The organism is Pseudomonas sp. SWRI179, from assembly GCF_014268705.1.
GTDB classification, from domain to species: domain Bacteria; phylum Pseudomonadota; class Gammaproteobacteria; order Pseudomonadales; family Pseudomonadaceae; genus Aquipseudomonas; species Aquipseudomonas zanjanensis.
In genome coordinates, this window is record NZ_JABWRA010000001.1 from 171,290 (window position 1) to 285,054 (window position 113,765).

Genomic DNA, 113,765 nt, shown 5'->3' on the forward strand with positions numbered 1-113,765 from the left:
ATGTGCCGCCGCCTTCGCGAGCAAGCCCGCTCCCACATTTGCTTGGCGGCGCTACCCGTCTCTGTGGGAGCCGAGCTTGCTCGCGATGGGGGCAACTCGGTCAATGCCCCATGAGCCAATGCTGATGCGGCCCCGGCAGTGTCCATACCCCGAAAATAATCACCAACAAGCCACCGGCCATGCGCACGCTGCGTTTGCGCAACAGGGCGGTGATGCGCTCGGCGGCCAGGCCGGTGGCGAGCAGCACCGGCCAGGTGCCCAGGCCGAAGGCAAGCATCAGCAGGGCACTGTCCAAGGCATTGCCTTGGCTGGCGGACCAGAGCAGGGTGCTGTAGACCAACCCGCACGGCAGCCAGCCCCACAGGGCGCCGAGCAGCAAGGCTCGGGGCAGGCTCGACACCGGCAGCAAGCGGTTGGCGACGGGTTGGATGTGCCGCCACAAGCCGCGCCCCACGCTTTCGATGCGGGTCAGGCCGCTCCACCAGCCCGCCAGGTACAGGCCCATGGCGATCAACAGCAAGCCGGCCAGCACCCGCATGATCATCGCGGCCGGGCTATTGGACACGGCCCATCCCGCCAGGCCGATCAGCAGCCCAGCGGTGGCGTAGCTCAGGATCCGCCCCAGGTTGTACGCCAGCAGTAACCGAAAGCGCCGACTGCGCTGTTCCTTGGGGATCGCCAGGGTGAGGGCGCCCATCAGGCCACCGCACATGCCCAGGCAATGGCCGCCACCGAGCAGGCCAAGAATGACCGCCGATACCAGCAATGGCGCCAGGTCAAGCATGGGGCGGGGCCTTGTCGTCCGGCTTGCGGGCCTCGCCACTGGCTTCGTCCACCGCCGCCTTGTGGTTCGGGTCCTGGTCGTCGAACAGAATGCTGTGGGCCGGACCGTCGAGATCGTCGTACTGGCCGCTGTCCACGGCCCAGAAAAAAATGTACACGGCGATGGCCACGATCAGCAGCGCGGCCGGAATCATCACGTAGAGAGCTGGCATGTCGGAACTCCATGCCCGCGCGGCTCAGGCCGGCAGCGGACGGGTATCGGGCGTGGCGGCGAACACCTGCGCCTTCGGTTGGCGGGTCAGCCTCAAGGCATTCAACACCACGGTCAACGAACTGATGGACATGCCGACCGCGGCCCACACCGGCGTAATCCAGCCGAGGGCGGCGAACGGCAACATGAGGCCATTGTACAGCCCTGCCCACACCAGGTTCTCGATGATCACCCGGCGCGTGCGTCGGGCCAGGCTGAAGGCGTGGACCAGGGCCTCTAGGCGGTTGGACAGCAGCACGGCGTCGGCACTGGTCTTGGCCAGGTCGGTGGCCGAGCCCATGGCGACACTGATGTCCGCCGCCGCCAGGACCGGCACGTCGTTCACGCCATCGCCGAGCATCAATACCTTGCGGCCTTGTTGGTGTAGCTGCTGCAACACCGCCAGCTTGTCATCCGGGCGCAGGCCGCCGCGGGCCTCATCGATGCCCAGCTCGGCCGCGACACTGGCGACCATCGGAGAGCTGTCGCCCGACAGCAGCAGCGTTCGCCAGCCTCGTGCCTTGCAGGCCGCCAGCAGGGCCGGGGCATCGACGCGCAAGCGGTCATCGAGGACGAACCAGGCCAACGGTCCGATCTCATCGCCCAGCAACAGCCATTGCCCGGCTTCGTCCGGCATCTGCGGTACGGGAGCGTCACTCAGCTCGCAGACAAAACCGGGCTGGCCGATGCGCAGGCGCTGTTCCGCCACCTGGCCTTCCAGACCCAGCCCCGGGGTGCTGTGCACCTGCTCGGCGGCCAACGGCGCGCGGCCAAACGCCCGGGCGATGGGGTGTTCCGAGCGGTTTTCCAAGGCCGCGGCCAAGCCCAGGCACTGATCGCTGTCGAGGCCCGCCAGTGGCCGAATGGCGCGCAAGGCCAAGCGGCCTTCGGTGAGGGTGCCGGTCTTGTCGAAAATCACCGTGTCGATCTGGTTCAGGCCCTCCAGCACATGGCCGCGCGTCAGCAGCAGGCCAAGTTTGTGCAAGGTGCCGGTGGCCGCAGTCAGGGCGGTCGGCGTGGCGAGGGACAACGCGCAGGGGCAGGTGGCAACCAGCATCGCCAGGACGATCCAGAAGGCCCGCGAGGCATCCAGTTGCCACCACAGCAAGCCGATGGCCGCAGCCGCGACCAGGGAGAACAACAGGAACCATTGGGCGGCGCGATCGGCGATTTCCGCCAGTCGCGGTTTTTCGGCCTGGGCCCGCTCCAGCAGGCGCACGATGGCCGACAGCCGGGTGTCTTGTCCGAGGGCCAGCACTTCGACGGTCAAGGCGCCTTCGACATTCAGCGTGCCCGCGGTGACCGCATCGCCCACTTGCCGAGGCTGTGGCAGGTATTCACCGGTCAGCAGCGATTCGTCGATGCTGGATTGACCCTCAAGGATCTTGCCATCGGCCGGCAGGACCGCCCCGGGATGTACCAGCAGCCGGTCGCCGGTGCGCAATTCGTTGAGCAGGATACGTTCGCTCTGACCGTCATCCGCCAGGCGCAGGCACGAGGCCGGCAACAGATTGACCAGCTGGGCGGTGGCGGCCGCCGTGCGCTCCCGGGCCCGGCGCTCCAGGTAACGGCCGGCCAGCAGGAACAGGGCGAACATGCCCACGGCATCGAAGTACAACTCGCCGACGCCGGTGATCGATGTCCAGATACCTGCTATGTAGGCGCTGCCGATGGCCAGGGACACCGAAACGTCCATGGTCAGGTGACGGGTGCGCAGGTCGCGCATGGCGCCTTTGAAGAACGGCGCACAGCTGTAGAAGACGATGGGCGTGGTGAGAAACAGGGCGACCCAGCGCAGGATGGTGTGCATCTCCGGGCTCAGGTCGATGTTGAATTCCGGCCAGGTCGCCATGGTCGCCATCATCGCCTGGAACCACAACAGGCCGGCCACGCCCAATTGGCGCAGGGCCAGGCGGTTTTGTGCGGCGAGTTGTTCACAGGCCTGGTCGGCCTGGTACGGGTGCGCTACGTAGCCGATCTGGCGCAATTCGGCGAGCAGCGTGCTCAGCGGCAATTGGGCATCGGCCCAGCGCACATGCAGGCGATGGTTGGACAGGTTCAACCGCGCCTCGGCCACGGCTGGCAGGCTGCGTAATTGTTTTTCAATCAACCAGCCGCAGGCGGCGCAACTGATGCCTTCCATCAACAGGGTGGTTTCGGCCAGTTCGCCCTCATGGCGTACGAACGACTGCTGTACGTCAGGGCGATCGTACATCGCCAGTTCATCGGTCAACTGGACGGGCAGGGATTCGGGGTTGGCCGATGCTTCACTGCGATGCTGGTAATAACTTTCCAGGCCGCCGGCGACAATCGCTTCGGCCACCGCCTGGCAGCCCGGGCAGCACAGCTCGCGGGTTTCACCGAGGACAACGGCGGTGAAGCGACTGCCGGGGGGAACGGGCAGGGCGCAGTGGTAGCAGGGCTGTGGAGTGGTCATGGGTATCGCATGAAGCCTTTTGTGGCGAGGGAGCTTGCTACCGCTCGGCTGCGAAGCAGTCGTAATCTAAGAGCGCAATATGCCTGAAGGATCGCTGGATCAAAAAACAGGGCCGCTTCGCGACCCAGCGGGAGCAAGCTCCCTCGCCACAAAAGCGGCTTATTTTTTCAGGTCTTCAGCGCCTTGCAGCGGCTCATCGCCGAGCAGGATGTCCTGGTCGTGGTTGATCTGTTCTTCTTCGAACAGGCGCCAGGTCTTGTCGTTCTCCACCCCCAGCAATTCGACAAAGCGCCGGCCTTCGATCTTGTCCGTCAGCTGACCGACGTAGCGTCCCGGTTCGCTGTCGTTGCGGGTCAGGACGATCTTGCGGTCCTTCTCCGGCTGGGTCGGCGAGATCAGGCTCAGTTCCAGGGTCTGGGGCCGGCTGTTGCCGTTCAGGCGCAGGTTCACTTCGCCGGTAACGTCATCCAGTTGCACGTTGGCATGCAGTTGCAGGGTCTGGGCGAGCAATTCGCGCTCCAGCGAGCGGTTGATGCCCTTGCCGGCTTCGTAATAGTTGTCGTTGACCAGGTTATCCGGGTTCTTCACCGCAATGGTCACCATCGTCAGGCTCAGTGTCACCGAGCAGGTCAGGATCGCGATGATGATCCAGGGCCAGAGGTGCTTGTACCAAGGGCTGGTGGCGGTTGCTGCAGGCATGTTCAGTTCTCTCAACGAGTTTGTGGGCCGATGAACCGGCTCTTGGCTTCGACATGTACGCTTTCGTCATCGGCGTCCTTGAGGATGAAGGTCACCTCGTTGGTGCTCGATGGCAGTTGCTCCGGTGCGCTGGACAGTTCAACCGGCTGGCTGTAGATCTCGCCGGCCGCGACCTTGATTTCCCGCCGACCTTGCAGCTTGAGGTCGGGCAGGCCGGCGGCTTCCAGGACGTACGTATGGTCGCGCTGGTCTTTGTTCATGATCTTCAGGCTGTAGACGTTCTCGATCCGGCCTTCGGCGTTTTCGCGGTAGAGCACGCGGTCCTTGCTGACGTCGAAACCCACCAGCGAGCGCATGAAGAACGCCGTCGCCAACAGGCTCATCATGGTCAGCAGCACCAAGGCATAACCGATCAGGCGCGGGCGCAGTTTATGGGTTTTCTGCCCCGAAAGGTTGTGTTCGGTGGTGTAGCTGATCAGGCCGCGTGGATAATCCATCTTGTCCATGATGTTGTCGCAGGCATCGATGCAGGCCGCGCAGCCGATGCACTCGATCTGCAGGCCGTCACGGATATCGATGCCCGTAGGGCAGACCTGGACGCACATGGTGCAGTCGATGCAATCCCCGAGGCCCAGGGCTTTGTAATCAACGCCCTTCTTGCGCGGGCCACGGCTTTCGCCACGACGCGGGTCGTAGGAAACGATCAGGGTGTCCTTGTCGAACATCACGCTCTGGAAGCGCGCGTAAGGGCACATATAGATGCACACCTGTTCACGCAGCCAGCCGGCATTGCCGTAGGTGGCGAGGGTGAAGAAGCCGATCCAGAAATACGACCAGCCATCGGCCTGGCCGGTAAAGAACTCGAACACCAGTTCGCGGATTGGCGTGAAGTAACCGACAAAGGTCACGCCGGTGACGAAGCCGATCAGCAGCCACAGGCTGTGCTTGGCGAACTTGCGCAGGAATTTGTTGGCGCCCATGGGGGCCTTGTCGAGCTTGATACGCTGATTGCGGTCGCCTTCGGTGACTTTTTCGCACCACATGAAGATCCACGTCCACACGCTCTGGGGGCAGGTGTAGCCACACCACACTCGTCCGGCATAGACCGTGATGAAAAACAGGCCAAAGGCGGCAATGATCAACATCCCGGACAGCAGGATGAAATCCTGGGGCCAGAAGGTCGCGCCGAAAATGAAGAACTTGCGTTCCGGCAGGTTCCACCAGACGGCCTGATGGCCGCCCCAGTTCAACCAGACCGTACCGAAATACAGCAGGAACAATAGCGCGCCGCCGACCATTCGCAGGTTGCGGAACAGGCCAGTGAAGGCGCGCGTGTAGATTTTTTCCCGAGAGGCATACAGGTCGACGCTTTTGTTCGCGTCCTTGGCAGGCGGAGTGACGTCATGTACCGGAATCTGGTTACTCATCAAATGCATCCCACGGCAGTGGAAAAGTGCCGGGGCCAGTACGTGCCGACCACGGTCAGAAAGGGTGTTGCGGTGGCGCAATGATACGCCTGTCGCTCTAGCCCAAGGGTGCGACCTTTGGTCGCGTTGGGGGTCTGGGTCTAATGGTGTAGCGGATGTAACAAGTCATGATCCAGATCAATTGACTATAGACAGTCGATGGCGTTGGCGAAACGAAGGCCACGTTCTGAGGGCTCCCCTGTTCGTGGCGAGGAGGCCTTCTGTGGCGAGGGAGCTTGCTCCCGCTCGGCGGCGCAGCCGTCGTAAATCAGGCGGGTGCGGTCTGACCTGGAAAAGCCTGGCGATTTTCTGGGGCGGCTTCGCCACCCAGCGGGAGCAAGCTCCCTCGCCACAAAAAGGCCACCTTGTAGTGACTGCCAAATAGACATCAGCCAACCCACGGATTGAGCACCGCCACGCCGCAGCCCTGGAAATCACTCACGTTGCGGGTCACCACGGTCAACCCATGGACCAGCGCGGTCGCGGCGATCAATGCATCACATTCATTGCTGCGGTCAGGCACATGCAGGCGAGCGCAGCGCAGCGCGACGGCACGGTCCACGGCCAGGATCCTGCCGGCAAAGGCCGGCAGCACATGATCATCCAGCCAGGCCCGCAGGCGACCACCCTGCGTCGGGTCCTTGCGTTCAAAGCGCAGCACGCCGGTTTCCAGTTCCAGTACGGTAATCGCCGAGACGTACAGGCTGGGCGCGGGAACGCTGCGCGCCCAGGCCTGGACGTTCTTGTCTGCCTGGGATTTGCGCAGTTCGGAAATGACGTTGGTATCGAGTAGAAACATTCAGGACAGGTCCACCGAGCGAGGCGTGATGACGGCGCGCTCGGTCTCGAAGTCGATGTCCGGCGCATCGGGCATGAGCAGCAACTCGACAATGCTGGTGCCGAGGCCGGTCAGTTTCTGGTACTCCTCAATGCTTAGCAGCACATGGGCCGGCTTGCCACGGTCGGTGATGATCACCGGCCCTTCGCGGGTGGCTTTTTTGGCACCACTTGTGTCGTGGTTGAATTCACGGCTGGAGAGGGTGGTGATGGACATGGGCGTGCCCTCATGTTCAGTTCGAATGTAGGCACGTTACTACTGGTGTGGAGAGGCCGCAAGCGCAACAGCTTTGCCCAGGTTTTCCCGCCGGTAATAAAAAGGCCCCGCCAATCGGATTGGCGGGGCCTTTCGTGTATCAGCGACTTGTCTTACTGGGCGTCAGCGGCCGGAGCCTTTTCGCCGTGAGACAGGCTGTAGACATAGGCCGCCAGCAGGTGGACCTTGTCGTTGCCTTGCAGGTCGGCCTGGGCCGGCATCTGGCCCTGGCGACCGTAGCGGATGGTCTGCTGCAGTTGAGCGAAGCTCGAACCGTAGATGAAGCCCGCTGGATGTGTCAGGTCAGGTGCGCCCATGGCGGGCGTGCCCTTGCCGGCAGGACCGTGGCAGGCCACGCAGTTGGCCGCGAACAGTTTCTGACCGTTGGCCGGATCGGCCTTGGCGCCTTCGGGCAGTTTGCGACCGTGCAGACCGGTCACCAGGTAGGCGGCCACGTCGGCCACGCCTTGTTCGCCCACCACGGCAGCCCAGCCCGGCATCACGGCGTGACGGCCGCCCATGATGGTGGTCTTGATGGTTTCCGGCTCACCGCCCCAGCGCCAGTCGGCGTCGGTCAGGTTCGGGAAACCGTAGGCACCCTTGGCGTCGGAACCATGGCAAACCGAGCAGTTGGAGGCGAACAGGCGGCCACCCATCTTCAGGGCTTGCGGGTCCTTGGCGACTTCTTCGATCGGCATGGAGGCGAACTTGGCGAAGATCGGACCGAACTTGGCGTCTGAGCGCGCCATTTCCTTTTCCCACTCATGAACGCCTGTCCAGCCGGTCTGGCCGTTGGCGAAGGCGGTCTGCTTTTCGGTGTCCAGGTAGTTATAGCCTGGCAGCAGGCCTTTCCAGTTGCCCAGGCCAGGGTAGAGCACCAGGTAACCGAGGGCGAAAATGATGGTGCCCACGAACAGCATGAACCACCATTTCGGCAGCGGGTTGTCGTACTCCTCGATCCCGTCGAAGGAGTGGCCAACCGTCTCTTCGGTGGCTTCGCTGCGCTGGCCCTTGCGGGTCGACAGCAGCAGCCAGGTCAGGGCGAAGATCGTTCCCAGGCTGAGGACTGTGACGTACAGACTCCAGAATGTAGTCATTCTTTGTTACTCCTAGAAGCTTGCTCGACGTGCTTGATGGCTTCGGGATCATCCGCGAACGGCAGCAAGGTCGCGTCGTCAAACTCCGACTTGCGCTTGGGGCTGAACACCCACAGGGCCAGACCAATGAAGGCCACCATCACGACGACGGTGCCCAGGCCACGAATCATCCCGATATCCATCTAAATCACCGTTTGCTTTTGATGATGGTGCCCAGGCCTTGCAGATAGGCCACCAGCGCGTCCATTTCAGTCTTGCCCTTGACGGCATCCCTGGCACCGGCGATGTCTTCGTCGGTGTAAGGCACGCCCAAGGCACGCAGGACTTCCATTTTCTTGGCGGTGTCTTTGCCGTCGAGCTTGTTTTCTACGAGGAACGGGTAGGCCGGCATTTTCGACTCAGGCACCACGTTGCGCGGGTTGTACAAGTGCGCACGCTGCCAGTCGTCGGAGTAGCGGCCGCCAACGCGGGCCAGGTCCGGGCCGGTACGCTTGGAACCCCACAGGAACGGGTGGTCCCAGACGCTTTCGCCGGCAACGGAGTAGTGGCCGTAGCGTTCGGTCTCGGCGCGGAACGGACGGATCATCTGCGAGTGGCAGCCGACACAGCCGTTGGCGATATAGATGTCACGGCCTTCCAGTTCAAGGGCGGTACGCGGCTTCATGCCTTCGACCGGCTTGTTGGTCACATCCTGGAAGAACAGCGGAACGATCTGGGTCAGGCCGCCGATGCTCACGGCGATGACCATGAAGAAGGCCAGCAGGCCGATATTCTTCTCTACTGCTTCGTGCTTCATCAGTGAGCTCCAACTACGGCGATCTTGGCGGCGGCTTCAGCTTCAGCCGGGTCAGAGGCACGAACGGTGCGGTACACGTTGTAGGCCATGAACAGCATGCCGCTGGCGAAGAACGCGCCGCCCAGGGCACGCACGATGAAGCCAGGGTGGCTGGCTTGCAGCGCTTCGACGAACGAATAGGTCAGGGTGCCGTCGTCGTTGATCGCACGCCACATCAGGCCTTGGGTGATGCCGTTGACCCACATCGAGGCGATGTAGAGCACGGTGCCGATGGTCGCGAGCCAGAAGTGCGCGTTGATCAGGCCGGTGCTGTGCATCTGCGCACGACCGAACAGTTTCGGGATCATGTGGTAGATGGCGCCGATGGAAATCATCGCAACCCAACCGAGTGCACCGGCGTGTACGTGGCCGATGGTCCAGTCGGTGTAGTGGCTCAGGGAGTTGACGGTCTTGATGGCCATCATCGGGCCTTCGAAGGTCGACATGCCGTAGAACGCCAGGGATACCACCAGGAAGCGCAGGATCGGGTCGGTGCGCAATTTATGCCAGGCACCCGACAGGGTCATCATGCCGTTGATCATGCCGCCCCAGCTTGGCGCCAGCAGGATGATCGACATCGCCATGCCCAGGGATTGTGCCCAGTCTGGCAGTGCGGTGTAGTGCAGGTGGTGCGGGCCGGCCCAGATGTACAGGGTGATCAGCGCCCAGAAGTGGACGATGGACAGGCGATAGGAATAGATCGGACGCTCGGCCTGTTTCGGCACGAAGTAGTACATCATCCCCAAGAAGCCGGTGGTCAGGAAGAACCCCACGGCGTTGTGGCCGTACCACCACTGGATCATCGCGTCGGTCGCGCCCGAATAGGCCGAGTACGACTTGAAGAAGCTGACCGGCAGGGAGGCGTGGTTGACGATGTGCAGCATGGCGGTCACGACGATGAAGGCACCGTAGAACCAGTTACCGACGTAGATGTGCTTGGTCTTGCGCTTGACGATGGTGCCGAAGAACACCAAACCGTAGGTCACCCAGACGATCGCCAGCAGGATAGCCAGGGGCCATTCCAGTTCCGCGTATTCCTTGGTGGTGGTGAAACCCATTGGCAAGGTCACGATCGCGCCGACGATCACCGCTTGCCAACCCCAGAAGGTGAAGGCGGCGAGGCTGTCGGAAATCAGTCGCGTTTGGCAGGTTCGCTGCACGACGTAGTAAGAAGTGGCAAACAACGCACAACCACCGAAGGCGAAGATCACCAGGTTGGTGTGCAGCGGGCGCAGGCGTCCAAATGTCGTCCATGGCAGATCGAAGTTCAACTCCGGCCAGACCAGTTGCGAGGCGATGAAGACACCGAGCCCCATGCCAAGGATCCCCCAGACCACCGTCATGATGGCGAACTGGCGGACTACCTTATAGTTATAAGCAGTCGGACTGATTGCTGTGCTCATTCTAAGGTTCCACGGTTTGGGTGTTTTATTAGGATAAAAATCGGTCGCAAGTATGGAGAAAGCGGGGGGTCATTGCAACGCGCCATGACCTGGGTCAATGCTTTCCAAAGCTGATTCTGCGGCCTTTCCCTGTTCGGTGTAGGGACAAAATTGGCCCTCGGCAAAATGTCGCAACGAAGGAAAGAGGCGAGGGGGGCAGGTCGGTTGTAACGGGGTGTGTTCGAACACGGCGTTCGGGTGATGCCAGGCAACTGTCGCAACGGCCGGTATTCACCTGCCTTTGCGGCCTTTTTGTCGAACGATTGTCGAACGCATCGGGTCGGATCGACCTGAAACCGGCAGTCGCCAGCGCACGCAAAGGCAAGCTTAGACCTGATTCAGGGGAACCGAAAGAAAGACTATGGGAGGGTGCGACAATGAGTCGCGCAGGGGCACGGAACAGCCGCATCCAGATGAATGCGGCTGTTCGTGTGGTCAGGATTTATTCGCTTTTGTGTTCCGCTTGCAGGCGCTCGGTGCCGACACCCTGGGACAGGCTGTAGACATAAGCCGCGAGCAGTTGCACCTTGTCATTGCCCAGCAACTCATTCTGTGCCGGCATGTGGCCTTGGCGTCCATGGCGAATGGTCTGCTGCAACTGGGTCAGGCTGGTGCCGTAGATGAAGCCGGCCGGTTGCGTCAGGTTCGGCGCCCCCATGGCTTCGGTGCCCTGGCCGTTGGCGCCGTGGCAGGCAACGCAGGTGGTGTTGAAGGCCTGCTGGCCGGCTTGCAGGTCGGCACCGCTGTCCGCCGGCAAAGGCAGGCCGGCCAGGTCGTGGCGAACATAGGCGGCCACGTTCTTGACCCCGGACTCCCCCAGCACTTCGCCCCAGGCCGGCATCGCCGCCATGCGCCCGCCCATGATGGTCGCCTTGATGGTCTCGGCGCCGCCGCCCCAGCGCCAGTTGCTGTCGGCCAGGTTCGGGAAGCCGAAGGCGCCCTTGGCGTCCGAGCCGTGGCAGACCGAGCAGTTGGAGGCGAACAGGCGGCCACCCATCTTCAAGGCCTGTGGGTCCTTGGCGACTTCTTCCACGGGCATGGCAGCGAACTTGGCGAAGATCGGCCCGAACTTGGCGTCGGCCTTGGCCATTTCCTTTTCCCATTCATGGGCGCCGGTCCAGCCGTTCTCGTACCCGGGCAGGATGCCTTTCCAGTTGCCCAGGCCCGGGTAGAGGACCAGGTAACCGACGGAAAACACCAGGGTGCCGGCGAACAACAGGAACCACCACTGCGGCAGTGGGTTGTCGTATTCCTCGATGCCGTCGAAGCTGTGGCCCATGGTCTGGTCGACGCTGCCCTTGGTCTCGCCCTTGCGGGTGCCGATCAGCAGCCAGGTCAGGCCGATGAGGCTGCCGAGGGTCAGTACGCAGATCCACGTACTCCAGAAGGTGGTCATGGCCGGGTACTCCTTGTTGCAGGGTCTTGGGGGGTGAGATCGGCGGGTGGCTCGTCGGCGAACGGCAGCAGGCGCGCCTGGGCGAACTCCGGTCCGCGCTTGCTGCTGAACACCCACAGGATCAGGCCGATGAAGGCGATGAACACCACGACGGTGCCCAGCCCACGGATCATTCCAGTGCTCATTTCAAAGAACATCAGGCTCACCTCTTGCTCTTGATGGCAGTGCCGAGCACTTGCAGGTAGGCCACCAGCGCGTCCATTTCGGTCTTGCCCTTGAGCGAGGCCACGCTGCCTGCGATGTCGTCGTCGGTGTACGGCACGCCGAGGGTGCGCATGGCGCGCAGCTTGCCTTCGGTGTGGCTGCTGTCCACGGCCTGGGCCACCAGCCAGGGGTAGGCCGGCATTTTCGACTCCGGCACGACGTTGCGCGGGTTGTACAAGTGGGCGCGGTGCCAATCATCGGAGTAGCGCGCGCCGACCCGTGCCAGGTCTGGCCCGGTACGCTTGGAACCCCACAGGAACGGGTGATCCCAGACACTTTCGCCAGCGACGGAGTAGTGGCCGTAGCGCTCGGTCTCGGCGCGGAACGGACGGATCATCTGCGAGTGGCAGCCGACGCAGCCTTCACGGATGTAAATGTCGCGGCCTTCCAGTTGCAGGGCGGTGTAGGGCTTCATGCCGTCCACCGGCTTGTTGGTCACGTCCTGGAAGAACAGCGGCACGATCTGGGTCAGGCCGCCAATGCTCACGGCCAGGACCATCAGCAGCATCAGCAGGCCGACGTTTTTTTCGATTGTTTCGTGTTTCATGGCGGACTCCTCAGGCCATCTGCGCGGCAGCGGCGGCTTCGGCAGGCTGGTAGGCCCGCACGGTGCGCCAGGTGTTGTAGGCCATCAGCAGCATGCCGATGAGGAAGATCGCCCCGCCCGCCAACCGCACGACGAAGCCTGGGTGGCTGGCCACCAGGGTTTCGACGAAGGAATAGGTGAGCGTGCCGTCCTCGTTCACCGCCCGCCACATCAGGCCCTGGGCGATGCCGTTGACCCACATCGAGGCGATGTAGAGCACGGTGCCGATGGTTGCGAGCCAGAAGTGCGCGTTGATCAGGCCGATGCTGTGCATCTGTGGCCGGCCGAAGACTTTCGGGATCATGTGGTACAGCGCGCCGATGGAAATCATCGCCACCCAGCCGAGCGCGCCGGCATGCACGTGGCCGATGGTCCAGTCGGTGTAGTGGGAGAGGGCGTTGACGGTCTTGATCGCCATCATCGGACCTTCGAAGGTCGACATGCCGTAGAACGCCAGGGACACCACCAGGAACCGCAGGATCGGGTCGCTGCGCAACTTATGCCAGGCGCCCGAGAGGGTCATCATGCCGTTGATCATGCCGCCCCAGCTCGGTGCCAGCAGGATCAGCGACATCACCATGCCCAGGGACTGTGCCCAGTCCGGCAGCGCGGTGTAGTGCAGGTGGTGCGGGCCGGCCCAGATGTACAGGGTGATCAGCGCCCAGAAGTGGACGATGGAGAGGCGATAGGAATACACCGGGCGTTCGGCCTGCTTCGGCACGAAGTAATACATCATCCCCAGGAAGCCTGCGGTGAGGAAAAAGCCTACGGCGTTGTGCCCGTACCACCATTGCACCATCGCGTCCGTGGCCCCGGCGTACACCGAGTAGGACTTGGTCCAGCTCACCGGCAGTTCCAGGTTGTTGACGATGTGCAGGATCGCCACGGTCAGGATGAACCCGCCGAAGAACCAGTTACCGACATAGATGTGCTTGGTGTTGCGCTTGGCCACGGTGCCGAAGAACACAATGGCGTAGGCGACCCAGACGATGGTGATCAGGATGTCGATCGGCCATTCCAGTTCGGCGTACTCCTTGGAACTGGTGTAGCCCAGCGGCAGGCTGATGGCCGCCAGCAGGATCACCAGTTGCCAGCCCCAGAAGCAGAACGCGGCGATTTTCGGCGCAAACAGCTGGGTTTGGCAGGTGCGTTGCACCGAGTAGAACGAACTGGCAAACAACGCGCAGCCGCCGAAGGCGAAGATCACCGCGTTGGTGTGCAGCGGGCGCAGGCGGCCGAAGCTGGTCCAGGGCAAATCGAAGTTGAGCTGCGGCCAGACCAATTGGGCTGCGAGAAAAACCCCGAGCCCCATGCCGACGATGCCCCACACCACCGTCATAATGGCGAATTGGCGGACCACCTTGTAGTTGTAGGCGGTACTGATAGAAGTGTTCATGGTTCCCCATCCACGGTTCAGCCGAAGTGAGCGCCTGCGCAAGGCAGTGCGGCGTCCTTCGCCTGGAGTTATAGGCAGACTAAAAGCGAGGCAAGCATGGACAAACAGCACAAGGCCAGTATTGACGGGGATCAATGGGCGCGTTGCGTGGAGCAACATGGCTGGTTGTGGACGGCCGCGCGGCCCGGGGTGTGCGCCGAACCACCGACCCTGATCCTGGCCCACGGTGCCGGTGCGCCGATGGACAGCGGCTTCATGGAGGAAATGGCCGCACGTCTTGCCGCACAAGGCGTCAACGTGTTGCGCTTCGAGTTTCCCTACATGGCCCAGCGGCGTCTGGATGGCGGCAAGCGTCCACCGAACCCGGCGCCCAAGCTGCTCGAATGCTGGCGAGAGGTGTACGCCAAGGTGCGGCCTTATGTCGCTGGGCGGCTGGCCATTGGCGGCAAGTCCATGGGGGGGCGCATGGCGAGCCTGCTGGCCGATGAGCTGGGCGCCGATGCGCTGGTATGCCTGGGCTATCCCTTCTACGCGGTGGGCAAGCCGGAGAAACCGCGGGTCGAGCATCTGGCGGCATTGAAGACCCGCACGTTGATTGTCCAGGGCGAGCGGGATGCGTTGGGTAATCGGGAGGCGGTGCAGGGCTACACCTTGTCACCCAGCATCGAGGTGTTGTGGTTGGTGGCGGGGGATCATGACCTCAAGCCGCTGAAGGTTTCGGGGTTCAGTCATGAGCAGCATTTGGAGGCGGCGGCGAGAACGGTGGCGGCGTTTCTTCAGGATTGATAGCGTCTGTCCTGGCCTCTTCGCGAGCAAGCCCGCTCCCACATTTTAGAATGCGTTCGCATGAACAACTGCAATCCCCTGTGGGAGCGGGCTTGCTCGCGAAGATGGTTCATAACGCGACACCACTTTTGAATTGGCAATAAAAAACCGGGGAGCAACACCTTCCCGGTTTTTTACTGGGCAGGCATCTATCAGCGGTTGAACCGCTCCACCAACGAATACTGCGTATTGGCTGTCCGGGTCAGCTCTTCGCTGAGCAGCGCCGAGCTGTGGGCCTGTCCCGAAGTCTGGTCGGCCAGTTCCGAGATGTTGCTGATGTTGCGGCTGATCTCCTCGGCCACTGAGCTTTGTTCCTCGGTGGCAGCGGCGATCTGGGTGGCCATGTCCGTGATATGCGCCACGGCTTCGCTGATGCCCACCAACGCCTGGTCCGCTTCCATGACTCGCGCCACGCCTTCTTCGGCCTGGCGGTTGCCGGCGTCCATGGTTTGCACGGCGTTGGTGGCGGTCTGCTGGAGCTTGGCGATCAGCGCGTGGATCTGCCCGGTGGACTCGCTCGTGCGTTGCGCCAGTTGCCTTACCTCGTCGGCCACCACGGCAAAGCCGCGGCCCATCTCGCCGGCACGGGCCGCTTCGATGGCGGCGTTGAGGGCCAGCAGGTTGGTCTGGTCGGCGATGCCTTTGATCACGTCGACCACGCCACCGATCTCGTCGCTGTCCTTGGCCAGTTGGGTGACGGTTTGACCGGTCTCACCGACCACCACCGATAGCCGCTCGATGGCTTCGCGGGTTTCCCCGGCGATGTCGCGGCCGCGGCTGGTCAGGCGATTGGCTTCCTGGGTGGCATCGGCGGTGCGCTGCACGTGGCTGGCGACCTCCTGGGTAGTTGCCGCCATCTGGTTGACGGCCGTGGCGACCTGTTCGGTTTCCACCCGCTGACGTTCCAGGCCGCTGGAGCTGTCGTGGGCCAGGGTATTGGACTGGCGAGCCTGGTCGTTGAGGTGTTCGGCGGTGTCCTGCAGGCGGGTCAGGCAGGTTTTCAGGCGCGCTTGCTGGCTGAGGATCGACATCTCCAGGCGTGCCTGGACGCCGCGGCTGTCGGTGTACATCCGCGCGATCAGCGGGTCGGAGGTGGTTTGTTCGGCCAGGCGCAGCAGGCGCTTGATCCCGCGTTGCTGCCATTGCAGGCCCATCAGCCCCAAGGGCACCGACAGCAGGGCAGCCAGGGCAAAGCCCCAGGAAGAATTCAGAAACGCGCCGACGACGAAGCCCAGCTGGCTGACCAGGATGAACGGCAGCCAGTCCTGCAGTATCGGCAACCACTTGTCGCTGCCCGGCACTGCGGACTTGCCCTGGTTGATGCGTTGATAGAGGGCTTCGGCGCGGCCGATCTGCTCGGCGGTGGGCTTGACCCGCACCGACTCGTAGCCGACCACCTGATTGCCCTCGAACACGGGCGTGACATAGGCGTTGACCCAGTAATGGTCACCGCTCTTGCAGCGATTCTTGACGATGCCCATCCATGGCAAGCCTTGTTTCAGTGTGCCCCACATGTGCGCGAACACGGCGGAGGGGACATCGGGATGGCGCACGAGATTGTGCGGCGCACGGATCAGTTCTTCCTTCGAATACCCGCTGACTTCAACGAAAGCATCGTTGCAGTAAGTGATCACACCCTTGGTGTCGGTGGTGGAAATCAATCGTTGCTGGGCCGGGAAGGTCCTTTCGCGTTGTGTGACGGGTTGGTTGTTACGCATGGTGTGTAGATCCGCAAGGCTTTGAAAGGTTGTCGGCGTCGTCAGGTTTTAGTTGAAGTTATTTTTGCCTGTCGCTATCACGCCAGCATCGGGTAGGTAAAGAGGGCGAAATGAAGCAGGTTGAGCAGAAAATGCGTAGCGACCGCCGCGCCCAGACCGCCAAAACGATACGCCAGGCCGTAACCGACGCCCGCCAGGCCCGACAACAGCACCCACTGCCAGCCCGCGCCGGCATGCACCAGGCCGAACAGCAGCGAGGCCAGGAGCAGCGCCAGGTTGTCGCCCTGGGCCAAATGTTTGAAGCGTCGACTCAACCCCCCCTGAATGTAGCCACGAAACAGCGCTTCCTCCACGATCGTGACCAATAAAAGATTATTAGCGGTCCACAACCAGGCGTGATCCGGCCACTTCGGCGCCCAGTGGACCATGCCCAGCAGCACAGCCCCGCCGAGGGCCAGCACCGCGCTCAGCCCCAAGCCCAGTGCCGTGGCCTGGACGGACAGGCGCAGTGAGCGCCGGCCGACGATCCAGGGGCAGGCCAGCAATAGCCAGAAACCGATCAGCGGCTTGTCCTGGTTCAGGTACATGGCAAACGGCACGGCATCATCGGTCAAACGCTGGGGGGCGATGGCCCGGCCGTTGAAGAAGCCAGGCATCCAGTGCAGGGCCAATGCCAGGGCCATGACAATGAACAGCGCATGCCCGAGAAACTGGCCAACCGGTGTCTGTTGCTGGCGAACCGCATACCCGGCGAACAGCAGCAGCGCAACCGAGATGGCCGCGGTCCAGGCCAACTGGCCGTAGAGCAGCGACAAGCCATAGCCGGTGGAAAGAAGGGCCAGGTGAAGCCAGGATAGAGCGGGCATACAACATCCTTTTAGCGGGAGAACTCTGGGCGAGGGCGGCCGTCGGGTCTTCGACGCCACTGTGTCGCGCAAAGAGCACATTTGTGTCCATGCAGATTCATGCGCAGGAGGGGCAAGCAGTTGGCTGGCGCGGTTGTGTGGGTGCCGGCGGGATTATAGGCGGGTCGATACAAAACATCGCCCGTTAAGAGGTGAATAACAGTCAGCGAGCCGCAGAACCTGTGGGAGCGGGCTTGCTCGCGAAAGCGGTGTGCCTGGCAGCATCAATGTTGACTGTTTCACTGCCTTCGCGAGCAAGCCCGCTCCCACAATTTCAAGCAGCAATCAATTGTCGCAAGACATAGTGAAGAATCCCGCCGGCCTTGAAATACTCCACTTCATTCAAGGTATCGATCCGACACAGCACTTCGATTCGCTCCTGGCTGCCATCCTCCCGGGTGATGACCAAGGGTAAGTTCATGCGCGGCGTCAGTTCGACGTCATTGAGCCCGAGGATGTCCAGGGTTTCCTTGCCCGTGAGGTTCAGGCTCTTGCGGTTCTGGTCGAGCTTGAACTGCAACGGCAGCACGCCCATGCCCACCAGGTTGGAGCGATGGATGCGCTCGAAGCTTTCTGCGATCACCGCCTTGACCCCCAACAGATTGGTGCCCTTGGCCGCCCAGTCCCGGCTCGACCCGGTGCCATATTCCTGGCCGGCGATCACCACCAGCGGCGTGCCCGCGGCCTGGTACAGCATGGCGGCGTCGTAGATCGGCATGCGTTCGCCATTGGGAATGTAGATCGTATTGCCGCCTTCTTCGCCGTCGAGCATTTCGTTGCGGATGCGGATGTTGGCGAAGGTGCCGCGCATCATCACCTGATGGTTGCCACGCCGTGAACCGTAGGAGTTGAAGTCCCGTGGCTCCACGCCCTGTTCGCGCAGGTAACGACCGGCCGGGCTGTCGGTCTTGATGTTACCGGCCGGGGAGATGTGGTCGGTGGTTACCGAGTCCCCCAGCAGGGCCAGCACTCGGGCGCCCTCGACGTTCCTGACCGCCGGTGGCGGCCCGCCGATGTCGTCGAAGAACGGTGGATGCTGGATATAGGTCGAATCGTCCTGCCAGACATAGGTGGCCGCTTGCGGCACCTCGATAGCCTGCCATTGCTCGTCACCGGCAAACACAGCGGCGTACTCCTTGTGGAACATGCTGGTATTGACCTGGGCCACGGCGGCGGCGACTTCCTGGCTGCTGGGCCAGATGTCCCGCAGGTACACCGGTTTGCCGTCCCGGTCGTTGCCCAGCGGCTCGCTACTGATGTCGATGCGCACCGTGCCGGCCAGGGCATAGGCGACCACCAATGGCGGCGAGGCCAGCCAGTTGGTCTTCACCAGTGGGTGCACTCGGCCTTCGAAGTTGCGGTTGCCCGACAAGACCGAGGCCACGGTGAGATCGGCTTTCTGGATGGCTTTCTCGATGGGGTCCGGCAACGGCCCGGAGTTGCCAATGCAGGTGGTGCAACCATAGCCCACCAGGTCGAAACCGAGTTTATCCAGGTATTCGGTCAGGCCGGCCGCGTTGTAGTAATCGGTGACCACCTTGGAGCCCGGTGCCAGGGAGCTCTTGACCCAAGGCTTGCGAACCAAGCCTTTTTCCACGGCTTTTTTCGCCAGCAGCCCGGCGGCCATCATGACGCTGGGGTTGGAGGTGTTGGTGCACGAGGTGATCGCGGCAATCACCACCGCGCCGTTTTTCAGGCGATGGGTGTGGCCTTCGTATTCGTACTCGGCTTCGCCTACCTGGTCGGCGTTGCCCACCGCGACGCCACCGCCGCCTTCACTTTCCAGGCGGCCTTCTTCCTTACTGGTGGGTTTGACCTGCAACCCCAGGAAGTCGCTGAAGGCCTGGCCGACATTGGGCAGCGAGACCCGGTCCTGAGGGCGTTTAGGGCCGGCGAGGCTGGCTTCGACGCTGCCCATGTCCAGTTCCAGCGTATCGGTGAACACCGGTTCCTGGCCGGGCAGACGCCACAGGCCCTGGGCCTTGCAGTAGGCCTCCACCAGCTTCACGGTGTCAGCCGGACGCCCGGACAGGCGCAGGTAGTCCAATGTCACGTCATCCACCGGGAAGAACCCGCAGGTGGCGCCGTATTCCGGGGCCATGTTGGCAATGGTGGCGCGGTCGGCCAAGGGCAGGTCCGCCAGACCATCGCCATAAAACTCGACGAATTTGCCCACCACGCCTTTCTTGCGCAGCATCTGCGTGACGGTCAGCACCAGGTCGGTGGCGGTGATGCCTTCGCGCAGTTTGCCGACGAGTTTGAAGCCAACGACTTCGGGAATCAGCATCGACACCGGTTGACCCAGCATCGCTGCTTCCGCCTCGATCCCGCCGACGCCCCAGCCCAGTACGCCGAGGCCGTTGATCATGGTGGTGTGGGAGTCGGTGCCCACAAGGGTGTCGGGGAAGGCGTAGGTGCGACCATCTTCCTCTTTGGTCCACACGGTGCGACCCAGGTATTCGAGGTTGACCTGGTGACAGATGCCGGTGCCCGGCGGCACCACGCTGAAGTTGTCGAAGGCGCTCTGGCCCCAGCGCAGGAAGGCGTAGCGTTCGCCGTTGCGCTGCATTTCGATGTCGACGTTCTGCTCGAACGCCTGGCGGCTGGCGAACTTGTCCACCATCACCGAGTGGTCGATCACCAGGTCCACGGGGGACAGCGGGTTGATCCGCTGGGGGTCGCCGCCGGCCTTTTCCACAGCGGCGCGCATGGCGGCCAGGTCGACTACGGCGGGCACGCCGGTGAAGTCTTGCATCAGCACCCGTGCGGGGCGGTATTGGATCTCGCGGTCGGAGCGGCGCTCCTTGAGCCAACCGGCCAGGGCCTTGAGGTCGGCGCCGGTGACGGTTTTTTCATCTTCCCAGCGCAGCAGGTTTTCCAGCAGCACTTTCAAGGACATGGGCAGTTTGTCGAGGTCGCCCAGGCTTCGGGCGGCATCCGGCAGGCTGAAATAGTGGTAGGTCCTGGCGTCGACTTGCAGTGTTTTAAGGGTTTTCAGGCTATCGAGGGACGGCATTGAAATCACTCCTTTGAGTCCGCACGGCTACGGACTGACGGAACGGACAGAGCCTTTAACCTAGCCCTGTTTTGAGCGTATGACTAATCACTGGACTCTATTGCAAGGTTCGCGGTTCCGAACTCCGCTATCATGCGGCGGTTTTCGTGACAGGCTTTGCTACGGAGTTTCAATGAACACGCTTTTTATGCACTGCCGGCCGGGCTTCGAAGGCGAGGTCTGTTCCGAGATCGCCGAACATGCGGCTCGGCTCAACGTGGCCGGCTATGCCAAGGCCAAGCCGGCCAGCGCCTGCGCCGAATTTGTCTGCACACAAGAGGACGGCGCCGAACGGCTGATGCGTGGGCAGCGTTTTGCCGAGCTGATTTTCCCGCGCCAGTGGGCGCGGGGCACGTTCATTGACTTGCCGGAAACCGACCGTATCAGCGTCATCCTGGCCCACATGAGCGGCTTCCCAGTCTGTGGCAGCTTATGGCTCGAGGTGGTCGATACCAATGACGGCAAGGAACTGTCGAACTTCTGCAAGAAATTCGAAGGCCCGCTGCGCAAGGCGTTGAGCGGGGCTGGCAAGTTGGTGGACGATCCGCGCAAGCCGCGCCTGCTGCTGACCTTCAAGAGTGGCCGCGAAGTCTTCCTGGGCCTGGCGGACGCGGATAATTCGGCGATGTGGCCGATGGGTATCCCGCGCCTCAAGTTCCCCCGGGAGGCGCCAAGCCGCTCCACCCTCAAGCTCGAAGAAGCCTGGCACCATTTCATCCCCCGGGACCAGTGGGACGAGCGCCTGCACAGTGACATGACCGGCGTGGACCTCGGCGCCGCGCCGGGCGGTTGGACCTGGCAACTGGTCAACCGCGGCATGCTGGTGACGGCCATCGACAACGGCCCGATGGCCGAAAGCCTGATGGATACCGGCCTGGTGCAGCATCTGATGGCGGACGGCTTCACCTTCAAGCCCAAGCAGCCGGTGGATTGGATGGTCTGCGACATCGTCGAAAAGCCCGCGCGCAACGCGGCGATGCTGGAGGAGTGGATTGGCGAAGGGCATTGCCGCGAGGCTGTGGTCAACCTCAAGCTGCCTATGAAACAGCGTTATGCCGAGGTGAAACGCCTGCTCGAACGCATCGCCGAGGGTTTCAAGGCCCGGGGTATCCAGGTTGAAATCGGTTGCAAGCAGCTGTACCACGACCGCGAGGAAGTGACGTGCCATCTGCGGCGGCTGGATACCAAAAAGCCGAAGTCCCGCTGAAGCTATGGAGCGAGCTTTTGTGGCGAGGGAGCTTGCTCCCGCTGGGTTGCGAAGCAACCCCAATGTCCTGTTGGACTCCTAAAGTGACGACTGCTTCGCAGCCGAGCGGGAGCAAGCTCCCTCGCCACAGGGCTGATGTACATCTGTTAAGAGCGCCGGCATTGCGCGACAATGCCGGCCAGTTTCAGGAGTAGAACATGAGTGAAATGAACGACACGCCGGTCGACGGCACACTGGATGCCACGGGCCTCAATTGCCCGGAACCGGTGATGATGCTGCACCAGCACATCCGTGACCTGGCCCCCGGTGGCCTGTTGAAAGTCATCGCCACCGACCCCTCGACTCGCCGCGACATCCCCAAGTTTTGCGTGTTCCTGGATCACGAACTGGTGGCCCAGCAGGAAGAGGCTGGTACCTACCTCTACTGGATCCGCAAGAAACTCGCTTAATCCGTCGAGTGGCTGACGCGGATCTGCTTGCGTGCGCTGCGTGTCAGGCGGATCGACAACATCAGCGCCGCGCAGCTCAGGCCTACGATCAGGCCTTGCCACAACCCGCTCGGGCCGCTGGCCGCGCCGAGCCAGTCGGTCAGGCCCAGCGCGTAGCCCACCGGCAGGCCGATGCCCCAATAGGCGAACAGGGTCAGGATCATCGTCACACGGGTGTCCTGGTAGCCGCGCAACGCGCCTGCCGCCGTGACCTGGATCGCATCGGAAAACTGGAACAGCGCCGCGTAGACGATCAGCATCGAGGCCACTTCGATCACCACCGGGTCGGCGGTATAGATCGCCGCGATAGGCCCGCGCAATGCGAACATCAGGCTCGCCGACAGGCAGGCGTACGCCAGGGCCGTGCCCATGCCCACCCCGGCGGCAAAGCGCGCTTCACGGGGCTGGCGACGGCCCAAGGCCTGGCCGACCCGCACCGTGACAGCCATGCCCAGGGAGTAGGGGATCATGAACACCAGGGAGCTGAAGTTCAGCGCGATCTGGTGCCCGGCCACCACCGTGGCCCCGAGGCTGCCGATCAGCAGCGCGATCACCGCGAAAATACTCGACTCGGCGAACACCGCGATGCCAATCGGCAGGCCGATGCCCAGCAGGCGCTTGATCACTGTCCATTGCGGCCAGTCGAAACGGCTGAACAACCGACTCGACTGATAGGCCGGTGCCCAACGGGCCCAACCGGCCATGCCCAGGGCCATGAACCACATCACGATGGCCGTGGCCCAGCCGCAACCGACGCCGCCCATGGCGGGCACGCCCAGGTGCCCGTAGATGAAGATGTAATTGAGCGGAATGTTCAATGCCAGCCCGCACAGCCCCAGCACCATTGCCGGTCGCGTGCGGCCCAGGCCATCGCTGAAGCAGCGCAGCACGTGATACAGCGCCACGGCCGGCAGGCCCGTGCCGATGCCACGCAGGTATTCCATGCAGGGGCCGATCAATTCGGGATCGACCTTCATGATGTGCAGGATCGGTTCGGCGCTGAACAGCGCCAGGGTCGCGAGCAAACCCACCACCAGCGCCAGCCACAGTGCCTGGCGCACCAGCGGCCCGATTTCGTCGAACGTGCCGGCACCGAAGCGCTGGGCCACTTTTGGCGTGGTCGCCAGCAACGTGCCGGTCATCAACAGGAACACCGGTACCCAGATCGAGTTGCCCAGGGCCACGGCCGCCAAGTCCCGTGGGCCGACCCGACCGGCCATCACCGCATCGACAAAGCCCATGGCGGTGGTCGCCAGTTGCGCCACCATGATCGGCACGGCCAAGGCCAGCAGGGTCTTGAATTCCAGACGCACCCGGGCCGGGCGGGAAAGGGTGGCAGGAGAGTCGATGACAGGATTCACAGGCGAAGCGTCCGAGAGAAATTAGCGCAAGGCGGCGAATTCTACGCCTTGACGCAGTGGTCAGGAAAAAAGCTGTGTTGTGGATTTGTAATCGTCAACGTCTGCCCGGGTAGTTTCTGTGGCGAGGGAGCTTGCTCCCGCTGGACTGCGAAGCAGGCCAAAAAGCGGGCGGCTGCTTCGCACCCGAGCGGGAGCAAGCTCCCTCGCCACAAACGCGTTCACTGAGGCAATGGACTGGCCCATCGAGGCGAGGAACGCCTACACTGCCCCTCCCGCCAAAGGAGCTCTGCCATGCTGATCGTCGCCGACGAAAACATCCCCCTGCTTGATGCGTTTTTCCAAGGGTTCGGCGAAATCCGCCGGGTACCGGGCCGGGGAATCGACCGGACGATGGTCGAGCAAGCCGATGTGCTGCTGGTGCGTTCGGTCAGCCAGGTCAATCGGGCGCTGCTGGAGGGTAGCAAGGTACGCTTCGTCGGCACATGCACCATCGGCACCGATCACCTGGACCTGGATTATCTGGCCGAGGCCGGTATTCACTGGGCCAGCGCACCCGGTTGCAACGCCCGTGGCGTGGTGGACTACGTGTTGGGCAGCCTGATGACCCTGGCGGAAATCGAAGGCGTGGCGCTCGCGCAGCGGACCTTCGGCGTGGTCGGCGCAGGGCAGGTGGGCGGGCGGTTGATCGAACTGCTCAAGGGCCTGGGCTGGACCGTCAAGGTCTGCGATCCGCCGCGTCAGGCCGCCGAGGGCGGTGACTATGTGAGCCTGGAACAGATCATCGAGCAATGCGATGTGATCAGCCTGCACACCCCGTTGACCCGCGACGGCGAGCAACCGACCTGGCACCTGTTCGACGAAGCGCGCCTGAACCAGCTCAAGCCCGGCACCTGGCTGATCAATGCGGCCCGTGGCCCGGTGATCGACAATGCCGCGCTGCGCGAGGTGTTGCTGGAGCGCGAAGACCTGCAAGCGGTGCTGGATGTCTGGGAGCAGGAGCCCACCGTGGACGTGGACCTGGCAGACTTATGCGTGATCGCCACCCCCCACATTGCCGGTTACAGCCTCGATGGTCGTCAGCGCGGCACCGCCCAGATCTACCAGGCCTTGTGCGCTTTCCTGGAACAGCCGGTTGAAGTCCGCCTCAGCGACCTGTTGCCTCGGCCTTGGCTCGGTGGCATCACCCTGGATGCCGCAACGGACCCGGCCTGGGCCTTGGCGGCGCTGTGCCGGAGCGTGTACGACCCCCGTGGCGACGACGCAAACTTTCGCCGCAGCCTGGTGGGCACGGCCAGCGAGCAACGCAGCGCGTTCGACGCCTTGCGCAAGCATTATCCGCCACGGCGGGAAATCGACAGCTTGAAGGTTCGTATCGAAGGGCAGTCGGCGACCTTGCAACAGATCGTGACGGCGCTGGGTGCCACTGCCATATAGCGTGGAGCGCTGTTGTGGCGAGGGAGCTTGCTCCCGCTCGGCTGCGAAGCAGTCGTCGCTTTTGGGAACCCCAACAAGGCATTGGGGTTGCTTCGCAACCCAGCGGGAGCAAGCTCCCTCGCCACAAGAGCCTGATCACAGAGCCTGGCCACAGAAGCCTGCAAAATCAACCGGCATAAAAAACCCGACATCAAGGTCGGGTTCAATCGAGACGGGCTGTATCACTTTTGTTCGGCAGGCTTGACCAGTCGTTTTTCCAACTCGCCGCAGGCTTTGCGAATCATGTCTTCGGTGATCGGTACTTCGCGCCCTTGTTCATCGATGAACGAGCAGCCCAGAGATTGGTCCGGTTGCGTGCGGATTACTTGAATCTTGTCGTCGCTGCTGTGTTGCAAGGACATGGCCTGTCTCCTCATCAGGTTGTGTGCCTACTTTAATGTCGCCAGGTGACCGAGCCATGACACTCCTTGCAGGTTCATGGCGACACCTCCACTCAATCAGAAACACAGTCGCGTTTCCAGCCAGACTTTAGACCGATAACATCTAGCGCCTAGTCGTCGTGGTCATATTTAACCTGACTCATTCTGATTCAACCTGGTTCCGTTGCGTTTCGACCGCGCGGGCCGGCCTTTTCCTGCTGAATTATCGGACGCCTTTGATGCTTTCTTCTCGACATCGCCGTGCCATACGCCTGGCCACCGGCTTCATCGCCCCTTATCGCAAACAAGTCGCCGGCGCGTTGCTGGCCTTGATTGTCACTGCCGGCATTACCTTGTCGATGGGCCAGGGCATCCGCTTGTTGGTGGACCAGGGCTTCATGACCCGTTCGCCACACTTGCTCAATCAATCCATCGGCCTGTTCATGGTGTTGGTGGTGGGGCTGGCGATCGGTACGTTTGCACGTTTTTACCTGGTGTCCTGGATCGGCGAGCGGGTAGTGGCCGATATCCGGCGGCAGGTCTTCAACCATCTGGTGTACTTGCACCCAGGCTTCTACGAAAACAACCGCAGTTCGGAAATCCAGTCGCGGCTGACCACTGACACGACCTTGCTGCAATCGGTGATCGGTTCGTCGCTGTCGTTGTTTTTGCGCAATGTCTTGATGGTGGTGGGGGGCATCGTGCTGCTGTTCGTCACCAATCCCAAGTTGACCAGCATCGTGGTGATTGCCCTGCCGCTGGTATTGGCGCCGATCCTGATCTTTGGGCGGCGAGTGCGCAGCTTGTCGCGTGAGAGCCAGGACCGTGTTGCCGACGTCGGCAGCTACGTCTCCGAAACTCTCGGCCAGATCAAGACCGTGCAGGCCTACAACCATCAGGTCCAGGACGAACAGCGTTTTTCCGTGACAGTGGAGCAGGCCTTCCACACCGCTCGCAGGCGCATCGCCCAGCGGGCCTGGCTGATCACCCTGGTGATCGTGCTGGTGCTGGGGGCGGTGGGGGTAATGCTCTGGGTCGGCGGTATGGATGTGATCGCCGGGCGGATTTCCGGCGGCGAGCTGGCGGCGTTCGTGTTCTACAGCCTGATCGTCGGCAGCGCCTTCGGGACCCTGAGCGAAGTGATCGGCGAGCTGCAGCGGGCGGCCGGTGCGGCAGAGCGCATTGCCGAGCTGCTGCGTTCGGAGAACATCATCCAGCCGCCGGCCTCAGGACTCGTGACCTTGCCGGTGCGGGTCCGCGGCGATTTACGTCTTGAAGGCGTGCGTTTTTCCTATCCGTCCCGGCCGGACAGTTACGCGGTCGACGGTCTCGACCTGAGCGTCAAGGCCGGCGAGACCCTGGCCCTCGTCGGGCCTTCCGGTGCGGGCAAGTCGACGGTCTACGACTTGCTGTTGCGTTTCTATGATCCGGTGCAAGGGCAGATCCTGATCGACGACGTGCCGTTGACCCAGCTCGATCCGTTGGACCTGCGCCGGCACTTCGCCCTGGTCTCACAAAACCCGGCGCTGTTTTTCGGCACGGTCGAAGAAAACATTCGTTACGGCAATCCGCAGGCGACGCCCGAACAGGTGCGCGAGGCCGCGCAGATCGCCCATGCCCATGACTTCATCGAAAAAATGCCCGACGGCTACCAGACTCACCTGGGCGACGGCGGCCTGGGCTTGTCCGGCGGCCAGCGCCAACGCCTGGCCATCGCCCGAGCCTTGTTGGTGGATGCGCCGATCCTGCTGCTGGACGAAGCCACCAGTGCCCTCGATGCGCAAAGCGAACACCTGATCCAGCAAGCCTTGCCTAGCCTGATGAAAAACCGCACCACCCTGGTCATTGCCCATCGCCTGGCCACGGTGAAAAACGCCGACCGGATCGCGGTGATGGACCAGGGCAAGGTGGTTGCCGTGGGCACTCACCAGGAGCTGGTAGCCAGCAATGCGCTGTATGCGCGGTTGGCGGCGTTGCAGTTCAATCAGCACGGCGAGGATGTTTAGTGAGTTTGATGTGTTGAGATCAATGTGGGAGCGAGCCTGCTCGCGATAGCGGCTGATCAGCAACAAAGATGCTGACTGTCACACCGCTATCGCGAGCAGGCTCGCTCCCACAAGGTCCAGCAATCGACCCAGTCACCGAGCAAAAAAATGCCCGCTTCCTTCGAGGCGGGCATTTTTTCTTCTCAGTAACAGCCTGCGCTAATACTCACTGATCATCGAAATACCGCTCATGCCAGTCCACCAGCGGTTGCGGCGAGTTGAGCTTCTGGCCGTAGATCACCGAATATGACAACACGTTCTGCACGTATTGGCGGGTCTCGTCGAATGGAATACTTTCGACCCAGACGTCGAAGCTCAAGTGATCGGCACCGCGCAACCATTGGCGCACGCGACCGGGGCCGGCATTGTAGGCCGCCGAGGCGAGGACGCGGTTGCCGTTGAACTGGCTGTGAACCTGGCTCAGGTAGGCCGCGCCCAACTGGATGTTCTTGTCCGGGTTCAACACTTGCTGAGGCGAAGCCAGGGGAATGCTGAACTTGCGCGCGGTTTCCTTGGCGGTGCCAGGCATCAGTTGCATCAGGCCGGCGGCGCCGACGCTGGAGCGGGCGTCGTCCATGAAGGCACTTTCCTGGCGAGTGATTGCGAAGACCCAGCTCGAATGCAGGCCACGCACCTTGGCTTCACGTACCAGGGTGTCGCGGTGGGCCATCGGGAAACGGATGTCCAGGTCGTCCCAGTACTTGGCCTGGCTGATGGTACGAATGGCCGGGAAATACCATTTCAGGTCATAGGCCAGTTTCGCCTGGGCGACCATTTCGTCCCGGTTGAAATGCCGGCTGACGTGATACCACTCGCGGCGTCCGTCCACGATGTCCCCACGGGCATGAAACTCCAGTGCACGACGCACGCCCGGTGTGTTGCGCACCTTATTGACCAGCGCCTGGCTCATCACCAGTGGCTTGTTGACGAGGGAATACGGCGACTGGGAGCGGTCGGCGGCCAGGAAGCCATAAAAGTCCCGCTCACGGGCCAGGTGCTTGTAGAGCGCCAGGGCCTCGGGGTTTTGCGGCTGCGCCAGCTCCAGCGTGCGGGCTTGCCAGTAGCGCCAGCGGTTGGTGCTCGCCAGCGACTCGGGCAGGCGGCGGGTCAGTTGGTAGGCATCGTCCCAGCGGGCCAGGCGCAGCAGCAGGCGCAGGCGCCACTCCGAAACGGTGTCGTCGCGCAGTTCCGGGTCGTATTTGGTCATCACTTCCAAGGCGCGGCTGTCGAAGCGCTTGGCCAGGGTCAGGCCGATTTCCCGGGCAATCGCGACTTTTTCATCCCGGGAAAAATGCATGGTGCTGGCGTAGCCATCCAGCAGCGCCATGGCTTTTTCCGGATCCTGGCGGGCCAGGCGACGCAGGCCGAGGCTGACGATATCGGACATCGGTTCATCGGCCGGGCTGAAGCGCGAGGGCTGGTTGAGCAACTCAGGCTTTTGCGCCACGTCCACCAGCAACTTGCCACGGGGGGCGAGGGTGGTCAGGCCGCTGACCAGGCTGTTGGCCAGCGGATAATTGCGCGCCTGGGCGGCCAGCTTGGTGCGCTCCCAGCGTTTCTGCTCGGTCAACTGGCCCTGGGATGCCCATAGGCCGAACAACGCATCGCAGGCCTGGGGCTGTGACTTGCCGGTGAGCCAGAGCTTTTCGGCATTGGCATAGCCTTCGGCCTTAAGGCCATGGCTGAGCTGGTACTGAGCGTTGAGGCAGTCCAATTCGGTGAAGTTGAGCTTGGGGTCGTAATACTTGACGAAGGTCGCCCAATCGCCGCGCTCGGCCAGCCAGCGCAACCAACGCAGTTTCATCCAGTTGGCCTGGGGCAGGTCACCGTGCTCGGCGAGGAATTTTTCGATTTCGGCGTTGCTGGCGCTCTTGAGGCGCGCGGTCAGTTCATCGTAGGCCAGGTAGGGCTCCAACGGGTAATCGCGCAAGGCCTGGCTGTAGCGAAAGTAAGGGCCGGAATCACCCTTGGCCAAGGCCCGCTTGGCCTCGTTGTAATACTGGCGCTGAGTGGAAATATCCACCGCCTGAGCGGATTGAACGGCAGTGGCACATACAAAAAGACACGATAAAACACTGAAAAGGCGACTGCGCATGAGACGTCCGGGCAGAAAAAACATGACAAGCCCAAGGGTTAACCCAGGGTGACTGTCTGTAGCTTAGCCTTTTGCCAGCAGCCGGCGAAAGCTTTGCAGGGCTGTCGGTGCAAGTTCGCAACATTTGTCGTGCAGAGTGCTTCAGTGGCGAAATTGGCGGACCCTTGAGGCCTCATCTCAGGTAGAATGCGCGCCCGGTTTTTGGAGAAGCTCATGACCCTGCTCAAATTCAGCGATGTGTCCCTTGCTTTCGGCGCTATGCCGTTGTTGGACAAGGTGTCCTGGCAGATCGCCCGTGGTGAGCGGGTGTGCATCATCGGCCGCAACGGCACTGGCAAGTCCAGCATGATGAAGCTGGTCAAGGGCGATCAAAAGCCCGATGACGGCTCGGTCTGGCGCGCGCCAGGCCTGAAAATCGGCGAATTGCCCCAGGAACTGCCGGTGGCCGACGAGCGGACCGTATTCGACGTGGTCGCCGAAGGCCTGGACGGGGTCGGCGCGCTGTTGGCCGAGTATCACCACCTGAGCCAGAACATCGTCACCGATGCCGACCTGGACAAGTTGATGCACGTGCAGCACGACCTTGAAGCCCGAGATGGCTGGCGTCTGCAGCAACTGGTCGACAGCACCCTGAGCCGCCTGCAATTGCCGGCCGACAAGACCCTCGCCGAGTTGTCCGGCGGCTGGCGTCGTCGCGTTCTGCTGGCCCAGGCCCTCGTGTCCGAGCCGGACCTGCTGCTGCTCGACGAACCGACCAACCACCTGGACATCGGCGCCATCGCCTGGCTTGAAGAAGCCTTGAAGGACTTCCAGGGGGCGGTGCTGTTCATCACCCACGACCGTTCCTTCCTGCAGAACCTGGCGACGCGCATCCTTGAACTGGACCGTGGCGGCCTGATCGATTGGAACGGCGACTACGCCAGCTTCCTGGTGCACAAGGAAGCGGCGCTGGCGGCGGAAGAAACCGCTAACGCGTTGTTCGATAAGAAACTGGCCCAGGAAGAAGTCTGGATTCGCCAGGGCATCAAGGCGCGTCGCACCCGCAACGAAGGCCGTGTGCGGGCCCTCAAGGCCTTGCGCGTTGAGCGCAGTGAACGCCGTGAACGTACCGGCAAGGCCAATATCCAGTTGGATACTGCCGACAAGTCCGGCAAGCAGGTGATGGTCCTTGAGAACGTGAGTTTCGCGCACCCGGGCGGCCCGTTCCTGATCAAGGACTTCTCCATGGTCCTGCAGCGTGGCGATCGCATCGGCTTGCTAGGGGCCAACGGCACCGGCAAGACGACTTTGCTCAAACTGATGCTTGGCGGTCTGGTGCCGACCAATGGCAAGGTGGAGGAGGGTACGAAGATCGACGTTGCCTACTTCGACCAGTTGCGCCATCAGTTGGACCTGGAAAAGACCGTGATCGACAACGTGGCCGAAGGCCGCGATTTCATCGACATCGATGGCCAGAGCCGTCACGTGTTGAGCTACCTCGGCGATTTCCTGTTCAGTCCACAGCGTGCCCGTACGCCGGTCAAGGCGCTGTCGGGCGGTGAGCGCGCCCGTCTGTTGCTGGCCAAGCTGTTCAGCAAGCCAGCGAACCTGCTGGTGCTCGACGAACCGACCAACGACCTGGACGTGGAAACCCTGGAGTTGCTGGAAGAAGTGCTGTTGACCTTCAACGGCACGGTGCTGATGGTCAGTCACGACCGGGCATTCCTCGACAACGTGGTCACCAGCACCCTGGTGTTCGAAGGCGAAGGCCTGGTGCGTGAATACGTCGGTGGTTATCAGGACTGGCTGCGCCAGGGCGGCTCGCCGCGTCTGCTTGGGGTCACCGAGAGCAAGTCCGGCAAGGCCGACCTGAATTCGGCGGTGGTCAAGGCCGAGCCCGCGCCGGTTGCCGCCGCAGCTCCGGCCCCGGCGAAGAAAAAGCTCAGCTACAAACTGCAGCGCGAGCTGGAGGCTCTGCCGGGCGATATCGATGCGAAGGAGCAGCAGATCGCCGCGGTGGAAGCCGAAATGGCCGACGCCGGGTTCTATCAGCGGCCTGCTGCCGAAACCGCCAAGGTTATCGCGCAGTTGGAACAACTGCAGGCCGAGCTGGATGCATTGGTCGAGCGCTGGGCCGAGCTGGACGCTTGATCCATTGAGATAAGAAACCAATCCCTGTGGGAGCGAGCCTGCTCGCGATAGCGGTCGATCAGCGCCATTGGTGTTGGCTGACACACCGCTTTCGCGAGCAGGCTGGCTCCCACAGGGGTATATGGCTCAGGTGCGCTTGACCAGGTGCACTGCCAGCACATCGCAGGGCGCGCCATGCAGCACATCGTTGGCAGTCGAGCCCAGCAGCAGCGCCAGGCCATGGCGGCCATGGCTGCCGACGACAATCAGGTCGCAACCCTGTTCCTTGGCCAGGTGATGGATCTCCTGGCGTGGCTGGCCGTAGGTCAAGTGGCTGAACTCCTTCTTCAGGGCCGGGTATTTCACGATCAGTCGGTCAAGGCGTTCCTTGGCCTGGTCGAATTGCTGCTGCTGCAACTGGGAAAGGTCCATCGGCACGTCGCCGCCGAAGGCCATGGCCATTGGTTCGACGATATGCACCAGCGACAGCTGGGTGTCTCGGCCTTCGCAAAGGGCGAGGGCGCGCTTGACGACCGGATCGCATTCTTCAGTGAGGTCAACGGCGACCAGAACGTGGTTGTAGTACATGGAAGGCACTCCAGAGAATTGCGATACGGTAAGTATGGCTGGTTTCAAGCGCATTGACGGCGACCTGGGTCAATGGCTCATCAGAATCGGGGAGTACGAATATGACGGTCTGGATAGTGCTGTCAATCCTGTTGGTGGTGTTAAGTCCATTGGCATGGTTGCGTCCGTCCCGTGTACAGAACGGTCGCATGGCCCTGCGCATGGAAGCGCGACGCCTGGGCCTGGCCATGCAACTGGCGCCACAGGAGTGGCCGCACTGGCTCGGCCAGCAGCCGCCAAACCCCTGTGCCCAGTACTATCGGCCTCGGCGAGGCAACCAGCCGGCCTGTTGGAGCTATTGGCAAACGGCACCGGGCGTCTGGGCCAATCAGTGGCGGGAAGTCTGCCAGGATGAGTCCTTGCTCAATCATTTCGAAAAATTGCCGGCCAACGTCTACAAAGTCGAAGCCGATCGGCAAATGATTGCGGTGTACTGGGGCGAAAAAGGCGAAGCCAGTGTCTTGCAAGACATTGCCAGCACGCTCAAGGCGCTGGCCTGAGCGACTTTGGCTGCGTAGGAGCTGTCGAGCGAAGCGAGGCTGCGATCTTTGCCCAGGCCATTGAGTCTCAAGTGAAAGATCAAAAGATCAAAAGATCGCAGCCTTCGGCAGCTCCTACGGGCATAAAAAAGCCCGACAGTCTCATCGGGCGGTTGGCCAGGCAGGCCGGTAATCCTTCTCGTGTCAGGGCGTGCGTTCGCAGCGCCCTTCGTTCCTGAAATTTCAATCGCATTCCCGACAGCGTAGTCGGCTGGACCCGATATGTCTGGAATTAGGGCGATTTTTCTAATGATTGATCCTATGAATAGCTGCACATGCGGCGCCGTGTTGCGGATCCGTACGGTACGGAAATGACCGTAAAGTCGCGTTCTCGCCCGTGTTTAGGGCGATTGACAATTGTCGGAAATTCCGTGAAGGTGACGTACCCAAATCAAACGGGCGTATGAATTGAGCGTTTGTATTTTCGGAACGCTCCTACAGACCCCGACTATCGCGTTGACGGGTGTGCCTGGCGGATTGGCGTAGCATCGACGGTAACGTCAGTGTCGAACCAGTGGCCAGCGTCCAACGTGTACTGTTCAGCTTCCATATCGTGGAGATCAGTTGATGATTTACGAAGGTAAAGCCATCACGGTTAAGGCTCTTGAAAGTGGCATCGTCGAACTGAAATTCGACCTCAAGGGTGAGTCCGTCAACAAGTTCAACCGTCTAACCCTGAATGAATTGCGTCAGGCCGTAGACACTATCAAGGCAGATGCTTCGATCAAGGGTGTGATCGTCAGCAGCGGCAAGGACGTGTTCATCGTCGGTGCCGACATCACCGAATTCGTCGACAACTTCAAGCTGCCCGATGCCGAACTGATCGCTGGCAACCTCGAAGCCAACCGTATTTTCAGCGACTTCGAAGACCTCAACGTACCGACCGTCGTGGCCATCAACGGCATCGCCCTGGGTGGCGGCCTGGAGATGTGCCTGGCGGCGGATTACCGCGTCATGGCCACCACGGCCAAGATCGGCCTGCCGGAAGTCAAGCTGGGCATCTACCCGGGCTTCGGCGGTACCGTGCGCCTGCCGCGCCTGATCGGTGCCGACAATGCCATCGAGTGGATTGCCGCCGGCAAGGAAAACCGTGCCGAAGACGCACTGAAAGTCGGCGCCGTGGATGCGGTGGTCGAACCTGGCAAGCTCCAGGAAGCGGCCCTTGAAACCATCAAGCGCGCCATCAGCGGCGAGTTCGACTACAAGGCCAAGCGCCAGCCGAAGCTGGAAAAGCTCAAGCTCAACGCCATCGAACAAATGATGGCCTTCGAAACCGCGAAGGGTTTCGTGGCCGGACAAGCTGGCCCGAACTACCCGGCGCCGGTCGAAGCGATCAAGACTATCCAGAAAGCCGCAAGCTTTGGTCGCGACAAGGCCTTGGAAGTCGAGGCCGCCGGCTTCGTCAAGCTGGCCAAGACCTCGGCTGCGCAAAGCCTGATCGGCCTGTTTCTCAACGATCAGGAACTGAAGAAAAAGGCCAAGGCCTACGACGAAATCGCCCGTGACGTGAAGCAGGCCGCCGTGCTCGGCGCCGGCATCATGGGCGGCGGCATCGCCTACCAGTCGGCGTCCAAGGGCACGCCGATCCTGATGAAGGACATCAATGAACACGGGATCGAGCAGGGCCTGGCCGAAGCCGCCAAGCTGCTGGTCGGTCGCGTCGACAAGGGGCGCATGACCGCCGCGAAGATGGCCGAAGTGCTCAACGGCATTCGTCCGACGCTGTCCTATGGCGATTTCGGCCATGTCGACCTGGTGGTCGAAGCGGTTGTCGAGAACCCGAAGGTCAAGCAAGCGGTACTGGCTGAAGTCGAAGACAAGGTCAAGGAGGACACCATCCTCGCCTCGAACACCTCGACCATCTCCATCTCGCTGCTGGCCAAGGCCCTCAAGCGTCCGGAGAACTTCGTCGGCATGCACTTCTTCAACCCGGTGCACATGATGCCGCTGGTGGAAGTGATCCGTGGCGAGAAGTCCAGTGAGCTGGCTGTTGCCACCACCGTGGCCTACGCCAAGAAAATGGGCAAGAACCCGATCGTCGTCAACGATTGCCCGGGTTTCCTGGTCAACCGCGTGCTGTTCCCATACTTCGGCGGTTTCGCCAAGCTGGTCAGCGCCGGTGTGGACTTCGTGCGCATCGACAAGATCATGGAAAAATTCGGCTGGCCGATGGGCCCGGCGTACCTGATGGACGTGGTCGGCATCGACACCGGCCACCATGGTCGCGACGTCATGGCTGAAGGCTTCCCGGACCGCATGAAAGACGACCGTCGTTCGGCTGTCGACGTGCTCTACGAAGCCAAGCGCCTGGGCCAGAAGAATGGCAAGGGCTTCTACGCCTACGAGACCGACAAGCGCGGCAAGCAGAAGAAAGTCGCCGATGCGTCGGTGCTGGAAGTGCTCAAGCCGATCGTCTACGAGCAGCGCGACGTCACCGACGAGGACATCATCAACTGGATGATGATCCCGCTGTGCCTCGAAACCGTGCGTTGCCTGGAAGACGGCATTGTCGAAACCGCCGCCGAAGCCGACATGGGTCTGGTCTACGGTATCGGTTTCCCTCCATTCCGTGGCGGTGCGCTGCGTTACATCGATTCGATCGGTGTGGCCGAGTTCGTTGCCCTGGCTGACCAGTACGCTGATCTGGGCGCGCTGTATCACCCGACCGCGAAGCTGCGTGAAATGGCCAAGAACGGCCAACGCTTCTTCGGTTAAGCGCCCAACGACTAGAGCGAGAGAACATTTATGAGCTTGAATCCTAGAGACGTCGTGATCGTCGACTTCGGTCGTACGCCGATGGGCCGCTCCAAGGGCGGCATGCACCGCAACACCCGCGCCGAAGACATGTCGGCGCACCTGATCAGCAAGCTGCTGGAGCGCAACGTCAAGGTCGACCCCAACGAAGTCGAAGACGTGATCTGGGGCTGTGTGAACCAGACCCTGGAGCAGGGCTGGAACATCGCCCGCATGGCCTCGCTGATGACCCAGATTCCTCACACCGCGGCCGGCCAGACCGTCAGCCGCCTGTGCGGTTCGTCCATGAGCGCGCTGCACACCGCCGCCCAGGCGATCATGACCGGCAACGGTGACGTATTCGTCGTCGGTGGTGTCGAGCACATGGGCCACGTGAGCATGATGCACGGCGTCGATCCGAACCCGCACATGTCGCTGTACGCGGCCAAGGCCTCGGGCATGATGGGTCTGACCGCGGAAATGCTGGGCAAGATGCACGGCATCAGCCGCGAACAGCAGGACGCCTTTGGCGTGCGTTCCCACCAGCTCGCCCACAAGGCGACCGTGGAAGGCAAGTTCAAGGACGAGATCATCCCGATGCAGGGCTATGACGAGAATGGCTTCCTGAAGCTGTTCGACTACGACGAAACCATTCGTCCGGAAACCACCCTGGAAAGCCTGGCGGCCCTGAAGCCGGCCTTCAATCCGAAGGGTGGCACCGTGACAGCTGGTACTTCATCGCAGATCACCGACGGTGCCTCGTGCATGATCGTGATGTCGGCCCAGCGTGCCCAGGACCTGGGTATCCAGCCGATGGCAGTGATTCGTTCGATGGCCGTGGCGGGTGTGGACCCGGCGATCATGGGCTATGGTCCAGTACCGGCCACGCAGAAAGCCTTGAAGCGTGCAGGCCTGAGTATCGCCGATATCGACTTCTTCGAGCTCAACGAAGCTTTCGCCGCACAGGCCCTGCCGGTGCTGAAAGATTTGAAAGTGCTCGACAAGATGAACGAGAAGGTTAACCTGCACGGCGGTGCGATCGCCCTGGGTCATCCGTTCGGTTGCTCCGGTGCGCGTATCTCCGGCACGCTGCTCAACGTCATGAAGCAGAATGGCGGCACCTTCGGTGTCTCGACCATGTGCATTGGCCTCGGCCAAGGCATCGCCACTGTCTTCGAACGCGTCTAAGCGTTGCGTCGATGGAAGCCGGGGCCAAGTGCCCCGGTTTTTGTTTTTTCGGGGTTAGTACAAAAAGATTTGTTTTTTATTTTGAAAAGATTTGAGTGAGGGCCAAAGCATGCCGATACAACCTGGGCTCTACCAGCATTACAAAGGTCCGCAGTACCGCGTATTCAGCATCGCGCGGCATTCCGAGACCGAGGAGGAAGTGGTCTTCTATCAAGCCCTGTATGGCGATTACGGCTTTTGGGTGCGCCCCTTGAGCATGTTCGAGGAGTCCGTCGAGGTTGACGGCGAACAGGTGCCACGCTTTGCTTTGGTGCAGGCCGAGGAGAGCATTTTTTCCAAGCCTTGAGGCCGGCATGCGGGCAACCCTGCGCTTGACCTCACCTTGCAGCCACTATATATAGCGGTGCCGCGTCAGGCGCCAACCGCCTTTCACTTTTTAGAATTCAGGAATTTTCTGATCCATGGGCAAATCGCTGGTCATTGTGGAATCCCCGGCTAAGGCCAAGACCATCAACAAGTATCTGGGCAACCAATACGTGGTGAAGTCGAGTATCGGCCATATCCGAGACCTGCCCACCAGCGGTTCGGCTAGCGCCAGTAAGGAGCCAGCCGCCAAGCGCGGCAAGGCTGCTGCCGGTGAAGCGCCGGCGCTGTCGCCGAAAGACAAGGCGCGCAAGCAGCTGGTCTCACGCATGGGGGTCGATCCGGAACACGGCTGGAAAGCCAAGTACGAGATCCTCCCAGGCAAGGAAAAGGTCATCGAAGAACTGCGTCGGCTCGCCAAGGATGCCGACACCATCTATCTCGCGACGGACTTGGACCGCGAAGGGGAAGCCATTGCCTGGCACCTGCGCGAAGCCATTGGTGGGGATGACAGCCGCTACAAGCGCGTGGTGTTCAACGAAATCACCAAGAAGGCCATCCAGGAAGCCTTCTCCCAGCCGGGCGAGCTGGATATCGACCGGGTCAACGCCCAACAGGCGCGGCGTTTCCTCGACCGTGTGGTGGGCTACATGGTTTCGCCGCTGCTGTGGGCCAAGATCGCCCGCGGCCTGTCGGCTGGTCGCGTGCAGTCGGTGGCCGTGAAGCTGGTGGTGGAGCGCGAGCGGGAAATCCGGGCGTTCATCCCTGAAGAGTACTGGGAAGTCCACGCCGACCTCGGCACTGCCAAGGGCGCGACTGTGCGCTTCGACGTGGCCCGCGAGAAGGGTGAAGCCTTCAAGCCGCTCAATGAGGCCCAGGCCACGGCGGCGCTGGAGAAGCTCAAGGCGTCCAGCTACAGCATCGTCAAGCGCGAAGACAAGCCGACCAGCAGCAAGCCGTCCGCGCCGTTCATCACCTCCACGCTGCAACAGGCCGCGAGCAATCGCCTGGGCTTTGGCGTGAAGAAAACCATGATGATGGCCCAGCGTTTGTACGAAGCCGGCTACATCACTTACATGCGTACCGACTCGACGAACCTGTCGGTCGATGCCGTGGCGATGGCGCGCACTTATATAGAAAGCGAGTTCGGCAAGAAGTACCTGCCGGACACGCCGAACGTCTACAGCAGCAAGGAAGGCGCGCAGGAGGCTCACGAAGCGATTCGTCCGTCCGATGCCAACACCGAGCCAAGCAAGCTGTCGGGCATGGAGCGCGATGCCGAGCGTCTCTACGAGCTGATCTGGCGCCAGTTCCTGGCCTGCCAGATGCTGCCGGCGCAATACCTGTCCACCACGGTCAGCGTCGGTGCCGGCGACTTCGAGCTGCGCGCCAAGGGGCGCATCCTGAAGTTCGACGGCTACACCCGCGTCATGCCGCAAATCACCAAGCCTGGGGATGACGATGTCCTGCCGGACATGGCCCAGGGCGACGTGATGAAGCTGATCAAGCTCGATCCGACCCAGCACTTCACCAAGCCGCCGGCCCGTTACTCCGAAGCCAGCCTGGTCAAGGAAATGGAAAAACGCGGCATCGGCCGTCCTTCGACCTACGCCGCGATCATCTCCACCATCCAGGACCGCGGTTATGTGGCGCTGCACAACCGTCGTTTCTATTCGGAAAAGATGGGGGACATCGTCACCGAGCGTCTGTCCGAGAGCTTCTCGAACCTGATGGACTACGGCTTCACCGCCGGCATGGAAGAAAACCTCGACGATGTGGCTCAGGGCGAACGGGACTGGAAAAATGTCCTCGACGAATTCTATGGCGACTTCAAGAAAAAACTCGAAGTAGCCGAAAGCCCTGACAGCGGCATGCGCGCCAACCAGCCGGTCATGACCGACATCCCGTGCCTGACCTGCGGGCGTCCGATGCAAATCCGTACCGCCTCGACTGGCGTGTTTCTCGGTTGCTCGGGCTACAGCCTGCCGCCCAAGGAGCGCTGCAAGGCTACCGTCAACCTGGTGCCGGGCGACGAAATCGCTGCGGACGACGAGGGCGAATCGGAATCCCTGGTACTGCGCGGCAAGCATCGCTGCCCGATCTGCAGCACGGCGATGGATGCCTACCTGCTGGATGAAAAGCGCAAGCTGCACATCTGCGGTAACAACCCGGACTGTGCCGGCTACGAGATTGAAGAGGGCACTTATCGCATCAAGGGCTACGAAGGCCCGAGCCTGGAATGCGACAAGTGCGGCAGCGAGATGCAGCTCAAGACCGGCCGTTTCGGCAAGTTCTTCGGTTGCACCAACCCGACCTGCAAGAACACCCGCAAACTGCTCAAGAGCGGGGACGCGGCGCCGCCGAAGATGGACCCGGTGAAGATGCCTGAGCTCAAATGCGAGAAGGTCAACGACACCTACATCCTGCGTGACGGCGCCTCCGGCCTGTTCCTGGCAGCCAGCCAGTTCCCGAAAAACCGTGAGACCCGTGCGCCATTGGTGATGGAGATCGTGCCGCACAAGGACGAGATCGATCCGAAGTACCATTTCCTCTGTGAAGCACCGCAGAAGGATCCGGAAGGGCGTCCGGCGGTCATTCGCTACAGCCGCAAGACCAAGGAGCAGTACGTGCAGACCGAAGTCGACGGCAAGCCGACCGGCTGGAAGGCCTATTACGACGGCGGTAAGTGGACGGTTGAAGACAAGCGTTGATTGAACGCCTGTTTAAGAAGGAGGGCTAAGCGAGGACCCCGTGGCGAGGGAGCTTGCTCCCGCTGGGCGGCACAGCCATCCTCGATGGGGCCCGACTGAACAAAAAGGCCACATGACAACCCATAGGTTTTCATGTGGCCTTTTTGTTTTTGGCTTGCAGTGGCCTTGGTTGATCCACGACACTGTCGCACTTGCGTGAAGCTTTCATTTCGTTGGGGAGATGCCGCCATGGCCCACGAACTCTATACCCGCACCAATCAGAAAATCTATTTCGCCGGTCTGTCGCTCGAAGCGCTCTCCCGGGCCGAAGACGGGCGTGCGATGAATTCCCCGGCGCTGCTCCAGGCAGGGCGTGAGTCCGCGCTGTTTCACCTATACGGTGCGTTGTTGGGGTTATGCCATGAAATCGCTGGTTTCTATCGCCTGCCACAAGCGAATGCGCCGCGGGCCGAGCTGCTGTTGACCCGCGAAGTGCTGGAAACCATCGCCATCCCGGAAATGGCCGAAATGGTCGAGCTGGCACACAACCCGGAAACCTGGCTGGCAAAGCTGTTGGCGGCCCATGCGGCGCTGTTCGAGCCGCCACGAGCCCCGCGCAAGCCCAAGGGGGACGTGACCCAGCCGTTGATCGTGGCGGTCAATCTGGACGAGCAGGATCCCGAGCAGGAGCTGAGCCGGGAAGAGCTGGAGAGCTGGCGCCAGAACCTCAAGAGCTTGGCGATACGCTTTCGTGAAGGGTTGAACGAGTGCTGAGTTTCCCTTCGGCCCTTTACGTCCATTGATAACGCTTGGTCAAGATCCCGAGCGGAGCCTGGCCGATGACTATATAATCCTCGCCTTTCGTGGAGAACAGACTTTTATGCCTACGTCCTTTCTAGAAATTGTCGAACTTCCTGATGGCCGCATCGAGCTGCGCAGGGCCGAGGACGAGGGTTCTCTGGTTACCCTGAACTTCTCCGAAGATGCCAAGGTGTTCCTCCAAGGCCAACACGTCGAAGTCGCCAAGGCGATGCTGAGCGTGGGCGTCCAGATGGCCGGTCGCCTGGTTGAAGGCGAATTCAACAAGGAAGAGGGGCCGCGGGTCCTTCATTAATCCCGCCTGTCGGCTTTTTTGAAAAATGTGACTGACCGGCTTCTCTGTCTTGGAGAAGCCCCGCGTTTGTCTTAGCCCAATCGAATATTCAGGCTTTGTGCGTCCCCGGTGCGGGCGGCGCTGATCAACTGTTGCCGTGCGGTCGCGGTCAATGGGTTGAGCCAACTGACCACAGTGTGGCTGCGGCCCAGGCGCAAGGCTTCGCAGGTCAACTGTTGGGCGCTCTGGGTACCCCGTGGCTGCAGCAACAGGATGCGTTCACGGTTCAGGCCGGCATCCCGCAGCCAGGCCTGGGTAACGCTGGCCGGTGGCGCGATCAGCGTCAACCAGCGAGCATCCTGGTCCTGGCTGAGTTCTCGCAGAATCGGCGCCAGCAGGTTCAGGCAGTTTCCGGCCGCACCACGTAACGACAGTTCGCTGAAAGCCTCGGGTTCGACGCCCCAGGGCGACTCGATGACCTCTTTCAGGACTGGAACCAGCGGTTGGGCCATGAATGCCTCGAACAGCGGAAGTTGTGTGTGTTGTGGTGTGTGAGGGAACTGCATAAAGCCTCCTTTAGCGGCGAATGACGCCGACGCTCAAGCCTTCGATGACCAGGTCCTGGTCTTTCAGGTTCACTTCGATGGGGGCGAACTCAGGGTTCTCGGCAATGAGCCAGACCTTGCTGCCGTCGCGCTTGAAGCGCTTGACGGTCACTTCGTCGCCGATGCGCGCCACGACGATCTGGCCATTGCGGGCTTCGCGGGTGGTGTGGACGGCCAGGAGGTCACCGTCGAAGATACCGATGTCCTTCATGCTCATGCCGTGTACCCGAAGCAGGTAATCGGCCCGGGGATGGAAGAACGAAGGGTTGATATTGCAGGATTCCTCGACATGCTGCTGGGCGAGGATCGGTGCGCCTGCCGCGACCCGGCCAATGATCGGCAGGGTGGTTTCGTCGGCCTTGGCTTCGAAGCCAGGGATGCGAATGCCACGGGATGCGCCCGGGGTCATTTCGATCGCGCCCTTGCGCGCCAGCGCCTTGAGGTGTTCTTCAGCCGCGTTGGGCGACTTGAAACCCAGTTCCTGGGCGATTTCCGCGCGAGTCGGCGGGTAGCCGTTGTCTTCGAGGCAGCGTTTGATGAAGGCCAGAATCTCTGCTTGGCGTGGCGTCAGCTTTAGCATATTGATCGCTCTGTCTTTTTATACAGTGACTGGGATTATATACAGTGGACGCCGCTTGGCAATCCTCCTTTTTTCGCGGGCCGCTGGACGGTCGGTCGGCTTGTTGGTTGGGGCAGGGCTACCACCTGAGAAAAGGTGTGGTTAAATACGTGACCGACCGTTCGCAAAACGCCCCGGCAGGCTTGACAACCCCTAGGCTGAAACGTATGTTTCAAACAAGTGTTTGTCAGGCGGAGTAACCATGGCCCAATCGGAAACCGTTGAACGCATTCTCGATGCTGCCGAGCAGTTGTTCGCGGAAAAAGGTTTCGCCGAAACCTCGTTGCGTCTGATCACCAGTAAGGCCGGGGTGAACCTGGCGGCGGTGAACTATCACTTCGGCTCGAAAAAAGCCTTGATCCAGGCGGTTTTCTCGCGGTTCCTCGGGCCTTTCTGCCTCAGCCTCGATCGTGAACTGGAGCGGCGCCAGGCCAAGCCCGACGTCAAGCCAACTCTGGAAGAACTGCTGGAAATCCTGGTCGAGCAAGCCCTCGTCGTGCAACCGCGCAGCGGTAACGATCTGTCCATTTTCATGCGCCTGTTGGGCCTTGCGTTCAGCCAGAGCCAGGGCCACCTGCGGCGTTACTTGGAAGACATGTACGGCAAGGTCTTCCGTCGCTACATGCTGCTGGTCAACGAAGCCGCACCGCGCATTCCGCCTATCGAGCTGTTCTGGCGGGTGCACTTCATGCTCGGCGCCGCTGCGTTCAGCATGTCCGGTATCAAAGCGCTGCGGGCCATCGCTGAAACCGATTTTGGTGTGAACACCTCCATCGAGCAGGTGATGCGCCTGATGGTGCCGTTCCTGGCAGCCGGCATGCGTGCCGAAAGTGGCGTCACCGATGAGGCCATGGCGGCCGCGCAACTGCGTCCACGCAGCAAATCGACGCCGGCGCTGGCCAAGGCTTGAGCGCACGGGTGGGCGTGGCTGCCTACATCCGCTAAGCTAACCGCCCATGCCGACTCTTGTTTCGAACCCGTTCCATTCTATATTTCATGACCGCGACCTGCCGGGCCTTGGGCCTGGCGGTGTGGTCGTGTCTGTGTCACCGCGCGGGTTCATCGTTATTAAGGAAATGCTATGACTGCTGGCCTGCAAGGCTCGTTGATGGTGGACGTCGCCGGTACCTGGCTGACGGCCGAAGATCGCCACCTGTTGCGCCAGCCCGAGGTAGGCGGCCTGATCATTTTTGCCCGCAATATCGAGCATCCACGTCAGGTGCGCGAATTGAGTGCGTCGATCCGCGCCATCCGTCCCGACCTTCTATTGGCGGTGGACCAGGAAGGCGGCCGTGTTCAACGGTTGCGCCAAGGATTTGTGCGGTTGCCGGCGATGCGGGCGATCGCCGACAACCCGAACGCCGAATACCTGGCCGAGCAGTGCGGCTGGATCATGGCTACCGAAGTGCTGGCGGTGGGTCTCGACCTGAGTTTTGCCCCGGTGCTGGACCTCGATTACCAGCGCAGCGCCGTCGTCGGCAGTCGTGCCTTCGAAGGTGATCCCGAACGCGCGGCGTTGCTGGCCGGTGCCTTCATCCGTGGCATGAGCGCCGCCGGGATGGCGGCCACTGGCAAGCATTTCCCGGGTCATGGTTGGGCCGAGGCTGATTCCCATGTGGCGATCCCGAACGATGAGCGCAGCCTCGAGCAGATTCGCGCCAGCGACCTGGTACCGTTCGCCAAGCTGAGCAAGCAACTGGCCGCGATCATGCCGGCCCACGTCATCTACCCGCAGGTTGATGCCAATCCAGCTGGTTTTTCCCGCCGCTGGTTGCAGGACATCCTGCGCGGCGAGTTGCAATTTGACGGTGTGATCTTCAGCGATGATTTGTCGATGGCCGGGGCTCATGTGGTCGGTGATGCCGCCAGTCGTATCGAGGCGGCCTTGACGGCGGGTTGCGACATGGGCCTGGTGTGTAACGATCGCGCCGCCGCGGAGCTGGCCCTGAGCGCTGCCCAACGCCTGAAGGTCAAGCCTTCGGCGCGGATCGCCCGCATGCGCGGCCAGGCCTGTGCCTCCACGGAATACCGCCAGGACCCACACTGGCTGACGGCGCTCGGCGCACTGAGAGCTGCGCAGCTTATTGATTAAGGGATTGTCGTGACAGGTATAAGTAATGATCGGTAGCGCCCATGACACAGCCAATTGAGGCGCTTCTCGAGAGTGATTGGGCAGAATCCTTTCATCCGCGTTACCTTGAGCGCGGGTTCGACTACGCCGAGAGAAATCGGGTACGTGTACTGCGGATAGAGGCCCAATCGATTTACGCTGAATGCGAAGGTGGCGGCGATAATCTTTATCAGCAGCGGATCGAGCTCACTCGTTATCGGGGATACGACAGCGTTCGTTACGAATGCTCGTGCCCGGTCGGCGACAGCTGCAAGCACTGCGCTGCCGTCATGTTCCATTTAACGTGGAATCCGCAAGCATTGGAGGCCGGCTCCGCCAGCGAGCGCCTGAATTCTGAACTTGAAACCTGGATCAAGTGTATTCCGAAGCAGGACGCCGATTCGCTACCCGGTAAAAAAGACGCCGATGTCCGGATCTTCTACAAACTCAAGAATACGCACTTAGGGCAGTGGATTTTAGAGCTCTTCAAGGGGCGCCAGCTCGATGATGGTTCCCCGAAGGATGTGAAAGCGTTTAGCCAACTGACGGACATGCTGAATCGTTTTCCGGATTATATGTCCGAGGTCGACAAACAAATTGCTCAGTCGCTTATCAGCAGTCAGCATTATCACAGCCAGAACAGTTTCCCGTTGCAGGGCCGCAGTGGCGCCGAGGTGCTGGCGCTGGCATTGCAGTCCTCACGCTTGTTCATGGATTGCGACCCACCGGAGCCATTGAGCGCAGGTCCGCTAAAAAACGCGGAGTTTTTCTGGGCAGAGCAAGCCAACGGCAACTATCGGTCTCGGTGGCGCAGTGGCGACCAGGTACTGGATAACGTCCTGGTGCTTGAGCCGCTTCATTATCTGGATTTGTCGCGCAAAGAACTTGGCCGGCTGTCTTATGAAATGGACGACAAATTGGCGTGCCATTTATGCCTTGCGCCTGAGGTGCCCGCTCGAGATGTCGTGCTCTTCAGTCATCGAATCAATGCTGTAGACCGACCTATCCCGCCGCCGAAAGAATTGACTGAGCGCATTATCGAAGGTGTCGAGCCGCGAGCGGTGTTGACGTTGGGAAGTGCACTCGAGTTCCGGCACTGGAAATCTGTTCCGGAACATCGCGCGGCACTGACCTTTATTTATGATGGTCATGTGGCGGACGACAAAGCACCCACCGAACTGTCGATCCTGTCTGGAACCGACATTTTGCGCATTCAGCGTAAGCCGGATGCCGAACAAGCCTTTCGCACCGCTCTGCGTAAGGGAGGTTTCAAGAAAGCCAATCGCAAAAGCCTTGCGCTGGCGGACATCGCAGGTGAGCTATTTCAAATGGCGGATGACGACGCCTGGTTGGCCTTCATGGATAAAGGCCTGCCGCGATTGCGTGCCGCCAATTGGCAGATCGAGATCGAAGCGGGCTTTCATTTCGATCTGCAACCGGTAGAGCAGTTGTACGCCGACATCGAGGAGTCTCCCGGCCGAGAGTGGTTCGATTTACAACTGGGTATTGTCGTGGATGGGAAACGGCACAGCTTGCTGCCGATCTTGCTTTATCTGCTTCGCTCAAGCCCCGAGATGATGGACCCTGACAATCTTGATCGGCGCAGTGACGATCAGTTGATGTTGCTTGACCTCAACAGTGGAAAGTTGACGGCGGGTCCTGGTGTGAAGGTCGCGTTTCCGTATGGGCGGGTCAAGCCGCTGATGGCAACGCTTGGTGAGTTGTACATGAAGGAGCATCGGGGTGACTCGATACGGTTGAATACCTTTGATGCGGCCAGGTTGAATGTGCTCGAAAACGTGCCATTGACCTGGCAGGGCGGGGAGCGGTTGCGCACGTTCGCCAAGCGATTGCATGAGTCGACTCACGCGCATGTGCCTGCGCCGGCGGGACTTAAAGCCACGCTGCGACCTTATCAGTTGGAAGGGCTCAATTGGATGCAGACGCTGCGGGAGCTGGAAGTCGGCGGCATCCTGGGCGATGACATGGGCTTGGGCAAAACCTTGCAAACCCTGGCTCACCTGCTTTGCGAGAAGCACGCCGGGCGTCTGGATGCCCCGGCGCTGGCGGTCATGCCCACCAGTTTGATTCCCAACTGGCTGGACGAAGCGGCACGTTTTACGCCGCAGCTCAACGTCGTGGCGCTTCATGGCGCGGCCCGGCAAAAAGATTTCGCCAGCCTTGCACAGTACGACCTGGTTCTGACGACTTATGCCTTATTGCCGCGGGATCTGGAGGTGCTGAAACCCCAGGCCTGGAGTGTGCTGATTCTCGATGAGGCACAGAACATCAAGAACCCCACCAGCAAGGCTGCCCAGGCCGCCCGGGAACTCAACGCTCGCCAGCGACTGTGCCTGTCCGGTACGCCCCTGGAAAATCACTTGGGCGAACTCTGGTCGCTGTTTCATTTCCTCCTGCCCGGCTGGTTGGGGGATAGCAAAAGCTTCAACCGAGACTACCGCACGCCCATCGAAAAACACGGCAACAGCGAGCGAATGCGCCACCTTACGGCGCGGATAAAACCGTTTCTACTGCGGCGCAAAAAGGAAGAAGTCGCTACTGAGCTGCCTCCCAAGACTGAAATCGTTCATTGGGTCGACCTCAGCGGCGGGCAGCGGGATGTCTATGAAACCGTGCGTGTAGCCATGGACAAGAAAGTGCGCGACGAAATTGCTCGCAGCGGCGTGGCCCGTAGCCAGATCATCATTCTCGATGCGTTACTTAAGTTGCGCCAGGTGTGCTGCGACTTGCGGTTGCTCAATACCGTACAGACTGCCAAGGCGCTACGTTCCGGCAGCGGCAAGTTGGTCAGTTTGATGGAGATGCTCGAAGAATTGCTCAGCGAAGGGCGCAAGATTCTGCTGTTTTCCCAGTTCACCTCGATGCTGGCCCTGATTGAGGAGGAGCTGCAAAAGCGCAGCCTTGCCTATTCGTTGTTGACTGGCAGCACCACGGATCGCCGCACTCCGGTGAGGGATTTTCAGAGTGGCAAGGTGTCGCTGTTTCTAATCAGCCTCAAGGCCGGCGGTACGGGGCTCAACTTGACGGCTGCCGACACGGTGATTCATTTTGATCCGTGGTGGAATCCGGCGGTGGAAAACCAGGCGACCGACCGGGCTTATCGGATCGGTCAAAATAAACCCGTGTTTGTTTACAAACTGATTGCCAAGGGTACGGTGGAAGAGAAGATACAGGCCCTTCAGCAGGATAAGGCTGCGTTGGCCGGCGGTGTACTGGATGGTGGCACGACGGCTGGGTGGAAGCTTGAGCAGAGCGATATCGAAGCGTTGTTTGCACCGTTGCCCAAGGCCTGATTCACCGACACATTTACGGGGGATGTCGCCTGATAGTCAGCTATCGCGAGCAAGCTCGCTCCCACATTTTGGAACTGGGGTGGGCTCCGGCATTGCGGGCGCTTAAAATCCCCTGTGGGAGCCGAGCTTGCTCGCGATGATGGCTGCACAGTCAACATCTGCATCAACTGAACCACCGCTATCGCGAGCAAGCTCTGCTCCCACAGTGGCTCTGCGGTGAACACCAGGCTCAGGGACACCCAGGCTGAGTTGAGGGAGTGTCAGCGCTTCTCGAGCTTGTCCGGCAGCGGCGCGAACAACGCCTCGATATCGTCGCTCTGCAATTTCCAATCACCGGCCACGCGTCCATCCAGCACGCCAGCGGCGAGGTCGGATTTTTCCTTTTGCAGCAGCTGGATTTTCTCTTCCACCGTGCCTCGGGCTATCAGCTTGTAGACGAACACCGGTTTTTCCTGGCCGATGCGGTAGGCACGGTCGGTGGCCTGGTTTTCGGTGGCCGGGTTCCACCACGGGTCGTAGTGAATCACGGTGTCGGCCTCGGTCAGGTTCAGGCCTACACCACCGGCCTTCAGGCTGATCAAAAAGATCTGACGCTTGCCACTCTGGAATTCCTTGACGGGCGTGCGTCGATCCCGGGTCTGGCCGGTCAGGATGGCGTAGTCGACGCCGCGTTTCTTCAACTCATCTTCAATCAGCGCCAACATGGACGTGAACTGCGAAAACAGCAGCACCCGTCGCCCTTCTTCAAACAGCTCTTCGAGCATTTCCATCAGGCTGTCGAGCTTGCCTGAGGTGCTGCCTCGGGCGGGCAGGGTGGCGTCGTTGATCAGGCGCAGGTCGCAGCACACCTGGCGCAGCTTGAGCAGTGCTTCGAGGATGATGATCTGGCTGCGGGCCACGCCTTTGCGGGTGATCTCGTCGCGGACTTTCTTGTCCATCGCCAGGCGCATGGTTTCGTAGACGTCCCGCTGGGCGTCGCTGAGTTCGACCCAATGGATGATCTCGGTCTTGGGTGGCAACTCCGTCGCCACTTGTTCCTTGGTCCGGCGCAGCAGGAAAGGTTTTATCCGACCGTTGAGGTGCTGCAATCGTACGTCGCTGCCGCGCTTTTCGATCGGTACACGGTAATCGCGGTTGAAACTCTTGACGTCCCCGAGCCAGCCCGGCAACAGGAAGTGAAACAGCGACCACAATTCGCCCAGGTGATTTTCCAGGGGCGTACCGGACAGGCACAGCCGCTGGCGGGCGTTGAGCTCGCGGGCGGCCTGGGCGGCTTTGCTGGTGGGATTCTTGATGTACTGGGCTTCATCGAGGATCAGCACGTGAAGTGGCTGCGCTTTCAGGCGCTCGACGTCCTTGGGAAGCAGGGCATAAGTGGTGAGGATCAGGTCGTAATCCACCAGCCGTTCGAAATGTTTTTTGCGTCCCGCACCGTAAAGCGCCAGGACCTTGAGCTGCGGCGTGAAGTGGGACGCTTCGTCGAGCCAGTTGGGAATCAGGCTGGTCGGCATCACCACCATGCACGGCCGGTCGAGGCGACCGGCGTGTTTTTCGCTGAGAATGTGCGCCAGGGTCTGTAGGGTTTTGCCCAGGCCCATGTCGTCCGCGAGGATGCCGCCGACTTCCAGCTGTCGCAGCGACTGCATCCAGCTCAGGCCTTCGAGTTGATAAGGCCGCAGCGTCGCGTTCAGGCCTTCTGGCGCGGTGGCGGTGTAATCCTTGATGTCCCGCAGGCGTTGGGCCAGGCCGCGAATGTGTTCGCCGCCCTCCCAAGTCAATGGCATGTCCTGCAGCGGGTTCAGGCGCAAGGCGTCCGCGCTGTTGAGGCGCAGTTTGGTGGTGCCGGGCTCTTGCAGGTAAAACTCGCCCAGGGTCGCCAGCACCGGTTTCAGCCGGCCATAGGGCAGGGCCACTTGCTGCGGGCCGAACTCCGAGTTCGGGCGGTTGGGCAGGTTGACCAGGATCAGTTCATCGTCCCGGCGCCGGGCCAGGCGTTCCGGATTGAACAATTCGATGTGCGAGCGCATCAGGTTCAACAGGATCGGCAGCAGGCTCAGGCGTTCGCCATTGACGATGATCCCCAGTTCCAGGTCGAACCAGTCCCGCTCCGGCGTTTCCTCGACCGTGGCATACCACTCGTCCACCGCCGTCAGGTCAAAGCCGAAGTCCTCGTCGATCTGCAACTCCCAGCCCTGGGTGCGTAGTTTCGGCAGGTCGTTGAGGGTGAAGGTCAGCCAGGCGCTGTCGTTGACCATTTCGTACAGTTCGCCGGCGCTTTCCGGCAGGGCCTTGCTTTGTCGGGTCGCGACTTTGAAGCCCAGGATTCGTAGTTGTTCGCGGTAGGACTGTTCCACATCGGTGTGGCGTTTTATCCGCAACGTCTGGGTTTCCTGGCGAATCAGCACGTCGGTGTTGCGCTGGCCGCTGACGTATTCATCCAGATAACTGAAGGACAGGGCGGCGCGGTGCTGGATGTAGCGCTGCATCTTGCCGTTGCGTGGCTCGAAGGCGCTGAACTCGATACTGGCCAGCCATAGGCGCGGCACCGGCTGCACGTTGTCCACCAGCACTTGTGGCGGGGCCTTGGGGCTGCGGTTGTCCAGCACCGCTTGGAGTTTCTCCAGCAGGAGGGCGTCCTTTTCGGCGGCCGGGTAGGCCAGGGTTTCCTGGACTTGCAGCAACACGGCCGCGCAGTGCTTGCAGTTGATGCGCACCGGGCAGGAGCACGCGGCTTCGAGCAGAATCAGCGTGCCCTTGGCTGACTCTTTAAGGCGAATGGTCTGACGGTAGACGCTGCCGCCAGAGCCTTCGCAGCTGGCGATGATGGTGCTGTCGCCGGCCTCGACGATCCTGACGCGGTTTTCCAGCGCATAACGGCGCCCGCGCTCCAGGCTCTGTTCCTTGAATCGATTGACCCAGGAAGGTGCCAGGGGTTTGCTCAGGGGCGAGGGCATAGGCGCGCCAATCAGTCCGGAATGACTTCAGGTGCCTGCCGAGGTGCGGGCGCAGTCAGCGAAGTGATCTTGATCAACAGGCCGAGGTGACCGTTATCGAGGAAGTTCAGTTGGCCATTCTTGGTATGGCTCTGCTGTTTGAGGCGCTCGCTGGCGGTGACCAGACCATTGGCGTCGATCTGGTTGACCCAGAAATCGGCATCCACGTCGGTGAAACGCCCCAGTTTCAGTTCCAGGGTGCCCTCGATGGGAAACTGGCCGAACTGTTCAGTACCGTCGCTGATGGCGACTTTTCGGCCCTGTTCGCCGAGGGTCTGCTGCCAGGCCTTGTGCATCAATACGGTGTATTGGCCGCTGGCGGTGAGTTTCTCGACGACGTTGCCCAAGGCCGGCGTGCGCTGGCTGTCCGCGCCCAGGCGTTGCGCGCCGGCGTCCCAGTCTTCCGGTGCGGCGCGGCTGACAATCGCCGGCTCGGCGTTCTGGCGTACCAGGATCATTTCAACCTGATACAGGTCGTCGGCGAACGCCAGGGGAGCGACCAGGGTCAACAACAAGGTCAATGAGCGAAACAGGCGCATGGGGCGTCCTTCAAGCAGTGGTCGGAGTGAGGCGCTCGAACAGCGCCTCTACGGTATTGAAACGCTCTTCCGCGCGTTCCATGGGCACCATGAACTTGAACATCGTGGCGCCTTCGAACTTGTAGCGTTTGGGCTGGCCCTGGATCAACTTGATCAGCACCAGTGGGTCGACCGGCGTCTGGGCCTCGAACTCGATCCGGCCGCCATTGGGGCCGCCATCGACTTTCTTGATGCCCAGTTGCTCGGCCTTGAGCTTGAGCAGCGTGGTGCGCACCAGGTTCTTGGTCGGTTCCGGCAGCAGGCCGAAGCGGTCGATCATCTCCACTTGCAGGTCCTTGAGGCCTTCCTCGTCGCTGGCCGAGGCGATGCGTTTGTAGAGGATCAGCCGTGCGTGGACGTCCGGCAGGTAGTCTTCCGGGATCAGTGCCGGTACTCGAAGGTTGATTTCCGGCCCGCCGCCCAGGGGTTGGTCGAGGTTCGGCTGCTCGCCCTTGCGGATCGACTTGACGGCGCGTTCGAGCATCTCCATGTACAGCGTGAAGCCGACGGCCTGGATCTGGCCGCTCTGGCCGTCGCCGAGCAATTCGCCGGCGCCACGGATCTCCAGGTCGTTGGTGGCCAGCACGAAGCCGGCGCCGAGGTCCTGGGTGTTGGCGATGGCTTCCAGGCGTTTTTCCGCATCCGGGGTAATTTGCTGGCGCGGTGGCGTCAACAGGTAGGCATAGGCCTGGTGGTGGCTACGACCGACCCGGCCGCGCAACTGGTGCAGTTGGGCCAGGCCGAATTTGTCGGCGCGCTCGATGATGATGGTATTGGCGCTCGGCACGTCGATGCCGGTCTCGATGATGGTCGAGGCGATCAGCACGTTGAAGCGCTTGTGGTAGAAGTCGCTCATCACCTGTTCGAGTTCACGCTCGCGCATCTGTCCGTGGCCGATGCCGATGCGCGCTTCCGGCACCAGCTCGGCCAGGTCGGCGGCACATTTCTCGATGGTCTTCACGTCATTGTGCAGGTAATAGACCTGGCCGCCGCGCAGCAGCTCACGCAGCAGGGCTTCCTTGACCGTGCTTTTGTTCTGCTCCATGACAAAGGTGCGCACCGACAGGCGCCGGGCCGGCGGCGTGGCGATGATCGACAGGTCGCGCATGCCCGACACCGCCATGTTCAACGTACGCGGGATCGGCGTGGCGGTCAGGGTCAGGATGTCGACCTCGCTGCGCAGGGCCTTGAGCTGTTCCTTCTGGCGCACGCCAAAACGGTGCTCTTCGTCGATGATCACCAGCCCCAGGTTCTTGATCTTCACGTCGTCCTGCAGCAGCTTGTGCGTGCCGATGACGATGTCGATCTTGCCCTCGGCCAGGTCGGCCACGGCGGCGTTCACTTCCTTGGTGGATTTGAAGCGACTCATCACTTCCACGGTCACTGGCCAGTCGGCGAAGCGGTCGCGGAAACTGTTGTAGTGCTGCTGGGCAAGCAGGGTGGTCGGGACCAGGATCGCCACCTGCTTGCCGCCATGCACGGCAATGAACGCGGCGCGCATCGCCACTTCGGTCTTGCCGAAGCCCACGTCGCCACACACCAGTCGGTCCATGGGCTTGGGGGCGAGCATGTCGGCGCGCACGGCTTCGATGGTGGTCTGTTGGTCGACGGTTTCTTCGAAGGGGAAGCCGGCACTGAAGGTTTCGTAGTCGGCTTTCGGATCGGCGAAGGCGTAGCCCTCGCGAGCCGCGCGACGGGCGTAGATGTCCAGCAGTTCGGCAGCCACGTCGCGCACCTGTTCGGCCGCCTTGCGCTTGGCTTTCTGCCAGGTTTCCGAGCCCAGGCGATGCAGCGGGGCCAGGGCGTCGTCGCTGCCGGTATAACGAGCGATCAGGTGCAGGTTCGCCACCGGCACGTAGAGCTTGGCGCCCTCGGCGTATTCCAGGGTCAGGAACTCGGCGGCCTGGTTGTCGATTTCCAGTGTCGCCAGGCCCAGGTAGCGACCCACGCCGTGATCGATGTGTACCACGGGCGCGCCTTCGCGCAACTCGGTGAGGTTCTTGATGACGGCGTCGTTGGCGGCGTCGGCGCGTTTTTCGCGACGGCGGCGCTGCATGACCCGCTGGCCGAACAAAGGGCTTTCGGCGACCAATGCCAGGGCCGGGTCATCCAGCACCAGGCCGTCGTTCAGCGGCGCGATGGTGATCGCCAGGCGATCCTTGCCGGCAACGAAGTCCGGCCAGCTGTCGACAGTCTTCGGTCGCAGCTTCAAACGTTCGAGCAGTTCCAGCAGCACTTCGCGACGTCCCGCGGATTCGGCGGTGAACAGGACGCGGCCGGGGAATGCATCGAGGAAACCCGCCAGCGCCGCCAGCGGTTGCGTGGCCTTGGCTTCGATGGCCAGGTCCGGCAATGCCTTGGCCGGGAAGCGTTCACGGCCGACGCCGGTTTCCACGTCCTGCTGGCTCGCCACGACGCGCGGCCAACTCTTGAGGCGGGCAAAACAATCTTCCACCGGCAGGAACAACTCGGCTGGCGGCAATAGAGGCCGGGACGGATCGACGCGACGCTCTTCGTAGCGGTTGCGCACATCGTTCCAGAAATTTTCCGCCGCTTGCTCGATGCCCGGCAGGGAAAACACCTGGGTGTCCTGGGGCAGGTAATCGAACAGGGTGGAGGTTTCTTCGAAAAACAGCGGCAGGTAGTACTCGATACCGGCGGGTGTAATCCCGCTGCTCAGGTCCTGGAAGATCGGGCAACGCCGGAAATCCACATCGAAGCGTTCGCGAAAGCGCGCCTTGAAGCGGGTCACGGCGTCTTTCTGCAACGGGAATTCCTTGGCCGGCAACAGGCGGATCGACTGAACCTTGTCGATGGAGCGCTGGTTTTCCGGGTCGAAGGTGCGCAGCGTCTCGATTTCGTCATCGAACAGGTCGATGCGATATGGCAGTTTGCTGCCCATCGGGAACAGGTCGATCAAGGCGCCACGCACCGCGAACTCGCCGTGCTCATACACCGTGTCGACGCACCGATAGCCACTGGCCTCGAGGCGGGTACGCATTTGCTCGACGTCGAGCTTCTGGCCGATGTCCAGCACCAGGCTGCTGCCGAGCAAGAATTGGGTCGGGGCCAGGCGATGTAGGGCTGTGGTGATCGGCACTACCAAAACGCCATGACTGAGTTCCGGCAGCCGATAAAGGCTGGCGATTCGCTGGGAAATGATGTCCTGGTGCGGTGAAAACAGATCGTAGGGCAGGGTTTCCCAGTCCGGAAAATGCAAGACTGGCAAATCCGGCGCGAAGAAACTCAGCTCCTGTTCCAGCCGTTCGGCGCTTTGGCTGTCGGCGGTCAGTAGCAGGGTGAAACGCTTTGCAGCGCTGGCAGCCTCGGCGATGGCCAGGCTCAGGGCGGCACCGGGCAGGTTGCCCCAGTGCTGTTTACCTGCCGCGGCAGGGAGAAGCGGAAGACGCAGAACGGGCACGGAAGATTGAGCTCCAGCATTGCGACAAAGTCGACAATTGTAGCGGGGGAAGGGGGCTGCTGTCAGTCGCAGACTACCCAGGCAGGCAGGAAAACCACGGCGCGACGGGCGCGCATTGCTCCGCAGAGGACTCGGCGGCATAATGTAGCCCCTTTTTTCAGCCCCTACATGTGGAAGGTTACCGTGACTCAGAAGCCCGACCAGTGTCTTGGTGAATGGATTGATCGTGAAGCGCTCGCCGAAGCGATGATCCCTCTCATCGGTCAGCTCTACCGCAATAACAACGTGGTGAGCTCGATCTATGGCCGCAGCCTGATCAACCAGTCTGTCATCGCGATCCTCAAAGCCCACCGCTTTGCGCGCCACCGTTCTTCCGACGACAGCGAACTCTCCGTCCACGAAACATTCCCTCTGCTCAAGGCCATGAGCGAGCTCAAGCTCGGCGCGGCTTCGGTGGACCTGGGCAAGTTGGCGTTCAAATTCCGCAACGAAGGCAATGGCCGTAGCGCCGAGCAATTCGTACGTGAAGAGATGGCTGATGTGGTTGGCCAGCAGAACGTTTCGGCTCGCAAAGGCACTGACGTGGTCCTGTACGGCTTCGGTCGTATCGGCCGTCTGCTGGCGCGCATCCTGATCGAAAAAACCGGTGGTGGCGACGGCCTGCGCCTGCGGGCCATCGTGGTGCGCAAGGGCGCCGAGAACGACCTGACCAAGCGCGCCAGCCTGCTGCGTCGCGATTCGGTCCATGGTTCGTTCAACGGCACCATCACCATCGACGAAGAAAACAACACCATCACCGCCAACGGTAACCTGATCCAGGTGATCTACGCGAAGAACCCGACCGAGGTGGATTACACCCAGTACGGCATCAAGGACGCACTGCTGGTGGACAACACCGGTGTATGGCGTGACGCCGACGGCCTGGGCCAGCACCTGGCCTGCCCGGGTGTCGACCGCGTTGTCCTGACCGCGCCTGGCAAGGGCAAGCTGAAGAACATCGTTCACGGCATCAACCATGGCGAAATCACCGCCGACGACAAGATCGTCTCCGCCGCCTCTTGCACCACCAACGCCATCGTGCCGGTGCTCAAGGCCGTGAACGACAAGTTCGGTATCGTCAACGGTCACGTCGAAACGGTTCACTCGTACACCAACGACCAGAACCTGATCGACAACTTCCACAAGGGCGATCGCCGTGGCCGCAGCGCCGCGCTGAACATGGTCATCACCGAGACCGGTGCCGCCACCGCCGCCGCCAAGGCCCTGCCTGAACTGGCCGGCAAGCTGACCGGCAACGCGATCCGCGTACCGACGCCGAACGTGTCGATGGCCATTCTCAACCTGAACCTTGAGAAAGCCGCTACCCGTGAAGAGATGAACGAGTACCTGCGCTACATGGCGCTGCACTCCGACCTGCATAAGCAGATCGACTTCGTCAATTCCCAGGAAGTGGTGTCCACCGACTTCGTGGGCTCGCGCCACGCCGGTGTGGTGGATGCTGAAGCCACCATCAGCCAAGATAACCGCGTGGTGTTGTACGTCTGGTACGACAACGAATTCGGTTACAGCTGCCAGGTGGTTCGCGTGATGGAAGACATGGCCGGGGTAAACCCGCCAGCGTTCCCGCGCTAAGCGTTAGCCGCTTGTGAAAACGCCCCGACTTGTCGGGGCGTTTTTTTGTCTGGAGTTTGTGGTGCCTGGGCTGGCCTCTTCGCGAGCAAGCCCGCTCCCACAGGATGTACGCGGACAAACTGTGGGAGCGGGCTTGCTCGCGAAGGCGATCTGTCAGGCGCCGCCCACTACGGAAGCCTGCGCCGTGCGCAGTTCATGCCGATTACCCTTGAACAGCACCAGGGTGGCAATCAGCCCCAGCACTGCCGCCCCAGTGAGCCATATCCCCGGCGCGGCCTTGTTGTCGAGCACATGGATCAGGTAGGTACAGGCTGCCGGGGTAAACCCACCGAACGTTGCCGTCGCCAGGCTGTAGGCCAGGGAGAACCCGGTGGTGCGCACCTCGACCGGCATGATTTCCGTCAAGGCGACGACCATTGCACCGTTGTAGGATCCATACAGGAACGACAGCCACAGCTCGACGATCAACAAATGGCTGAAACTGGGGTTCGCCACCAGCCAGGACAGGGCCGGATAAGCGGTCAGGATCGCCAGGACAGTCGCACCGAGCAGCAGGGGTTTGCGTCCGATCTTGTCGGAAAACGCCCCCATCACTGGCAGCCAGAAAAAATTCGACAAGCCGATGCACACCGTGACCAGCAGCGCGTCCAGGTCCGACAGGTTCAACTCGGCCTTGCCGAAGGTCGGTGTGTAGGCGGTGATCAGGTAGAACGACACGGTGGTCATCACCACCAGCGCCATACCGGCCACGACAATTCCGAAGTTCTGACCGATGGAACGGACAATTTCCGACAGGCTGGGGCGATGTTTTCTTGCTTGGAACTCCGGTGTTTCTTCCAGCGAGCGACGGATCATGAAGATCGCCGGGACAATCATACAACCCACCAGGAACGGTACGCGCCAGCCCCAATCCCCCATTTCCTGGGGGCTCAGCCAGTGATTGAGGCCAACCCCCAGCAGACCGGCAAACACCACGGCGGCCTGTTGGCTGGCCGATTGCCAACTGACAAAGAAGCCCTTGCGCCCCGGCGTGGAGATCTCCGCCAGGTAAACCGACACGCCACCCAATTCCACACCAGCGGAGAAACCTTGCAGCAAGCGGCCGAGCAGCACCAGCAAGGGCGCCGCCACGCCGAGGACGGCATAGCCCGGCACGCAGGCGATCAGTATGGTGCCCATGGCCATCAGCACCAGGGTGATGATCAAGCCTTTGCGACGGCCGTGGCGGTCGATGTAGGCACCGAGAAAAATCGCCCCCAGGGGGCGCATCAGGAACCCGGCACCGAACGTGGCCAGGGACAGCATCAGCGAGGCAAACGCACTGTCGGCGGGGAAGAACGTCTTGGCGATGGCCGTGGCGTAGAAGCCATAGACCATGAAGTCGAACATCTCCAGGAAGTTGCCGCTGACAACGCGAAAAATCGCCTTGCCGTTGCTCGTATTGGAAGACATGGGTTGGTACTCACTCTGGTAAATCTTGTATGAAAGCGCTGCAATCCCTGTGGGAAGTCTTGTGAAGACCTGTGGGAGCCAATGGAGCCCTGTGGGAGCAAAGCTTGCTCGCGATGCAGACGATACGGTTCAACTGCAAGACCGCGTCATCGTTCATCGCGAGCAAGCTTTGCTCCCACAGGCTTCAACAGGTTCCCACAGGGCTCCATTGGCTCCCACAGGGTTTTTTGCACGCGCTGGCGTTCATAATGGCCGGCGCGGTTTTGAGGGGAGATGAAGATTTGTTAACTGGACGATGGATAGGGCTTGTGGTGCTGGCCGGCGTGTTGTCCGGTTGCGGCGGTGGCGACACCTTGGAGCGCTTCGACGGCCCGACCATGGGCAGTCACTATTCCATCCAGTACGTCAGGCCTCCCGCCGGGCCCGGTCCGAAAACGGTGCAGGCCGAGGTGGAAAACATCCTGGCCGAAGTGGATCGGCAATTCTCGACCTATCGCAGCGACTCGGACGTCGAGCGCTTCAATGCGCTGCCGGCCAACAGCTGCGAGGTCATGCCTGGCCCGGTCCTGGCGTTGATCCGCGTGGGCGAGCAATTGTCGGTCCAAAGCGATGGCTCCTTCGACCTGACGGTGGAGCCACTGTTGAACCTGTGGGGCTTCGGTCCCCAGTCCCGCGCAGAGCAAGTGCCGAGCGCCGAGGCACTGGCCGAGGTGCGCCAGCGCGTTGGCCACGACCATCTGCGCATTGAGGGCGATCGGTTGTGCAAGGATGCGGCGGTGGAAGTCGACTTCAACAGTATCGCCGCCGGTCATGCCGTCGACCGCATCGCCGCCAGGCTCCAGGCCCTGGGCATCGACAGTTACCTGGCCGAAGCCACCGGAGAACTCAAGGCTGTCGGGCGTAAACCTGATGGTTCGGCCTGGCGCATTGCCCTGGAAGAGCCTCGGGATGACCGGCAGGTGGCTGAGCGTATCATCGAGGTCAACGGCTACGGGGTTTCCACCTCGGGTGACTATCGTAAATATTTCGAACGGGGCGGCCAGCGTTATTCCCACACCTTTGATGGACGTACTGGTGCGCCGGTCCTACACAACCTGGCGTCCGTCACGGTGATTCATCCTTCGGCGATGATGGCCGATGGACTATCGACGCTGTTGCTGATTCTCGGTCCTGAACGGGGTTGGGACTATGCCCAGAAGCATGACATCGGGGTACTTTTCGTATTGCGGGATGGGGAGCGTTTCGTCAGCCGCACCAACGACATCTTTGAACGGATGACCCGTGGAAAAAACCAATGACCACTGAAGCGGGATTACCGTGGCGAGGGAGCTTGCTCCCGCTTGAGTGCGAAGCGCTCACAAAAATGGGGGGGGCGCTACGCACCCCAGCGGGAGCAAGCTCCCTCGCCACGATGATTTGGGCGAATCTTAAGTGAACGCTGACAGCGTTTTGAAAGGCTCCCTGTGGCGAAATAGCGCAGGCAAAACTAGCCTACGGCGCGACCAAGGGGTAATGTGCGCGGCGTTGACGCTTCTATAGACTGTGGCCGGGCGCGTGAACCGGCCTAAAATTGTTCCTTCATGCCGCCGGCCGGCATGATTTAGCCGTGGATGCCAAGCGTGGCATCGCGGCCTGTTCTGAGGAGTACGCATGGCTGTCTACAACTACGACGTGGTGGTACTGGGCTCCGGCCCGGCGGGGGAAGGCGCGGCAATGAACGCGGCCAAGGCAGGGCGCAAGGTGGCGATGGTCGACAGCCGTCGGCAGGTCGGCGGCAACTGCACCCACTTGGGTACCATCCCGTCCAAGGCCTTGCGTCACTCGGTCCGGCAGATCATGCAGTTCAACACCAACCCGATGTTCCGGGCCATCGGCGAGCCGCGCTGGTTCTCCTTCCCGGACGTGCTCAAGAGCGCCGAGAAGGTCATCTCCAAGCAAGTGGCCTCGCGTACCGGCTACTACGCCCGCAACCGCGTGGACGTGTTCTTCGGCACCGGCAGCTTTGCCGATGAGCAGACGGTCGAAGTGGTCTGTGGCAACGGCGTGGTCGAGAAGCTGGTGGCCAAGCACATCATCATCGCCACCGGTTCGCGCCCGTATCGCCCCGCCGACATCGATTTCAACCATGCGCGGATCTACGATAGCGACACCATCCTGAGCCTGGGTCACACCCCGCGTAAGCTCATCGTCTACGGTGCCGGCGTGATCGGTTGCGAATATGCCTCGATCTTCAGCGGCCTGGGTGTGCTGGTGGAGTTGGTGGACAACCGCGGCCAGTTGCTCAGCTTCCTGGACTCGGAAATCTCCCAGGCCCTGAGCTATCACTTCAGCAACAACAACATCACCGTGCGCCACAACGAAGACTACGACCGCGTCGAAGGCGTCGACAATGGCGTCATCCTGCATCTCAAGTCTGGCAAGAAGATCAAGGCCGACGCCTTGCTCTGGTGTAACGGCCGTACCGGCAACACCGACACCCTGGGCCTGGAAAACATCGGCGTGAAGGTCAACAGCCGTGGCCAGATCGAAGTCGACGAGAACTACCGCACCTGCGTGCCGAACATCTACGGTGCCGGTGACGTGATCGGCTGGCCGAGCCTGGCCAGTGCCGCTCACGACCAGGGTCGTTCGGCCGCCGGCAGTATTGTCGACAACGGCAGCTGGCGCTTCGTCAACGACGTGCCGACCGGCATCTACACCATTCCGGAGATCAGCTCGATCGGCAAGAACGAGCAGGAGCTGACCCAGGCCAAGGTGCCGTACGAGGTGGGCAAGGCGTTCTTCAAGAGCATGGCGCGTGCGCAGATCGCCGGCGAGCCGCAAGGCATGCTGAAGATCCTGTTCCACCGCGAGACCCTGGAAGTGCTCGGCGTGCACTGCTTCGGCTACCAGGCATCGGAGATCGTGCACATCGGCCAGGCGATCATGAACCAGCCGGGCGAACTGAACACGCTGAAGTACTTCGTCAACACCACGTTCAACTACCCGACCATGGCCGAAGCCTATCGGGTAGCCGCCTACGACGGGCTCAACCGGCTTTTTTGAGCGGCTCCGGCCGGTGGCCTGAGCCGGCCGGGGAGACCGATTTCAGCAATTCTCGAGGGTGGCAGTGGCCAAACCGGGAAAGTCTGTAATCAGGCTGTCAGCGCCAAAGTCGGCGAGCCTGCGCATGAGCGCGGGCTCGTTGACGGTCCACACCGACACATGCAGCCCCTGGCGCTGCGCCTTGGCCAGGCGTTCCGGCGTGCACAGGGTCCAGTTCAGCGCCAGAATCTCGCAGCCGTAGCTCTGGGCGACCTTCAACGGGTCGAGCCAGGCGTATTCGGCCACCAGTCCACGGGAAATGTCCGGGGTCAGGTCCAGGGCCGCCTTGAGCACTTCCCGGGAACTGGAAGTGATGGTGATCTTGTCCAGCAGCCCGAAACGCTGGGCCATTTCGCGGATGCCCAGCACGGTGGCGGCGGCGCGGGTGCGTGAAGCGCTCTTGACCTCCAATTGCCAATGCTCGAAATCACACTGCTCGAACAGCTCCTCCAAGCGCGGGATCGGGCACGGCTTGATCCATCCCGGGCCACCCTTGCGCGCATCGTAGGTCACCAGCTCGGCGGCGGAATGCTCCACCACCTTGCCGCGCCGGTCGGTGGTGCGCTTGAGGGTCGGGTCGTGGATCACCATCAACTCGCCGTCCATTGAAAGATGCAGGTCCAGCTCGCAACGGCGTACGCCGTGCTTGAGGCACTCCTGAAAACCGGTCAGGGTGTTTTCCGGCGCTTCGCCCTTGGCGCCGCGGTGGCCATAAATGAGGGTCACGGTTCTTCCTTATTGATGCCTGATTCGTTCAGTTCCCGGGCCAGGCGCCGCTCTTGCGCCTGTTTCTGCAGGATGTAGCGGGCCAGCAACTGGCGCTGGGCGTCGGTCGGGCGTTCGAACTCGGTGCCCACGTCGTAGCCGTCGCCCTTGGGGTCGCAGTGCGTGACCCGCGCCCGCAGCAGCAAGCCGAGGGCCTGGGGCATCAGCACCAGCTTGATCGACAGGTGCGCGCCGACGGCGATGGGGGTGGGGTATTGGAAGTCGATGCCGCCTTCGGAAATGATCACCGGCTGCGGATCGCCAATTTCGCCGAGCACCGTCAGGGCAATGACCTGGCTGAGCAGGTCGATGCGTTTGTTCATCGCCTTGAGGTACGCCGCGATGCTGCGTTCGCGCTCGCTGATCTGGCGCAGCAGGTGTTGCGACTCGAATTCGCTCAGGTGCAGTTCGCTGAGCAGATTGAACAATGGAGAAGCATCCTGCAACACTTCCTGGCCAGCAGCTTCAGGAATGGACAGGGGCCGAATTTCCAGTGCGATCGTGTCCTCGATACGGTAGTATTCGCGGCGATCTTCTTCATCTAATGTCGACATGGCGAACCCATGGTAGCGGCGGTGGTCTGAGTGTAAAGCTGGTTTGTGACCCCCGCCACAAGGACGTTCCTTTTCCCTCCGAACAAGCCCCGACATGTTCAGACCTCTCTTCGTATTTATCGGCACGCGTTATACCCGTGCAAAGCGTCGCAATCATTTTGTATCGTTCATTTCCCTGACCTCCATCATCGGTCTCGCCCTCGGCGTGGTCGTGATGATTGTCGTACTGTCGGTGATGAACGGCTTCGATCATGAGATGCGCACCCGCGTGCTGGGCATGGTGCCCCACGCGACCCTCGAAACCGGCGAAGCCATCAGCGACTGGCCGAGCCTGGCCGCCAAGGTCAAGCAGAACCCGCAGGTGCTGGCCGTGGCGCCCTTCACCCAGATGCAGGGGCTGCTGACCAACGACGGCAAGGTGTCCAAGGTCTTGCTCAACGGCATCGATCCCGGGCTGGAACGGCAGGTGTCGATCATCGACAACTTCATGAAGCAGGGCAAACTCGACGACCTGGCGCCGGGCAGCTTCGGCATCGTCATCGGCGACAAGGCCGCGGCGAAGCTCGGCGTGGCCATCGGCGACAAGCTGACGTTCGTGGCGCCGGAAGTCACCGTGACGCCGGGCGGCATGTTCCCGCGCATGAAGCGCTTTACCGTGGTCGGCATTTTCCATGTGGGTGCTGGCGAGCTGGACGGCTACCTCGGCGTGACCAATCTCCAGGATCTCGCCCGCCTGCATCGCTGGAAGCCGGATCAGGTCCAGGGCCTGCGCTTGAAGTTCGACGACCTGTTCCAGGCCCCTCGAGTGGCCTGGACTATCGCCCAGCAGCTTGGCGAAGACCGCTACTACGCCCGGGACTGGACCCGCACCCACGGCAACCTGTACCAGGCGATCCGCATGGAGAAGGCCATGATCGGCCTGCTGCTGTTGCTGATCGTCGCCGTGGCGGCGTTCAACATCATCTCCACGCTGGTGATGGTGGTGAACGACAAGAAGGGCGACATCGCCATCCTGCGTACCCTCGGTGCCACGCCGGGGCAGATCATGCGGATCTTCATGGTCCAGGGCACCTTCATCGGCGTCATCGGCACGTTCGTCGGCGCTTTGGTCGGCATGTTCGCCGCGCTGAATGTCAGCGCGGCGATCGCCGGCCTCGAAGGGCTGATCGGGCACAAGTTCCTCAACGCCGACGTGTACTTCATCGACTACCTGCCATCGCAGCTGCAGTCCGATGACGTGTTGATGGTCTGCGGCGCCGCGTTGGTCCTGAGTTTCCTCGCCACCCTGTATCCTGCCTGGCGTGCCGCGCGCACCCAGCCTGCGGAGGCGTTACGTTATGAGTGAGTCGGGCATGAGTGAAAAAGCAATCTTGAGCTGCCGCAACCTGGGCAAATCCTACGAGGAAGGCCCAGAGTCGGTGGTGGTGTTGTCGGGCCTGCAACTGGAGTTGCATCCAGGCGAGCGCGTGGCGATTGTCGGCACTTCCGGGTCGGGCAAAAGTACCTTGCTCAACCTGCTGGGCGGGCTGGACACGCCGACCGCTGGCAGCGTCTGGCTGGCCGGCGAAGAGCTTTCGGCGCTGAATGAGAAGGCCCGTGGCTTGCTGCGCAACCGGTCCCTGGGCTTTGTCTACCAGTTCCACCACCTGCTGCCCGAGTTCACTGCGCTGGAAAACGTCTGCATGCCGCTGTTGATCGGCCGCACGGCAATTCCCGAGGCTCGTCAGCGCGCCACGGCGTTGCTGGAGCGGGTAGGGCTGGGGCATCGCCTGGAGCACAAGCCAGCCGAACTGTCCGGTGGCGAGCGCCAGCGCGTGGCGATTGCCCGGGCCCTGGTCAATAAGCCTGGCTTGGTGATGCTCGACGAGCCGACCGGCAACCTCGACTCCCACACCGCCCAAGGCATCCAGGACTTGATGCTGGAACTCAGCACCTCGATGCGCACGGCGTTCCTGGTGGTGACCCATGACATGAACCTGGCCCGCCAGATGGACCGCGTCCTGCATTTGCAGGAAGGTTGCCTGACCCCCATCTGACCGACCGAAACCCGGTACTTGCTGCAAGTGCCGGGTCTTTTATTTGCATACGGTGCCCAGCGAATGTTCAGACCGTTATCGATTTTCATCGGCACGCGCTATACCCGCGCCAAGCGCCGCAATCGCTTTGTTTCGTTCATCTCCATGACCTCGATGATCGGCCTCGCCCTGGGCGTGCTGGCGATGATCGTGGTGTTGTCGGTGATGAACGGTTTCCAGCGCGAAATGAGCTCGCGCATCCTCGGCATGGTGCCTCACGCCACCATCGTTGGCATCAACCCGATCGACGACTGGCAGCCAGTGGCCGCCGCGGCGCTGAAAAATCCCGCAGTCACGGCGGCCGTGCCGTTTACCGAGATGGAAGGGATGCTGAGCCATAAGGGTTCGATGCAGCCGATCCAGATCAGCGGCATCGATCCGGCCCAGGAAGGCAAGGTGTCCATCGTTGCCCAGCATATCGTCCAAGGGCGTCTCGATGCCTTGAAACCGGGCGAGTTTGGCGTGGTGATCGGTGAGATCACGGCTCGGCGTTTTCGCCTGAACGTGGGCGATAAGCTGACCCTTATCGTGCCGGAAGTCAGCACCGCGCCAGGCGGCATCACCCCGCGGATGCAGCGCTTGAATGTCGTGGGTGTGTTCAAGGTCGGTGCGGAGCTGGACGGCTCCATGGCGCTGATTCACCTGGCCGATGCCGCGCAGATGCAGCATTGGCAGCCTAACCAGGTGCAAAGCGTGCGCCTGGCGGTGAAGGACTTGTACGCGGCGCCGAAGGTCTCTGGTGACATCGCCGCCGGTCTTGGTGCGAGTTACAAGTCTGACGACTGGACCCACACCCAGGGCAGCCTGTTCAGCGCCATGAAAATGGAAAAAACCATGATCGGCCTGCTGTTGCTGATGATCGTCGCGGTGGCGGCGTTCAACATCATCGCGACCCTGATCATGGTGGTGAACGACAAGGGCGCGGACATCGCGATCCTGCGCACCATCGGCGCCACGCCGCGGCAGATCATGGCGATCTTCATGGTCCAGGGCACGGTGATCGGCGTCGTCGGCACGCTGATCGGTGGCGTGCTGGGCGTGATCGCGGCGTTGAACGTCAGTGCGCTGGTGGGTTGGCTGGAGCGGGTCAGCGGCCAGCACATCTTCAGTTCCGACGTGTACTTCGTCAGCAACCTGCCGTCGGAACTGCAGCGTGGGGACGTGGTGCTGATCTGCTCGGCCGGGTTCATCCTGAGCTTCCTCGCCACCGTGTACCCGGCGTGGCGCGCGGCGAAGATCGAACCGGCGCAGGCGTTGCGGTATTCCTGAGGCCCTGCAACAGCGGATTTGCTGACTCACTGCAAGCCGACTGGCAAGTGACGATTGCCCTTGTGGCGAGGGAGCTTGCTCCCGCTGGAGCGCGAAGCGCTCCCAAAAAACGTAAGTTCCGCGCATGCGTGCGCAGTATTTGGGGCTGCTGCGCAGCTTAGCGGGAGCAAGCTCCCTCGCCACAGGGACTTGCGTCGGCCTTAATTACCCTTTGGCAGTTCGATCAAAAACCGCGTCCAGCCATCTGCCGATTCACAACGGATCTGCCCGCCATGGGCGCGGATGATCGAGCGGGTGATGGCCAGTCCAAGCCCCGCGTGTTCGCTGCTGCCTTCCTGGCGGGCCGGGTCGGCGCGGTAGAAACGGTCGAACAGGCGCGGCAGCAAATCCGCTGGAATTCCCTCGCCACTGTTTTCCACGCTTACGCTCACCCCTTGAGCCCCATCGACCATCCTCACCCGCACTTCGCCGTCAACCGGGGTGAAACGCAGGGCGTTGTCCAGCAGGTTGGATAGGGCTCGACGTAGCATGTTGCGATCACCCTCGATCAGGCTCTCGCCGTCGCGACTCAGGCGTACGTTGGCGTCTTCGGCCAGGGGCGCGAAGAAATCCAGCAGCATGTCCACTTCCTTGGCCAATTGTAGCGGTTCGCGATGGAGCGCCAGCAGGCCGTGGTCGGCCTTGGCCAGGTACAGCATGTCGTTGACCAGTTGCGCCATCCATTGCAGTTCTTCGAGATTGCTGTGCAACGCCTCGCGGTAATCCTCAAGGGAGCGCTCGCGGGTGAGGGTGACTTGGGTGTGGGTCAGCAGGTTCGACAGCGGTGTGCGCAATTCGTGGGCGATGTCGGTGGAGAACGCGGAGAGCCGTTGAAACGCGTCGTCGAGGCGTCCGAGCATGGCGTTGATGCTGTGGGCCAATTCCGCCAGTTCGGCGGGCATTTGCTCTGCGGGCAGCCGGGCGTTGAGGGAGCGGGCCGAGACATTGCCGGCTATGGCGCCCATGCGTCGCAACGGCCGCAAGGCGCGCCGGGCGGCCCAGGCACCGAGCAGGGCGGTGGCCAGGGCCGAGAGGCCGACGGTCAGCCAGATCAACCGTTGCATGCGCTGCAGGAAATGCTGGTGATGAGTGATGTCCAGCAGTAAGGTCAGTTGCGGCGAATCGGTTCGGTCGGGGTACAGCGGCGCGTTCAACACTCGATAATCGTTGTCGGCATCGCTGAGGGTCGACAGGCCGGGGCGCTCTGGCAATTGCGCCGGAATCCGGATCGAGCTGTCGTACCAACGCACGCCATCGCTGCCCTTGATGCGCAGCGCCAGGTCGGCCTGACGACTCAGTTCATCTTCCAGGCGGCTCTGGGTCTGCTCGGCGTTAAGGTCTTGCAGGGCCCGGCGCAGGCCGATCAGCTTGCCTTCGAGCAATTGCTGGTCCAGCTCGATGAAGTGCGCCTCGCTACCCCGGCTGAACAAGACCCCGGCGAACAACGACACCACCGCCGCGCAGGCGGCGAACAGCAGCGCCAGGCGGCTGCTCAGCGACCACCGGCCCCTCACAGGCTGCGCTCTTCAAGCACATAGCCCATGCCGCGCACGGTGTGGATGAGCTTATTGGGGAACTCATCATCGATCTTGATGCGCAGGCGCCGGATGGCGACTTCGATGACGTTGGTGTCGCTGTCGAAATTCATGTCCCAGACCTGGGAGGCGATCAGCGATTTGGGCAGCACTTCACCCTGGCGGCGCAGAAGCATTTCCAGCAACGCGAACTCCTTGGCGGTGAGGTCGATGCGCCGGCCGCTGCGTTCGACGCGGCGGCGGATCAGGTCCAGGCGCAAGTCGGCCAGTTGCAGGCTGGTTTCCTGTTGCGTCGAATTGCCTCGACGCAACAGGCTCCGCACTCGCGCCAGCAACTCGGAAAAGGCAAAGGGCTTGACCAGGTAATCATCGGCGCCCAGCTCCAGGCCGTGGACCCGGTCCTGCACCGCATCCCGTGCGGTGAGAAACAGCACCGGGGTATCCAGCCCAGCCCCACGGACCGCTTGGAGAATTTTCCAGCCATCGCGGCCGGGCAACATCACGTCGAGGATCAGCAAGGCGTATTCACCGCTCAAGGCCAGTTGCTGGCCAGTGATGCCGTCGGCCACCAGGTCGGCGGTGAACCCGGCTTCGCCGAGGCCCTGGCGCAGGTATTGGCCGGTTTTGGTTTGGTCTTCGACGATCAGCAATTTCATGGGCGGCTCAATGCAGGGTTGGGACGAGGGCGTTATACCGTGGCAGGTGGGTTCGTGGCGCAACCTGACAAAGTTGTAATCGAGCTGTAAGCCGATTGGCAGGCTTGCAACGTTAGAGTTTCCCACACGCCGAACCTGATGGGAGTATGGACATGTTGATGGGAAAACGCTTGATCCTGGCCGCTTGCGCGCTGGCCCTCAGTGCGCCGTCGTGGGCGTCGCCGGGGCATTATGATTTCGGCCAGCCTGCACCGGCGACCAAGGCCGGTCGCAGCATCGAGGTGGTGATGGGTGACATGACGTTCGATCCCGGAGCCCTGGATATCAAGGCCGGCGAGACCGTTCGGTTCGTGCTGGTTAATAAAGGCCAGTTGCTCCACGAATTCAACCTGGGCAACGCGGCCATGCACGCCGACCATCAACAGGAAATGCTCAAGATGCAGCAGAGCGGCCAGTTGCTGCCGACCGCGATGAAGCCAGGGATGGATCACGCCGCCATGGGCCACGACCAGGCGAGCATGCGCCACGATGATCCCAATAGCGTGCTGGTGGAGCCGGGCAAGACCGGCGAGCTGACTTGGACCTTCAGCAAGGCCACGCGCCTGGAATTCGCCTGCAATATTCCCGGCCACTACCAGGCCGGGATGAAGGGCGACCTGACAGTCAGTCAGTAAGCACTCAAAGGCGACGGCAAAGGCTGATAGAATCCGCTGATTCTTCAGTCAGGTTTCCATCATGCATCCCGCAGCCGAACATTCGCCGCTGGGCAAGTCCAGCGAATACATCGCCACGTACACGCCGTCACTGCTGTTCCCGATCCCGCGCACCGCGAAGTGGGCGGAATTGGGCCTGACGGCCGAGACCCTGCCGTACAAGGGCGTGGATTTCTGGAACTGTTTCGAGCTGTCGTGGCTGCTGCCGTCCGGCAAGCCGGTGGTGGCCATCGGCGAATTCGCGATCCCGGCGGATTCACCGAATATCATCGAATCCAAATCCTTCAAGCTGTACCTCAATTCGTTGAACCAGACCCCGTTCGCCGACACCGCGAGCCTGGAAGCGACGCTGCGCAAAGACCTTTCGGCGGCTGCCGGCAAGCCAGTGGGTGTACGGATTCGCAGTCTCAAGGATGTGGAAAGCGAAGGCGTCGTGGCGCTGCCCGGTGCGTGCATTGACGACTTGGACATCAGCGTCGATTCCTACGCGCATCCGCGCCCGGAACTGCTGCGTTGCGATGCTTCGCGCATCGTCGAGGAAAGCCTGCATAGCCACCTGCTCAAGTCCAACTGCCCGGTGACCAGCCAGCCAGACTGGGGCAGCGTGGCGGTGCAATATCGCGGCGCGGCCCTGGACCCGGCAAGCCTGCTGGCCTACATCGTCAGCTTCCGCCAGCATTCGGATTTCCATGAGCAATGCGTGGAGCGAATCTTTCTTGACCTGCAGCGGTTGCTCAAGCCGGAGAAACTGACGGTGTATGCGCGGTATGTGCGCCGTGGTGGGCTGGACATCAACCCGTATCGCAGTACTGAAGCCGTTCAACTGCCGAACTATCGCCTGGTCCGCCAATAAAGCTCTAAATGTGGGAGCGAGCCTGCTCGCGATGAGGGCGGCACATTCAACATTGGTGTTGGCTGACAGTGCGCAATCGCGAGCAGGCTCGCTCCCACAATGAACTGCATTTCAAGTTACCTGAATTAAAAAGCCCTGCTAGCGATAGCAGGGCTTTTTGCATTTAAAGGGTTCAGATCCCCATGTTGCCCAAGGTTTGTACGATGTTGCGCAAGGTCCCGGCCAAGGTGGGGTGCTCCAGCTCGAAGCGTTCGACGGCCAGGTTCACATTGTCGGCGAGGTTGGTGTCCTGTGTTTTGGTTTCCAACTCAAGCTCAAGTTCGATCTGTTGCATCAGCGCGTGCAGGTCTTCGCGCTCGGCTTCGGACAGCGGTGGATTGTGGTCCAATTGCTCGCGCAGTTTATTGAGCTGTTCTTGCAATTCGCGGGCAGGCATTGGCGTACTCCCTTTATTGATAGGCACACCATGGACCGCGACGATGTGTCAAAAGTCCATGGCCTGCCTTAAGAGTAATCCACACTCACGCGCCCTGCATGATCCCGGTCAGGGCTTCTCGCCTTTAATGCGACGCAGACAGATGTCGGCCAGGCAAGTCTCGAGTTCGCCCAAGTGATCGATCACTGAATGCACCCCCAGGCTGAACAACTGCACGGTGGCCTTGGCGCGTTTGGCTTCCCGCGCCTGTTGGCTCAATGCCTGCCACTCGGCGGGCGCCAGGCCACACAAAGAGCCGCAGGAGGCCAGGCCGATGGTCCACAAACCTGCGTTGAGCCCAGACTGCAACAACCGGGGTTCGCCGCTGACCAACACGCAACCGTCCAACTGCTGGACATTCAGCGCCATCAGGGCTTGCCAGCAGGCGTGCGGAGCCGGCCATGGATAATTTGTTGCAGGAAGTTGCGGTGCTTTGATGGACGTAGGCAATGCGGCCGCGAGGCCATGACTGGTGGCGGGGGGCAATTCGTCGAGCCAGGCGCAGGGGATGTTCAGATGCTGCAAGCTTTGCAGGCTTTCCAGCGCGCCGGGTGTCGGCTGGGCGTGATCCGCCGGCGCTGCCCCTGGCTGACGAATGCGCGCGCCGAAATCCACCAGGCACCCGCTCAGGCCAAACAGTACAGCGGTGAGGCTGGGAGCAGGAAGGGGCAGGGCTTCGGTGCGGGGCATGGGAACGTCCTTGAAATAACCAGCAGCCTAAAGCGCGTGGATGACAGTCCGGTGACAGTGAAGTGAAGGGCGCCAGTAGCCGAATCGTCCTACGGCCGGCATGTTTTTTCGGTGCTGCCTATCCTCGCGTTCCGTCTTATACTAGCCAGCTTACCGCCTGGGCTCGGCGCCCTTGCCTGAATAATCCAAGGAGTTTTCCCCTATGCGCTGGAGCCATCGTCTAGCTCAGCTGTGTCTTTCCGCCTGCGTCCTGCTGGTTCCGTTCGCCGCCCAGGCCGCTACGGAAGAAGATCCTTGGGAAAGCGTCAACCGGCCCATCTTCACCTTCAACGACACCCTCGATACCTATGCGCTCAAGCCATTGGCCCAGGGATATCAATACGTGACGCCGCAGTTCCTCGAAAACGGCATCCACAATATGTTCCGCAACATCGGTGACGTCGGCAACCTGGCCAACAACGTGCTGCAGGCCAAGCCGGCTGCTGCCGGGGTCGACACCGCCCGATTGATCTTCAACACCACCTTCGGCCTGCTGGGCTTCTTTGACGTGGGGACCCAGATGGGCCTGCAGCGCAGCGATGAAGATTTCGGCCAGACCCTCGGCTACTGGGGCGTGGGCAGTGGTCCGTATGTCATGTTGCCGCTGATGGGGCCAAGCACCCTGCGAGATGCGCCGGCCAAGCTGGTGGATAACTACACCGCCCCGTATCGCTATATCGATAACGTTTCGGTGCGTAACTCCATCTGGGGCCTGAATATCGTCGACACCCGCGCCAGCCTGTTGTCGGCCGAGAAAATGGTGAGTGGCGACAAATATGTCTTCATCCGCAATGCCTACCTGCAAAACCGTGAATTCAAGGTCAAGGATGGGCAGGTCGAAGACGACTTTTAATTTCGTCCTGTAAACCACGAAGGCGGCCCATAAGGCCGCCTTCTGTGCTTTCGGGGCGGGTTTGAGCGGGTTTGATCCTTCCATTGAGTTACGCTTCGCTCGGTTCTTATAACTCTCTGTGCTTTGACAAATAAAGACGGCAAGCGGCTATCTGCATGAGCTTGAAACGCCCCGCGGATGGGAGTACCGTCTGCGCCTTAGAAGGGCACCTCTGATGTGATTGTGTGTAGGGCAATGGCCTGAAACCGGTACTACAGAGAGGCTAGAAAGCGAATCCAGTAGTGCGTGCCAGGCCAGACCGCCCAGCCCGCTACGCCAACCTAATTCTGGCGCCGTTTGCCCACATGCCAAAAACCAGTGCCACGCTGCTGATAATCGACGATGACGAAGTGGTGCGAGCCAGTCTCGCAGCCTACTTGGAAGACAGTGGTTTCAGCGTCCTGCAGGCCAGCAATGGCCAACAGGGTCTTCAGGTATTCGAGCAAGACAAGCCCGACCTGGTCATCTGCGACTTGCGCATGCCGCAGATGGGCGGACTCGAACTCATTCGCCAAGTCACCGAGATCTCCTCGCAGACGCCGGTGATCGTGGTGTCGGGCGCGGGTGTGATGAACGACGCGGTCGAGGCATTGCGCCTGGGCGCGGCGGATTACCTGATCAAGCCCCTTGAAGACCTTGCCGTGCTCGAGCATTCGGTGCGCCGGGCCTTGGACCGTTCGCGCCTGTTGGTGGAAAACCAGCGCTACCGCGAGAAGCTGGAAACCGCCAACCGCGAGCTGGAAGCCAGCCTGAACCTGTTGCAGGAAGACCAGAACGCCGGTCGCCAAGTGCAGATGAACATGCTGCCAGTCAGCCCTTGGACCGTCGACGATTTCCGCTTTGCCCACCAGATCATCCCGTCGTTGTACCTGTCGGGCGATTTCGTGGACTATTTTCGCGTTGACGAGCGGCGAGTGGCGTTCTACCTGGCGGATGTTTCCGGCCATGGTGCGTCTTCGGCCTTCGTGACGGTGCTGCTGAAGTTCATGACCACGCGGCTGTTGTTCGAGTCCAAGCGCAACGGCACGCTGCCAGAGTTCAAGCCTTCGGAAGTCCTTGGGCATATCAACCGAGGCCTGATCAGTTGTAAGCTGGGCAAACACGTCACAATGGTCGGTGGAGTCATCGACGAGGAGACTGGTTTGTTGACCTATAGCATCGGCGGTCACCTGCCTTTGCCTGTGTTGTATACGCCAGACAGTGTTCGTTACCTGGAAGGGCGTGGTTTGCCGGTGGGCCTGTTCAACGAGGCCACCTACGAAGACCATGTGCTTGAATTGCCGCCGACCTTCAGCCTGACGCTGATGTCTGATGGCATTTTGGACCTTTTGACAGAACCTACACTCAAAGAGAAAGAAGCGGCCTTGCCTGAACGGGTGAGTGCAGCGGGCGGCAGCCTGGAAGGCTTGCGCCAAGTGTTTGGATTAGCCACGCTCGGGGAGATGCCGGATGATATCGCCCTGTTAGTGTTGAGCAGGAACCTTTGATGAGTACCGGTAGAATCCAGTTCGCCGAGCAGGACGGCACCTTCGTCCTGAAGTTTGTCGGTGAAGTGCGCCTGACCCTGTGTTCGGCGCTGGATGCGACTATTGAGCGGATCTTCACCGCGCTGAATTTCAGCGCCATCGTGATCGACCTGACCGAAACCCGCAGCATCGACAGCACCACGTTGGGCCTGTTGGCCAAGCTGTCAATCCTGTCGCGGCAAAAGGTCGGCCTGCTGCCGACCGTCGTCACCACCCACAATGACATTACCCGTCTGCTGCAATCGATGGGCTTCGACCAGGTGTTCAACATCGTGGGCGACCCTGTGCCGTGCCCGGAATGCCTGGACGACCTGCCTGACCAGGACCAGTCCGAAGAGGAAGTGCGGATCAAGGTGCTCGAAGCCCACAAGATTCTCATGGGGCTGAACGACTCCAATCGTGAAGCGTTTCATGATCTGGTGAATGCGTTGGAGCGTCCCTGAGCCTTGGGCTTGTGTAGATCGAACTGACGCTTTCGCGAGCAGGCTCGCTCCCACAGTGTCTTGCATCGACCACATCTTTGGATCTGCCCCCAATCTCCTGTGGGAGCGAGCCTGCTCGCGATGGCATTTATCAACCCACCACATCCCAGGCCACACAAAAAAGGGCGAACCATTTCAGGTTCGCCCTTTTTGCATGCCTGCTGAATCAGCTCAAAGCTTGGCTTGCAGCAACGCCTCCAGCTTCTCCTGGTCCCGGGCAAACTGACGAATGCCTTCAGCCAGTTTCTCGGTCGCCATGGCGTCTTCGTTGGACAACCAGCGGAACTGCGCTTCGTTGAGGATCAAGCGCGCTTCCCCGGCTTGCCCAGGTGCCAGCTTGCGCTCCAGCTTGCCTTCGTCTGCGGCGAGTTTTTCCAGCAGGTCCGGGCTGACGGTCAAGCGGTCGCAACCGGCCAGTTGCTCGATCTGGTTGAGGTTGCGGAAGCTCGCGCCCATGACCACGGTCTTGTAGTCATTGGCCTTGTAGTAGTTGTAGATACGCGTCACCGACTGCACGCCCGGATCATCCGCGCCGGTGTAATCGTTGCCGTTGGCTTTCTTGTACCAATCGTAGATACGGCCCACGAACGGCGAAATCAGGAACACCCCGGCATCGGCACAGGCGGCGGCCTGGGCGAAGGAGAACAGCAGGGTCAGGTTGCACTGGATGCCCTCACGCTCCAGCTGCTCGGCCGCGCGAATGCCTTCCCAGGTGGAGGCGATCTTGATCAGCACACGCTCGCGGCCAATGCCGGCCTTTTCGTACAGATCGATCAGACGATGCGCACGCTTCAACATGGCCTCGGTGTCGAACGACAGGCGCGCATCCACTTCAGTGGAAATACGCCCTGGAATCACTTTCAGGATTTCTTGCCCGACCGCCACGGCAAAACGGTCGCTGGCCAGGCCCACATCACCCTTGCAGTCCGCCACGCAGGCATTCAGTTGCTCGGCATAGCCATGAATGGCCGACGCCTTGAGCAGCAGGGAAGGGTTGGTGGTGGCGTCGACGGGTTTGACGCGGGCGATGGCTTCGAAGTCGCCGGTATCGGCCACGACGGTAGTGAACTGTTTGAGTTGTTCCAGCTTGGAAGTCATGAGCGTGCTCTGTCCTATGGGTCTGTTGACATTACCCGAGGGCCGGCAGCCACTCAAGGGCGTGAAGAGGTATCGACGGGCCCCAGCGGCAACAACCTGAAAACGGCTGTTTGAAAGGCCGGGGCGGTATCGGTAGATACGATGCCAAAACCGCCCGCAGGTTCAAAGCAAGTGACGGTTAACGCCCCTCCAGCAACTGCCCCGCCTGATCCAGCAACGCCAACGGATCCTTGGTTTTGTGAATGTCCACCGACAACAACTGCCGAAACCGCCGCGCCCCCGGGAACCCGGTCCCCAGCCCCAACACGTGACGGGTGATGTGATGCATCGCCCCACCTGCGGCCAGGTGATCGGCGATATAAGGCCGCAACTGCGCCAGCGCCTCGGCCCGAGAGATGATCGGCGCAGTGCTGCCGAACAACTGCTGATCCACTTCGGCCAGCAGATATGGGTTGTGATAAGCCTCGCGTCCCAGCATCACGCCGTCGAAGGTCTGCAAATGCTCGTGGCAGGCTTCCAGCGTCTTGATTCCGCCGTTGAGCACAATCTCCAACTCCGGAAAATCCGCCTTCAACCGTGCGGCCACGTCATAACGCAGCGGCGGGATGTCGCGATTCTCCTTCGGCGACAACCCCTCCAGAATCGCAATCCGCGCATGCACGGTAAAACTCGTGCAACCGGCCTCGCGTACCGTCCCGACAAACTCACACAACTGCTCGTAACTGTCCCGCCCATTGATCCCGATGCGGTGCTTGACCGTCACCGGAATCGACACGGCATCGCGCATGGCTTTCACACAATCGCCCACCAAGTCCGGATGACCCATCAGGCACGCGCCGATCATGTTGTTCTGCACCCGGTCGCTGGGGCAGCCGACGTTGAGGTTTACCTCGTCGTAACCGTGCTCCTGGGCCATACGGGCGCAGGCAGCCAGGTCGGCTGAGACGCTGCCGCCTAGTTGCAGGGCTAGGGGGTGTTCGGATGGGTGGTGGCGCAGGAAGCGTTCGTGGTCGCCGTTGAGTAGGGCGCCGGTGGTGACCATTTCGGTGTAGAGCAGGGCGTGCTTGGAGAGGATGCGTAGGAAGAAGCGACAGTGGGCGTCGGTCCAATCCATCATCGGCGCGACGGAGAAGCGGTGGGAGAGCGGGGCAGTTTGTAGGGGCATTGGGAATCTGATTCATCGGGGCGAATGGACGCAGTTTATCAGGGATGCTTGTCGGGTACTTGGCGGGCTCTCACGCCTAGCCACTCAATCTTTGATGACAACCTGGCAGAGCGGATGCTCGGTCAGCGTTTCAACGCGTACCTTGTGTTGACGATTTAATGTGGCTACGATAATTGCATGCAGATTACTTATGACCCAGCCAAAGACGCTCGCAACGTCGAAGAACGTGGACTTCCGTTTGCCCTCGTGCGGGACTTTGAATGGTCTACAGCATTGATCCTGGAAGATGATCGATTCGACTACGGCGAGTGTCGTTATCGGGCGATGGGGTACGTAGGGGATCGGCTGCATGTCGTAGTGTTTACCCCACGGGGTGACGCGGTCCACGTCATCAGCTTTCGTAAAGCCAACAAACGGGAGGTCAAAAATTATGACCAAGAAACCCAGTCCTGAGAGGGTTGATACGGCAAACCCCGAATGGTCGACCGAAGACTTTGCCAAGGCCAAACCAGCCAGCGAGGTGCTTGGTGGGTTGTTTGGCAAAGCTCAGGCAAAGGAAATGCTCAAGCCAAAGCGTGGTCGACCCAAGTCGGTAGCCACTAAAGAGCACGTCAATGTTCGTTTCGATGCTGACGTGCTGGAGAGATTCAGAGCTTCTGGCCCGGGCTGGCAAACACGGATGAACGCCGCCTTGGCCGATTGGCTCAAGACGCATACACCAGAAGAACTGAAGGCTCAGTCGCCAAATATTATTCGTGAAAAAATTAGCCGCCGATGAGGCGGCTTTTTGTTGTCTGCGGATTGGATTTGTTTCGGTAACGGTATAGTAAATCCGTAGAGCGGGGCAGTTTGTAGGTTAGGAATCTGAATCAGATAAGACCAGTTTGGGACTGCCCATTCCGGCGTCTGGTTTTACTCCAGCGCCGGGCACGCATCGCTGCCACTCGCTCATCGGTAGCAAATTTGCCTTGGTCAGCTTCCTTTACGGCAAGTTCGATCTGTGTGGTCAGCGCTTTTTCGTGTTCGATGTAGTCGCGAAGAATGTCCATCGCCAGGTAGCTCGGACTTTGGCCGTTGGTCTTGGCCAGCTCGGCGAGGGAGTTCGATAGGTCTTCGGGCAGATTCAGGGATATGCCGGACATGGCAGCCTCGATGGTGGACGTTTTCGGACATCTTACGCCGTTGACCGAGCGCTTGAATCAGCAGGCCGTCGCAAGGTGTGTCTCGACGGTTCCGCGTCGTATCCGCCGAACAATGGCAGTTGAGGAGCTAGCTCCTCCATAAACACCTCCATCCCCTTGTACTGCACGAATCTCCCGTACAGGGGCTGTCCCGCCTGTCAGATTTTTCCTATACAAATTGACCGCGAAACTTGTACAAAGTTAACTGTACGTTCGTACAGTTTTTTGGAAGTCGTGCGTCATGAGCTTTTCAATTCTAGGCCCTATTGCCGAGGGTGGCTTGAAGCTGCCCCTGTGTTCGTTTCGTGTACCCGCCGGGTTTCCATCCCCGGCGGCGGACCACATCGAAGCGCACATCTCATTGGATGAGGTTCTGAACATTCGCGCCCCGCATGTCTACCTGGTTTCCATCGCCGGGGAGAGCATGCAAGGCGCTGGGATCTTTGAAGGGGACCTGGCCGTTGTGGATCGTGCGATGGAACCTGCACATGGCCACATCGTCGTGGCGCTGCTGAACAACGAACCCGTGTGCAAGCGCCTCTGCATCCGTGGGAAGGAGGTGATTCTCCTGTCGGAGAACCCAAAGTACCCACCGAGGTACGTGCTCGAGGGCGACGAGCTGATTATCTGGGGCGTCATCACCTGCAGCGTGCGCAGCCATGTCTAAAGCCCAGCCAGTTTTCGCCCTGATCGATTGCAACAGCTTCTATGCCAGTTGCGAAAGAGTGTTTCGGCCGGACCTGGCCCGCGTGCCCATCGTGGTACTGAGCAACAACGACGGCTGTGTGATCGCTCGCAGCTACGACGCCAAGCCCTACGTGAAGATGGGCGAGCCGTATTTCCAGATTAAGCACAAGCTGCAGAAACACGGCATCGTCCCGTTCTCGTCGAATTACGCGCTCTATGGGGATATGAGCGAGCGCGTCATGACCCTCATTGAATCGATGGTGCCCGCAGTCGAGGTCTACAGCATTGACGAAGCCTTCGCGGATCTCACCGGCATCGATGGCCGGGATGCCCTCGGCCGGAAGATCCGTAGCCATGTGCTGCGCTGCACTGGCATTCCCGTCGGGGTAGGGATCGCTCACACTAAGACGCTGGCGAAGCTGGCGAACCACACAGCCAAGCGGCTCCAGGTGCAAACGGGCGGTGTGGTCAATATCTGCGACCCGTTCAAGCGTGACTGGGTTTTGCGCAACACCGACGTGTCCGAGGTTTGGGGCGTCGGTCGCAAGATGAAAGTGCACCTGGACGCGATGGGCATCAAGACGGCCATAGATCTGGCCCAGGCCGACCCTTGGACGCTTCGCAAGAAATTCAGCGTGGTGATTGAGAAGACGGCCCGCGAACTCGCCGGCACGCCGTGCCTAGAGCTGGATGAGCCGGATCCGCCGAAGCAGGAGATTTGCTGTAGCCGGATGTTTGGTAAGCGGCTCACGGAGCTGGCCCCAATCAAGGAGGCGGTGGCCACCTACATGATGCGTGCTTCGGAAAAGCTCAGGGCGCAGAAGTCGCTGTGCAAGAAGATCCGCGTCAGCATCCGCACGGGCATGTTCAACCCGGAGGAGGCGAAGTACGCCAACGGTGTGCTGATCGACATGCCGTACCCCACTGATGATGTGCGGCTGCTGACTAGGGCTGCGGTAGATGCGCTTGACCGTGTCTTCCGGCCTGGCTTCAAGTACAGCAAGGCTGAGGTGCTGTTGATGAACCTTTGTCAGCAAGGGGGATACACCGACGACCTGTTTGCCACCTCCCAGCCTGCAGACGCCACGAAACTGATGGCGGTGTTGGACGAGATCAATGGGCGGTGGGGCAGGGGGACGCTCCGATCAGCCAGCGTACCCACTAACCCCGGCTGGGGAATGCGCCGGGAAATGATGAGTCGGAGCTTTACAACTAAGCTAGACCAGTTATGGACGGTTCGATGTGATTAGCTTGTGTCAAGATTAAGAATCTTACATTCTTAAGACCAAACTTTTTACCCACGACATGCATGTTTCGATAGCCCAGGATGACTGTTGTGGTGTTAGTTCCGGCCGGTCTTTACTACCTGCGCCGTGCCCGAAGGGGTTTCGTATTTCTGTAAAAAAAGACTTAAGTGCATCTCGCTCCCATGAAGTTATAAAGGGTCCGTTTTTTTCGCTGCTTAAATTGTCTATATAGTTATGAGCGCCTCGTTCTTTGCCATGCGTCCAGCATTTTTGATCAGATATGATTTTTATCGCGCTTTCTAATGCGCGAGCTGCGAAAAAAGCTGGGTCACGGCCATTGGCATCTCTTTGATCAAGCGCTTCTTTCATGTCAGAATCTACATTTTTCCAAATTGGTTTCGCCACTAAAGACCAAAACGGATTCTCAATATGTTTCTGGGTTAACTCATCTGTTGCTGCTTGGATGAATCCATTATGATAGTTGAGTGGGTAACTGGCTCTGAGAAAACGCTCATTTAATTCATTTACAGCATCCTGAAAAGCTATGTTTTCAGATTGGTTTATCGCTTTAAGCCCGTCTGACCTTTTTCCAGGAACCACCATCCCCAAAACGGTGGAGCGTTGTGATTGCAGAAGCTCGGCAGTAGCAACTTCCTTTTCTAAGCGTAAGTTCATCAAACGAATCTGTTCGTCACGGTGGCGAAAAGCAAGTTCAATAAAGCTGAGCCGCTCCTTCATGAAACGATCGGGAGTGGAGTCGGGTTTATAAGGCATGCAGATAAAGTCTTTACAGATTTTATTGATTGTCCATGTGCCAGTTGTTGTGTGTGGTTGTCCTAAATGCATTGTCTGATAAGAGTAATATTTTTGCGCAAGACTATCTTTCCCAAGCTCCCTGCATAACCGGTCATGTACCGACGTATAAGAGGCTTTGGCTATGGGGCTTTCATGTCCTTGAATCCAGTATGGGAAAATCTGTTCTACTAGCTGTATGCATTGATTCAAGACGCGGAGTTCGGTTTCTGTAAATTCTTTCCAAAGCGGCAAATTGGCATATCGATCAGCAAAAATATCAGTAAGCATGGCGACACCAAGCTGAGAAGAAAAGTTGAGCGTAGATCGTGCTAGGAAGTTATGCAAGCTGTAAATCGCTTGGGCTGATAAGGGGGCGAGGCACCATTAGGTCATCTAGCTAGCATAATGATATGGGAAGCAGTCAGGTAGCCTGAGAGGGGCGACTGCAAGAAGATACTGCTTCGTCCTGATCATCTCTAACGGCGTAACCACACTCATATTGTATATATTCTATATCGGCATCGTATTCCTTGCCGCCTATAGTCATGCTTTGAGTAAATGAAGTTCTTGTACTAAGTGGAGACTCGCAAATCGGGCAGAGGAGATCATTCTCTTTCAGTAGTTGCAATTGAGAAGAGATGTTCGATCTTAGGTCTAAGAGTTCCGTGGTTTTTGATGAAAGCTCCCCCTTGTATTTTTCTCCATCTTGTTGAAGTCTGCGGATTTCCTCTAAAGCTATATGTACTCGCTGATTTAAAGCGGACAAAAGGTTGTCAGCAAAACAATAGCGATCGCAGATATGTACAAAAAGTTTATGTCCCTCTAGGGCGCATGTAGAAGTGCCATGTCGTACCCATGTCTCTCCGCTTGAAGAAAAGTACATTTCATTGGGCCTTCCTTTGGGTATGATAATCTCAACAACAAACTGGTCGGTTACCTCCGAGCCCGAACTTATTAGTGGGCGGCTGATAATTTTAATTGAATTTTGGGGGAAGCTGGGAGAGATAGAGTGTACGGTGGCAGTTAATAGCCGCTGAAGCTCGTCTCTTTCATCCCGATTTATTTTTACGCCTTCGACGATACCTTCGTCCGTTACTCCAAAAAGAATTCGTCCACCATCAGAGTTAAGAAAGCCTATGAGATATCTTTTAAACTGCTGAGCAATGGTTTTGGCAGAGTTCTTGGAATTGACAGATTTGAACTCCAACGTTTCGGACTCTTCCTCCAAAAGCTTTTCTCGTAGTCTGAATGAAAGAGGGTTGAATCTTGAAAGGGTTTCGTCAAAATCGTCTCCAATAGGGCAGTCATCGGGTTTATAGTAGCCGGCCTGGATTAATCTAGTAAAATTCAATTCGAAAATTTCTTCGCTGTCATAAATTTCGCAAAGTAGTCGCTCGAAATGGAAGCCGTCAAGCCATATGTCTTCTGAAGGTAGTAGTAGCCCTGAGCTGCAACCCTGTATGAAGTCTAAAAAATGGAGTTGGAAATTGCTTGTATTAAGGTGTTCCATGTAGTCATAGGAGTGGCTGGCTTGGGTTTTCCAGGCTTTAGCTAGATCTATTAGTTGATCTAGAGAAAACGAGCAAGCATAGTCGAGAAATGGTTTGCACTGAGGTAAACAATGCTCGTCTAACTCAAGATACCCTTTCTTAAGGGTGGAGATTATGTCGTCATGCACTTGGTTTAGAGAGTATCCAAGCGCCTCTAATCTACGGCGTAACTCTCGGACGGAAATTTCGTAAGCTCGAAAGAATGAGTTATCTGATATGTCGCCAATAGCAACAAGATCAGCGGTATTGAAGAGGCTAGCATATTTGTCGTCTACGCGCTTGGCTGTACCACCTAGATACGTTCCACCAATGCTTACTTCGCTCTCGGTTGCCATTCGGCGATCCCCAGCTATATTTAAGGTGAGTGCAAGTAACCTAGTTCCTCCCAGGAAGCATAAATTCGTGCCCTGTGAGTTCAGACGAAATTTCATCAACGAACTGAGCGGACGCCGAAGAAATGAACTCTGAAAGAAGCCAGTTATGCTGGCAGTCGAAATGCCTCGAAAGTTTGTCGGGCTCATACCTAGCCATCTCGGACAATTTATGCATGGCAGCAAATGCGATGGTCATGGAACTTCTTTGGATAAGTCCGGAAATATTGCCGCCTCGCTTTAGATACCAAAAGCTTTGCGCTCCGTTTATGTAATACATTTTTTTTCTAAGTTTAGTATGATATGTTTTGTATCTCGCTAGATTTTGGGGCGCCTGTTTTGGTTTCCATTTAAATCTGTCGGTTGAGCGGATTGTGAATGAGTCTTCTATGCTTATATCTCTTTCAAATTTTATGGGTAGTTTGTTTGTTGTGTGGTTCGTTGCATATTGGTCTGTGATTCTAGCGCTAAACCATGCTTCATTAGTTTTTGCTGATTTAACGATTTTTGGTTCTTTTAAGGGTATAAACAGTTCCGTGTCAGAACTAAAGGTCAAGGAAAATGCTCGGTGTATCCCTGGGAGGTTGTAAAGCAGATCTTTCAATGTGTAGGTGTCTTCGACTGCCGGCTCGCCTAGATGCCGGCATAGTGCGGGAAGAATTCCAGAAGTTTTGAATTTCACCTGTTCATTACTCAGGGATGTGTGTCCTTTTTTTGTATAGCCGGATACGCCGTGTTCATCACTGAATTGGACTCCTTTTGCGAGTAGCAGAGTTTTTGTTGCGTTCAGAAAGCAATAATAAGCAGTAAGAGGAGCTGATGTTTTAGGAAGCATTTTTGTAGCGTCGTAGAAGCTTCTTGCTTGACTCCAGAAAAAACGAGCATCTTTTTTTCCGGCTCGCTTTAGCCAAAGATCCACATAATCCCAGGTACTTGTGACAAGTACGGTTTTTTCATTGAAGTGAGGGGTCGTTACCGATTTGTGAATAGTAAGATTCTTGTTTTTATATTTGATATCCCGATGTGTCATTGCAGCCCCGTATGAAAATGCGTGCCTAACCCTGTCCTAAGCATAGGGCTGCAAGCGAAATATGGCAATTTGACATTCTGAAGATGGTTTGGGAGGGGAGGGGAGCTAATCAGTATTTAGCGTGGCCAGGGGTGTACGCCGGATGCTAGGCATTGGAAGGTAGGCGGCAGAAGGCTTGGCTAAGCAACAACGGACGCGGAAAGGCGACAATTTTCGTACCAATAATTGCCTGCTACGCGCCCTGGTAGCTTCTGCCACTATCATCTGATAGCGATTTCACCTCAAATAAAAACTGAGTAGAGGCGATGCCTTGTCTCACTGGCTCATGCTCATACTAACGATTGCTTCGGTTTGGATATCAACCAGGCTTAACGCACCATCGGAAAATGAGCAGCCGGTGTCGATATAAACGACATTGCCCAGGCGTATAACACTGGGTACTGTTGAGTGCCCAACATATAGCCGGTCTATTCCTTTGATGGGCGTGTGGTCGTTTTGCTCGATTTTTTCTCTGGCATACAGCGCTGTCTTCAAGGCTTGCCGCTGATGTTGCTCTCCAGTTTTTCCTGTGATTGCATCTTTGGCTTCCTGCCAGCCATCGTTACTTTGGATGACGGGGGCTTCGGCATGGACTATTCCAATTGTTTGATCACTTGATAAATTGATCTCAATGATCAGTGGAAGTGCTTGCAGGGCTTTTGATAGTTCTTGCTGAATGTCGGGTTGTAACTCGTAGAGCCAGGCACCACCGTTTCGGATATGTCGGGGTATGTCGCCATGGCCGGAGATACAGTCAATAAGCATCTGCTCATGATTGCCGCGTACGGCATGGAACCACGGCTTCTCAAGCCAGTTCAGTACGTCCATGGAGTCGGGGCCGCGGTCGATGAGGTCCCCCACGGAAAAAATACGATCCAGCTCGGTGTTGAAGTCTAGTTTGTCTAAGGCCATTGTTAGAAATTTGAAATGCCCATGAATGTCGCCCACCACAAAGTCTCGACCTTCCTTGTTAGATGGGAATGATTTCGTCCTGTACATTTCTGTGGCTTTAGCAGACGTTAATTGACGGCGACTGTATCACTTAGCGAAATAAACCGTAAGGCGCTGAGCGAGGGAATAACGTCGTACGGTCAAGCTTGAATCGCCTGCCCGACGCACTTCTCAAAAACCTGCTCCATAGGCCCCATGACGCCGTTATAAGCCGCAATATTGGCAAAAATCCATTCGTCCTTCTCAATCCCCCACCAACTGATTTCAAACCCGGCATTCATGATGAGGTGTTCAAACAGGATGCGTTGCGCTCGACCGTTGCCTTCGCGGAAGGGGTGTACGACGTTGATGTCGGAATAGGCCTCTGCCACAGCGACTATCAGATCAGCCCGTTCCATGCCCTCGAACCAGTTTGCCGCGGCCATGTTGGCGAAGATCTTATTGGCTTCCTTCTCCATGTACTCAGGTTGGCAGAACCGTGTGGCTTGTTTGGACATGCCAACGGTGCGCAGCTCTCCGGCCCATTCAAACAGGTCTGAAAAGAGGATTCGATGAATGTTTTGAAGGTAGGTCAGGCTGTAGGGAGGAGGGCTGAACTCGACGTTGTCCGCTGCGATGGCCGAGAGCTGTTGTTCGGCTTCGCTTAGGGTCGGTTCGTCTCGAATATCGAGTTTGTTGCGAAGGACGGTGGAGCCGGGATAGCAATAAGCGTCCTCGCCGACTCCATATTTGTCAGGCATCAGGTTCTGGTCTGGGTGAAGGCCTTCAAGACCTCTTCACGCGTTGGCATTTTGCGTTCGCCGTCCGCGAAGGTCGTTTTGAAACCTTCCAGACGGAGGCTGGCCGCGTAGTTGGATCTACGCGTCCTGGCGGCATAGGCCTTTTTGGTTTCAAGGCTGACATTGCCCATGGGCTGGACCTCAAATCGCGCTGGTGGGCGGATTATAGCCCATCCGATTGGCATGGCCTACGTCGCGCCTGGACGAATCAGGTTTGACCGTGCGAGGCCGCTTTCGGGCTGACTATTCCAGATTGTGAGCAGTCTTTGATAGCAGGCCCTGGCGCAGTAGATGGTTGATGACGGCTTGATATCCGGTGCCGACATTTTCAGCTCGCTCGCGAGCGGCCTTGATCACTTCATCATCAAGCATGATGGTGATGCGGGTTTTTCCTTTGCTGCTCGCAACGGGGCCACGCTTGGCCGTGCTGAACTCGTATTCTTCTTTCATAGGTCAGTTTCCAGATGCTGCACCGTCATTTTCGACGCTATTGGTGCGCTGATGGGGGCGCCTCACCATACGATGGATTTTTTGACCATGCCAAAGCGTTGGGCGCTCATTCGTTTCGAGATTTGTCCCTGCAGTTCATAGCTGCGCTGCTCAATCCATCGCCGGACACCCCCATCGGAAATTTCCCTCAAGACGCGTCGCTCCCGGCTGACTATCCACCCAATCACCCCGTGCGCTAAGTTCTCTCCGTCGCTGCAAATTCAGCGGCAGGGTGTGGAAGCCCTGACTCAGAGGCGCGTAGCGCCGCAAAATTTAAAGCAGGCACTTTTCTTATGTCTGCTGTTAAATTACGGCGGCTGTACGCGGGGCGTCCTAGGGCGCGCCGGGTTCCTGAGTGCCGGTCTTCCACACCCGCGTACAGCTGCCACCCATCGTGTGGAAGTGATGCTGGCAGATATTTCTCTTACTCAGGAAGTTAGCCAAATGAAAAAGCTCACCCCCAACCCTCCGAAAACCACAACCAATCCAAGGTGGCTTTCGTCTAGCGTCACCCAAGAATATCTCCTGCCAAATATCCGAAGTTCGATCCCGGATTCGCTCCCTTTGCCAGCGGCACCCCAATCCGCCACTGACCTCCCATCCCCGCAGGAGTAACCCCTCATGTCCCGCTACATGCCCATCACCGGTATCGAAAACAATTTCCACGCGCTCCTGATCGACACAGAAGCGCCGCTGGACGTGCTGCACGACACCGCCGCTTACCGCATTGCCGCTGTCACCCAGTTACTGGAAAACCTCGCCATGCGTTCCGACATCAGTACGGACGCCGTGATACTCCATGATTTCGCCCAAGTGCTAGCGATCCCCCTGCGCGATGGGTGTGATTTGCTGGATGTGATTGGGCGGCGACTGCAGGCGCAGGTTTTGGCGCTGTAAGGGAAGTAGGCGACCTCACGAGGTCGCCTGCACTGTCTTGCTCATCACCCTGTGCAGTTTGCAATCCTGTGGGAGTGAGCCTGCTCGCGATAGCGGTGGGTCCGTTGGTGAGGATGTTGGATGTGATGCCGTCATCGCGAGCAAGCTCGCTCCCACAGGTTCGTCGGCGGCGTTTCGATGGGTTTGCTTGTATCCCCCCTGGGAGGATAGGATGGTGGTGTAAATTCACCGAAACCCAGGGTTCAAGTCATGAGTGCGCACGACCACGAACATCCCCACCAAAGCCATGCGGCGATCATCAAGCGCCTCAAGCGCGCGGACGGTCATTTGCGCAGCATTATCACGATGATCGAAGAGGGTCGTGAGTGCGTGGACATCGCCCAGCAGTTGCATGCGGTGGAGAAAGCGGTGTGCCAGGCCAAGCGGACGTTGATCCAGGATCACATCGATCACTGCCTGGAGGACACCGTTTCGTCGTTGAATAAAGGCGAGCGCGCGCCGCTGGAAGCCTTCAAACAAATCACCAAGTATCTCTAGGCCCGACATGCCCAATTTTGCTGAATTGCTACAACAGGGTGGCACTCACGCCTGGCTGTATTTCCCCAGTGCTATCTTGCTGGGCGCCTTGCATGGCCTGGAGCCTGGTCATTCGAAAACCATGATGGCGGCGTTTATCGTGGCGATTCGGGGCTCGGTCAAACAGGCGGTGTTGCTGGGTTTGGCCGCGACGCTGTCCCACACCGCCGTGGTGTGGCTGGTCGCCATCGGCGGCATGTACCTGGGCCAGGGGCTGGACGCTGAAACCACCGAGCCTTATTTCCAACTGGTATCTGCTGCGCTGATCGTTGCCATCGCGCTGTGGATGCTCTGGCGTACCTGGCGTGGCGAGCAGATGTTCAAGTTCGCACAAGGGCATGACCACCATCATCACGATCACGATCACGATCACGATCACGATCACGACCATCACCACGAACATAACCACGGGCACCCCGAACCCAGAGGCCTGACGCTGTCACTGGAGGGTTATCAGGACGCCCACGAACAGGCGCATGCCAACGACATCCGCAAACGCTTCACCAACCGTGAGGTCACCACGGGCCAGATCATTCTGTTCGGCCTGACGGGCGGGCTGATTCCTTGCCCTGCGGCCATTACCGTCCTGCTGCTTTGCTTGCAAGTCAAAGAGGTCGCGCTGGGGGGCCTGCTTGTCCTGTGTTTCAGCATCGGCCTAGCGATGACGTTAGTGACCGTTGGGGCTGCGGCGGCCGTTGGCGCAAGGCAGGCGTCTAATCGCTGGCCTTGGCTGGGCACCGTTGCTCGCCGGGCACCTTACTTGTCCAGCGTGTTGATCATCGGTGTCGGCCTCTACGTGGGCATTCACGGCTGGATCGGCTTGAACGCCTAGCCTCCACGGATCAGTTCGCACCTTCTTGCGTAGAGGGCGCGCTGCCCGGTCGCTGCAACGAAGCCCCTTCCAACGTTTTCCACAGCTTGCGCATCGTGGGGTTGCGATTGGCAATCGCACAGTACGAGCGAATCTCCAATCGCGTGCTCCATTGCTCGCCACCGGCCCGCACCAACAGCCCGCGCTCCAACTCGTCGGCCACCGCACTCTGCGGCAACCAGGCCACGCCGTAGCCCTCGATGGCCATGCGCATCAGCAGCATCGCCATGTCCGCTTCATAACAGCGCTCCAGCGCGATCGGTTCAGGGCCGTTGTTGATGACGATGTCGGCGACGCGACCGAGGAACGTCGTTGCCGTGTAGGCCAGGTAGGGCACCGGTTTGCCGGCGCGGCCGGGCAGGCGGAACAGCGGTTCGCCCTTGCGGTTGGGCGCGCACAGGGGGATGAATGCGTCGTGGCCGAGCACCAGGCTGCCGAACCGCTCGGGGTCCAGCAGAATGGGGGCAAGTGGGTGGTGGTAGACCATCATCAAGTCGCAACTGCCTTCCTCCAGTGCAATGACGGCGTCATGAATGTTGGCGGCTACCACCCGGGCGTTGAACTGTTCGTTGTGTGGCTGGAACTGCGAAAGCCACTTGGGCAGGAAGGTCATCGACAGGCTGTGGCCGGCGGTGATCTGGATCGAGCGTCCGGGCATGCGTTCCACGTCCCGCAGAGTCGAGCGCAACCTCAATAACCCGGCGAGCGCCTCTCGGCTTTCATCGCAGAAGGTAACCCCCGCGGGAGTGAGCTGGACCGGGTAAGTGCCCCGGTCCACCAACTTGACCCCCACCCATTCCTCCAGTGAACGGATACGCCGGGACAAAGCCGATTGCGTCACGCAACGTACCTCGGCCGCGCGGGAGAAGTTTTTCCATTCGCCAATCGCCAGAAGATCGTCCAGCCATTTGAGTTGCATATCGAGAACTCCCGCTGTGAGCGCACGATTTTACTGCGCAATCTCCCGGCATAGCGCGGCCTTTCGCTAACTATTCCAAAAGCGCATGGGGCTAGCTGGATTACTCATCATCCTCTTGAGTCCGCTCCTTAGAATCGATCCTGCCAAGTAAAAAACTCCAAGAACTACTTGAGGACAGCACCGTGAAGAAGAATAAGCTCCCACGTCGTATTGCAATGGGCATTGCCCTGGGCGTGCTGGTCGGTTGGGCGTGTCACCATTTCGCAGGGAGCGAGCAGAGTGCCAAAGAGATCGCCAGTTACTTCTCGATGGTCACGGATATTTTCCTGCGCATGATCAAGATGATCATCGCGCCCCTGGTCTTCGCAACACTGGTGGGCGGTATCGCCAGCATGGGCAATTCCCGTTCCGTCGGCAGGATAGGGGCGCGGGCGATGGCCTGGTTTGTCACCGCCTCGGTGGTCTCGCTGTTGATCGGAATGGGGCTGGTCAACCTGTTCCAACCCGGTACCGGGCTGAACATGGACGTGGCCCAGCATGCGGCTGCGACCGTGCCGGTCAATACCGGTGACTTCAGTCTCAAGGCGTTCATCGGCCACGTGTTTCCCCGCAGCATTGCCGAAGCGATGGCCAACAACGAGATCCTGCAGATCGTGGTGTTTTCGCTGTTCTTCGGCTTTGCACTGGCGGGCGTGAAACGGGCGGGCTACACCCGGATCACCGATTCTATCGAGGAGTTGGCGAAGGTGATGTTCAAGATCACCGACTATGTGATGGCCTTCGCGCCGATTGGGGTGTTTGCCGCCATCGCCTCGGCCATTACGACTCAGGGGCTTGGGTTGCTGGTGGATTACGGCAAGCTGATTGCCGAGTTTTATTTGGGGATCTTGATCCTTTGGGCGTTGCTGTTCGGTGCTGGCTACCTGTTCCTTGGCCGCTCGGTTTTCCACCTTGGCAAGCTCATTCGCGAACCGATTCTCCTGGCCTTTTCCACTGCCAGCAGCGAGTCCGCCTACCCGAAAACCATCGAGGCGCTGGAGAAGTTTGGCGCGCCAAAACGCGTGTCCAGCTTCGTGCTGCCGTTGGGTTATTCGTTCAACCTCGACGGTTCGATGATGTACCAGGCGTTCGCCATCCTGTTCATCGCCCAGGCCTACAACATCGATTTAAGTTTCACTCAACAGATGCTGATTCTTCTGACGTTGATGATCACCAGTAAGGGCATGGCCGGTGTCGCCCGGGCTTCGGTGGTCGTGGTCGCGGCCACGTTGCCGATGTTCAATCTGCCCGAGGCGGGGTTGCTGTTGATCATCGGCATCGACCAGTTCCTCGACATGGCTCGCACCGCCACCAACGTGGTGGGTAACAGCATTGCCACGGCGGTGGTCGCCAAGTCCGAACCCCACGAAGAGGCCGACGAGGACGAGGATGTACATGCCCCTATTCGGTCGCGGTCCGAGCCGGTGCCGGCGGCTTGAGGAGACGGTCATGAAGGCTAAATCGAGATCGCGTCAACAGGCTCCCATGGTGCGCAAGTTGGGCATCGTTGGCGGGCTAGGGTCATTGGCCGGGGGCGATCTGTTCTACAAGTTGGTCAAGTCCCGGGCGGTGCTCGAGGATCAGGGTCGCTACCATTTCCTGTTCGAGCAGCACCCCTTCAAGGACGTGCTGCTGCCGCTGGACCAAGGCGCGAGCATGACGTCGCGAAAGTTCTATGTGTTCCAGGTGTGCAAGTCGTTCGAGGACAGTGGCTTCGATGCGGTGATGCTTCCGTGCTTTGCCAGCCAGACATTTCGCGCTGAAATCGAGGAGGAACTGGGCATTCCGGTGCTGGACATGATGGTGGCCTTGGCCCGGCACGTCCGCCATACGGTGTCGCCCCGGACGACGTTGGGGGTGATCGCCTCCGTCTTCGTGCGCCATTGCGGATTGTTCGAGCGACATTTCGGGAAAGACTTCCAGATTGTTTACCCCGACGCAGACACTCAAGCGAAGTTGATGGAGGCGATGTACGGTCTCAACGGCATCAAGGACGGTCACCTCGAGGGCGCGCCGCTTGAAGCGGTCTACCAGGCGTGCCTGTCGTTGCAGGCCCAGGGGGCGACGGTGATCCTGCCCGGCATGACCGAGCTGTCCCTGGTGTGTGCCGATTTGCAGCGTCGCGGGATTACCGTGCTTGACATCAATGAGATCTACGCCGACTTCGCGACGCTGGACCAGCAGCCCATGCGCCCACCCTTCAAGCTGGGCATCGTGGGCGGCGTCGGGCCTGCTGCCACGGTGGATTTCATGGCCAAGGTGGTGGCCAACACGCCAGCGGGAAAGGACCAGGACCACATCAAGATGGTGGTCGAGCAAAACCCGCAGATACCGGATCGGACGGCCAGCCTGCTGCGGGACGAGACCGATCCGACGATGGCGATGTATGCCACCTGCAAACGTCTTGAAAGCGCCGGCGCCAACGCCATCGCGATTCCCTGCAACACCGCCCATGCCTTCGTCGAGCGGATCCAGGCACACTTGAGGGTGCCCATCGTGAACATGTTGAGCGAGACGGTGGAGTGGATTGCGCGCACCCATGGTTCGGGCCAGGCGATTGGCCTGCTGGCCACGTCCGGTACGCTGCAGAGCCAGGTCTATCACCAGGCGGCGCGTCATGCCGGGCTCCAGGTCCTCACGCCCGGTGTCGATTATCAGGCGATGGTCATGGACGCTATCTACGGACCGCGGGGTATCAAGGCCGGCTTCACGCAAGGCCTTTGCAAGGAGCAACTGTTGCTGGCGGCCGAGCATTTGTGCGAGTTGGGCGCGGGCGTGCTGATCCTGGGGTGCACGGAGTTGCCGCTGGTGCTGGGGCATTGCGAGGCGTTCGAGATCAACGGGCATAGGGTGGCGCTTGTTGATCCGACGATGATCCTGGCGTTGAAGTGTGTGGCGTTGGCGCAGGGGGCTGGCAAGCTTAATGTCTTGAACAGCCTGGAGCATGTTGCCGCGATTTGACGGGTGAAAGTTGGCCCTTGTGGCGAGGGAGCTTGCTCCCGCTTGAGTGCGAAGCGCTCACAAAAAAGCGGGCCGCTACGCAGCCCAGCGGGAGCAAGCTCCCTCGCCACAATGGATCAAGCCACAATGGATCAAGCCCGGATCAATCAAACCGCCTTGGTGTGATTGCCTAGCCCGCGCAACGCCGCGATGTCTCGCTTGGGCGGTGCACCAAACAAGCGGGCATATTCGCGGCTGAACTGGGAAGGGCTTTCATAACCCACTTTGAAGGCCGCACTCGCCACGTCCACGTGCTCGTTGAGCATCAAGCGTTTTGCTTCGTTCAACCGCAGCCACTTCTGGTATTGCAGCGGGCTCATCGCTGTGAGCTGGCGGAAGTGGTGGTGAAACGTCGGCGCGCTCATTTGCACCCGCGCCGCGAGGTCATCTACGCGCACGGGCTCGGTGTAGTTGAGTTTCAACCAATCGATGGCCTTGGCGATCCGGTAGCCCTGGCTATCGACCGAGGCGATCTGCCGTAGCCGCGCGGCCTGGTCGCTGAGCAGCAGACGGTAGTGGATCTCGCGCTGGATCAACGGTGCCAGTATGGGGATCGCTTCGGGTTCTTCCAACAACGCCAGCAGGCGTGCGAACGGCGCCAAAAGGTCGGGCGTCGCGGTGCCGATGCCCGCGCCAATCCCAACCGCTCGATCACGCGGGGGCGATAGGCTGCCTTGGGCGATCAGGTCGGCCACCATGCGCAAGTCGAGCCTCAGGACCAAGCCCAGGCAGGGTTGTTCGGGACTTGCCTGCAGCACTTCGGAATTGGCCGGGATGTCCAGCGAGGTCATGAGGAAGCGCCCGGTGTCGTAGCCATAGGCCTCGCCACCGATCCACACCTGCTTCACGCCTTGGGCCACCAGCACGATGCTCGGCTCGATCATGCAAATCACCGGCGGTGCCGGGGCTTCACGTCGGAAGAAGGCGAGGCCGGGAATGGGCGTTTCGACGTCGCCCGGGTGTGGGGTCCAGTCGTCGATGATGGCGGTCAATGTTTCTTGTATGGATCTGCGTTGAGTGGCCATGTCGGCTCCGGGTGTCGTCTCGGATCAATCGCTATAGGCAGGACATTAACGCGCTAGGCGAAGCGTTGCCTATATGCGCGGGAACAACTCCCAGGATCAGGCAAGAATCTCATCGGTATGCACTACCTGCACATTGACCTGGGCGATGAAGATAGCGGGCACGAAATGGGGGAACGCCGCCATTCAAGACGGTGGGAGCGAGTTTGCTCGCGATAGCGGTCTGCCTTGGGGCGGTGGTGTGAATGTGCCGCCGTCATCGCGAGCAAGCTCGCTCCCACAGGTTCATCAAGAAATACAGGATTGTCATTCAAATGACCGATAAATCATTGCCACAAGACCCGCCCGCCTGGGGCGCGGTATTTGCCATGGCCCTCGCCGCGTTCGTGCTGGTGGCTTCGGAGTTCATGCCGGTCAGCTTGCTGACGCCGGTGGCGGCGGATCTTCAGGTCAGCGAAGGGCAGGCTGGTCAAGGCATTGCCGTCTCTGGCGCCTTTGCCCTGATCACCAGCCTCTTCATCGCCTCGATTGCCGCCCGGGTTGACCGCAAATGGCTCCTGCTGGGGCTGACCTTGCTGATGATCGTTTCTGGTGCCGTGGTGGCGTTCGCACCAAACTACGCGGTATTCATGGTCGGACGTGCGTTGATCGGCGTGGCGATTGGCGGCTTCTGGTCGCTGTCGGCGGCCACGGCCATGCGGCTCGTGCCGGAAGATAACGTCCCGCAAGCGCTGGCCATCGTCAACGGCGGCAACGCCTTGGCGACGGTGGTCGCGGCGCCGCTGGGCAGTTTCCTCGGGGCGATTATTGGCTGGCGTGGCGCGTTTTTCTGCATCGTGCCTGTTGCTGCCATCGCCCTGGTCTGGCTGCTGTTACGCCTGCCCGCCATGCCTTCGCAGGCGAAGCGGGGTAGCACCAACGCCTTCAAGTTGATGGCCCGGACATCGGTCGCGCTGGGGATGCTGGCGGTCAGCACGTTTTTCATGGGCCAGTTCATGCTGTTCACCTACCTGCGACCGTTCCTCGAGTCGGTGACACAAGTGAGCGTATCCACGCTGTCCTTCATGCTGCTGGTGATCGGTGTGGCGGGGCTGCTGGGCACATTCCTGATCGGCGCCTGCTTGAAAAACAACCTCTATCGAACGCTCATCGTCATCCCTCTGCTGATGGCCGCGATTGCCATGGCCCTGGTGGGGTTCGGCGGATCGGTCACGGTCACGACGCTCTTGCTCGGCCTGTGGGGCCTGGCGGCCACGGCCGCGCCCGTCGGCTGGTGGACCTGGCTTTCGCGAACGCTGCCGGAAGATGCCGAAGCCGGCGGCGGCCTGATGGTGGCGATCGTCCAACTTGCCATCGCCGGAGGCGCGACCGTGGGTGGCGTTCTGTTTGATCTGAATGGCTATCGCGCGACGTTCGAAACCAGTGCGGCCGTGTTGGGGTTGGCCGCGGTGCTGACGGTGCTGGCTGCTCGTTCAGCGGTCCGAGAGCCTTCGTCGATTTCGGATACGGCCTCTTATAGCGCGGCGGATTGAGGCCAGTCCGGTAAGCCAGGAGAGGGCGACCGTTGGGCGCCTGAGCTTGGTGGCACATTGATGGCTTGTTATGCTCGGGGTCTGTCTATCCAGCATGTTGGTTGATTGTGACTACCGAGCGAATTTCCCAATTAGAACAAGCCCTGATGGCTGTGATCGCTGCTGCCGGGAAGATGGGCATCAGTAGCGATGAATTGTGCGCACACGCCGTGGGCGGGCTGATATCCGATCCGTACTGGGGCTGGGCAGATGCCCAATATACGCAAGGTGCGGCTGACGAAATCGACAATGCCTTGAATAAACTTGTGGGAAGACCGGCGCAAGCATTGACGCTACTGGTTCCCGGGCCCGACTCAACGCTTGAATCAGCGCCGCGATGAAAATGGGTGAACTCTAGGGTTAGTGCCTGTCAGTTAAGCAGCAAACGGCATAAATCCTGTGGGAGCAAAGCTTGCTCGCGATAGCGGCAGAGTCGCCAATATCGTAGTCGGCTGGCTTACCGCAATCGCGAGCAAGCTCTGCTCCCACAGGATTACTGCTTAGCTGACTGGCATTAACCTCAAGAGTCGCCCATTTGCCTTAAAGGCCGAGGCCTTCTTCTATCAGCGAGAGCAAAGTGTCCTCGTCCAGAATGATAGGATCAGGACGCGGTTGCCCGGCCGATCGCAGGGCTTGGATATGCCAAAGCGATTCGCCATGCTCGCCGAGCGAGCGCACGATGCAGTGTTCCTGTCCCTTCATATGGACTTCAATGCAGCCCTCGCCCTGGGGCGAAAAACGCGCAATCGGGTCGAATGAAATGCGGCGATGATTGCCTTCGATCACCAGTTGATCGATCGCGTAGTTGTATGTCGAACCGCTGGAATGACTTTCAAATACGTGGGTGGGATTGCGCCGGATATCCAGGCCGGCCTCGCACACGGGCGCCAGCCAGATTTCGATCTGGCGATACAGTTCGTAGACCTGGGCGGGCCAGTGCTCGATTGCCAGGTCGGCACAGTTGTCGGTATCCGCGCGGGTCTGCTGGGTTTTCCTCAGTTTGGCCGCTAGCTCGTCTGCCTTGCTCATGTCGATTCCCTGTCGTGATGATAGGTTGAGCTTAGCTGATGGGCTGGGGGGTTCGTTTGCGCTGGGTCATGAGGTGGTGGGTTGCCGGAAGGTGACGGTAGCTGCTTAGCGTGGACGAGTTCGTCCATCTGTTGCACGCTTTCCATCAGCTCATCGAAAAAAGGCTCACGGTTATCTCCAGTGCCTGACGATGGGACATGTTATTGGAATTCCATCCTCCTATTCACCCTGTCGGTTGTAACCAAAATAGAGGATAACCAATGAATAGGAGCGAGCCCAAACCATGCGTATGACAGCTCTAAGCAATAACCACCTGGAACCACTGCGCGATGCGCTTACCTTGGCCGGCCTACCTGTGGACGACCTGACGTATCCTGGCCGACAGTTCTTCAGCTTCAGCCACCAAGGCGTTGAAGTGGCGTTTGCCGGCATAGAAGGAGAGGGCGCCGAGCGGTTGCTGCGCTCGCTGGTTGTGCTTGAGGGGCTGCGAGGCAAGGGCACTGGTGCGGCGGTGCTGGCCGCTATCGAAGCGTTTGCAAAACGCGAGGGGGCAGAGCGGCTTCACTTGCTGACCGAGAGCGCCGCCGCGTTTTTTACCGGCCAGGGCTATCAGCCGGGGGACCGCTCGCTGGCGCCCGCTTCGATCAGCGCGACGGCCCAGTTCAAGACCTTGTGCCCGGCTTCGGCGACGTACCTGAGCAAGCGCCTCGTCTAGTGGCCTGTGTGGCTAATTCGTGCACTCAACTTCGGCGCCAGAACTTGCCAGTCTGCGTTGCCATTCCTCGCCGTAGCGGGCTACGACTCGTCATGGCGCCTTGCCTGGCAAGCCCTGGCACTCGAATTTGAGTACTCGAATTAACCGTACAGGCCATTAGCGCAGCAAATGCACCGCCAGCCCGGCCAGGCCGCACGCCAGCAAGACCTGGATCACCCCGCGCTTGTAGCGAAACAGCGCCACGGCCGCGGCAATTGCGATGATTGCCGATGGCCAGTCCAGGGCCCCTGCAAAACCGTTGGGCCAGAGCACGTGGTAACCGAAGAAGCACGCCAGGTTAAGGATCACTCCGACCACCGCTGCGGTAATCGCCGTCAGCGGCGCGGTGAATTTCAATGCGTTGTGGGTCGATTCCACCAGCGGGCCGCCGGCCAGGATGAACAGGAACGAGGGCAGGAACGTAAACCAGGTCACCAGCGTGGCCGCGACGGCCCCGGCAAGAAAGGCCTGTTCGGGGCCGAACACCTGCATCACGTAGCCGCCGACGAAGCCGACGAAGGCCACGACCATGATCAGCGGCCCGGGGGTGGTTTCGCCCAGGGCCAGGCCGTCGATCATTTGTGTCGGGGTCAGCCAGCCGAAGTGTCCGACGGCGCCTTGGTAGACGTAGGGCAAAACCGCATAGGCGCCGCCGAAGGTCAACAATGCGGCCTTGGTAAAGAACCAGGCCATTTGTGTCAATGTGCCGTCCCAACCGAACACAGCGGTCAGCAGGCCCATTGGCACGACCCACAACAGCGCGCCGACGACGACCAGCCGGGCCAACCTGGTAGCGCTGAACCGGGCGTGGTCCGGGGTTGGCGTTTCGTCGTCGATCAAGGCGGGGCCGAAGGACTTGTGCTGGGTAGCGTGGCCGCCCAGGCTGAATTTATCCGGTGCCCAGCGACCGCCGAAATAACCGACGGCAGCCGCACCCAGTACGATCAACGGGAAGGGGAGATCAAAGGCAAAGATCGCCGTGAACGATGCCGCCGCGATCGCCCACAGCCAATTGTTCTTGAGCGCGCGGGAGCCGATCCGGTGGGCGGCATGCACCACGATGGCCGTCACGGCAGGCTTGATGCCATAGAAAATACCCGCCACCACCGGCACTTCGCCAAAGGCGACGTACAGCCACGACAAGGCGATGAGAATGAACAGTGAAGGCAGTACGAACAACGCCCCGGCGATCACGCCACCCCAACTTCGGTGCATCAACCAGCCCAGGTAGGTTGCCAGTTGCTGGGCCTCGGGCCCTGGCAGCAACATGCAGTAATTGAGGGCATGCAGGAAGCGCCGTTCGGAAATCCAGCGCCGACGTTCCACCAGTTCCTGGTGCATGATCGAGATCTGCCCCGCAGGGCCGCCGAAACTGATGAAGCCCAGTTTGAGCCAGAACCAGAACGCTTCGCGCAAGCTGACGGCGCCAGGTCGGGTCAAGGGCTGTTTGTCATCGGTTCGGGTCGATTTGCTCATGGGCAGCGGGGCACTTAAAAGTCGAAGGCGCCCATACGTTATGGGGCGTTACGCAATTTAGATAGCCCCCAGGAAGGTTTGCTTGTAAACACGGGTACTTCTTCATTCAGGAACGCGCATTTCAGTCGGTTGGCGGGCGGCATTTTGGATCCACTCAAGCCACCCATCGGCTCCGTTGCACAGGCAAATTGCCGCCTAACAAGCGGTAGGCTAAGCTCACGAATATTAAGGGTTATGGGCGAATTTGCTCATGCTTTTGCCCCCTTCAGGAACTCGCTTGCCTATCCCCATTTACGATCCTTTCCATACCCCTGGTGGCGCCCTGAAACGCCTGCCGTTGCTCAAGGCCGCGGTGACGTTTATCGCGGCGGTGTGCTTGTGCCTGTGCGGTTTGCTTTTCCTGCAGTTGGAGCAGTCCCGTCGCCACGATCTGGAGTCGGCCCGCATCGCCTCGGCCACCCTTACCCGGGCCATGGCCCAGCAGGCCCAGGACACCTTCCTCCAGGCCGATCTGGTCCTGGCCAGCCTGGCGGATTGGATCCAGATCGATGGGGTCGGCCCCGCGGTATTGCCACGCTTGCAACAAACCCTCGCCCGCCGCGTGCAATCGCTCGAGCAGTTGCATGGGTTGTTCCTGTTCGACAAGCACGGTCACTGGATCACCACCTCCTTCGACTACCTGCACAGGGGAGCAGGGGTGGCGGATCGAGAGTATTTCGCTTTCCATCAACAGAATGCTTCCCTGATCGCCCATATCGGCCCGGCGGTCCGCAGTCGGCAAAACGGCGACTGGATCATTCCGGTTTCCCGACGCCTGAATGATCAAGACGGCAACTTCCAGGGCGTGTTGATGGCCGGCATCAAGATGTCCTACTTCGACCGGTTCTTTAAAAGCTTCAGCCTGGATGAGCAAGGCGAGATGGCCCTGGCTTTGTCTGACGGGACACTGTTGGCCCGTCGCCCCTTCGATGAGGCGCGGATCGGCCGCCCGTTGGACGAGGAGCATATCTACAACCATGCCCTGACCGGCGGCATGTCTGGCGATGCGATCATCCGTTCAACCATCGACGGCGTCATCAGGTTGTATGGGCACCAACATTTGCAGGCTTATCCGCTGGTGGTCACCGCCGCGATGTCCGAAGAGGCGATTCTCGCGGGCTGGCACGACCGGGCTTTCCAATCCAGCCTCATCGTGGGCTTGGTGGTCCTGGGCATCTGCTTGTTCGGCTGGGTATTCGTGCGCCAGGTCCGTAACAGCGAAAAGATCGAGGCGGACTTGCGCAAGGCCCAGGAAGCCTTGGAACTGATTGCCACTCACGACAGCCTCACCGGGCTGGCGAACCGGCGGTTGTTCGAGCGGGCCCTGGATATCGAGTTCGGCCGGGGCGCCCGTCAGCGCAGCCCCTTGAGCCTGATCATGCTCGACATCGATTTCTTCAAGCACTACAACGACGCCTATGGGCACGTGGCCGGGGATCATTGCCTGGCGGAAGTGGCCAAGGTGCTCAAGAGTTGTTGCCATCGCAAGGCCGACCTGGCGGTACGGTATGGCGGCGAAGAGTTTGCCGTGCTGTTGCCTGACACCAATCTTTCGGGGGCCATGGCGTTGGCCGAGCAGATCCGGCGCACTGTCATCGACAGGCACATCACCCATTCCGGCTCCCCGACCGGCTACCTCACGGTGAGCCTGGGCTGCTATGCCTTTGTGCCTAGCAGCCTGGACAGCATCGAAGTCTTCATCCAGCGCGCCGATGCGGCGCTTTACCAGGCCAAGCACAGCGGCCGCAACCGGGTGGCGGTGTTATCGACCGAAGGCGGGTTCGACAGCTTGGCGCGTTCGGATCGTTGAGATCGGTTGGAATCATCGGCAGCCTGCCACGGTCAACTATTCAGGCATCGCGCGGGCGGGTCTCAAGCAGCGTGTAGGCTCTTTCGCAAAACACCGTGGGCTCGCCAACGGATCGAGCAGTGGCTGCTAAGGTTAGGAGCGACTGGCCCCGGTCCTTATCTTCCCAGGCACCGAGGCCAGCGTTGACAGGATAGGAGCAGGTCAATGGATTCCACTGCCGATACCCCTTCAGGCACCGCACGTCACACCCCCATTACTCGTCGCCTGGTCGTGGCCGTCGCGGGACTGTTTGTCCTGGGCGTCCTGGTGGCGATCGCCGCGCTGTTCAACATCGCGCAAAAGCTCGACGCGGAGGACGTGCGCAAGACGCATTTCTATATCGAGCGCGCCCTCGAGAATCGCATCACCGCATCGAAAAACTACATTGCCAGTTATGCCTATTGGACCACGGCTTATGACCACCTCAACGGTGAAGTCAATGTGCAGTGGGCCTACGCCGAACAGAACATGGGCAAGACCCTGTTCACCAATGACGAATACGAAGGCGTGTTTGTCATCGATCGGCAACGCACCAAATATGCTGTGGTGCGTGGACGCAATGTCGAGGATGACGCCTCGGTTTATATGGACACGCCGCTGGCCGAGCTGGTGGGCCAACTCCAGGCACAGCCCGACCTGACGATGTCGACGATCCGCTACACATTGTTCGAGGGCTGGCCGGCCGTCGTCACGGCGTCGGTGATCCTGCCCAACGACGAAAGGCCCCAGGTCGAGGCCAAAGGCACCTCGGTGTTGCTGTTCGTCGACCAACTGACCCCCGTCAAGCTGCGCAAGATGGGCAAGAGTTATGGCCTCACCGACTTGAATCTCAAGAAAGACACCGAGCTCGAGCCCGGCCAGCCGGCCGTGCCGCTGGACAGTACCGGCTACAGCCTGGTGTCCCGACTCGAGCGTCCGGGCCAGCAATTGCTCTGGTCCCTGGTGCCGCCGCTGGGGGCCGCGCTGTTGATCCTGGCCCTGCTGACCGCTTACTTCTTTCGTTATGCGTTGCGCACGGCACGGCATGTGGACGCCAGTTACGACAGCCTGGAAAGGTCCGCGCACGCCCTCGAGGCCAGCGAGGAGCGCTTCCGGGCCGTGGCCGAGGCGGCTTCCGACTGGATCTGGGAAATCGACGGGCAGCAGCGCATCACGTACCTGTCGGCGCGTTTCAATACGGTCACCGGGTTTTCCGACCAGCAATGGCTGGGGCAGGACATCGAGCAACTGCTGTATTGCGACACCACGCCAATCGCCCTTTGGCTGGGCAAGCTGACGGAGGAGCAGAGCACCAGCAACTTGCGCTGCTCCTACCGTGATCATTCCGGGCAATTGCGTTTCTGTCGCGTGTCGGCACGCCCGATCTACACCAAGACCGAAGTGGTGGGCTATCGCGGTACGGCCAGTGACATCACCGATGAAGTGGCGGCCCATGCCCAGGTCCAGCATCTGTCGATGCACGATGCACTGACCGGCTTGCCGAACCGCAACAAGCTGGCGCGGTACCTGGATGATGCGCTGGTGGCCAAGGAACATGCCGCCCCCCTGACGTTACTGATGGTGGACTTGGACAACTTCAAACCAATCAACGATTCCCTTGGCCACCCGGCCGGCGACGCGGTGTTGCTGGAAGTGGCTCAGCGGCTGCGTGACAGCACCCGCGAGCAAGACCTGGTGGCGCGGCTGGGGGGCGACGAGTTCGTGGTGGTGCTCAACGGCATGGAGCACACCACGGAAATCGATCGATTCTGTGAGCGGTTGATCGACAGCTTGCAGCAGCCGATCCTCTACGAAACCCATTCGCTGCACATCGGTGCCAGCATCGGCATCGCCGTCAGTCGTCGTCAGGGTTATGTGCCCGGTGAACTGATCCGCTGCGCCGACATTGCCTTGTACCAGGCCAAGTCAGAGGGCAAGAGAACCTGGTGCTATTTCGCCTCGCAAATGAACGATCAGATCCAGCACCGTCGCCAACTGGAAAGCGACCTGCGCCAGGCCGTGAAGAAAAATGAATTCGTCCTGCATTTCCAGCCGCGCTACACCGTCGATGGTCGGGAGATCGTGGCGGTCGAGGCGTTGGTTCGCTGGCAGCATCCAACGCAAGGCTTGTTGGGCCCCGATGCCTTTATTCCGTTGGCCGAGCAAACCGACCTGATTGTCCCGCTGTCGCGTTGGGTGTTGCGTGAGGCCTGCGAAACCGCGCTGACCTGGCCGGGGGAATTGATGGTGTCGGTCAACCTGTCGCCGGCGCAGTTCGAGCGCAGCGACGTGGTGGAAGATGTGCGACAGGTGTTGATCGAAACCCGTTTCCCGGCGAGTCGCCTGGAGCTCGAGATCACTGAAAACGTGATGCTCAACGACGTCGATGGCGCCCTGCAGGTCATGAATGCCCTGAAGGAACTGGGCGTGCGCTTGAACATGGATGACTTCGGTACTGGTTATTCGTCCTTGGGTTACCTGCGCACCTATCCATTCGACGGCATCAAGATCGACAAGCGCTTCATCGCCTCCATGAGCAACAGCAGCAACGACCGCGCCGTGGTGCAGGCGATCATCAACCTGGGCAAGGCCATGGGGCTGACGGTCACTGCCGAAGGCGTGGAAACCCTGGCCCAGCTCGGTTCATTGGGCTCGGACCAATGCCACGAGGTACAAGGCTATTTCCTCAGCCGGCCGATCGATAAACAGGCTTTTGCACAGTTGCTGGAGAACGGTCGGCCCTTACCGAAAACCGGCTCTTGAAGACTCGTTGCAACCACCGCGACGGATTGACGGTCACAGCCAGTAACGTGACATTTCGAGTACGGGCCCTATGAAAAACCTGCGGATCGCAACCTTCAACATCAATGGCATCCGGGCTCGGCTGCCCAACCTGCTGGAATGGCTGGAGCGGGAGAAACCCGACATTGCCTGTTTGCAGGAGCTCAAGGCGGGGGACAAGGACTTCCCGGCGGCGGAGCTGGAGTCGGTGGGGTATGGGGCGATCTGGCACGGTCAGGCGTCGTGGAACGGTGTCGCGATCCTGGCCCGCGGTGCGCAGCCATTGGAGAGCCGCCGAGGCTTGCCCGGCGGGGACGACGACAGTCACAGTCGCTATCTGGAGGCGGCGGTGCATGGCGTGTTGGTAGGGTGCCTTTACTTGCCCAACGGCAATCCGCAACCGGGTCCCAAGTTTGACTACAAGCTGGCCTGGTTCGAACGGCTGATCGACTATGCCCAAGGGTTGCAGGCCAGTGATCATCCCGTAGTGCTGGCCGGTGACTACAATGTGGTGCCCACCGACATGGACATCTACAACCCGCGCTCCTGGCTCAAGGATGCGCTGTTGCAACCCGAAAGCCGGGAATGCTACCAGCGCTTGTTGGACCAGGGCTGGACCGATTCGCTGCGCCACCTTTATCCGGAGGAGCGGATCTACACCTTCTGGGACTATTTTCGCCAGCACTGGCAGAAGAACTCCGGGCTGCGCATCGATCACCTGTTGCTCAACCCGGCCGCCAGCGCCTACCTGAGCGAGGCGGGCGTGGATGCCTGGGTCAGGAACCAGCCCCACCCCAGCGATCATGCACCCACCTGGATCCGGCTGGCTTCGCGCAAACAGCGCTGACCGGGGGCGATTGTTGTCTCTGTGAGGGGAATGCCTTATACCTGGCGCCCAATAGCAGTGCGCTTGTGAGCGCTGCGCCGACCCTGGAAAAGGACACCCTCATGAGTCATCCCCAACTGAGCGATACGGCTCGTTATCTGCGGCGCCTGGGTTTCGACGCACCACCGGCGCCGACCCTCGACACCTTGCGTCAACTGCAATGGCGCCATACTGCCGAATTCCCCTTTGAAACCCTGTCGACGTTGCTGCGTCAGCCCGTGCCCATCGACCTTGAATCGGTCGAGCGCAAGGTTTTCGAAGAGGGGCGCGGCGGCTATTGCTATGAACTCAACCAGCTGTTCCTGGCGCTGTTGCAAGCACTGGGTTACGACGCCCGCGGCATCACCGGGCGCGTGGTGATGAATGCGCCTGAGGGCGCCTGGACTGCCCGGACCCATCGGCTGAGCCTGGTGACGATCGAGGGTGTGCGCTACATCACCGACGTCGGCTTTGGCGGCATGGTGCCCACCGCGCCGCTGTTGCTCGATAGTCGTGAGGCCCAGGCCACGCCCCATGAGCCGTACCGCATCGAGACCCACGCGGACGGTTACTTATTGCGCGCCAACGTCGCCGACGAATGGCGACCGATGTACCTGTTCGACCTGCAACGCCAGGAAGACATCGACTACACCGTCGGCAATTGGTACGTCTGCAATCACCCTGAGTCGCCGTTCATGGGCCGGTTGATGGTGGCCCGCACCGGCGACGGGTTGCGCAAGACCCTTAACGGCAACAGCTATGCCGTACACCGGATAGGGCAGGAGAGTGAGCGGCGCGTGATCCTTGATGCCGATGAGTTGATCGATTTGCTGGAGCAGGAATTCAGCCTGCGCGTACCGCCGCGCGAGCTGTTGCGGCCCGCGGTGGTGGGGTTGCTGCAGTCATAAAAGGCGCTGGGTCGGGGCGCTGTTCCTGATGGGTATGCAACAAGTTGTATACAACTCTATGGACATTTGTCCCGAGTTTTGAATACAGTGTGCCCATAACAAAAAACAGGGAATCCCCGAACCATGAAAACGCCCCATGTTTCACTCCCACGGCCCGAGGACGAAAACCTCGGCGTCGGCGCGAATATGGCTTACGGCCTGCAACATGTGTTGACCATGTACGGTGGCATCGTCGCCGTGCCGTTGATCATCGGCCAGGCGGCCGGGCTGTCGCCGGCGGACATCGGTCTGTTGATTGCCGCGTCGTTGTTCGCGGGAGGCCTGGCCACCTTGCTGCAAACCCTCGGACTACCGTTTTTCGGCTGCCAACTGCCCTTGGTGCAGGGCGTATCGTTTTCGGGCGTTGCGACCATGGTGGCGATTGTCGGCAGTGGCGGGGAGGGGGGCTTTCAAGCCATCCTCGGCGCGGTGATCGCAGCGTCCCTGATTGGTTTGCTGATCACTCCGGTGTTTTCTCGCATCACCCGGTTCTTTCCGCCACTGGTCACGGGCATTGTGATTACCACCATCGGCCTGACCTTGATGCCGGTGGCGGCGCGTTGGGCGATGGGCGGCAACAGCCACGCCGCCGATTTCGGCAGCATGGCGAACATTGGCCTGGCCGCGGTGACCCTGGTGCTGGTACTGCTGCTGAGCAAGATGGGCAGCGCAACCATCTCGCGGCTGTCGATTCTGTTGGCGATGGTCATCGGTACGGTCATCGCGGTGTTCCTCGGCATGGCGGACTTTTCGTCGGTCAGCCAAGGCCCGATGTTCGGCTTCCCGACGCCGTTCCATTTCGGCATGCCGACATTCCATATCGCCGCGATCCTGTCGATGTGCATTGTGATCATGGTGACCTTGGTGGAAACCTCTGCCGACATCCTGGCGGTGGGCGAGATCATCGACACCAAGGTCGATTCGAGGCGTCTGGGCAACGGTCTGCGGGCCGACATGCTGTCGAGCATGATCGCGCCGATCTTCGGTTCCTTCACCCAGAGTGCCTTCGCCCAGAACGTCGGACTGGTGGCGGTCACCGGGATCAAGAGCCGTTTCGTGGTGGCAACCGGCGGGGTATTCCTGGTAGTACTCGGCCTGCTGCCGTTCATGGGCCGTGTGATCGCCGCGGTGCCGACCTCGGTGCTGGGCGGTGCCGGCATCGTATTGTTTGGCACGGTGGCGGCCAGTGGCATTCGCACGCTGTCGAAAGTCGACTACCGCAACAACGTCAACCTGATCATCGTCGCCACTTCTATCGGCTTCGGCATGATTCCCATCGCCGCACCGAACTTCTACGATCATTTCCCGAGCTGGTTCGCGACCATCTTCCATTCAGGCATCAGTTCCTCGGCGATCATGGCGATCATGCTGAACCTGGCGTTCAACCACTTCACCACGGGCAATTCCGACCAACAGTCAGTCTTCGCCGCCGGCACCGAGCGGGTGTTGCGCTACCAGGACTTGGCAGCGCTGCGCGAAGGCGATTATTTCAGCGACGGCAAGCTGCATGATTGTGACGGCAACGAGATTCCGGTGGTAGCGGAGCCTGTGCACGAACCGGCGGAACATGGGCCGAGCCGACTGAAAAGCAGTGAGCACGTCTGACAAAGCCCTGTGGCGAGGGAGCAAGCTCCCTCGCCACAATGATTATCCCGCGGACATGAAAAAGCCTGTGATCAATGATCACAGGCTTTTTTGTGTTACTCGGAGGCGGGTTACCAACGGCCGTAATGACCCCGGGGTGGGCCATAGTAGTAGCCTCGTGGTGGCCCGTAATACACCGGTGCCGGGCGATAGTAGATTGGCCGCTCTACATACACCGGCTGCGGTTGGTAATAGACCGGCGGTGGTGCCTGGTAGTAGACCGGTTGCGGTTGCACGTAGACCGGTTGCTGCACATACACCGGACGATCACGGTTGATGATGGCCGAGCCGACAATGGCCGAACCGACGATGGCACCAAACACGGCGGGCCCCTCCCAACCACCACGACCGTGGGCGGATGCCTGGCCGGTGACCGCGAGTGCCCCCATGAGCAGGGCGATGATGGGAAGTCTACGATTCATGGCTGTTCCTCGTTTCGGCCCCGGCGCCTGTGGTCTGCGACAGACCCGATGAGCGTCGCGGGGATACTGCTATGACAGCGATTTTCTCAGGATTTGCGCCGCCGTTGGGTAAATATTGTGTAAGGTCTGTAGCGCTTTTTTTACCGCGCCGCGTCATCCAGCAGCCTGGATCTGGCCGGACCTGGCGGTATCATCATCCAATAGACCTTTCGGGGCGGCGTTCCGTTTGTCCGAAAGTGAATGCAAGGAGACACGCATGCAGATCAACCCCAACAAAGACACCCAGCTGTGCATGTCGCTCTCAGGGCGTCCCGGAAACTTTGGCCTGCGCTTTCATAACCATTTGTATGAGCAACTGGGCCTGAACTTCTATTACAAGGCGTTCAGCAGCCAGGACCTGCCTGGCGCGGTGGGCGGTATCCGCGCCTTGGGCATTCGTGGCTGCGGCGTGTCGATGCCGTTCAAGGAAGCCTGCATCGCCTTGGTGGACGAGCTGGACCCTTCCGCCGCCGCGATCCAGTCGATCAACACCATCGTCAATACCAACGGTCATCTGAAGGCCTACAACACCGACTACATTGCCATTGCCCAATTGTTGCAAAGCCACGCCGTGCCCAAGGACGCCACTTTTGCCCTGCGCGGCAGCGGCGGCATGGCCAAGGCGGTGGCCAGTGCCTTGCGCGATGGTGGCTACAGAAACGGGCTGATCGTCGCCCGCAATGAAGCCGCAGGGCGAGCCTTGGCCGAATCCCTGGGGTATGAATGGCAAGCGGAACTGGGTGCGCGACGGCCGCAGATGCTGATCAACGTCACGCCGATCGGCATGACCGGCGGCCCGGAAGCCGACCAGTTGGCGTTCGAGCCCGAGACCATCGCCGCCGCCGAGACCGTGTTCGACGTGGTGGCGATCCCGTCGGAAACGCCACTGATCGTGCGCGCCCGGGCCGAAGGCAAACGGGTCATCACCGGGCTGGAAGTCATTGCGATCCAGGCCCTGGAGCAATTCGTGCTGTACACCGGCGTGCGGCCCAACCTGGAGCAATTCGAAAAAGCCGTCGCTTTCGCCCGGTCCGCGTAGGAGCTGCCGAAGGCTGCGATCTTTTGATTTTGATCTTTGGCTTTCGACTCAATTGTCTGCTGCAAGATCGCAGCCTCGTTGCACTCGACAGCGACTACACAGCTCCTGCCGGAATTCCAGTAAGTTACTCCAGTCTTGCCAGGCGCTCTTCCAGTGCGGCGATCCTCGCTTCGAGCTCTTCGATGCGCTCCAGCGAGACACCGCCGCCCACGCCACGCTCCACCGGGTGCTGGCGGGCGGCGAGAATCGCTTCGATGTCCGCCGGGTCGCCCATGGCGTGCACATAGCGGTCCTCGCGCTGGCCGGCCTGGCGTGGCACCAGCAGCGCCAGCCCCCGGGAGATCAGGCGTTCGAGTTGGTGCACCACTTGCTCGGCGTCTTCAAAATCGTGCATCCGTCCGCTGCGGGTCAGCAACTCATTGACCGTTTGCGGGCCACGCAGGAACAGCAAGCCCATCAGGACCACCTGGGCCGGCACCAGCTCCAGGGCTTTGTCGACCCGATGTTCCCAGCGGTCGGCGCGGCTGCCCATCACCAGCTTGGTAAAGCCGCGACCTTCCAGTGCCCGCAGGCTCTGGCCAACCTGGCCGGGGTTGAGGTTCATCACCGGTTCGCGGCTGGTTTTCTGGTTGCAGGCCAGTACCAGGGCGTTGAGGGTCAGCGGGTAGGTCTCGGGGTTGGTGGCCTGTTTCTCGACCAGCGCGCCGAGGATGCGGATTTCCGTGCTATTGAGCCGTGGTTCTTCAGCCTGCTGTTGTTCTTCGATGCTCATCGCGCGTTCCCTATGCTGTGGAAGCCGCCTAGCCTAATCCTTGCGCAATAAAAGACAAGCCGTGCAATCAGCCGTGGCTATAATCGCTGCCGTTTGATTCATTCTTTCCTGCCACCTGCATGAGATTGCCATGACTATTTCCCTGTACGCCGCTTCCGTCCCGGTTTTCAAGCAGATGCTCAACGCCTTGAGCGACGTTCTGAACAAGGCCGAAGCCCACGCCACCGCGAAAAACATCGACCCGAACGCTTTCCTGCAAGCCCGCCTGTACCCGGACATGTTCCCGCTGGTGCGCCAGGTGCAGATCGCGGTGGATTTCGCCAAGGGTGTGTCCGCGCGCCTGGCCGAGATCGAAGTGCCGAAATATGACGACAGCGAGACCACGTTCGCCGAACTGCAAGCCCTGATCGCCAAGGTATTGGCCTTTATCGATGGCATCGCGCCTGCGCAGATCGATGGCAAGGAAGGCATCGAAATCGTTACCCGTCCGGGGACGCCGAAGGAGAAGCGCTTCAGTGGCCAGAACTACCTGCTGACCTACGGCCTGCCGCAGTTCTTCTTCCATGTCACCACCACCTACGCATTGCTGCGCCACAATGGTGTGGAAGTGGGCAAGCGCGACTACATGGGCGCGTTCTAACCCCGCCAGCATGAAAAAGCCCGGGACGGTTTGGGCCGTTCCCGGGCTTTTTTGTGACCTTGGTATTTGGGGGGATTCTGATCGACCGAGGCGCCTGCTTCGCGAGCAAGCCCGCTCCCACATTGATTTTGTATTCACCACATAACCCTTGTGGGAGCGGGCTTGCTCGCGAAGGCGGTGGATCAGTTGTCCCATAGGGTTGAGTTTGCCCCGATCTTTTACGCCGTACGCGCCAGCTTTGCTTCCTCACCCAGGCACGCCGCCGCCGTGAACAGCACATCCGTCGACGAATTCAACGCCGTCTCCGCCGAGTCCTGCAGGACACCGATGATGAAACCCACAGCGACCACTTGCATGGCGATCTCACTGGGAATGCCAAACAGGCTGCACGCCAGGGGAATCAGCAACAGCGAACCGCCGGCCACCCCGGACGCACCGCAGGCGCAAATGGCGGCGACAACGCTCAGCAGCACGGCCGTTGGCAGGTCAACTGCAATACCCAAGGTATGTACGGCGGCCAGGGTCAGTACGGTGATGGTGATGGCAGCGCCGGCCATGTTGATGGTCGCGCCCAGTGGGATCGACACCGAATAGGTGTCTTCGTGCAGGCCCAGGCGTTTGCTCAGTTCCAGGTTCACCGGGATATTCGCCGCCGAGCTGCGGGTGAAAAACGCTGTGATGCCACTCTCGCGCAGGCAGGTGAACACCAGCGGGTAAGGGTTGCGACGCAGTTTCCAGAACACGATGAGTGGGTTGACCACCAACGCCACGAACAGCATGCAACCGATCAACACGGTCAGCAGGTGCAGGTAGCCGAGCAGGGCGCCGAAGCCGGACGTGGCCAGGGTCGAGGCCACCAGCCCGAAGATCCCCAGCGGGGCGAAGCGGATCACCAGGCGCACAATCACGGTCACGCCGTTGGACAGGTCTTCGAGCACGGTGCGCGTGGTCTGGCCAGCATGGCGAATGGCAATGCCCATGCCGATGGCCCAGGCCAGGATACCGATGAAGTTGCCGTTGAGCAGGGCGCGGACCGGGTTGTCCACCACGCTGAGCAACAGGCCCTGTAGGACCTCACTGATGCCGCCGGGTGCGGTGACCGCGACGTCATGGGTGGTCAGCACGAGGCTGGACGGAAACAACGTACTGGCAACCACCGCGACCACCGCCGCGGCGAACGTGCCCAGCAGGTAGAGGAACAAGATGGGGCGGATATGGGTTTCCTGGCCGTGCTTGTGGTTGGCGATCGACGCCATGACCAGCACGAACACCAGGATCGGCGCCACGGCCTTGAGCGCGGAGACGAAGACGTTGCCGATGAAGGCGCTGGACTTGGCCACCTCGGGCGCCAGCCATGCCAGGACAATACCGGCGATCAGGCCAATGATGATTTGCGTCACCAGGCTGGTGCGTTTAAGGCGTTGCAAAGGGGTAACGGACGAAGCTGTCATAGCGGCATCTCTGATTTTATTGTGTTCAACGGTCGACAGATCAGGGCAACAAGCGGGCAGGCCACATGAGCGAACCGAGAGAAAGTACGGCATTTGCAGGCCGCGGACTTTAGCACAGCCGGTAATAAATCTGACGGACCTGTGACAGTCCGTCACCCTTATCCGGGCCATGACGTGCGTTTGTAAGACGCGTGCATTCTGTTAGGCTTTGCGGTTCTCACCTTCTTTCCGCCAGCGGGCCTTTTGGCCATCGTTGGTGTCGTCGTTTCGCTGGAGTTCCACATGTTGTTACCCATTTTCCTGCTGTCAGCCGCCGGTTTCACCGTGCTGACCACGGAATTCGTCATCGTCGGCCTGTTGCCCTCCATCGCTCGCGACCTGCACGTCAGCATTCCCCAGGCCGGGCTGCTGGTGACGTTGTTTGCGTTTACGGTGGCGGCGTTCGGGCCGTTCCTCACGGCCTGGTTCGCCCGCTTCGAGCGGCGCAAGCTGTTTATCAGTGTGCTGGTGATGTTCGGCCTGGCCAACCTGCTGGCCACCTTTGCCCCCAACATTTGGGTAATGGCCCTTGCCCGGCTGATCCCGGCCCTGGGCCTGCCGGTGTTCTGGGCGCTGGCCAGTGAAACGGCGGTGGACATTGTCGGGCCGCAACTGGCCGGGCGGGCCATCGCCCGGATCGGCTTCGGCATCGTCTGTGCCACGGTGTTCGGCATTCCAGTGGGCACGTTGATCGCCGATGCGTTTGGCTGGCGCAGTGCCTTCGCGATCCTGGCGGTCATTGCCTTCGCCAAGGCCTTGTTGCTGTTTATCTATTTGCCGAAAACCAACCTGCACCAGCATCAGGTGAGCTTCCGTTCGCAGTTGAAGATCCTGCGCAGCCCGTTGATGCAAGGGCACGTGCTGTTGTCGATCCTGGTGTTCAGCGGCATGTTCACCGCCTACACCTATCTGGCGGATATCCTCGAACGCCTCGCCGGATTCGATGGCACCCTGGTGGGCTGGTGCCTGATGGGCTTCGGCGCCGTCGGGCTGTTGGGCAACTCCTTGGGCGGCCGTGCGGTGGACCGCCATCCGCTGATCGCGTCGATGGTGTTCTGCCTGTTCCTGATCGGCGGCATGGTGGCGTTGGTCCCAAGCATTCATTCACCCCTCGCGCTGGCGGCGGCGATGGGCATCTGGGGCGTGACCCAGGCCGCGTTGTTCCTGGTCAGCCATGTGCGGTTGATGAAGGCAGCCCCGCAGGCCCCGGCGTTTGCCGCCTCGTTAAACATCGCCGGGGCCAATTTGGGGATTGGCCTGGGGGCGATGATCGGTGGCCGGGTCATCGATACCCTGGGCCTGGGCAGTGTCGGGTTCGCGGCCGCCGGGTTCATCTTCGTCTCGATTTTGCTGGCGTTGCTCCTGATGACTTTCAAGCCCCGCGCGACTTGCCTGGATAGCTAAGCGCTGAACAACTCGCGACGGGCGCCTTCGGCAATCGCAACGATGCCAGGATGGCTGACCTTGCGTTCCACGGAAATGGCATAGAAGGATTCGCTCACCGCATCGGTCTGGCCGATCAGTTCTACGCCGTACTGCCGCTTGACCTCTTCGGCGATCACGCTCGGGCCGATGAAAATCCCACTGCCTGATTGCCCAAAGGCCTGCATCAAGGCGCTGTCATCGAATTCGCCGACGATGCGCGGTTGGATCTGTTGCTCGGCGAACCAGCGTTGCAAGCGGCTGCGCACTACGGTTTCCGGCCCGGGAATCAGCAGCGGAGCGTCATTGAGGCCATGGGGGAAATCCTGCCCGTAGCGTTCGGCCAGCGCGGCGGTGGCAAAAAAACTGATCCCGCATTCCCCCAGTTTCTGGCTGTAGCCCTTGATGTCCAGGTGGGTCGGCATCGGGCTGTCGGAAATCACCAGGTCCAGGCGCTGGATCGCCAGGTCCGCCAGCAGCCGTTCGAGCTTGTCCTCGCGACAGGTGATGCGCAGCGGTTCACTCAACTCCATGGTCGGCGCCAAGAGTCGATAGACGATGGACTTGGGCACCACATCCGCGACTCCGACCCGGAACAGGGTTTGCTGTTCGTTGGGCTGGGCCCTCAGCATCAGTTCCAGCTCACCGCCCAACTGGAACATGTGTTCGGCGTAGGGCAGTGTCTGGCGGCCGGCTTCGGTCAGTTCCAACTGCCGCCCGACACGACGAAACAATTTGATGTTATAGGTTTGCTCGAACAGGGAAATCTGCCCGCTGATGGTCTGTGGGGTCAGGTTCAACTGCTCGCACGCCCGCACGATGCTGCCGGTTTTTGCCACGACCCAAAAGTAATGCAGTTGTCGATAATTGAGCATGGGTTCACATTGCTTCGTAAAAACCGAAGTATAACCGCTGAAAATACGAATTTTCCTGAAGTATTCGTCTCTCTAGAATGCCTGGCCATTGGTGGGCCACTTTCGAGCTCCTTCTATTCTTCAAGAGGCATCTATTCCATGACCTATAAATCCCTGGGGCTTGCAGCCCTGTTGGTGATGTCGGCAACGACACTGGCGGGCTGTGAACAGGCTGAAAAAAGTGCTCAGCAGTTAATGGGGCAGGCTGCGGAAACCGCCAAGCAGGCCATCGACGATACCCATAAGGCCGCCGAACAGGCGATCAGCGAAGCCACCGGCGGCTTGATCAGCCCGAAGAAAGAGCCAGCGGACGAAGTTGACGAAACACAAACCCCTACCAAAACCATCTAACGCGTCACATCAGTCAGGACTGACCCATGGATTATCTTTTACAGCTCGCCGCCAGCCCCACCGCGTGGATCGCCCTGGCGACTCTGGTCGTGATGGAAATCGTGCTTGGCATCGATAACCTGATCTTCATTTCGATTCTGACCAACAAGCTGCCCGAACAGCATCGTGCCAAGGCGCGGCGGATCGGTATCGGCATGGCGCTGATCCTGCGCTTGGGCCTGTTGAGCACGATTGCCTTCATTGTGCAGTTGACCGAACCGGTCATCGAAATCCTCGGCCAGGCGTTCTCCTGGAAAGACATGATCCTGATCGCCGGCGGCCTGTTCCTGCTGTGGAAAGCGACCACTGAAATCCACCACAGCATGGACCCGGCGCCGAATGATCCCAAGTCGGCCACGTCCGGTGTGACCCTGGGCTTTGCCGCGGCCATCGGTCAGATCCTGATGTTGGACCTGGTGTTCTCCATCGACAGTATCATCACTGCCGTGGGCATGACCGAGCATTTGCCGATCATGATCATCGCGGTCGTCGTATCGGTGCTGGTGATGCTGCTGGCGGCCGAACCGCTGGCCAAGTTCATCAATGACAACCCGACGGTGGTGATGTTGGCCCTGGGCTTCCTGATCATGATCGGCATGACGCTGATCGCTGAAGGTTTCGGCGCCCATGTACCGAAAGGCTATATCTATGCGGCCATGGCGTTCTCGGCGGCGATCGAGGTGTTGAACATGTTGTCCCGCAGGGCCAAGGAAAAGGCGCTGCCCGATAACGCCTGATTCCAGGCAGCAGGCAGAAGCCACCCGGGTCCAGGCCCGGGTGGCTTTTTTTTGGATTTGAGAACGATGGGTTTGAACGTGAGAGGTCAGTGCGCGGCGGCGTGGTGCCGGGCAGGTTTGGCGGCTTTTCCCGATGGCGCAGGTGGCGCGTGATGGTGGCGTCGAGCGATTCGAAGCACGCCCCACAGCATGGCCGTGGCTACGCTCAGCCAGCCGAATATCAGCATCAGGATTGTCGTCGTCAGGCTCATTTGTGCCTCCTTCTATCCCCGGTTCGGGATAACGCACCCAGTACAATGGACAGTCTAGTCGCTCAAGTGTTGCAGCTTGTCGATGTATGGCGCTGGGGTATGGATCGGTTCGTTCTAGCGCCCTTTTAAAACGATGGTTATGGCTATACCCAGGGCTGTGCGCACCTTATGATCGTCGACCCACGCCTGGCCCGGATGCCGGGTACCTGAACAAGAGAGTCATCATGTCGCCAGTCATTCCATCGTTTCGATCATTGGTACTGGCGGTGTCCTGCCTCGTCGCCCTGGCGGGTTGCGCGGGCAGCGTATCGCCGCAGATCCAGCGCCTGCCGGAACGGGTAGAGCTCAACAGCGTGCCGTTCTATCGTGGCGAAATGCACCAGGGCGCCCCGCAATCCCTGGCCGCCTTGCTGACGTTGCAAGGCACCGTGATCACCCCGGGGCTGTTGGAAAAACCCTTGCACCTACCCGGTGGCGAAGCCCATTTGCAGAAAAATATGCAAACACTGGCGCGCGAGTACGGGCTGCTGGTGTATCCCCTCGACGCCAGGCTGCCCGCGCTGTTGGAGCAGGTCGCGGCGGGTTATCCAGTGCTGGTGCGCTATGTCGATGGTTCGGCGTTTTGGGCCGCGCCTCGGTATGGGATTCTCGCCGGCTACAACCGCCAGAAGCAGACGGTGTTGTTGCGTGCAGGCATGAATCGTCGGCAGTTGATGAGTTTCAGTGCTTTCGAATCGGCCTTCCAGAGCGCGGGTGGCTGGGCGGTGCTGGTTCAGCGCCCTACGCAGCTTCCAGCCAATGTCGACTCACAGCGTTGGTTGAAAGCGGCGGCCGATCTGGCCGGGGCAGGGCAGGAGCAAGCGGCGGCGCGGGCCACCAAGGCGCTCAGCGCCGCGCATTGATCGTTCATCCCGTTCGTCACTTGCCGGGCACGACCGGGCAGGGCTGAGGCTCTTATCGTCAGGGTTGGGCATTTTTCCGACCGTGATAGGAGGAGGCA

The 113,765-nt window shown here is 60.3% G+C and carries 101 protein-coding genes and 1 pseudogene; 49 read left to right on the forward strand and 53 right to left on the reverse strand.

Features of this window, described 5'->3' with window-relative positions:
* Positions 1-100: 100 nt before the first annotated feature.
* The 15 genes from HU767_RS00715 to ccoN (HU767_RS00785) form a co-directional block, all read right to left on the reverse strand.
* Positions 101-784, reverse strand: coding sequence for a sulfite exporter TauE/SafE family protein (locus HU767_RS00715; RefSeq protein ID WP_186705251.1), 684 nt, complete (start codon positions 782-784; stop codon positions 101-103).
* Positions 777-995, reverse strand: coding sequence for a cbb3-type cytochrome oxidase assembly protein CcoS (ccoS, locus tag HU767_RS00720; protein ID WP_003183505.1), 219 nt, complete (start codon positions 993-995; stop codon positions 777-779). Before ccoS ends, HU767_RS00715 begins: the two co-directional genes overlap by 8 nt.
* A 24-nt stretch (positions 996-1,019) precedes the next feature.
* A complete protein-coding gene (locus tag HU767_RS00725) occupies positions 1,020-3,470 on the reverse strand; it encodes a heavy metal translocating P-type ATPase (protein ID WP_186728202.1) in 2,451 nt (816 codons plus the stop codon).
* Between the two features lie 159 nt (positions 3,471-3,629).
* Positions 3,630-4,169, reverse strand: coding sequence for a FixH family protein (locus HU767_RS00730; RefSeq protein WP_014339383.1), 540 nt, complete (start codon positions 4,167-4,169; stop codon positions 3,630-3,632).
* Positions 4,170-4,180: 11 nt separating this feature from the next.
* Positions 4,181-5,596, reverse strand: coding sequence for a cytochrome c oxidase accessory protein CcoG (gene ccoG, locus HU767_RS00735; protein WP_046065276.1), 1,416 nt, complete (start codon positions 5,594-5,596; stop codon positions 4,181-4,183).
* Between the two features lie 427 nt (positions 5,597-6,023).
* Entirely contained in the window at positions 6,024-6,434 is a 411-nt protein-coding gene (locus tag HU767_RS00740; protein ID WP_186728204.1) for a type II toxin-antitoxin system VapC family toxin, read from the reverse strand.
* Positions 6,435-6,689 (reverse strand): type II toxin-antitoxin system Phd/YefM family antitoxin, encoded by a 255-nt coding sequence (locus tag HU767_RS00745; RefSeq protein ID WP_186705246.1) that lies wholly within the window; start codon positions 6,687-6,689, stop codon positions 6,435-6,437.
* A 152-nt stretch (positions 6,690-6,841) separates the two neighbouring features.
* Positions 6,842-7,825 carry a cytochrome-c oxidase, cbb3-type subunit III gene (ccoP, locus tag HU767_RS00750; RefSeq protein WP_186705245.1) on the reverse strand — a complete coding sequence of 328 codons (984 nt, stop codon included), beginning with the start codon at positions 7,823-7,825 and terminating at the stop codon, positions 6,842-6,844.
* On the reverse strand, positions 7,822-8,007 hold the full coding sequence (locus HU767_RS00755; protein WP_003183474.1) for a CcoQ/FixQ family Cbb3-type cytochrome c oxidase assembly chaperone: 186 nt from the start codon (positions 8,005-8,007) through the stop codon (positions 7,822-7,824). Before HU767_RS00755 ends, ccoP (HU767_RS00750) begins: the two co-directional genes overlap by 4 nt.
* Before the next feature lie 5 nt (positions 8,008-8,012).
* A complete protein-coding gene (gene ccoO / locus HU767_RS00760) occupies positions 8,013-8,621 on the reverse strand; it encodes a cytochrome-c oxidase, cbb3-type subunit II (protein WP_072407855.1) in 609 nt (202 codons plus the stop codon).
* Entirely contained in the window at positions 8,621-10,063 is a 1,443-nt protein-coding gene (gene ccoN, locus HU767_RS00765; protein ID WP_053120682.1) for a cytochrome-c oxidase, cbb3-type subunit I, read from the reverse strand. The genes ccoO (HU767_RS00760) and ccoN (HU767_RS00765) overlap by 1 nt, the downstream gene beginning before the upstream one ends.
* Before the next feature lie 481 nt (positions 10,064-10,544).
* On the reverse strand, positions 10,545-11,498 hold the full coding sequence (gene ccoP, locus HU767_RS00770) for a cytochrome-c oxidase, cbb3-type subunit III (protein ID WP_186728205.1): 954 nt from the start codon (positions 11,496-11,498) through the stop codon (positions 10,545-10,547).
* Positions 11,495-11,695 carry a cbb3-type cytochrome c oxidase subunit 3 gene (locus HU767_RS00775; RefSeq protein ID WP_186705243.1) on the reverse strand — a complete coding sequence of 67 codons (201 nt, stop codon included), beginning with the start codon at positions 11,693-11,695 and terminating at the stop codon, positions 11,495-11,497. The genes ccoP (HU767_RS00770) and HU767_RS00775 overlap by 4 nt, the downstream gene beginning before the upstream one ends.
* A gap of 5 nt (positions 11,696-11,700) precedes the next feature.
* Positions 11,701-12,309: a cytochrome-c oxidase, cbb3-type subunit II gene (gene ccoO, locus HU767_RS00780; RefSeq protein ID WP_053120686.1), complete on the reverse strand. Its 609-nt coding sequence runs from the start codon at positions 12,307-12,309 to the stop codon at positions 11,701-11,703.
* A gap of 10 nt (positions 12,310-12,319) precedes the next feature.
* Positions 12,320-13,744: a cytochrome-c oxidase, cbb3-type subunit I gene (gene ccoN / locus HU767_RS00785; RefSeq protein ID WP_186705242.1), complete on the reverse strand. Its 1,425-nt coding sequence runs from the start codon at positions 13,742-13,744 to the stop codon at positions 12,320-12,322.
* Positions 13,745-13,840: 96 nt separating this feature from the next.
* Between ccoN (HU767_RS00785) and HU767_RS00790 the strand changes: the two genes are divergently transcribed.
* The gene (locus tag HU767_RS00790; RefSeq protein ID WP_225917553.1) at positions 13,841-14,530 is read left to right on the forward strand and encodes an alpha/beta family hydrolase; all 690 of its coding nucleotides are present in this window, start codon (positions 13,841-13,843) and stop codon (positions 14,528-14,530) included.
* Positions 14,531-14,721: 191 nt separating this feature from the next.
* Here the strand turns inward: HU767_RS00790 and HU767_RS00795 are convergent, their stop codons facing one another.
* The 3 genes from HU767_RS00795 to acnA all read right to left on the reverse strand — a co-directional run bounded on the left by HU767_RS00795 (position 14,722) and on the right by acnA (position 20,208).
* Positions 14,722-16,287, reverse strand: coding sequence for a PAS domain-containing methyl-accepting chemotaxis protein (locus HU767_RS00795; protein WP_186705241.1), 1,566 nt, complete (start codon positions 16,285-16,287; stop codon positions 14,722-14,724).
* Positions 16,288-16,364: 77 nt separating this feature from the next.
* Positions 16,365-17,153, reverse strand: a complete 789-nt coding sequence (locus tag HU767_RS00800; RefSeq protein WP_186728206.1) for a CPBP family intramembrane glutamic endopeptidase — start codon at positions 17,151-17,153, stop codon at positions 16,365-16,367.
* A 313-nt stretch (positions 17,154-17,466) separates the two neighbouring features.
* The gene (gene acnA / locus HU767_RS00805; protein WP_186728208.1) at positions 17,467-20,208 is read right to left on the reverse strand and encodes an aconitate hydratase AcnA; all 2,742 of its coding nucleotides are present in this window, start codon (positions 20,206-20,208) and stop codon (positions 17,467-17,469) included.
* A 172-nt stretch (positions 20,209-20,380) separates the two neighbouring features.
* On the opposite strand from acnA, the gene rlmM reads away from it, so the two are divergent.
* Entirely contained in the window at positions 20,381-21,454 is a 1,074-nt protein-coding gene (rlmM, locus tag HU767_RS00810) for a 23S rRNA (cytidine(2498)-2'-O)-methyltransferase RlmM (RefSeq protein WP_186728209.1), read from the forward strand.
* A gap of 197 nt (positions 21,455-21,651) precedes the next feature.
* Positions 21,652-21,903: a sulfurtransferase TusA gene (gene tusA, locus HU767_RS00815; protein WP_003183455.1), complete on the forward strand. Its 252-nt coding sequence runs from the start codon at positions 21,652-21,654 to the stop codon at positions 21,901-21,903.
* Here the strand turns inward: tusA and HU767_RS00820 are convergent.
* Positions 21,900-23,303 (reverse strand): MATE family efflux transporter, encoded by a 1,404-nt coding sequence (locus HU767_RS00820; RefSeq protein ID WP_346343453.1) that lies wholly within the window; start codon positions 23,301-23,303, stop codon positions 21,900-21,902. The genes tusA and HU767_RS00820 overlap by 4 nt on opposite strands.
* Before the next feature lie 291 nt (positions 23,304-23,594).
* Between HU767_RS00820 and pdxB the strand changes: the two genes are divergently transcribed.
* The gene (gene pdxB, locus HU767_RS00825; protein ID WP_186728211.1) at positions 23,595-24,737 is read left to right on the forward strand and encodes a 4-phosphoerythronate dehydrogenase PdxB; all 1,143 of its coding nucleotides are present in this window, start codon (positions 23,595-23,597) and stop codon (positions 24,735-24,737) included.
* A 221-nt stretch (positions 24,738-24,958) separates the two neighbouring features.
* Here the strand turns inward: pdxB and HU767_RS00830 are convergent, their stop codons facing one another.
* The gene (locus HU767_RS00830) at positions 24,959-25,138 is read right to left on the reverse strand and encodes a PA1571 family protein (protein WP_186705236.1); all 180 of its coding nucleotides are present in this window, start codon (positions 25,136-25,138) and stop codon (positions 24,959-24,961) included.
* 257 nt (positions 25,139-25,395) lie between these two features.
* On the opposite strand from HU767_RS00830, the gene HU767_RS00835 reads away from it, so the two are divergent.
* Positions 25,396-27,162: an ABC transporter transmembrane domain-containing protein gene (locus HU767_RS00835; protein ID WP_186728212.1), complete on the forward strand. Its 1,767-nt coding sequence runs from the start codon at positions 25,396-25,398 to the stop codon at positions 27,160-27,162.
* Between the two features lie 205 nt (positions 27,163-27,367).
* Here the strand turns inward: HU767_RS00835 and HU767_RS00840 are convergent, their stop codons facing one another.
* Positions 27,368-29,296: a transglycosylase SLT domain-containing protein gene (locus HU767_RS00840; RefSeq protein WP_186728214.1), complete on the reverse strand. Its 1,929-nt coding sequence runs from the start codon at positions 29,294-29,296 to the stop codon at positions 27,368-27,370.
* 213 nt (positions 29,297-29,509) lie between these two features.
* On the opposite strand from HU767_RS00840, the gene HU767_RS00845 reads away from it, so the two are divergent.
* Positions 29,510-31,426 carry an ATP-binding cassette domain-containing protein gene (locus HU767_RS00845; protein ID WP_186705233.1) on the forward strand — a complete coding sequence of 639 codons (1,917 nt, stop codon included), beginning with the start codon at positions 29,510-29,512 and terminating at the stop codon, positions 31,424-31,426.
* A gap of 126 nt (positions 31,427-31,552) precedes the next feature.
* Here HU767_RS00845 and HU767_RS00850 read toward each other — a convergent pair whose 3' ends face one another.
* Entirely contained in the window at positions 31,553-31,993 is a 441-nt protein-coding gene (locus tag HU767_RS00850) for a universal stress protein (protein WP_060738415.1), read from the reverse strand.
* A 101-nt stretch (positions 31,994-32,094) separates the two neighbouring features.
* Between HU767_RS00850 and HU767_RS00855 the strand changes: the two genes are divergently transcribed.
* From HU767_RS00855 to HU767_RS00885, 7 genes are all read left to right on the forward strand, one after another.
* Positions 32,095-32,532 (forward strand): hypothetical protein, encoded by a 438-nt coding sequence (locus HU767_RS00855; protein ID WP_186705232.1) that lies wholly within the window; start codon positions 32,095-32,097, stop codon positions 32,530-32,532.
* Positions 32,533-33,138: 606 nt separating this feature from the next.
* Positions 33,139-35,286: a fatty acid oxidation complex subunit alpha FadB gene (fadB, locus tag HU767_RS00860; protein WP_186705231.1), complete on the forward strand. Its 2,148-nt coding sequence runs from the start codon at positions 33,139-33,141 to the stop codon at positions 35,284-35,286.
* A gap of 30 nt (positions 35,287-35,316) precedes the next feature.
* Positions 35,317-36,492, forward strand: coding sequence for an acetyl-CoA C-acyltransferase FadA (fadA, locus tag HU767_RS00865; RefSeq protein ID WP_053120718.1), 1,176 nt, complete (start codon positions 35,317-35,319; stop codon positions 36,490-36,492).
* Positions 36,493-36,601: 109 nt separating this feature from the next.
* Positions 36,602-36,838 (forward strand): DUF1653 domain-containing protein, encoded by a 237-nt coding sequence (locus tag HU767_RS00870; RefSeq protein WP_003199644.1) that lies wholly within the window; start codon positions 36,602-36,604, stop codon positions 36,836-36,838.
* A 115-nt stretch (positions 36,839-36,953) separates the two neighbouring features.
* On the forward strand, positions 36,954-39,566 hold the full coding sequence (gene topA, locus HU767_RS00875) for a type I DNA topoisomerase (RefSeq protein ID WP_186728216.1): 2,613 nt from the start codon (positions 36,954-36,956) through the stop codon (positions 39,564-39,566).
* Positions 39,567-39,794: 228 nt separating this feature from the next.
* Positions 39,795-40,319, forward strand: coding sequence for a DUF6586 family protein (locus tag HU767_RS00880; RefSeq protein ID WP_186728217.1), 525 nt, complete (start codon positions 39,795-39,797; stop codon positions 40,317-40,319).
* A 106-nt stretch (positions 40,320-40,425) separates the two neighbouring features.
* Positions 40,426-40,659 (forward strand): hypothetical protein, encoded by a 234-nt coding sequence (locus HU767_RS00885; protein WP_003183419.1) that lies wholly within the window; start codon positions 40,426-40,428, stop codon positions 40,657-40,659.
* Between the two features lie 71 nt (positions 40,660-40,730).
* Here the strand turns inward: HU767_RS00885 and sulA are convergent, their stop codons facing one another.
* Together sulA and lexA are read right to left on the reverse strand one after the other, a co-directional pair.
* Positions 40,731-41,204, reverse strand: coding sequence for an SOS-induced cell division inhibitor SulA (gene sulA / locus HU767_RS00890; RefSeq protein ID WP_003199648.1), 474 nt, complete (start codon positions 41,202-41,204; stop codon positions 40,731-40,733).
* Positions 41,205-41,214: 10 nt separating this feature from the next.
* Positions 41,215-41,823: a transcriptional repressor LexA gene (gene lexA / locus HU767_RS00895; protein WP_003199651.1), complete on the reverse strand. Its 609-nt coding sequence runs from the start codon at positions 41,821-41,823 to the stop codon at positions 41,215-41,217.
* 241 nt (positions 41,824-42,064) lie between these two features.
* Between lexA and HU767_RS00900 the strand changes: the two genes are divergently transcribed.
* From HU767_RS00900 to HU767_RS00910, 3 genes are all read left to right on the forward strand, one after another.
* Positions 42,065-42,772 carry a TetR/AcrR family transcriptional regulator gene (locus HU767_RS00900; protein WP_013692622.1) on the forward strand — a complete coding sequence of 236 codons (708 nt, stop codon included), beginning with the start codon at positions 42,065-42,067 and terminating at the stop codon, positions 42,770-42,772.
* A 183-nt stretch (positions 42,773-42,955) separates the two neighbouring features.
* Entirely contained in the window at positions 42,956-43,954 is a 999-nt protein-coding gene (gene nagZ / locus HU767_RS00905; RefSeq protein WP_186728281.1) for a beta-N-acetylhexosaminidase, read from the forward strand.
* A 41-nt stretch (positions 43,955-43,995) separates the two neighbouring features.
* On the forward strand, positions 43,996-47,286 hold the full coding sequence (locus HU767_RS00910) for a DEAD/DEAH box helicase (RefSeq protein WP_186728219.1): 3,291 nt from the start codon (positions 43,996-43,998) through the stop codon (positions 47,284-47,286).
* A gap of 260 nt (positions 47,287-47,546) precedes the next feature.
* On the opposite strand, the gene HU767_RS00915 is transcribed toward HU767_RS00910, so the two are convergent.
* Genes HU767_RS00915 through mfd form a run of 3 tightly spaced genes read right to left on the reverse strand, consistent with a single transcriptional unit; the run spans position 47,547 to position 54,278 of the window.
* On the reverse strand, positions 47,547-50,240 hold the full coding sequence (locus HU767_RS00915) for a DEAD/DEAH box helicase (RefSeq protein WP_186705226.1): 2,694 nt from the start codon (positions 50,238-50,240) through the stop codon (positions 47,547-47,549).
* 11 nt (positions 50,241-50,251) lie between these two features.
* Positions 50,252-50,818: a CsiV family protein gene (locus tag HU767_RS00920; RefSeq protein ID WP_186705225.1), complete on the reverse strand. Its 567-nt coding sequence runs from the start codon at positions 50,816-50,818 to the stop codon at positions 50,252-50,254.
* Positions 50,819-50,828: 10 nt separating this feature from the next.
* On the reverse strand, positions 50,829-54,278 hold the full coding sequence (mfd, locus tag HU767_RS00925; RefSeq protein ID WP_072407814.1) for a transcription-repair coupling factor: 3,450 nt from the start codon (positions 54,276-54,278) through the stop codon (positions 50,829-50,831).
* Positions 54,279-54,446: 168 nt separating this feature from the next.
* Here mfd and HU767_RS00930 point away from each other — a divergent pair, with 168 nt between their 5' ends.
* Positions 54,447-55,910: a glyceraldehyde-3-phosphate dehydrogenase gene (locus HU767_RS00930; RefSeq protein WP_186705223.1), complete on the forward strand. Its 1,464-nt coding sequence runs from the start codon at positions 54,447-54,449 to the stop codon at positions 55,908-55,910.
* Between the two features lie 153 nt (positions 55,911-56,063).
* On the opposite strand, the gene HU767_RS00935 is transcribed toward HU767_RS00930, so the two are convergent.
* Entirely contained in the window at positions 56,064-57,362 is a 1,299-nt protein-coding gene (locus tag HU767_RS00935) for an MFS transporter (protein ID WP_186728220.1), read from the reverse strand.
* Between the two features lie 248 nt (positions 57,363-57,610).
* Between HU767_RS00935 and HU767_RS00940 the strand changes: the two genes are divergently transcribed.
* Both HU767_RS00940 and sthA read left to right on the forward strand, forming a co-directional pair.
* Positions 57,611-58,660, forward strand: coding sequence for an FAD:protein FMN transferase (locus HU767_RS00940; RefSeq protein ID WP_186728222.1), 1,050 nt, complete (start codon positions 57,611-57,613; stop codon positions 58,658-58,660).
* 352 nt (positions 58,661-59,012) lie between these two features.
* A complete protein-coding gene (gene sthA / locus HU767_RS00945) occupies positions 59,013-60,407 on the forward strand; it encodes a Si-specific NAD(P)(+) transhydrogenase (protein ID WP_003183399.1) in 1,395 nt (464 codons plus the stop codon).
* Between the two features lie 42 nt (positions 60,408-60,449).
* Here the strand turns inward: sthA and HU767_RS00950 are convergent, their stop codons facing one another.
* Both HU767_RS00950 and HU767_RS00955 read right to left on the reverse strand, forming a co-directional pair.
* A complete protein-coding gene (locus HU767_RS00950) occupies positions 60,450-61,172 on the reverse strand; it encodes a glycerophosphodiester phosphodiesterase family protein (protein ID WP_053120741.1) in 723 nt (240 codons plus the stop codon).
* Positions 61,169-61,765, reverse strand: a complete 597-nt coding sequence (locus HU767_RS00955) for a PilZ domain-containing protein (protein WP_186705220.1) — start codon at positions 61,763-61,765, stop codon at positions 61,169-61,171. Before HU767_RS00955 ends, HU767_RS00950 begins: the two co-directional genes overlap by 4 nt.
* 94 nt (positions 61,766-61,859) lie before the next feature.
* Here HU767_RS00955 and HU767_RS00960 point away from each other — a divergent pair, with 94 nt between their 5' ends.
* The 3 genes from HU767_RS00960 (at position 61,860) to HU767_RS00970 (ending at position 65,109) form a co-directional block, all read left to right on the forward strand.
* Positions 61,860-63,110 carry a lipoprotein-releasing ABC transporter permease subunit gene (locus tag HU767_RS00960; protein WP_186728224.1) on the forward strand — a complete coding sequence of 417 codons (1,251 nt, stop codon included), beginning with the start codon at positions 61,860-61,862 and terminating at the stop codon, positions 63,108-63,110.
* A 7-nt stretch (positions 63,111-63,117) separates the two neighbouring features.
* Complete coding sequence (gene lolD, locus HU767_RS00965; RefSeq protein ID WP_162843734.1) at positions 63,118-63,801, forward strand: lipoprotein-releasing ABC transporter ATP-binding protein LolD; 684 nt, start codon at positions 63,118-63,120, stop codon at positions 63,799-63,801.
* A gap of 63 nt (positions 63,802-63,864) precedes the next feature.
* Positions 63,865-65,109 (forward strand): lipoprotein-releasing ABC transporter permease subunit, encoded by a 1,245-nt coding sequence (locus tag HU767_RS00970; RefSeq protein WP_186728226.1) that lies wholly within the window; start codon positions 63,865-63,867, stop codon positions 65,107-65,109.
* Positions 65,110-65,309: 200 nt separating this feature from the next.
* Here HU767_RS00970 and HU767_RS00975 read toward each other — a convergent pair whose 3' ends face one another.
* On the reverse strand, positions 65,310-66,662 hold the full coding sequence (locus tag HU767_RS00975; RefSeq protein WP_186728227.1) for a heavy metal sensor histidine kinase: 1,353 nt from the start codon (positions 66,660-66,662) through the stop codon (positions 65,310-65,312).
* Positions 66,659-67,339, reverse strand: coding sequence for a heavy metal response regulator transcription factor (locus HU767_RS00980; RefSeq protein ID WP_186728229.1), 681 nt, complete (start codon positions 67,337-67,339; stop codon positions 66,659-66,661). The genes HU767_RS00975 and HU767_RS00980 overlap by 4 nt, the downstream gene beginning before the upstream one ends.
* A gap of 152 nt (positions 67,340-67,491) precedes the next feature.
* Between HU767_RS00980 and HU767_RS00985 the strand changes: the two genes are divergently transcribed.
* Both HU767_RS00985 and queF read left to right on the forward strand, forming a co-directional pair.
* Positions 67,492-68,013: a cupredoxin family protein gene (locus HU767_RS00985; protein WP_186728230.1), complete on the forward strand. Its 522-nt coding sequence runs from the start codon at positions 67,492-67,494 to the stop codon at positions 68,011-68,013.
* 61 nt (positions 68,014-68,074) lie between these two features.
* Complete coding sequence (queF, locus tag HU767_RS00990) at positions 68,075-68,905, forward strand: NADPH-dependent 7-cyano-7-deazaguanine reductase QueF (RefSeq protein ID WP_186728231.1); 831 nt, start codon at positions 68,075-68,077, stop codon at positions 68,903-68,905.
* Between the two features lie 172 nt (positions 68,906-69,077).
* On the opposite strand, the gene HU767_RS00995 is transcribed toward queF, so the two are convergent.
* Both HU767_RS00995 and HU767_RS01000 read right to left on the reverse strand, forming a co-directional pair.
* Complete coding sequence (locus tag HU767_RS00995) at positions 69,078-69,341, reverse strand: DUF4404 family protein (RefSeq protein WP_186728232.1); 264 nt, start codon at positions 69,339-69,341, stop codon at positions 69,078-69,080.
* A gap of 108 nt (positions 69,342-69,449) precedes the next feature.
* Positions 69,450-70,070 carry an HAD family phosphatase gene (locus HU767_RS01000; RefSeq protein ID WP_186705212.1) on the reverse strand — a complete coding sequence of 207 codons (621 nt, stop codon included), beginning with the start codon at positions 70,068-70,070 and terminating at the stop codon, positions 69,450-69,452.
* Between the two features lie 202 nt (positions 70,071-70,272).
* Here HU767_RS01000 and HU767_RS01005 point away from each other — a divergent pair, with 202 nt between their 5' ends.
* The 3 genes from HU767_RS01005 to rssC all read left to right on the forward strand — a co-directional run bounded on the left by HU767_RS01005 (position 70,273) and on the right by rssC (position 72,970).
* Entirely contained in the window at positions 70,273-70,962 is a 690-nt protein-coding gene (locus HU767_RS01005; RefSeq protein WP_186728233.1) for a VacJ family lipoprotein, read from the forward strand.
* Positions 70,963-71,306: 344 nt separating this feature from the next.
* Positions 71,307-72,488 (forward strand): two-component system response regulator RssB, encoded by a 1,182-nt coding sequence (gene rssB, locus HU767_RS01010; RefSeq protein ID WP_053120765.1) that lies wholly within the window; start codon positions 71,307-71,309, stop codon positions 72,486-72,488.
* Positions 72,488-72,970, forward strand: a complete 483-nt coding sequence (rssC, locus tag HU767_RS01015) for an anti-sigma factor antagonist RssC (protein WP_025212773.1) — start codon at positions 72,488-72,490, stop codon at positions 72,968-72,970. The genes rssB and rssC overlap by 1 nt, the downstream gene beginning before the upstream one ends.
* 210 nt (positions 72,971-73,180) lie before the next feature.
* Here rssC and tal read toward each other — a convergent pair whose 3' ends face one another.
* Positions 73,181-74,107 (reverse strand): transaldolase, encoded by a 927-nt coding sequence (tal, locus tag HU767_RS01020; RefSeq protein WP_186705210.1) that lies wholly within the window; start codon positions 74,105-74,107, stop codon positions 73,181-73,183.
* Positions 74,108-74,285: 178 nt separating this feature from the next.
* Positions 74,286-75,272, reverse strand: coding sequence for a tRNA dihydrouridine(20/20a) synthase DusA (dusA, locus tag HU767_RS01025; protein WP_186728234.1), 987 nt, complete (start codon positions 75,270-75,272; stop codon positions 74,286-74,288).
* A gap of 177 nt (positions 75,273-75,449) precedes the next feature.
* On the opposite strand from dusA, the gene HU767_RS01030 reads away from it, so the two are divergent.
* Both HU767_RS01030 and HU767_RS01035 read left to right on the forward strand, forming a co-directional pair.
* On the forward strand, positions 75,450-75,725 hold the full coding sequence (locus tag HU767_RS01030; protein WP_186728235.1) for a BrnT family toxin: 276 nt from the start codon (positions 75,450-75,452) through the stop codon (positions 75,723-75,725).
* Entirely contained in the window at positions 75,703-76,050 is a 348-nt protein-coding gene (locus HU767_RS01035; RefSeq protein ID WP_186728236.1) for a BrnA antitoxin family protein, read from the forward strand. The genes HU767_RS01030 and HU767_RS01035 overlap by 23 nt, the downstream gene beginning before the upstream one ends.
* A 91-nt stretch (positions 76,051-76,141) precedes the next feature.
* Here the strand turns inward: HU767_RS01035 and HU767_RS01040 are convergent, their stop codons facing one another.
* The gene (locus tag HU767_RS01040) at positions 76,142-76,414 is read right to left on the reverse strand and encodes a CopG family transcriptional regulator (RefSeq protein ID WP_186728237.1); all 273 of its coding nucleotides are present in this window, start codon (positions 76,412-76,414) and stop codon (positions 76,142-76,144) included.
* Between the two features lie 280 nt (positions 76,415-76,694).
* Here HU767_RS01040 and HU767_RS01045 point away from each other — a divergent pair, with 280 nt between their 5' ends.
* On the forward strand, positions 76,695-77,120 hold the full coding sequence (locus HU767_RS01045) for a S24 family peptidase (RefSeq protein WP_041476085.1): 426 nt from the start codon (positions 76,695-76,697) through the stop codon (positions 77,118-77,120).
* A complete protein-coding gene (gene umuC, locus HU767_RS01050) occupies positions 77,113-78,390 on the forward strand; it encodes a translesion error-prone DNA polymerase V subunit UmuC (RefSeq protein WP_186728238.1) in 1,278 nt (425 codons plus the stop codon). The genes HU767_RS01045 and umuC overlap by 8 nt, the downstream gene beginning before the upstream one ends.
* 21 nt (positions 78,391-78,411) lie before the next feature.
* Here the strand turns inward: umuC and HU767_RS01055 are convergent, their stop codons facing one another.
* The 7 genes and pseudogenes from HU767_RS01055 to HU767_RS01085 all read right to left on the reverse strand — a co-directional run.
* Positions 78,412-79,470 (reverse strand): hypothetical protein, encoded by a 1,059-nt coding sequence (locus HU767_RS01055; protein ID WP_186728239.1) that lies wholly within the window; start codon positions 79,468-79,470, stop codon positions 78,412-78,414.
* Positions 79,471-79,603: 133 nt separating this feature from the next.
* Positions 79,604-81,067 carry an RNA-binding domain-containing protein gene (locus tag HU767_RS01060; RefSeq protein WP_186728240.1) on the reverse strand — a complete coding sequence of 488 codons (1,464 nt, stop codon included), beginning with the start codon at positions 81,065-81,067 and terminating at the stop codon, positions 79,604-79,606.
* Between the two features lie 40 nt (positions 81,068-81,107).
* Positions 81,108-82,133 carry a YaaC family protein gene (locus HU767_RS01065; protein ID WP_186728241.1) on the reverse strand — a complete coding sequence of 342 codons (1,026 nt, stop codon included), beginning with the start codon at positions 82,131-82,133 and terminating at the stop codon, positions 81,108-81,110.
* Between the two features lie 315 nt (positions 82,134-82,448).
* Positions 82,449-83,171, reverse strand: a complete 723-nt coding sequence (locus HU767_RS01070) for a metallophosphoesterase (protein WP_186728242.1) — start codon at positions 83,169-83,171, stop codon at positions 82,449-82,451.
* Between the two features lie 92 nt (positions 83,172-83,263).
* The gene (locus HU767_RS01075; protein WP_186728243.1) at positions 83,264-83,863 is read right to left on the reverse strand and encodes a putative adenosine monophosphate-protein transferase Fic; all 600 of its coding nucleotides are present in this window, start codon (positions 83,861-83,863) and stop codon (positions 83,264-83,266) included.
* Positions 83,863-84,033, reverse strand: a complete 171-nt coding sequence (locus HU767_RS01080) for a YhfG family protein (RefSeq protein WP_003199786.1) — start codon at positions 84,031-84,033, stop codon at positions 83,863-83,865. Before HU767_RS01080 ends, HU767_RS01075 begins: the two co-directional genes overlap by 1 nt.
* Before the next feature lie 136 nt (positions 84,034-84,169).
* Positions 84,170-84,352 (reverse strand): annotated as a pseudogene (locus HU767_RS01085) (BrnA antitoxin family protein); the annotation flags it as partial.
* Between the two features lie 660 nt (positions 84,353-85,012).
* On the opposite strand from HU767_RS01085, the gene HU767_RS01090 reads away from it, so the two are divergent.
* The 3 genes from HU767_RS01090 to HU767_RS01100 all read left to right on the forward strand — a co-directional run bounded on the left by HU767_RS01090 (position 85,013) and on the right by HU767_RS01100 (position 86,696).
* A complete protein-coding gene (locus HU767_RS01090; RefSeq protein WP_018610006.1) occupies positions 85,013-85,288 on the forward strand; it encodes a hypothetical protein in 276 nt (91 codons plus the stop codon).
* Positions 85,289-85,537: 249 nt separating this feature from the next.
* Positions 85,538-85,825: a metal-sensing transcriptional repressor gene (locus HU767_RS01095; RefSeq protein ID WP_018610008.1), complete on the forward strand. Its 288-nt coding sequence runs from the start codon at positions 85,538-85,540 to the stop codon at positions 85,823-85,825.
* A 7-nt stretch (positions 85,826-85,832) separates the two neighbouring features.
* On the forward strand, positions 85,833-86,696 hold the full coding sequence (locus HU767_RS01100; protein WP_186728245.1) for a nickel/cobalt efflux protein RcnA: 864 nt from the start codon (positions 85,833-85,835) through the stop codon (positions 86,694-86,696).
* 10 nt (positions 86,697-86,706) lie between these two features.
* On the opposite strand, the gene HU767_RS01105 is transcribed toward HU767_RS01100, so the two are convergent.
* Positions 86,707-87,654: a LysR substrate-binding domain-containing protein gene (locus tag HU767_RS01105; RefSeq protein ID WP_186728246.1), complete on the reverse strand. Its 948-nt coding sequence runs from the start codon at positions 87,652-87,654 to the stop codon at positions 86,707-86,709.
* A 182-nt stretch (positions 87,655-87,836) separates the two neighbouring features.
* Between HU767_RS01105 and HU767_RS01110 the strand changes: the two genes are divergently transcribed.
* Positions 87,837-89,132: a cation:dicarboxylase symporter family transporter gene (locus HU767_RS01110; RefSeq protein WP_186728247.1), complete on the forward strand. Its 1,296-nt coding sequence runs from the start codon at positions 87,837-87,839 to the stop codon at positions 89,130-89,132.
* A 10-nt stretch (positions 89,133-89,142) separates the two neighbouring features.
* Positions 89,143-90,654: an amino acid racemase gene (locus HU767_RS01115; RefSeq protein WP_186728248.1), complete on the forward strand. Its 1,512-nt coding sequence runs from the start codon at positions 89,143-89,145 to the stop codon at positions 90,652-90,654.
* A gap of 146 nt (positions 90,655-90,800) precedes the next feature.
* Here the strand turns inward: HU767_RS01115 and HU767_RS01120 are convergent, their stop codons facing one another.
* Positions 90,801-91,718 (reverse strand): AraC family transcriptional regulator, encoded by a 918-nt coding sequence (locus HU767_RS01120; protein WP_186728249.1) that lies wholly within the window; start codon positions 91,716-91,718, stop codon positions 90,801-90,803.
* A gap of 311 nt (positions 91,719-92,029) precedes the next feature.
* Here HU767_RS01120 and HU767_RS01125 point away from each other — a divergent pair, with 311 nt between their 5' ends.
* Positions 92,030-93,247, forward strand: a complete 1,218-nt coding sequence (locus HU767_RS01125) for an MFS transporter (protein ID WP_186728250.1) — start codon at positions 92,030-92,032, stop codon at positions 93,245-93,247.
* Positions 93,248-93,826: 579 nt separating this feature from the next.
* Here the strand turns inward: HU767_RS01125 and HU767_RS01130 are convergent.
* A complete protein-coding gene (locus HU767_RS01130; protein WP_186728251.1) occupies positions 93,827-94,315 on the reverse strand; it encodes a hypothetical protein in 489 nt (162 codons plus the stop codon).
* A 283-nt stretch (positions 94,316-94,598) separates the two neighbouring features.
* On the opposite strand from HU767_RS01130, the gene arsN2 reads away from it, so the two are divergent.
* Entirely contained in the window at positions 94,599-95,030 is a 432-nt protein-coding gene (gene arsN2 / locus HU767_RS01135; RefSeq protein WP_186728252.1) for an arsenic resistance N-acetyltransferase ArsN2, read from the forward strand.
* A 156-nt stretch (positions 95,031-95,186) separates the two neighbouring features.
* Here the strand turns inward: arsN2 and chrA are convergent, their stop codons facing one another.
* Positions 95,187-96,545, reverse strand: coding sequence for a chromate efflux transporter (chrA, locus tag HU767_RS01140; RefSeq protein WP_186728253.1), 1,359 nt, complete (start codon positions 96,543-96,545; stop codon positions 95,187-95,189).
* 277 nt (positions 96,546-96,822) lie between these two features.
* Here chrA and HU767_RS01145 point away from each other — a divergent pair, with 277 nt between their 5' ends.
* The 5 genes from HU767_RS01145 to HU767_RS01165 all read left to right on the forward strand — a co-directional run bounded on the left by HU767_RS01145 (position 96,823) and on the right by HU767_RS01165 (position 104,610).
* Complete coding sequence (locus HU767_RS01145; protein ID WP_186728254.1) at positions 96,823-98,394, forward strand: GGDEF domain-containing protein; 1,572 nt, start codon at positions 96,823-96,825, stop codon at positions 98,392-98,394.
* Positions 98,395-98,598: 204 nt separating this feature from the next.
* Positions 98,599-101,175 (forward strand): EAL domain-containing protein, encoded by a 2,577-nt coding sequence (locus tag HU767_RS01150; protein WP_186728255.1) that lies wholly within the window; start codon positions 98,599-98,601, stop codon positions 101,173-101,175.
* A 70-nt stretch (positions 101,176-101,245) separates the two neighbouring features.
* A complete protein-coding gene (gene xth, locus HU767_RS01155) occupies positions 101,246-102,040 on the forward strand; it encodes an exodeoxyribonuclease III (RefSeq protein WP_186728256.1) in 795 nt (264 codons plus the stop codon).
* Between the two features lie 101 nt (positions 102,041-102,141).
* Positions 102,142-102,966, forward strand: a complete 825-nt coding sequence (locus tag HU767_RS01160) for an arylamine N-acetyltransferase (protein WP_186728257.1) — start codon at positions 102,142-102,144, stop codon at positions 102,964-102,966.
* A gap of 123 nt (positions 102,967-103,089) precedes the next feature.
* Complete coding sequence (locus HU767_RS01165) at positions 103,090-104,610, forward strand: nucleobase:cation symporter-2 family protein (protein WP_186728258.1); 1,521 nt, start codon at positions 103,090-103,092, stop codon at positions 104,608-104,610.
* Between the two features lie 110 nt (positions 104,611-104,720).
* Here the strand turns inward: HU767_RS01165 and HU767_RS01170 are convergent, their stop codons facing one another.
* A complete protein-coding gene (locus HU767_RS01170; protein WP_063322141.1) occupies positions 104,721-105,071 on the reverse strand; it encodes a hypothetical protein in 351 nt (116 codons plus the stop codon).
* 256 nt (positions 105,072-105,327) lie between these two features.
* Here HU767_RS01170 and HU767_RS01175 point away from each other — a divergent pair, with 256 nt between their 5' ends.
* Positions 105,328-106,149, forward strand: a complete 822-nt coding sequence (locus HU767_RS01175) for a shikimate 5-dehydrogenase (protein ID WP_186728259.1) — start codon at positions 105,328-105,330, stop codon at positions 106,147-106,149.
* A 124-nt stretch (positions 106,150-106,273) separates the two neighbouring features.
* On the opposite strand, the gene HU767_RS01180 is transcribed toward HU767_RS01175, so the two are convergent.
* The gene (locus tag HU767_RS01180; RefSeq protein ID WP_186728260.1) at positions 106,274-106,921 is read right to left on the reverse strand and encodes a DUF480 domain-containing protein; all 648 of its coding nucleotides are present in this window, start codon (positions 106,919-106,921) and stop codon (positions 106,274-106,276) included.
* A gap of 130 nt (positions 106,922-107,051) precedes the next feature.
* On the opposite strand from HU767_RS01180, the gene HU767_RS01185 reads away from it, so the two are divergent.
* A complete protein-coding gene (locus tag HU767_RS01185; protein WP_186708319.1) occupies positions 107,052-107,561 on the forward strand; it encodes a DUF1993 domain-containing protein in 510 nt (169 codons plus the stop codon).
* Between the two features lie 218 nt (positions 107,562-107,779).
* Here the strand turns inward: HU767_RS01185 and sstT are convergent, their stop codons facing one another.
* Positions 107,780-109,012 (reverse strand): serine/threonine transporter SstT, encoded by a 1,233-nt coding sequence (gene sstT / locus HU767_RS01190; RefSeq protein ID WP_186708321.1) that lies wholly within the window; start codon positions 109,010-109,012, stop codon positions 107,780-107,782.
* A gap of 282 nt (positions 109,013-109,294) precedes the next feature.
* Between sstT and HU767_RS01195 the strand changes: the two genes are divergently transcribed.
* Positions 109,295-110,455, forward strand: coding sequence for an MFS transporter (locus HU767_RS01195; RefSeq protein ID WP_186708323.1), 1,161 nt, complete (start codon positions 109,295-109,297; stop codon positions 110,453-110,455).
* Here the strand turns inward: HU767_RS01195 and nhaR are convergent.
* Positions 110,452-111,348 (reverse strand): transcriptional activator NhaR, encoded by an 897-nt coding sequence (gene nhaR / locus HU767_RS01200; protein WP_186708325.1) that lies wholly within the window; start codon positions 111,346-111,348, stop codon positions 110,452-110,454. The two genes, HU767_RS01195 and nhaR, sit on opposite strands and share 4 nt — an antisense overlap.
* 138 nt (positions 111,349-111,486) lie before the next feature.
* Here nhaR and HU767_RS01205 point away from each other — a divergent pair, with 138 nt between their 5' ends.
* Together HU767_RS01205 and HU767_RS01210 are read left to right on the forward strand one after the other, a co-directional pair.
* On the forward strand, positions 111,487-111,738 hold the full coding sequence (locus tag HU767_RS01205) for a hypothetical protein (RefSeq protein ID WP_186728282.1): 252 nt from the start codon (positions 111,487-111,489) through the stop codon (positions 111,736-111,738).
* A gap of 26 nt (positions 111,739-111,764) precedes the next feature.
* Complete coding sequence (locus HU767_RS01210) at positions 111,765-112,514, forward strand: TerC family protein (RefSeq protein ID WP_053120828.1); 750 nt, start codon at positions 111,765-111,767, stop codon at positions 112,512-112,514.
* A gap of 86 nt (positions 112,515-112,600) precedes the next feature.
* Here the strand turns inward: HU767_RS01210 and HU767_RS01215 are convergent, their stop codons facing one another.
* Positions 112,601-112,765 carry a hypothetical protein gene (locus HU767_RS01215; RefSeq protein ID WP_186708327.1) on the reverse strand — a complete coding sequence of 55 codons (165 nt, stop codon included), beginning with the start codon at positions 112,763-112,765 and terminating at the stop codon, positions 112,601-112,603.
* A 224-nt stretch (positions 112,766-112,989) separates the two neighbouring features.
* Here HU767_RS01215 and HU767_RS01220 point away from each other — a divergent pair, with 224 nt between their 5' ends.
* A complete protein-coding gene (locus HU767_RS01220; RefSeq protein ID WP_186708329.1) occupies positions 112,990-113,667 on the forward strand; it encodes a peptidase C39 family protein in 678 nt (225 codons plus the stop codon).
* Positions 113,668-113,765: the final 98 nt, after the last annotated feature.

Coding starts and splice junctions, on each gene's coding strand:
- lolD (WP_162843734.1), top strand. CDS start 63,118: ATGAGTGAAAAAGCAATCTTGAGCTGCCGCAACCTGGGCAAATCCTAC.
- HU767_RS01090 (WP_018610006.1), top strand. CDS start 85,013: ATGTCCCGCTACATGCCCATCACCGGTATCGAAAACAATTTCCACGCG.
- HU767_RS00960 (WP_186728224.1), top strand. CDS start 61,860: ATGTTCAGACCTCTCTTCGTATTTATCGGCACGCGTTATACCCGTGCA.
- HU767_RS01030 (WP_186728235.1), top strand. CDS start 75,450: ATGCAGATTACTTATGACCCAGCCAAAGACGCTCGCAACGTCGAAGAA.
- rlmM (WP_186728209.1), top strand. CDS start 20,381: ATGAACACGCTTTTTATGCACTGCCGGCCGGGCTTCGAAGGCGAGGTC.
- lexA (WP_003199651.1), bottom strand. CDS start 41,823: ATGCTAAAGCTGACGCCACGCCAAGCAGAGATTCTGGCCTTCATCAAA.
- sstT (WP_186708321.1), bottom strand. CDS start 109,012: ATGACAGCTTCGTCCGTTACCCCTTTGCAACGCCTTAAACGCACCAGC.
- HU767_RS01195 (WP_186708323.1), top strand. CDS start 109,295: ATGTTGTTACCCATTTTCCTGCTGTCAGCCGCCGGTTTCACCGTGCTG.
- HU767_RS00840 (WP_186728214.1), bottom strand. CDS start 29,296: ATGCGCAGTCGCCTTTTCAGTGTTTTATCGTGTCTTTTTGTATGTGCC.
- HU767_RS01210 (WP_053120828.1), top strand. CDS start 111,765: ATGGATTATCTTTTACAGCTCGCCGCCAGCCCCACCGCGTGGATCGCC.
- ccoG (WP_046065276.1), bottom strand. CDS start 5,596: ATGAGTAACCAGATTCCGGTACATGACGTCACTCCGCCTGCCAAGGAC.
- HU767_RS01220 (WP_186708329.1), top strand. CDS start 112,990: ATGTCGCCAGTCATTCCATCGTTTCGATCATTGGTACTGGCGGTGTCC.
- ccoO (WP_072407855.1), bottom strand. CDS start 8,621: ATGAAGCACGAAGCAGTAGAGAAGAATATCGGCCTGCTGGCCTTCTTC.
- HU767_RS01065 (WP_186728241.1), bottom strand. CDS start 82,133: ATGACACATCGGGATATCAAATATAAAAACAAGAATCTTACTATTCAC.
- HU767_RS01045 (WP_041476085.1), top strand. CDS start 76,695: ATGAGCTTTTCAATTCTAGGCCCTATTGCCGAGGGTGGCTTGAAGCTG.
- HU767_RS00880 (WP_186728217.1), top strand. CDS start 39,795: ATGGCCCACGAACTCTATACCCGCACCAATCAGAAAATCTATTTCGCC.
- HU767_RS01005 (WP_186728233.1), top strand. CDS start 70,273: ATGCGCTGGAGCCATCGTCTAGCTCAGCTGTGTCTTTCCGCCTGCGTC.
- HU767_RS00920 (WP_186705225.1), bottom strand. CDS start 50,818: ATGCGCCTGTTTCGCTCATTGACCTTGTTGTTGACCCTGGTCGCTCCC.
- HU767_RS01000 (WP_186705212.1), bottom strand. CDS start 70,070: ATGCCCCGCACCGAAGCCCTGCCCCTTCCTGCTCCCAGCCTCACCGCT.
- HU767_RS00835 (WP_186728212.1), top strand. CDS start 25,396: ATGCTTTCTTCTCGACATCGCCGTGCCATACGCCTGGCCACCGGCTTC.
- HU767_RS00850 (WP_060738415.1), bottom strand. CDS start 31,993: ATGTACTACAACCACGTTCTGGTCGCCGTTGACCTCACTGAAGAATGC.
- HU767_RS00855 (WP_186705232.1), top strand. CDS start 32,095: ATGACGGTCTGGATAGTGCTGTCAATCCTGTTGGTGGTGTTAAGTCCA.
- dusA (WP_186728234.1), bottom strand. CDS start 75,272: ATGCCCCTACAAACTGCCCCGCTCTCCCACCGCTTCTCCGTCGCGCCG.
- HU767_RS00755 (WP_003183474.1), bottom strand. CDS start 8,007: ATGGATATCGGGATGATTCGTGGCCTGGGCACCGTCGTCGTGATGGTG.
- HU767_RS00795 (WP_186705241.1), bottom strand. CDS start 16,287: ATGCGTAACAACCAACCCGTCACACAACGCGAAAGGACCTTCCCGGCC.
- xth (WP_186728256.1), top strand. CDS start 101,246: ATGAAAAACCTGCGGATCGCAACCTTCAACATCAATGGCATCCGGGCT.
- HU767_RS01215 (WP_186708327.1), bottom strand. CDS start 112,765: ATGAGCCTGACGACGACAATCCTGATGCTGATATTCGGCTGGCTGAGC.
- HU767_RS01165 (WP_186728258.1), top strand. CDS start 103,090: ATGAAAACGCCCCATGTTTCACTCCCACGGCCCGAGGACGAAAACCTC.
- HU767_RS00885 (WP_003183419.1), top strand. CDS start 40,426: ATGCCTACGTCCTTTCTAGAAATTGTCGAACTTCCTGATGGCCGCATC.
- HU767_RS00870 (WP_003199644.1), top strand. CDS start 36,602: ATGCCGATACAACCTGGGCTCTACCAGCATTACAAAGGTCCGCAGTAC.
- HU767_RS01060 (WP_186728240.1), bottom strand. CDS start 81,067: ATGGCAACCGAGAGCGAAGTAAGCATTGGTGGAACGTATCTAGGTGGT.
- HU767_RS00790 (WP_225917553.1), top strand. CDS start 13,841: ATGGACAAACAGCACAAGGCCAGTATTGACGGGGATCAATGGGCGCGT.
- HU767_RS01100 (WP_186728245.1), top strand. CDS start 85,833: ATGCCCAATTTTGCTGAATTGCTACAACAGGGTGGCACTCACGCCTGG.
- HU767_RS00910 (WP_186728219.1), top strand. CDS start 43,996: ATGACACAGCCAATTGAGGCGCTTCTCGAGAGTGATTGGGCAGAATCC.
- sthA (WP_003183399.1), top strand. CDS start 59,013: ATGGCTGTCTACAACTACGACGTGGTGGTACTGGGCTCCGGCCCGGCG.
- acnA (WP_186728208.1), bottom strand. CDS start 20,208: ATGCCGTCCCTCGATAGCCTGAAAACCCTTAAAACACTGCAAGTCGAC.
- HU767_RS00970 (WP_186728226.1), top strand. CDS start 63,865: ATGTTCAGACCGTTATCGATTTTCATCGGCACGCGCTATACCCGCGCC.
- HU767_RS01150 (WP_186728255.1), top strand. CDS start 98,599: ATGGATTCCACTGCCGATACCCCTTCAGGCACCGCACGTCACACCCCC.
- ccoP (WP_186705245.1), bottom strand. CDS start 7,825: ATGACTACATTCTGGAGTCTGTACGTCACAGTCCTCAGCCTGGGAACG.
- rssB (WP_053120765.1), top strand. CDS start 71,307: ATGCCAAAAACCAGTGCCACGCTGCTGATAATCGACGATGACGAAGTG.
- ccoP (WP_186728205.1), bottom strand. CDS start 11,498: ATGACCACCTTCTGGAGTACGTGGATCTGCGTACTGACCCTCGGCAGC.
- HU767_RS01180 (WP_186728260.1), bottom strand. CDS start 106,921: ATGAGCATCGAAGAACAACAGCAGGCTGAAGAACCACGGCTCAATAGC.
- HU767_RS01205 (WP_186728282.1), top strand. CDS start 111,487: ATGACCTATAAATCCCTGGGGCTTGCAGCCCTGTTGGTGATGTCGGCA.
- tusA (WP_003183455.1), top strand. CDS start 21,652: ATGAGTGAAATGAACGACACGCCGGTCGACGGCACACTGGATGCCACG.
- chrA (WP_186728253.1), bottom strand. CDS start 96,545: ATGAGCAAATCGACCCGAACCGATGACAAACAGCCCTTGACCCGACCT.
- HU767_RS01105 (WP_186728246.1), bottom strand. CDS start 87,654: ATGCAACTCAAATGGCTGGACGATCTTCTGGCGATTGGCGAATGGAAA.
- HU767_RS00845 (WP_186705233.1), top strand. CDS start 29,510: ATGACCCTGCTCAAATTCAGCGATGTGTCCCTTGCTTTCGGCGCTATG.
- fadB (WP_186705231.1), top strand. CDS start 33,139: ATGATTTACGAAGGTAAAGCCATCACGGTTAAGGCTCTTGAAAGTGGC.
- ccoN (WP_186705242.1), bottom strand. CDS start 13,744: ATGAACACTTCTATCAGTACCGCCTACAACTACAAGGTGGTCCGCCAA.
- HU767_RS01120 (WP_186728249.1), bottom strand. CDS start 91,718: ATGGCCACTCAACGCAGATCCATACAAGAAACATTGACCGCCATCATC.
- HU767_RS01185 (WP_186708319.1), top strand. CDS start 107,052: ATGACTATTTCCCTGTACGCCGCTTCCGTCCCGGTTTTCAAGCAGATG.
- HU767_RS01055 (WP_186728239.1), bottom strand. CDS start 79,470: ATGCTTACTGATATTTTTGCTGATCGATATGCCAATTTGCCGCTTTGG.
- HU767_RS00715 (WP_186705251.1), bottom strand. CDS start 784: ATGCTTGACCTGGCGCCATTGCTGGTATCGGCGGTCATTCTTGGCCTG.
- HU767_RS01095 (WP_018610008.1), top strand. CDS start 85,538: ATGAGTGCGCACGACCACGAACATCCCCACCAAAGCCATGCGGCGATC.
- tal (WP_186705210.1), bottom strand. CDS start 74,107: ATGACTTCCAAGCTGGAACAACTCAAACAGTTCACTACCGTCGTGGCC.
- HU767_RS01070 (WP_186728242.1), bottom strand. CDS start 83,171: ATGTACAGGACGAAATCATTCCCATCTAACAAGGAAGGTCGAGACTTT.
- HU767_RS00930 (WP_186705223.1), top strand. CDS start 54,447: ATGTGGAAGGTTACCGTGACTCAGAAGCCCGACCAGTGTCTTGGTGAA.
- umuC (WP_186728238.1), top strand. CDS start 77,113: ATGTCTAAAGCCCAGCCAGTTTTCGCCCTGATCGATTGCAACAGCTTC.
- HU767_RS01040 (WP_186728237.1), bottom strand. CDS start 76,414: ATGTCCGGCATATCCCTGAATCTGCCCGAAGACCTATCGAACTCCCTC.
- HU767_RS01035 (WP_186728236.1), top strand. CDS start 75,703: ATGACCAAGAAACCCAGTCCTGAGAGGGTTGATACGGCAAACCCCGAA.
- ccoN (WP_053120682.1), bottom strand. CDS start 10,063: ATGAGCACAGCAATCAGTCCGACTGCTTATAACTATAAGGTAGTCCGC.
- queF (WP_186728231.1), top strand. CDS start 68,075: ATGCATCCCGCAGCCGAACATTCGCCGCTGGGCAAGTCCAGCGAATAC.
- ccoO (WP_053120686.1), bottom strand. CDS start 12,309: ATGAAACACGAAACAATCGAAAAAAACGTCGGCCTGCTGATGCTGCTG.
- HU767_RS00830 (WP_186705236.1), bottom strand. CDS start 25,138: ATGTCCTTGCAACACAGCAGCGACGACAAGATTCAAGTAATCCGCACG.
- topA (WP_186728216.1), top strand. CDS start 36,954: ATGGGCAAATCGCTGGTCATTGTGGAATCCCCGGCTAAGGCCAAGACC.
- HU767_RS00725 (WP_186728202.1), bottom strand. CDS start 3,470: ATGACCACTCCACAGCCCTGCTACCACTGCGCCCTGCCCGTTCCCCCC.
- HU767_RS00745 (WP_186705246.1), bottom strand. CDS start 6,689: ATGTCCATCACCACCCTCTCCAGCCGTGAATTCAACCACGACACAAGT.
- HU767_RS00940 (WP_186728222.1), top strand. CDS start 57,611: ATGGCCGGCGCGGTTTTGAGGGGAGATGAAGATTTGTTAACTGGACGA.
- HU767_RS00915 (WP_186705226.1), bottom strand. CDS start 50,240: ATGCCCTCGCCCCTGAGCAAACCCCTGGCACCTTCCTGGGTCAATCGA.
- HU767_RS00980 (WP_186728229.1), bottom strand. CDS start 67,339: ATGAAATTGCTGATCGTCGAAGACCAAACCAAAACCGGCCAATACCTG.
- HU767_RS01160 (WP_186728257.1), top strand. CDS start 102,142: ATGAGTCATCCCCAACTGAGCGATACGGCTCGTTATCTGCGGCGCCTG.
- HU767_RS01125 (WP_186728250.1), top strand. CDS start 92,030: ATGACCGATAAATCATTGCCACAAGACCCGCCCGCCTGGGGCGCGGTA.
- HU767_RS00985 (WP_186728230.1), top strand. CDS start 67,492: ATGTTGATGGGAAAACGCTTGATCCTGGCCGCTTGCGCGCTGGCCCTC.
- HU767_RS00775 (WP_186705243.1), bottom strand. CDS start 11,695: ATGTTCTTTGAAATGAGCACTGGAATGATCCGTGGGCTGGGCACCGTC.
- fadA (WP_053120718.1), top strand. CDS start 35,317: ATGAGCTTGAATCCTAGAGACGTCGTGATCGTCGACTTCGGTCGTACG.
- nhaR (WP_186708325.1), bottom strand. CDS start 111,348: ATGCTCAATTATCGACAACTGCATTACTTTTGGGTCGTGGCAAAAACC.
- HU767_RS00995 (WP_186728232.1), bottom strand. CDS start 69,341: ATGCCTGCCCGCGAATTGCAAGAACAGCTCAATAAACTGCGCGAGCAA.
- HU767_RS00935 (WP_186728220.1), bottom strand. CDS start 57,362: ATGTCTTCCAATACGAGCAACGGCAAGGCGATTTTTCGCGTTGTCAGC.
- HU767_RS00900 (WP_013692622.1), top strand. CDS start 42,065: ATGGCCCAATCGGAAACCGTTGAACGCATTCTCGATGCTGCCGAGCAG.
- rssC (WP_025212773.1), top strand. CDS start 72,488: ATGAGTACCGGTAGAATCCAGTTCGCCGAGCAGGACGGCACCTTCGTC.
- HU767_RS01080 (WP_003199786.1), bottom strand. CDS start 84,033: ATGGGCAATGTCAGCCTTGAAACCAAAAAGGCCTATGCCGCCAGGACG.
- ccoS (WP_003183505.1), bottom strand. CDS start 995: ATGCCAGCTCTCTACGTGATGATTCCGGCCGCGCTGCTGATCGTGGCC.
- HU767_RS00800 (WP_186728206.1), bottom strand. CDS start 17,153: ATGCCCGCTCTATCCTGGCTTCACCTGGCCCTTCTTTCCACCGGCTAT.
- HU767_RS00730 (WP_014339383.1), bottom strand. CDS start 4,169: ATGCCTGCAGCAACCGCCACCAGCCCTTGGTACAAGCACCTCTGGCCC.
- HU767_RS01175 (WP_186728259.1), top strand. CDS start 105,328: ATGCAGATCAACCCCAACAAAGACACCCAGCTGTGCATGTCGCTCTCA.
- sulA (WP_003199648.1), bottom strand. CDS start 41,204: ATGCAGTTCCCTCACACACCACAACACACACAACTTCCGCTGTTCGAG.
- HU767_RS01170 (WP_063322141.1), bottom strand. CDS start 105,071: ATGAATCGTAGACTTCCCATCATCGCCCTGCTCATGGGGGCACTCGCG.
- HU767_RS00955 (WP_186705220.1), bottom strand. CDS start 61,765: ATGTCGACATTAGATGAAGAAGATCGCCGCGAATACTACCGTATCGAG.
- HU767_RS01130 (WP_186728251.1), bottom strand. CDS start 94,315: ATGAGCAAGGCAGACGAGCTAGCGGCCAAACTGAGGAAAACCCAGCAG.
- HU767_RS01075 (WP_186728243.1), bottom strand. CDS start 83,863: ATGCCTGACAAATATGGAGTCGGCGAGGACGCTTATTGCTATCCCGGC.
- HU767_RS00740 (WP_186728204.1), bottom strand. CDS start 6,434: ATGTTTCTACTCGATACCAACGTCATTTCCGAACTGCGCAAATCCCAG.
- HU767_RS01115 (WP_186728248.1), top strand. CDS start 89,143: ATGAAGGCTAAATCGAGATCGCGTCAACAGGCTCCCATGGTGCGCAAG.
- arsN2 (WP_186728252.1), top strand. CDS start 94,599: ATGCGTATGACAGCTCTAAGCAATAACCACCTGGAACCACTGCGCGAT.
- pdxB (WP_186728211.1), top strand. CDS start 23,595: ATGCTGATCGTCGCCGACGAAAACATCCCCCTGCTTGATGCGTTTTTC.